Origin of the sequence: Pedobacter quisquiliarum, assembly GCF_014642175.1 — a bacterium.
GTDB lineage: Bacteria > Bacteroidota > Bacteroidia > Sphingobacteriales > Sphingobacteriaceae > Pedobacter > Pedobacter quisquiliarum.
In genome coordinates this window covers 230687-329575 of sequence record NZ_BMIL01000005.1, presented here as the reverse complement: position 1 = coordinate 329575, position 98889 = coordinate 230687, and the positions used below count along the sequence as shown (strand labels likewise).

Annotated in this window: 80 protein-coding genes and 3 pseudogenes (1 of these 83 running past the window's edge); 21 read left to right on the top strand and 62 right to left on the bottom strand. The window is 43.7% G+C overall.

Annotated elements, in window-relative coordinates:
- Positions 1-1309: 1309 nt before the first annotated feature.
- The 11 genes from IEW69_RS09625 to IEW69_RS09575 form a co-directional block, all read right to left on the bottom strand.
- Positions 1310-2641, bottom strand: a complete 1332-nt coding sequence (locus tag IEW69_RS09625) for a lytic transglycosylase domain-containing protein (RefSeq protein WP_188626627.1) — start codon at positions 2639-2641, stop codon at positions 1310-1312.
- A gap of 36 nt (positions 2642-2677) precedes the next feature.
- Complete coding sequence (gene gatA, locus IEW69_RS09620) at positions 2678-4111, bottom strand: Asp-tRNA(Asn)/Glu-tRNA(Gln) amidotransferase subunit GatA (RefSeq protein ID WP_188626626.1); 1434 nt, start codon at positions 4109-4111, stop codon at positions 2678-2680.
- Between the two features lie 26 nt (positions 4112-4137).
- Entirely contained in the window at positions 4138-4347 is a 210-nt protein-coding gene (locus IEW69_RS09615) for a Sec-independent protein translocase subunit TatA/TatB (protein ID WP_188626625.1), read from the bottom strand.
- A gap of 10 nt (positions 4348-4357) precedes the next feature.
- The gene (locus IEW69_RS16940; RefSeq protein ID WP_229663580.1) at positions 4358-4753 is read right to left on the bottom strand and encodes a Sec-independent protein translocase subunit TatA/TatB; all 396 of its coding nucleotides are present in this window, start codon (positions 4751-4753) and stop codon (positions 4358-4360) included.
- 76 nt (positions 4754-4829) lie between these two features.
- Positions 4830-6092, bottom strand: coding sequence for a murein hydrolase activator EnvC family protein (locus tag IEW69_RS09605; RefSeq protein WP_188626624.1), 1263 nt, complete (start codon positions 6090-6092; stop codon positions 4830-4832).
- 18 nt (positions 6093-6110) lie between these two features.
- The gene (lolB1, locus tag IEW69_RS09600) at positions 6111-6962 is read right to left on the bottom strand and encodes a lipoprotein insertase outer membrane protein LolB1 (protein WP_229663579.1); all 852 of its coding nucleotides are present in this window, start codon (positions 6960-6962) and stop codon (positions 6111-6113) included.
- Positions 6916-7347 (bottom strand): dUTP diphosphatase, encoded by a 432-nt coding sequence (gene dut / locus IEW69_RS09595; protein WP_188626623.1) that lies wholly within the window; start codon positions 7345-7347, stop codon positions 6916-6918. Before dut ends, lolB1 begins: the two co-directional genes overlap by 47 nt.
- Positions 7348-7364: 17 nt before the next feature.
- Positions 7365-8870 carry a lipopolysaccharide biosynthesis protein gene (locus IEW69_RS09590; RefSeq protein WP_188626622.1) on the bottom strand — a complete coding sequence of 502 codons (1506 nt, stop codon included), beginning with the start codon at positions 8868-8870 and terminating at the stop codon, positions 7365-7367.
- 1 nt (position 8871) lies between these two features.
- Positions 8872-9147 carry an acylphosphatase gene (locus IEW69_RS09585; RefSeq protein WP_188626621.1) on the bottom strand — a complete coding sequence of 92 codons (276 nt, stop codon included), beginning with the start codon at positions 9145-9147 and terminating at the stop codon, positions 8872-8874.
- 85 nt (positions 9148-9232) lie between these two features.
- Positions 9233-10174: an NAD(P)H-dependent flavin oxidoreductase gene (locus IEW69_RS09580; protein ID WP_188626620.1), complete on the bottom strand. Its 942-nt coding sequence runs from the start codon at positions 10172-10174 to the stop codon at positions 9233-9235.
- Positions 10175-10178: 4 nt separating this feature from the next.
- Positions 10179-11351 (bottom strand): amidohydrolase family protein, encoded by a 1173-nt coding sequence (locus IEW69_RS09575; protein ID WP_188626619.1) that lies wholly within the window; start codon positions 11349-11351, stop codon positions 10179-10181.
- A gap of 107 nt (positions 11352-11458) precedes the next feature.
- Here IEW69_RS09575 and IEW69_RS09570 point away from each other — a divergent pair, with 107 nt between their 5' ends.
- From IEW69_RS09570 to IEW69_RS09555, 4 genes are all read left to right on the top strand, one after another.
- Positions 11459-12787: a M23 family metallopeptidase gene (locus tag IEW69_RS09570; RefSeq protein WP_188626618.1), complete on the top strand. Its 1329-nt coding sequence runs from the start codon at positions 11459-11461 to the stop codon at positions 12785-12787.
- A gap of 89 nt (positions 12788-12876) precedes the next feature.
- Positions 12877-13926, top strand: coding sequence for a 23S rRNA pseudouridine(2604) synthase RluF (rluF, locus tag IEW69_RS09565; protein ID WP_188626617.1), 1050 nt, complete (start codon positions 12877-12879; stop codon positions 13924-13926).
- A gap of 25 nt (positions 13927-13951) precedes the next feature.
- Positions 13952-15001: a dual-specificity RNA methyltransferase RlmN gene (gene rlmN, locus IEW69_RS09560; RefSeq protein WP_188626616.1), complete on the top strand. Its 1050-nt coding sequence runs from the start codon at positions 13952-13954 to the stop codon at positions 14999-15001.
- A 268-nt stretch (positions 15002-15269) separates the two neighbouring features.
- Positions 15270-15968: a ComF family protein gene (locus tag IEW69_RS09555; protein ID WP_188626615.1), complete on the top strand. Its 699-nt coding sequence runs from the start codon at positions 15270-15272 to the stop codon at positions 15966-15968.
- A 131-nt stretch (positions 15969-16099) separates the two neighbouring features.
- Here the strand turns inward: IEW69_RS09555 and IEW69_RS09550 are convergent, their stop codons facing one another.
- Entirely contained in the window at positions 16100-18577 is a 2478-nt protein-coding gene (locus IEW69_RS09550; RefSeq protein WP_188626614.1) for a PAS domain S-box protein, read from the bottom strand.
- Between the two features lie 2 nt (positions 18578-18579).
- Positions 18580-19851, bottom strand: coding sequence for a serine hydroxymethyltransferase (gene glyA, locus IEW69_RS09545; protein WP_188626613.1), 1272 nt, complete (start codon positions 19849-19851; stop codon positions 18580-18582).
- Positions 19852-19986: 135 nt separating this feature from the next.
- Between glyA and dxs the strand changes: the two genes are divergently transcribed.
- The 3 genes from dxs (at position 19987) to IEW69_RS09530 (ending at position 23787) form a co-directional block, all read left to right on the top strand.
- Complete coding sequence (dxs, locus tag IEW69_RS09540; protein ID WP_188626612.1) at positions 19987-21915, top strand: 1-deoxy-D-xylulose-5-phosphate synthase; 1929 nt, start codon at positions 19987-19989, stop codon at positions 21913-21915.
- 152 nt (positions 21916-22067) lie between these two features.
- The gene (locus IEW69_RS09535; RefSeq protein ID WP_188626611.1) at positions 22068-22376 is read left to right on the top strand and encodes a hypothetical protein; all 309 of its coding nucleotides are present in this window, start codon (positions 22068-22070) and stop codon (positions 22374-22376) included.
- A 79-nt stretch (positions 22377-22455) separates the two neighbouring features.
- Entirely contained in the window at positions 22456-23787 is a 1332-nt protein-coding gene (locus tag IEW69_RS09530) for a sigma-54-dependent transcriptional regulator (protein WP_188626610.1), read from the top strand.
- Here IEW69_RS09530 and IEW69_RS09525 read toward each other — a convergent pair.
- The 18 genes from IEW69_RS09525 to IEW69_RS09440 all read right to left on the bottom strand — a co-directional run bounded on the left by IEW69_RS09525 (position 23772) and on the right by IEW69_RS09440 (position 48868).
- Entirely contained in the window at positions 23772-26228 is a 2457-nt protein-coding gene (locus tag IEW69_RS09525; RefSeq protein ID WP_188626609.1) for an ATP-binding response regulator, read from the bottom strand. The genes IEW69_RS09530 and IEW69_RS09525 overlap by 16 nt on opposite strands.
- A 660-nt stretch (positions 26229-26888) precedes the next feature.
- Positions 26889-28052, bottom strand: coding sequence for an FAD-dependent oxidoreductase (locus IEW69_RS09520; protein WP_188626608.1), 1164 nt, complete (start codon positions 28050-28052; stop codon positions 26889-26891).
- A gap of 417 nt (positions 28053-28469) precedes the next feature.
- The gene (locus tag IEW69_RS09515) at positions 28470-29630 is read right to left on the bottom strand and encodes a pyridoxal phosphate-dependent aminotransferase (RefSeq protein WP_188626607.1); all 1161 of its coding nucleotides are present in this window, start codon (positions 29628-29630) and stop codon (positions 28470-28472) included.
- A 7-nt stretch (positions 29631-29637) separates the two neighbouring features.
- The gene (locus IEW69_RS09510; RefSeq protein WP_188626606.1) at positions 29638-30027 is read right to left on the bottom strand and encodes a response regulator; all 390 of its coding nucleotides are present in this window, start codon (positions 30025-30027) and stop codon (positions 29638-29640) included.
- Between the two features lie 5 nt (positions 30028-30032).
- Positions 30033-32012: a sensor histidine kinase gene (locus tag IEW69_RS09505; protein ID WP_188626605.1), complete on the bottom strand. Its 1980-nt coding sequence runs from the start codon at positions 32010-32012 to the stop codon at positions 30033-30035.
- Between the two features lie 164 nt (positions 32013-32176).
- Positions 32177-32869, bottom strand: coding sequence for an SGNH/GDSL hydrolase family protein (locus tag IEW69_RS09500; protein ID WP_188626604.1), 693 nt, complete (start codon positions 32867-32869; stop codon positions 32177-32179).
- Positions 32870-33520: 651 nt separating this feature from the next.
- Positions 33521-34414: a glycosyltransferase family 2 protein gene (locus tag IEW69_RS09495; RefSeq protein ID WP_188626603.1), complete on the bottom strand. Its 894-nt coding sequence runs from the start codon at positions 34412-34414 to the stop codon at positions 33521-33523.
- 3 nt (positions 34415-34417) lie between these two features.
- A complete protein-coding gene (locus IEW69_RS09490; protein ID WP_188626602.1) occupies positions 34418-35503 on the bottom strand; it encodes a DegT/DnrJ/EryC1/StrS family aminotransferase in 1086 nt (361 codons plus the stop codon).
- Positions 35500-36051: a GNAT family N-acetyltransferase gene (locus tag IEW69_RS09485; RefSeq protein ID WP_188626601.1), complete on the bottom strand. Its 552-nt coding sequence runs from the start codon at positions 36049-36051 to the stop codon at positions 35500-35502. Before IEW69_RS09485 ends, IEW69_RS09490 begins: the two co-directional genes overlap by 4 nt.
- Before the next feature lie 429 nt (positions 36052-36480).
- Complete coding sequence (locus tag IEW69_RS09480) at positions 36481-37680, bottom strand: O-antigen polymerase (RefSeq protein WP_188626600.1); 1200 nt, start codon at positions 37678-37680, stop codon at positions 36481-36483.
- 42 nt (positions 37681-37722) lie between these two features.
- Positions 37723-38793, bottom strand: coding sequence for a glycosyltransferase (locus IEW69_RS09475; RefSeq protein WP_188626599.1), 1071 nt, complete (start codon positions 38791-38793; stop codon positions 37723-37725).
- Positions 38794-38802: 9 nt separating this feature from the next.
- Positions 38803-39891 (bottom strand): Wzz/FepE/Etk N-terminal domain-containing protein, encoded by a 1089-nt coding sequence (locus tag IEW69_RS09470; protein ID WP_188626598.1) that lies wholly within the window; start codon positions 39889-39891, stop codon positions 38803-38805.
- Between the two features lie 55 nt (positions 39892-39946).
- Positions 39947-41095, bottom strand: coding sequence for an MraY family glycosyltransferase (locus IEW69_RS09465; RefSeq protein ID WP_188626597.1), 1149 nt, complete (start codon positions 41093-41095; stop codon positions 39947-39949).
- Positions 41096-41137: 42 nt separating this feature from the next.
- Positions 41138-42403, bottom strand: coding sequence for an oligosaccharide flippase family protein (locus IEW69_RS09460; protein WP_188626596.1), 1266 nt, complete (start codon positions 42401-42403; stop codon positions 41138-41140).
- Complete coding sequence (locus tag IEW69_RS09455) at positions 42403-44991, bottom strand: SLBB domain-containing protein (RefSeq protein WP_188626595.1); 2589 nt, start codon at positions 44989-44991, stop codon at positions 42403-42405. Before IEW69_RS09455 ends, IEW69_RS09460 begins: the two co-directional genes overlap by 1 nt.
- An 82-nt stretch (positions 44992-45073) precedes the next feature.
- Positions 45074-46471 carry an undecaprenyl-phosphate glucose phosphotransferase gene (locus tag IEW69_RS09450; RefSeq protein ID WP_229663578.1) on the bottom strand — a complete coding sequence of 466 codons (1398 nt, stop codon included), beginning with the start codon at positions 46469-46471 and terminating at the stop codon, positions 45074-45076.
- A 103-nt stretch (positions 46472-46574) separates the two neighbouring features.
- A complete protein-coding gene (locus IEW69_RS09445) occupies positions 46575-47210 on the bottom strand; it encodes a Rossmann-fold NAD(P)-binding domain-containing protein (RefSeq protein WP_188626594.1) in 636 nt (211 codons plus the stop codon).
- 263 nt (positions 47211-47473) lie between these two features.
- Positions 47474-48868: a UDP-glucose 6-dehydrogenase gene (locus IEW69_RS09440; RefSeq protein ID WP_188626593.1), complete on the bottom strand. Its 1395-nt coding sequence runs from the start codon at positions 48866-48868 to the stop codon at positions 47474-47476.
- A 364-nt stretch (positions 48869-49232) separates the two neighbouring features.
- Here IEW69_RS09440 and gmd point away from each other — a divergent pair, with 364 nt between their 5' ends.
- Positions 49233-50345, top strand: a complete 1113-nt coding sequence (gene gmd, locus IEW69_RS09435) for a GDP-mannose 4,6-dehydratase (RefSeq protein ID WP_188626592.1) — start codon at positions 49233-49235, stop codon at positions 50343-50345.
- Positions 50346-50419: 74 nt separating this feature from the next.
- Here gmd and IEW69_RS09430 read toward each other — a convergent pair whose 3' ends face one another.
- From IEW69_RS09430 to IEW69_RS09380, 11 genes are all read right to left on the bottom strand, one after another.
- The gene (locus IEW69_RS09430; RefSeq protein ID WP_188626591.1) at positions 50420-51622 is read right to left on the bottom strand and encodes a glycosyltransferase family protein; all 1203 of its coding nucleotides are present in this window, start codon (positions 51620-51622) and stop codon (positions 50420-50422) included.
- Positions 51604-52656: an NAD-dependent epimerase/dehydratase family protein gene (locus IEW69_RS09425; protein WP_188626590.1), complete on the bottom strand. Its 1053-nt coding sequence runs from the start codon at positions 52654-52656 to the stop codon at positions 51604-51606. The genes IEW69_RS09430 and IEW69_RS09425 overlap by 19 nt, the downstream gene beginning before the upstream one ends.
- A complete protein-coding gene (locus IEW69_RS09420) occupies positions 52653-53744 on the bottom strand; it encodes a glycosyltransferase family 4 protein (protein WP_188626589.1) in 1092 nt (363 codons plus the stop codon). The genes IEW69_RS09425 and IEW69_RS09420 overlap by 4 nt, the downstream gene beginning before the upstream one ends.
- A gap of 129 nt (positions 53745-53873) precedes the next feature.
- On the bottom strand, positions 53874-55343 hold the full coding sequence (locus IEW69_RS09415) for a gliding motility protein RemB (RefSeq protein ID WP_229663577.1): 1470 nt from the start codon (positions 55341-55343) through the stop codon (positions 53874-53876).
- 250 nt (positions 55344-55593) lie between these two features.
- A complete protein-coding gene (locus tag IEW69_RS09410; protein WP_188626588.1) occupies positions 55594-56556 on the bottom strand; it encodes a glycosyltransferase family 2 protein in 963 nt (320 codons plus the stop codon).
- Positions 56553-57854: an O-antigen polymerase gene (locus IEW69_RS09405; RefSeq protein WP_188626587.1), complete on the bottom strand. Its 1302-nt coding sequence runs from the start codon at positions 57852-57854 to the stop codon at positions 56553-56555. Before IEW69_RS09405 ends, IEW69_RS09410 begins: the two co-directional genes overlap by 4 nt.
- Positions 57844-58848, bottom strand: coding sequence for a glycosyltransferase family 2 protein (locus IEW69_RS09400; protein ID WP_188626586.1), 1005 nt, complete (start codon positions 58846-58848; stop codon positions 57844-57846). Before IEW69_RS09400 ends, IEW69_RS09405 begins: the two co-directional genes overlap by 11 nt.
- Positions 58797-59780: a hypothetical protein gene (locus tag IEW69_RS09395; RefSeq protein ID WP_188626585.1), complete on the bottom strand. Its 984-nt coding sequence runs from the start codon at positions 59778-59780 to the stop codon at positions 58797-58799. Before IEW69_RS09395 ends, IEW69_RS09400 begins: the two co-directional genes overlap by 52 nt.
- Positions 59764-60579 carry a DUF5672 family protein gene (locus IEW69_RS09390; RefSeq protein ID WP_188626584.1) on the bottom strand — a complete coding sequence of 272 codons (816 nt, stop codon included), beginning with the start codon at positions 60577-60579 and terminating at the stop codon, positions 59764-59766. The genes IEW69_RS09395 and IEW69_RS09390 overlap by 17 nt, the downstream gene beginning before the upstream one ends.
- Position 60580: 1 nt before the next feature.
- The gene (locus IEW69_RS09385; protein WP_188626583.1) at positions 60581-62035 is read right to left on the bottom strand and encodes a flippase; all 1455 of its coding nucleotides are present in this window, start codon (positions 62033-62035) and stop codon (positions 60581-60583) included.
- A 5-nt stretch (positions 62036-62040) separates the two neighbouring features.
- Positions 62041-63093: a GumC domain-containing protein gene (locus tag IEW69_RS09380; RefSeq protein ID WP_188626582.1), complete on the bottom strand. Its 1053-nt coding sequence runs from the start codon at positions 63091-63093 to the stop codon at positions 62041-62043.
- A 103-nt stretch (positions 63094-63196) separates the two neighbouring features.
- On the opposite strand from IEW69_RS09380, the gene IEW69_RS09375 reads away from it, so the two are divergent.
- Complete coding sequence (locus IEW69_RS09375; RefSeq protein ID WP_188626581.1) at positions 63197-64897, top strand: capsule assembly Wzi family protein; 1701 nt, start codon at positions 63197-63199, stop codon at positions 64895-64897.
- Between the two features lie 410 nt (positions 64898-65307).
- Here the strand turns inward: IEW69_RS09375 and rfbA are convergent, their stop codons facing one another.
- The 12 genes from rfbA to IEW69_RS09315 form a co-directional block, all read right to left on the bottom strand.
- Positions 65308-66174 (bottom strand): glucose-1-phosphate thymidylyltransferase RfbA, encoded by an 867-nt coding sequence (gene rfbA, locus IEW69_RS09370; RefSeq protein ID WP_188626580.1) that lies wholly within the window; start codon positions 66172-66174, stop codon positions 65308-65310.
- 11 nt (positions 66175-66185) lie between these two features.
- Positions 66186-67049 (bottom strand): dTDP-4-dehydrorhamnose reductase, encoded by an 864-nt coding sequence (gene rfbD / locus IEW69_RS09365; protein ID WP_188626579.1) that lies wholly within the window; start codon positions 67047-67049, stop codon positions 66186-66188.
- Positions 67046-67597, bottom strand: coding sequence for a dTDP-4-dehydrorhamnose 3,5-epimerase (gene rfbC / locus IEW69_RS09360; protein WP_188626578.1), 552 nt, complete (start codon positions 67595-67597; stop codon positions 67046-67048). The genes rfbD and rfbC overlap by 4 nt, the downstream gene beginning before the upstream one ends.
- A 416-nt stretch (positions 67598-68013) precedes the next feature.
- Entirely contained in the window at positions 68014-69126 is a 1113-nt protein-coding gene (locus IEW69_RS09355; RefSeq protein ID WP_188626577.1) for a DUF1972 domain-containing protein, read from the bottom strand.
- A gap of 313 nt (positions 69127-69439) precedes the next feature.
- Positions 69440-70333, bottom strand: a complete 894-nt coding sequence (locus IEW69_RS09350) for an O-antigen ligase family protein (protein WP_188626576.1) — start codon at positions 70331-70333, stop codon at positions 69440-69442.
- Between the two features lie 542 nt (positions 70334-70875).
- Positions 70876-73209 (bottom strand): GumC family protein, encoded by a 2334-nt coding sequence (locus tag IEW69_RS09345; RefSeq protein ID WP_188626575.1) that lies wholly within the window; start codon positions 73207-73209, stop codon positions 70876-70878.
- An 11-nt stretch (positions 73210-73220) separates the two neighbouring features.
- Positions 73221-74027, bottom strand: a complete 807-nt coding sequence (locus IEW69_RS09340; RefSeq protein ID WP_188626574.1) for a polysaccharide biosynthesis/export family protein — start codon at positions 74025-74027, stop codon at positions 73221-73223.
- 241 nt (positions 74028-74268) lie between these two features.
- Positions 74269-75351: a glycosyltransferase family 4 protein gene (locus IEW69_RS09335; RefSeq protein ID WP_229663576.1), complete on the bottom strand. Its 1083-nt coding sequence runs from the start codon at positions 75349-75351 to the stop codon at positions 74269-74271.
- Between the two features lie 22 nt (positions 75352-75373).
- Positions 75374-76288, bottom strand: a complete 915-nt coding sequence (locus IEW69_RS09330; RefSeq protein ID WP_188626573.1) for a glycosyltransferase family 2 protein — start codon at positions 76286-76288, stop codon at positions 75374-75376.
- A gap of 27 nt (positions 76289-76315) precedes the next feature.
- A complete protein-coding gene (locus IEW69_RS09325) occupies positions 76316-77419 on the bottom strand; it encodes a glycosyltransferase (RefSeq protein ID WP_188626572.1) in 1104 nt (367 codons plus the stop codon).
- Positions 77413-78351: a glycosyltransferase family 2 protein gene (locus tag IEW69_RS09320; RefSeq protein ID WP_188626571.1), complete on the bottom strand. Its 939-nt coding sequence runs from the start codon at positions 78349-78351 to the stop codon at positions 77413-77415. The genes IEW69_RS09325 and IEW69_RS09320 overlap by 7 nt, the downstream gene beginning before the upstream one ends.
- A gap of 479 nt (positions 78352-78830) precedes the next feature.
- Positions 78831-80138, bottom strand: a complete 1308-nt coding sequence (locus IEW69_RS09315) for an oligosaccharide flippase family protein (protein WP_188626570.1) — start codon at positions 80136-80138, stop codon at positions 78831-78833.
- A gap of 414 nt (positions 80139-80552) precedes the next feature.
- Here IEW69_RS09315 and IEW69_RS09310 point away from each other — a divergent pair.
- Both IEW69_RS09310 and IEW69_RS09305 read left to right on the top strand, forming a co-directional pair.
- Positions 80553-81773 (top strand): annotated as a pseudogene (locus IEW69_RS09310) (IS256 family transposase).
- Between the two features lie 216 nt (positions 81774-81989).
- Entirely contained in the window at positions 81990-83351 is a 1362-nt protein-coding gene (locus IEW69_RS09305) for an IS110 family RNA-guided transposase (RefSeq protein WP_188626569.1), read from the top strand.
- 186 nt (positions 83352-83537) lie between these two features.
- On the opposite strand, the gene IEW69_RS17000 is transcribed toward IEW69_RS09305, so the two are convergent.
- The 3 genes from IEW69_RS17000 to IEW69_RS09295 form a co-directional block, all read right to left on the bottom strand.
- Entirely contained in the window at positions 83538-83666 is a 129-nt protein-coding gene (locus IEW69_RS17000; protein WP_262890764.1) for a hypothetical protein, read from the bottom strand.
- 146 nt (positions 83667-83812) lie between these two features.
- Positions 83813-84289: a DDE-type integrase/transposase/recombinase gene (locus IEW69_RS09300; protein WP_188626568.1), complete on the bottom strand. Its 477-nt coding sequence runs from the start codon at positions 84287-84289 to the stop codon at positions 83813-83815.
- Between the two features lie 33 nt (positions 84290-84322).
- Positions 84323-84529, bottom strand: coding sequence for a hypothetical protein (locus IEW69_RS09295; RefSeq protein WP_188626567.1), 207 nt, complete (start codon positions 84527-84529; stop codon positions 84323-84325).
- 865 nt (positions 84530-85394) lie between these two features.
- Between IEW69_RS09295 and IEW69_RS17090 the strand changes: the two are divergent.
- The 5 genes and pseudogenes from IEW69_RS17090 to IEW69_RS17085 all read left to right on the top strand — a co-directional run.
- A pseudogene (locus IEW69_RS17090) lies at positions 85395-85964 on the top strand (transposase); the annotation flags it as partial.
- Between the two features lie 253 nt (positions 85965-86217).
- On the top strand, positions 86218-86382 hold the full coding sequence (locus IEW69_RS09280; protein WP_188626564.1) for a hypothetical protein: 165 nt from the start codon (positions 86218-86220) through the stop codon (positions 86380-86382).
- Between the two features lie 26 nt (positions 86383-86408).
- Positions 86409-86687, top strand: a complete 279-nt coding sequence (locus IEW69_RS09275) for an IS110 family transposase (protein WP_188626563.1) — start codon at positions 86409-86411, stop codon at positions 86685-86687.
- 3 nt (positions 86688-86690) lie between these two features.
- Positions 86691-87074: a hypothetical protein gene (locus IEW69_RS09270; protein ID WP_188626562.1), complete on the top strand. Its 384-nt coding sequence runs from the start codon at positions 86691-86693 to the stop codon at positions 87072-87074.
- A gap of 59 nt (positions 87075-87133) precedes the next feature.
- Positions 87134-87298: pseudogene (locus IEW69_RS17085) on the top strand (transposase); the annotation flags it as partial.
- Between the two features lie 576 nt (positions 87299-87874).
- Here the strand turns inward: IEW69_RS17085 and glmS are convergent.
- The gene (gene glmS / locus IEW69_RS09260; protein ID WP_188626560.1) at positions 87875-89713 is read right to left on the bottom strand and encodes a glutamine--fructose-6-phosphate transaminase (isomerizing); all 1839 of its coding nucleotides are present in this window, start codon (positions 89711-89713) and stop codon (positions 87875-87877) included.
- Positions 89714-90169: 456 nt separating this feature from the next.
- Complete coding sequence (locus tag IEW69_RS09255; protein ID WP_188626559.1) at positions 90170-91483, bottom strand: nucleotide sugar dehydrogenase; 1314 nt, start codon at positions 91481-91483, stop codon at positions 90170-90172.
- 322 nt (positions 91484-91805) lie between these two features.
- Between IEW69_RS09255 and IEW69_RS09250 the strand changes: the two genes are divergently transcribed.
- From IEW69_RS09250 to IEW69_RS09235, 4 genes are all read left to right on the top strand, one after another.
- Positions 91806-92441 carry a DUF6266 family protein gene (locus IEW69_RS09250; protein ID WP_188626558.1) on the top strand — a complete coding sequence of 212 codons (636 nt, stop codon included), beginning with the start codon at positions 91806-91808 and terminating at the stop codon, positions 92439-92441.
- A 6-nt stretch (positions 92442-92447) separates the two neighbouring features.
- Positions 92448-92714: a hypothetical protein gene (locus tag IEW69_RS09245; protein ID WP_188626557.1), complete on the top strand. Its 267-nt coding sequence runs from the start codon at positions 92448-92450 to the stop codon at positions 92712-92714.
- 13 nt (positions 92715-92727) lie between these two features.
- Entirely contained in the window at positions 92728-93213 is a 486-nt protein-coding gene (locus IEW69_RS09240; RefSeq protein WP_188626556.1) for a hypothetical protein, read from the top strand.
- A 139-nt stretch (positions 93214-93352) separates the two neighbouring features.
- Positions 93353-94444 (top strand): mannose-1-phosphate guanylyltransferase, encoded by a 1092-nt coding sequence (locus IEW69_RS09235; protein WP_188626555.1) that lies wholly within the window; start codon positions 93353-93355, stop codon positions 94442-94444.
- Positions 94445-94465: 21 nt separating this feature from the next.
- On the opposite strand, the gene IEW69_RS09230 is transcribed toward IEW69_RS09235, so the two are convergent.
- Positions 94466-95320 carry an ATP-grasp fold amidoligase family protein gene (locus IEW69_RS09230; protein WP_188626554.1) on the bottom strand — a complete coding sequence of 285 codons (855 nt, stop codon included), beginning with the start codon at positions 95318-95320 and terminating at the stop codon, positions 94466-94468.
- 59 nt (positions 95321-95379) lie between these two features.
- Positions 95380-96189 (bottom strand): DUF4394 domain-containing protein, encoded by an 810-nt coding sequence (locus IEW69_RS09225; RefSeq protein ID WP_188626553.1) that lies wholly within the window; start codon positions 96187-96189, stop codon positions 95380-95382.
- Between the two features lie 167 nt (positions 96190-96356).
- On the opposite strand from IEW69_RS09225, the gene IEW69_RS09220 reads away from it, so the two are divergent.
- Positions 96357-97082: an SGNH/GDSL hydrolase family protein gene (locus tag IEW69_RS09220; RefSeq protein WP_188626552.1), complete on the top strand. Its 726-nt coding sequence runs from the start codon at positions 96357-96359 to the stop codon at positions 97080-97082.
- A 2-nt stretch (positions 97083-97084) separates the two neighbouring features.
- On the opposite strand, the gene IEW69_RS09215 is transcribed toward IEW69_RS09220, so the two are convergent.
- Positions 97085-98889, bottom strand: the 3' portion of a protein-coding gene (locus IEW69_RS09215) for a PAS domain-containing sensor histidine kinase (protein ID WP_188626551.1). Its footprint extends 553 nt past the window's final position; 1805 of the gene's 2358 nt are visible here — the last part of the coding sequence; its start codon lies beyond the right edge, outside the window; its stop codon occupies positions 97085-97087.

The following is a 98889-nucleotide window of genomic DNA, read 5'->3' as shown; positions in this document are numbered from 1 at the left end:
AGCTAAATTTGCTGTTTCAATCTTGTTTGTTTTGCCTCTCTTAACATCCGTTAAGCGGCTCCCTGTCTGTTGGGACTGCAAAGGTAGTAATGATTTTGATATTGTCAAGAATTTATTTTTCTTTTTTTCTTTTTGTTTTCCGCTGTGTCCAGAGTTTATTTGCCGTTTCCGGTAAACGCAAAAAGAGACATTATCTTACTCCTTTATCAGCCTTTCAAATCTTTACTTCTTTATCCTTTTCACTTATCCTCTTCCTCCGAAGCGGAGTGCAAATGTAGAAGAAAAATTACTACCCGCAAAACAATATGTAGAAATATCTTGTTATCCCCAGCTAATTCGCTGGGAAACAAGCGCAATCATTTTAACAATACTGCATATCCCTTTGTGTAGGTTGTACAATAAGGGATTTCGGAGCAACTTTAAGAAACTTTATAAGTATAAGCAACCAGGTTTTTCACCCTATTTGGTGTTTGCACGGTAGAGCCATCGCTCCTCTCCTACATGTATAAACAAGCTTTTTAAGGTTATCTATATACACGAAGGTGTTTTATGCTGTGATCTGCATGTACTAATCAGCTTTTTCTAATGGTTTTCTCGTCCAGCATAACTTCTGGCGAATTGTTGTCGTGATGCTTATACTTTTGATAAATGCCCGGTGATATTCATCTATATAAGTACAGCTATCGTTTTGAATTAATTTACGTTCACCAATAAGGCTTTTTCAGGCTATCTATATAGATAGCCGCGTTTGTTTGATTTGATCAAAATGCATTAATAAGCTTTTAACAGCCTAGCTATATAGATACAGGCACCTCAATAATCCAATCTGCATACTTCAATAAGCTTCGGTAGCATCATCTATATAGATTCAGATACCTTTTTGATCGCCTCAGCTTATATGATTGAATCAGCTTAATTAAATAAGCATTCTCGTTGATCAACTTATAGACTAAGTCAGCATTTCCGGGTTTGCTATATGTACATAGAAAGTTACTTCAATATTCAGCATATATATACACATGCTTTATCGAGGTCGATTATATACATAAGTCAGAACAAAAAAGATCAAAAGCTGAGTATTATCAGAATGGCTTGGCTTTTACTGGGCCATCATAACGGTGTCTAAACGGCGTCCGTACGCCCTTTAGCCGGATCAACCCCGTATAGACCCCGGGTAGAGGCCGCATAGACCCCGGATTGATACCGAAGCTGGTACCTAGCTGGTACCTAGCTGCTACTGGACTGAAAGGTCAATAGCAGCCCACAGCTCCGCAATTTTATCGGGAAGCTGTAAGCCGAAGATTCCGGATTAAATTTTTGCAGAACCGGACCCTGATCCTTTTGGCTTATAAGAAATGTAAGTTTTAGATTTTGCAGGTGCTGCTTTAGTTGGTGCAGCTTTCGCAGAGATAATCAGTCGCTGGCCAGGCACCACCATACTTCCTTTAAGGTTGTTCCAGACTTTCAGATCCTGCACTTCCACGTTGTACTTGTTGGCAATGGTACTTAGGTTCTGGCCTCGCTGCACGCGATGGTAGCTGTGCTGAACATTAGCTGCCGACTTCGAAGCCTGCTGCCTGGATTTATTGCGTAATCGTTTATCGTCATTTGAAGCCAGGTAAACACGCGTATCCACATCAACCGGAAGGTCGTTTAACACCTCATAGATCCGGGCGAAGTTGTCCAGTTGGGCCGCTGGCATAATGATCCGCTTCGGAGACTCCTCCGTACCATTTACAATCTTTTTTTTGTAAGAAGGGTTGAGTACAAAAAGCGCATCGGTTTCGAGTTCTAAAGCTTCCGACAATGCGGTAAGCGATACAAAACGGTTTACCTGCACGGTATCGGTCTTTTGCGCGAGTGGTGATTTCTGCGCCATGATCTGATGGCTCTTCGCATAGTTCATCACGTAAACTGCCGCGATAAAAGCCGGAACGTAATTGCGTGTTTCCTGCGGGAGATATGGGCGGATTTCCCAGAAGTCTCTGGAATTTGCTTTTTGAATGGCCCGGTTCACGTTTCCGGCACCGCAGTTATATGCAGCAATGGCCAGTAGCCAATCGCCGAGGCTTTCATATGCGTCTCTGAAGTACGCCGCAGCGGCGAAACTCGCCTGCACCGGATCCTTCCTTTCGTCAACGAAGTTATCCATGTTCAATCCATAGCCTTTAGCTGTGGTGAACATGAACTGCCAGAGGCCCGTAGCCCCTACCCTTGAAACCGCATGTGGGTTCATTGCCGATTCGATAATCGGCAGGTATTTCAGCTCGTCCGGAATATTATAGGCTTTTAATGCTTTTTCAAAGATGGGAAAGTAGTAGCTGGACATGCCAAGCATCTTGCCCATCATGTTTTTACGCCCGGTATACACGTCGATGTATTTCTGCACATATTCATTGTAATCCATCGGGATCACATTGCGTATGGAGTCGAGACGTTTTTTATTGGTGAAGCTGTAATTGTAGAAGGCCAGCTGCTCATCTACGAGGGGTACTGCTGTGGTGTCCGTTTCAAAAGTATTCGGAAATACAAAAGGCGAAGCAGGTATGGAATCTAATTTAGCATTTTTTTGCTGTGCAAACCCCGAGAAGGCAGTCGTCATCAGGAGTAGTACGGTATTAAAACGTAAGGTTAGTTTCATAGGCATCAAGCTGCATCACGCAGGATTTAAGGCTTTCTATTTTACCGATAGGCTATTTAAAAAACGATTTGATAAATTTAATAAGGCACTTTCATTGAAATGACCGGCAAGCACCTGCACACTTAACGGGAGACCGGCTTCATTATTGCCCAGGGGCAAAGATATTGCGGGAACACCAGATAATGAGGCGAGTACGGTAAAAATATCTTCCATATACATCACCAGCGGATCTTTGATATGTGCCCCGATTTTGAATGCAGGTGTAGGCGTAACAGGCAGCAGGATCGCATCGTATTGCGACAGCAAGTTTTCTATTTTATCCCGGATCAGTCGTCGTACTTTCTGTGCTTTCTGATAGTACGCATCATAGTAGCCTGCACTAAGAATGAAGGTACCGAGCATAATGCGGCGTTTCACTTCCGGGCCAAAACCTTCTGCCCTGCTCAGCTTGTATAGTTGATTCAGGTCTTTAGCTTCCTTATTCCGGTAGCCATAATGCACCCCATCGTAGCGGGAAAGATTAGAAGAAGCTTCTGCAGCTGTAAGCACGTAATAAGCCGGCACCAGATAGTCCAGCAAATCGAAGGACACATATTCAACTTCATGGCCATCTGCTTTCAGCGTTTCTATGCCATTAAGAATGGCTGTACGGATTTCCGGATCCAGCGCTTTGCTGTCCAGTGTTTCCTGCAGTACCGCAATCTTCTGTTTCTGTGGGCGGTTTAGCGCTTCGCTGTATGCTGGCACCGCAGCATCTGAAACGGTGCTGTCTTTTTCATCGGGACCTGCAAGCACTTCTAAAAGCAATGCTGCATCATCAATAGATGAGGTGATGGTACCGACCTGATCAAAGGAAGAAGCGTAAGCGATAACACCAAACCTGGAAATTCGGCCGTAAGTAGGTTTTAAGCCGATACAACCGCAAAATGCTGCAGGTTGGCGGACGGAGCCGCCGGTATCTGTACCCAAAGTAGCCAGACACATATCCGCCTGAACAGCTACAGCAGAACCGCCCGAAGAACCTCCGGCGACGCGTTCAGGATCTGCAGCATTACGTACAGGACCAAAATATGAAGTTTCATTGGAGCCGCCCATGGCGAATTCATCACAGTTCAGACGACCGATGATGATGGCGTCTTCTGCGAGCAGGCGTTCTACAACTGTTGCGGAGTACGGTGCAACAAAGTTTTCGAGCATCCTGGAGGAGGCCGTTACCAGATGATCCTGATAACAGATATTATCTTTAATACCGATAACCATGCCGGCAAGTCTACCTGCGGTCTGGTTATCAATTTTCTCCTGAACAAGGGCAGCCTGTTTTTTTGCAGACAAAAAAAACACCTCATTAAAAGCATTGAGGTGTTTATGATCTTCAATTTGTTGAAAATAGTATTCCAGCAGGTCAGTTAGACGCAGCGATTGCTGGGCGATAAGGGACTGAATCTCTGCTAACGCGGTATATTTCTTCAAATCAGCGAATAAGGATCAGCGAAAAATTATAACGGTTTGTTGGTGTTTGAGTGATCATGATTTAAGTTATCTGATCCATCAATACCGTCTTTACCATCTTTAAATTCCTTCATGCCTTTTCCTAAGCCACGCATCAATTCAGGGATTTTTTTACCGCCAAAAAGAAGTAATACAATCACAAGAATAATCGCGATTTCAGTGCCACCAAGAGCAGCTAATAAGGTTGTGTTTAACATAATCGTTAAGTTAAATATTGTTTTTTTCTAATTCAGTTGGTTCTGTTGTTCCAGCAACTCTGGAGTTGGTTTCAGAAACATGTTCTGAGCTTTCAACAGGTGATTCTATATTGGTATCGGTTGTCGTATCTGCGTTAGTTGTTGTTGAACCGTAGCTGTTTGTGGTGCTTAGGGTATCATTAAAGGTACTCTTTACATCGTCAACAATGTCTACTGCATTGATATTTCTGTGAATTTCGCGCTTAACCCCTTCAGATGCGTCTTTGAAGTCGCGGATACCTTTACCCAATCCACGGGCAAGCTCCGGAAGTTTTTTACCCCCAAAGAGTAGCAAGACAGCAACCAGGATAAGCATGATCTCACCGCCGCCCATATTTAAGAATTCTACTAATGTTCCTGTATACATTGTGTTGACTTTATATGTATCGTTATAATTTCTTGTTAATTAGCTATTGCAAATATAACGTATTTAAATTTTAATTCTATTTCGAAATCCAGGCTTCAGGATTCTGAGGCGAAGCGCCCCTCCAAATCTGGAAGTCGATCTCGGGTACACCGTCTGAGCCGGAAACCACACCAATTGTTTGCTTCGTGCTAACTTCCTGACCTACAGACACACTTACACTTGCAAGGTTCTGATAAACGGTAAAATACTCCCCATGTTTTATAAGTACGTAATATTTACCCATTGAGGTGTTAACTGTTGTAACTTTTCCATTAAATACTGCACGAACTGCTGCACCGGCTGCTGTAGCGATCTTAACACCATTCTGATCTATGTTCGCCTGGTCCACTTTGTGGCGCCCGAAACGTTCTGTGATTGAACCCGATGCTACCGGCCATGGCAGTGAACCGCGGTTGTTTATGAATGCCGCGGATAGCTTCGCAGCTTCTGGCGTTGCGTTCAGGTATCCTGAGTTGGTTTTTGCCGCTGCCGTAGGTGCTTCCGGCGCCGCTTTGTTCTCCGCCCTGGCTTTAGCCGCCGCAGCACGTGCCGCTTCTTCAGCCCTGCGTTTCGCTAAGGCAATCTCCCGCTGAATCGCATTACGGATGTCACGGTCAATCTTTGCCTGCTGCTTCTTGCGCGCAGCGATGTCTCTGGAGTACTTGCGCTCCTGCTGACTGTATTTGTTTAAGACTTTGGATTGTTCTGATTTGTTCTTGCCCAGCTTCTCTTTCTCAGATTCCTGCTCTTTAAGCAAGTTGCTCTTTTCTTTAAGACTCTTGTCGAGCACCACAATCTTATAGCTGAGGTTCTTTTGCGTGCCGTTAATGTAGTCGGCTTGTTTCTTCCGGTATTGGCTGAACTGTTGCAGATACTTTACGCGTTTGTAAGCCTGGTTGAAATCTTTGGCGGCGAAGATGAACATCATTTTATCGTAGGCGTTCTGATTGCGCTGCGCAAAGCGGATCATGGCTGCGTATTCTTTCTTTAGTTGTGCAAGCTGTTCTTTTAGGGATAATACCGCATTGGTATTTTCATGAATCTGACCGTCGAGGTTCCGTATCTCCGAGTTGATCACACCAATTTTATCCTGCATCAGGTTAATCTTGGTATTCAGTGCTCTGATTTCACTCTCTGTAAGCTTTTTGCTACTCGCGGTTTTGGTTAGATTCTTCTGTAGTAAGTTGATCTCGCGTTGCAGGGCTTCCTTTTTTCGCTTTAACTGCGCACTACTCTGTGCAAAAGCAGTCGTACCAAAAGTCAGCAGGAAAAGGAACAGTATTAGTTTGTAGAACTTCATTCAATCAAAAGTATAATTTTAGTTTATTAACTCGTAGCTCTTCGGAACTTTAAACGGAAAATCAACCTGAACATTACTTTCTATTTTCGAAAAGTCAAAATCGATGTCGACGCGCTTATTGCCAGACATAGAATTGATTGCGATTTGGGCAGGCATCATAAACTCATTCACTTTTTGGTAGTGCCCGTAGTTTACCTTCAGTGCCTGCGCCGCTTTGCTGTCATTCAGGTTCAGCTGTCCCGGTTTTTGCAGCGCATTGAAGTTAAGGTTAAAGCCTAGTGTGCCTTCGTTTCCCTTCAGGTTCCATAAACCCTGTTCATTTTGCTCGAGTATACTTGTGGGGTTAAACAGCGTGTTGATGGTGTTACCGGTAAGCACGTCCTGCAGCATTTTAAAGGTTACCTGCCTGCTGGTGTAGCGGTAGATGTAACTGAAAGGCTGGCGTACGTAGGTATTCTGCAGTTTATTAAGCACCATGATGCTATCGGGTGTGATGACCGCGCGGGCCACCTCGATACCGAGCAGTGCGGTGATGCTCATCCAGATCTTCTGGTCGCGCTGCATCCGTACGTTTACGGTAACAGTATTCTCATTCCCCGGCAGGCGGAGGTTCGCCTTGCCTTTCATGGAAAGTGTATTGAAGTTGATGTTTTTGCTTCTTAAGAGTTTTACGTTCGCTTCCTTCTTATCCGACACGATCGGCGCTGCTTTCACCACGGGTGTTGTGGCAACAACCGCCTTCTTACTCTTACATGCCATAGCCACTGAAACCAGGCTAAGCATAACCATTGCTTTTACGAAAGTACCCTTCATTGATTTGTATTTATTTTCCGGTATGACCGTAGCCACCTTCACCTCTGGCCGTTTCATTTAACGTTTCTACAGGTGTCCAGCTCACGGTTTCATGTTTTGCAATTACCATCTGTGCAATACGGTCTGCATTGTTTATGACGAAATCGGTGTCTGAAAGATTAATCAGCAACACTTTAAGCTCTCCGCGATAATCCGCATCGATGGTACCGGGAGCGTTAACAATGCTGATGCCATGTTTATAAGCCAGGCCACTTCTTGGGCGAATCTGCGCTTCGTATCCTACTGGCAATTCGATAAATAAGCCTGTAGGGACCAATACACGCTGCATGGGTTTGATCACGATTTGCGTATCCGTGTGTGCACGGAGGTCCATTCCCGCAGCATGGGCAGTTTCGTATTGAGGTAAGGCGTGGCCGGATTTGTTGATGATGTTAATCTGCATTCTGGTAAAATTTGTGGTTATTTTTTAGATAATATTAGTTTAAGCTGATCCTTCTCGAAATAAAGGGTGGCTGCAAGAAAGGCCAAAAGCAAGGCATTTCCGATGTAGATGTTGCGGTTAAAAATGTAAAAGGACAGGACAACAAGCACGCAGGATGCCAGGAGATAAGCAAGGATTCTGCTGAGTTTGTAAGGAATTGGGTAGTGCTTCTGCCCCAGCACATAGGACGTCACCATCATCACCGAATAGGCAAGCATGGAGACAAAAGCCGAACCCATATAGCTGAACCTTGGTATCAGTACAATATTTAAAATGATGGTCAGGATAGCGCCGGCCGCTGAGATGTACAATCCATACCGGGTCTGGTCTGAGAGGCGGTACCAGATGGAGAGGTTCATGTATATGCCAAGGCACATGTAGCCAAAGAGCAGCAATGGCACGGCGGGTAAACCGGACCAGTAAAGCAGTTGCTCCTGTTCGTTTTTCCCGCGGATGAAGTGCTTCAGGATTTCAATGTTGGCAACGAGTCCGACAAAGATGATGGCTAGTGCAATAACGAAGTACTGTAAGATGATGGCATAGGTTTGCCGGGCATTTTCCTGTTTGGCGTGACTGAAGAAGAAAGGTTCTGCTCCAAGGCGGAAAGCCTGAATGAATATGCTCAGGAAGATGGCGATTTTGGCCACGGCACCATAGATGCCGGTGTCGCGATCGGCAATAGCTTCAGGCAGATAATGGCCCAGCATGATCTTATCCAGATTTTCGTTGACGATAAAGGAAAGGTTGGCAACCAGAATCGGCCAGCTGTAAGAAAACATCTTCACAAGAATCTCGCGGTTGATCCGTAGCTGCACCTGCAAAATTTCCGGTAAGAGCAGCAGCAGGGCGGCCAAACTCGCCAGCAGGTTGGCAATGAAGACATAACCTACCCATTGTGGACGATACCAGCTATGCAGCCATTCGGCACCGATGCCGCCGTTGGAAATGATGGCCGGGATTACGAAAAGAAAGATGAGGTTGGTGGATATAAAGGTTCCAATATTTACGAACTTGATGATGCTGTATTTGATAGGCCGGCCATCTGCACGGAGTTTAGAGAAAGGGATCACCGCGACGGCATCGAAAAACGACAGCCAAACACAGATCTGCACATACCTGGTGTGGTCCTTAAGTTCGCTGATGTCCGCATTAAGCATCATTCTGGCAATGTCTTCCGCCCAGTACAATCCCGTGGCGAGGAACAAACTGGCCACCATAAGGATGGTGAGAAAGGCGTTGTTGTACACTTCCTGCTTGCGATCTTCGTGTTTGTTCAGGTACCGGAAGTACGTGGTTTCCATTCCAAAGGCGAGTACCGCATTGACGATGGAGACATAGCTGTACATTTTGGTGAAAATTCCATACACCGAAGGCGCGAACTTCGAGGTGAAAATTGGTGTAAGGATAAAATTGAAGAGCCTGGACAGGATGGTGCTGAACCCGTATATGGCGGTGTCTCCAAGGAATTTCTTTATGACAGACATCTTATTTCTTTACGATTTCAAAGTTCTGATAACCTTTCAGCTCTGCAGGTGTGACCTCCACGTTTTCAACTCTGGACCGGTCCGAACCTTCATGACACCACTCCAGGAAAACTTCGAGGGTGACGTCATCGGCTTCTGCTTCAATAAAGAGGGAACCATCTTTTTCATTACGCACAAAGCCACGTACCCCCATTTGATCGGCTACGTATTTGGTTGTTGCACGGAAAGATACCCCTTGTACTTTGCCTGTTATTCTGATGTCTATATGTTTTTTCATTCGTCAATATTTGCGTCTGTATTGTTGTTTATGCCTTGTTTGCTAAAGGCTAAGCTGAGAGATCTGTTTGTACTTATGTTAAATACTACAAGTTCATCAACTGAGTTTTTGCTGTTGTAAATTCACTCCATATGTTTTGCAGGATTTCGGCGGCAGGTTTGATTTCATTGATCATGGCGGCCACCTGCCCGATCTCGAGTTCACCCGCTTCCAGGTCACCTTCAAACATGCCTGCTTTTGCGCGGGCACGGCCCAGCAGTGTCAGGAGTTCTTCGGGCGTGGCACCTTCGGCTTCTGCGGTGGCGACCGCGTCTGAGAAAGCATTTTTGAGCAGTCGCACGGGTACCAGTTTCTTCATCCGCAATGCGGTATCCCCTTCCGCAGCCTGCGTAATCTGCTGTTTGAAGTTCGGGTGTGCTGAAGATTCTGCGGCAACGGCAAATGCAGAGCCAACCTGTACCGCTTCTGCACCGAGTGCAAAGGCCGCCAGCATTGCTTTCCCGCTGGCAATGCCGCCGGCAGCAATAACCGGAATAGATACGGCTTCCGCAATCATGGGCACCAGGCAAAGTGTGGTGGTTTCCTCGCGACCGTTATGGCCACCGGCCTCAAATCCTTCTGCAACGATGGCGTCAACGCCTGCTGCTTGCGCCTTTAGTGCGAATTTGGTATTGGCAATAACATGCACGACCGTGATGCCATGTTCCTTTAAAAAGGGGGTCCATGTTGCCGGATTTCCCGCGGAGGTGAAAACGATCCTTACGCCTTCTTCGACAATGATGTCGAAAATTTCTTTTACGTCAGGATAGAGCAAAGGTACGTTGACGGCGAAAGGCTTACTGGTGTTCGCCTTGCAGCGCTGTACATGTGTGCGGAAAACTTCAGGGTACATGGACCCTGCGCCGATGATGCCAAGTCCACCTGCATTGGACACCGCAGCAGCAAGTTTCCAGCCACTGCACCAGATCATGCCCGCCTGGATGATGGGGTATTCGATGCCAAAAAGTTCCGTGATTCTATTCTGCATGCTGCTAAAATAATCTTTTGATACGGCTTTGTTCGGATAGCTGTTCATTGTTCATGCCTTCCAGCAGCAGTACACCTGGCTTTTTTCCGACATCAAAGCTGCCGAAGGTTTCTTCCATGCCCAAATATTCCGCACCATTTATGGTTGCCCAGCCAAGTAAATCCTGGAAGGGTACATTTTTATGTTTTTGAAAGACCAGCATTTCATCTAGAATACTTAGTTGATTATTACTGGCCAGGCTGTCTGTGCCTAAGGTAATCTTCAGCTTTGCTGCTGCTAACGTGCTGACATCAGGTAGTGTATTTTCGATGTAGAGATTGGCATTCGGGCACAGGCACCAGTACAAGTCCGGATGATGTGCAATAGCAAAGTCAACATCAGCCTTAGTGGTTTGCGTATTGTGAACCAGCAGTGTCTTTGTCTTTGGAAGTTTTGGCAAGGTCGTTTGTAAGGACGATTTGCCAGTCGGCTGAAAAGCATCAAGGTTTAGGCCGAGCATTTTGTAAAGGTCGAGGAATGCCCCGGATTTGTTCATGAAGAAAGCATCTTCTGCAGGTGTTTCCTGGTTGTGCATGCTGATCAGATTTGCTTGATCATCCGCCAATGCGGAGATGGCTGCAAACAGCGGATTTGACACTGAATATGGCGCATGCGGCACGATGGATGCTTTGAGCGGTTTAAAGCTTTGCTGCGTTTCTATCGCCTTGCTCATGATCGTTTCAACCTGTGCCGGATTAAAGCCCATGGCCTCTACGAAGGTATGGTAGTACAGTTTGCTATTGTGTTTGATGGTTGCCGAGATGGCTTGATTGGAGATGTCGCCCACCGCCACAATACCGTTCTGGTACATTTCCGCATCTGCGTCTGCCATGGCTTTCAAGATTGCTGGTGCTTCTGTATTACGATTCTTCATGACCTGAGACACGAAGCCGAACAAGCCCGTATGCATCGGAATCTGGCGGTGAAGATGGGAAAGCTCCAGATGACAGTGGGTATTTACGAAACCGGGGAGCAATGCACCATCAAAATGTTGATCTATGTTGAGTTTCAGCGTTGCTGCCTGTTGAGCTGAATATAAACCTTTTACATACCCTGCATCGTCTACGGCAAGCACACCATTGTTAATTGGCGGTTGAGAGACGGGATATATGTTTGATGCTGATAGATATGTTAGCATGGGGCAAAGTACGCGTATATGGGGCATTGAACCAAATTCGCCTGGCGCATAAACGCTTTGGTTAAAACATTTTTTGCAGGGAACCGTATTAAGGTAAACATCCTTGCATGAAACGAATAAACCTTATACTGAGTTGCTGTTTACTGCTGACCATGATTCTGGCGTCTTGTAAGACTGGACCCGTGAATCTTTTTAAGACGGCAAGCCCATACGAACTGTATCAGCGGAAGCTGAGCAGTGCAGGCCTTGACAAGACGGCTATGGGTAAGGCCTGGATTGATGCCGGGCAGAACAGCATTGCTAAAGCCTTGCGCATTCAGGTGCCCTATAAAGAGCAGGGTTACTTCCCCGCAGAACGGGTAGCCGCAACGGCCTTTCGGTTTGATGTAGTTCGGGGCCAGCGTTTAAACATTCGTCTGGAAAAAACACCTGCGGCAGATTTTATGGTTTACATGGATTTGTGGGCTTTTAGGGAAGGTAATTCACCTAAGGCAATTGCTTCTGCAGATACCCTGAACGCGAGCATTACCGTAGATGTAGATGAAAATGCGGAATACCTGCTTCGCTTGCAGCCCGAACTGCTGAAGAGTGGTGCTTACACGCTGGAAATTGTGAGTGGGCCTTCTTTGAGTTTTCCGGTGAAGACCAGCGGAAGGAAGCGGATTGAGAGTTTATTTGGTGTGGGCAGGGATGCGAATACCCGCAGACATGAGGGCATTGATATTTTCGGGCCGAAACTTACACCTGTAGTGGCCAGCGCAGATGGCGTGGTTACCCGTGTGGGGGAAAATAACCTGGGTGGTTTGGTGGTGATGATGCGCCCGAATGGCAAAAACTACACGCTTTATTATGCGCATCTGGACAAGCAGCTTGCCGTTGAGGGACAGCAGGTGAAAACTGGCGACACCCTTGGACTGATGGGCAATACCGGAAATGCAAGTACAACGCCGCCGCATTTGCATTTTGGCATCTATACGGGTGGCGGTGCAATAGACCCCCTACCCTTTGTGAACACGGATGTAGCAACGCCGAAGGCCATTACTGCCGCGACCACGAACATCAATGCAACACTTAGAAATAGTAGCAAGGTGAGTTTGCGGGAAAGTCCGGACAGCAAAGCACTGACCTTGAAAACCCTGGAGCCATCGACCATCATGCTTGTCGAAGCCGCCACTTCGTCCTGGTATAAAGCGACGCTGCCAGATGGCACAACGGGTTATTTGCCTGGCAAAGGGCTGAATCAGGTGAACACGGGCATTCGGAACATCGAGCTTAAAACATCACAGCTGGCCTTATATGATGCGCCGTTGACTGCAGCGCCGGTCAAAAAAACATTAGATAGTGGCAGCAGGGTAAATCTGTTGGGGAAATATGAAGATTTCCTGCTTGTAAAAGATCGGGAGGATGAAACGGGTTGGGTTCGTGCAGGACTTTAAGCGCTTATTGATTGCTTCATTATCATATTTTGATAGTTTATATGGGTATAAATCTATTCCTTTGCATTTCGAAATAAAATTATCAACACATGTCTGAATCGTCTACAAGATTAAATAAATACATAAGTGAGAGTGGTTTATGCTCCAGAAGAGCTGCTGACCGGTATATTGAGCAGGGAAATGTATACATCAATGGCAAAAAAGCCAAAGTAGGCGATAAAGTAATCTTTGGTGATGTGGTTTCGGTAAACGGACAGACCATTGAGCCAACGGCCGTGGAAAACTCTGTATTGATCGCTTTCAACAAACCTGTTGGCATTACCAGCACCACAGAAGCTGGTGTACCGAGTAACATTGTAGATTATGTGAACCACAGTGAGCGCGTATTTCCAATTGGAAGGCTTGACAAGGATTCTCAAGGTCTGATCTTTTTGACCAACAACGGAGATCTGGTAAACAAGATTTTAAGAGCAGGTAACAATCACGAGAAAGAATATATAGTAACGGTAAACAAGCCGATTACGACGGCCTTCCTGGAAAGGATGTCTAAAGGCGTTCCGATCCTAGGTGTTATGACGAAGAAATGTAAAATTTCACAGGAAAGCACCTTTGTTTTCAAGATCACTTTAGTTCAGGGACTTAACCGTCAGATCCGCAGAATGTGCGAGCATCTGGGTTATGAAGTGACCAAGCTGGAGCGTACAAGGATCATGAACATCAGCTTAAAGGGAATCCCATTAGGCGAATGGCGTGAACTTACGCCTGAAGAACAAACAGAAATATACAAGTTGGTGGAGAAGTCGGCTGCGAACGCACCCGCTCCAAAAGCGAAGAAAGCGCCTTCAAAGGACAAGGAACAAGCTTTTGGTGATCAGTTCACCTCATTTAAGGCAGAAGAAAAAGGTGCAGGTAGAGGTAAGTCTGCTGGCTTTGGAAAACGTGCGGCAAGCAGTAAAGCTGGTGCCGGGAGACCTCCTGCGAAAGGTGCAAACGAAGATAAGCGTCGTACTGCAGGAAGATCTGCAAGTGCTTCTTCAACACCAGATTGGCACAAGAGTAACGGTCCTGCGAAAAGACCGGTAAAGCCATCCAGAGGTAAATCTGGCGCTCCAGGCAGAAGCCGCGGTACAAAACACTAATTTTTTTGGTTACCTTTGTGCCTAAATGGTTTACACAAATAAAACAGACATCCGGGCACTGAGTTTAAGTCAGTTACAAGAACATTTCACCTCCATTAAAGAACCAGCCTACAGGGCAAAACAGGTTTACCAATGGTTGTGGGAGAAGGCTGCCCGCAGTTTTGCGGAGATGAGTAATCTATCGAAGGACCTTCGGAAGAAACTTGATGAGCATTTCACCATTAACGTCGTAGAAGTGAACAGCGCGCAGATCAGTAATGATCGCACGATTAAAAGCGCGTTCAGGTTATACGATGGGAACATTGTGGAAGGCGTGTTGATTCCAATGGAAGAGCGCATGACGGCATGTGTAAGTTCGCAGGTTGGCTGTAGCCTTACCTGTAAGTTTTGCGCAACGGGTTATATGGATCGTAAGCGTAATCTTAATGCGGATGAGATTTACGATCAGGTGGTCTTAATAGATCAGCAGGCTAAGCAGAACTACAATGCACCATTGAGCAACATCGTGTACATGGGTATGGGTGAGCCGCTGTTGAATTATGCCAATGTGATGAAGTCTATTGAGCGCATTACTGCACCTGATGGTTTGAACATGGCTTCTAAAAGGATTACGGTTTCTACCGCAGGTATTGCCAAGATGATTAAGAAGCTTGGGGATGATGCGGTGAAGTTTAACCTCGCACTGTCTTTACATGCTGCGAACGATAAGAAGCGCCATGAGATCATGCCGATTAGTGAGCATAACTCACTTTCTGCGCTTGCAGAAGCTTTAAAGTACTACTATTCTAAAACCAAAAACCCGGTTACTTACGAGTATATTGTCTTCAACCACTTCAATGATGAGTTGCAGGACGCCGTGGAACTTGCAAAATTCTGCAAACACGTACCGTGTAAAGTAAACCTTATTGAATATAACCCTATCCAGTTTGCAGATTTTGTGAATGCAGAGGGGGATAAGATTGATGCGTTTGCGAATTATTTGAAGAGCCAGGGGATAAACACGAACATCAGACGTAGTCGCGGTAAAGATATTGATGCGGCCTGCGGCCAGCTCGCGGTTAAGGAACAAGCTTAATTTTTCTTTTTTATAAAGGGGGCTTTAGGGTTGACTTTCTAGCGAGGGCTTTCTAGCGCCTGATTTACAGCGAGAGTTTCCAGGGGTGGCTTTTTATGAGGTATTTTTAGCGCCGGATTTATAGTGCCTGGTTTATAGGTGAGCCTTTAGCGAGGGCTTTGTAGATTGGCTTTCTAGTGCTGGACTCTTATGAGCGATTTCTTATGCTGGCTTTAGCGCTTGCTTAATATATTAACATTCTTGCTGCATGTAGCCATATACTGCTAACATGCAGCAAATAAAAACCCTTGCAGCTGATCTTCTTCAGCTGCTGTTTCCCAATCTTTGTAATGCTTGCGGTCAGCCGCTATTGAAGACGGAGCATCTGCTTTGCCTTTTCTGTCGCTTTGACCTCCCCTACACGGACTTTCAGCTGTACGCTGATAATCCTGTAGCGAAGCAATTATGGGGGCGTATACGATGTGCAAATGCTATGGCGATGTTTTACTTCAGGAAAGCATCGCGCGTACAGCGAATCCTCCACAACCTGAAGTATAAGGGCAAGCCTGAACTTGGGACCTTATTGGGCGTTTTACTTGCGGAAAGACTATTAAAAAGTAATGTTGGGTGGGCAGTTGATTTCATTGTACCCGTGCCTTTGCACCCGAAGCGGGAAAGGGTGCGAGGGTATAATCAAAGTCAGTGTATTGCGGAAGGTTTAGGTACGGTTATGGGGTGGCCAGTATGCACGAATGTGCTTGTGAAAACAGTTTCCACTTCCAGTCAGACCAGGAAAGGCAGATTTAGCCGTTACGAGAACCTGAAATCTGCCTTTGCTGTGCACAACGGGTCGATGTTGCAAGGGAAAAACGTGTTGCTTGTTGATGATGTAATTACCACGGGTTCGACGCTTGAAGCCTGCGCATCAGTGCTTTACGACGCCGGGATAAAGAGCTTAAGCATCGCCGCAGTAGCGTTCACAAAATAATTTCAATTAATTACAACAATTCATAACCACTTGCGTTTATATATCCGAGAGCGTTAATTTAGATGGTAAGGGTCGATAGTCTGCGGATTATCGGCCCTTCACTATTTTAAGGCTAGTTCGGGTGTATTAAGCTAATTGGTGTGGTTGCCCAGGAATTCTGAGAGTACCGCCTTCACTTTGTCGTGATTGAAGGGTTTCAATAAGTAGCCATTCATGCCAGATGCGGAGATTTTACTGCTATCATGATATTGCGTGGAGGCCGTGAGTGCAATAACCGGAACATCCTGGTAATACGATCCATTAAGTTCGCGGATGATGCTGGTGGTCTCGAAGCCATCTATTCCCGGCATGTTAATGTCCATCAGGATGAGATCATAGCGGTTTTCCATCACTTTCCGAATTGCTTCTTCCCCATCTGCTGCCACATCATTTTCGAGCCCCCATGTTGTTAGGATACGTTTGACGATCAGGATGTTGATTTCATTATCATCCACTACAAGCACCTTTTTACCCCTGAATACCCCGCTTTGACTTTCCAGACTGGCTTCGATTTCCTTATGGTCCACCTGATCGAACACGATGGAAAAGAAGAACGTTGTACCCTGCCCCTCTGTGCTTTGCACATGAATATCAGATTTCAGCAATTGCAGTAGCTTCCTGGTGATGGCAAGTCCTAAGCCCGTGCCGCCGTATTTTCTGGAGATATCTGTCCGCGCTTGGGTAAAAGATTCAAAGATGGAGACTTGTTTATCCTCAGGGATGCCTATCCCGGTGTCACTAACTTCAAAGTTGATCTGGATCTTTGATCCATCATTTGCCAAAAAGGGTTGTCCCACAGCAGTAGTATCTGCAGCATTTTGCAGCTGCGCTGCCTGTGCAGTTGCCACCTGTGCTTTCAGGGTAACTGTTCCGTGGTCGGTGAACTTAATGGCATTACCCAGCAAGTTCATCAGGATCTGGTAGATTCGGGTTTTATCTCCCATCAGCTGCTCCGGAATTGCCTGATCGTAGATGAGCTTCAGCTGATTGCTGTTTTTATTTCCGTTTACCTGGAGGGAATTCAGGATATCGTTAACCAGCGTTTTAAGGCTGAAGGGGATATGTTCCAGTTCCAGATTCCCGGTTTCGATCTTGGTATAGTCCAGCACATCGTTGATGATGTGAATCAGGTTTTCTCCAGAGAATTTAAGGATTTTGAGGTCTTCAAGCTGAGAAGGTTTGGGATCATTCTCCAGCAGGAGGTGCGTCATACCAATCACGGCATTAAGCGGATTCCGTATTTCATGGCTCATAACGGATAGGAACATCTCCTTTGAGGCACTGAGCTGCAGGGCCTTTTCCTTGGCATCCATCAATGCGCGTTCAGCAACCTTCTTATCCGTGATGTCTATAATGATTTCCACTTCCATCTCTACCTTACCATGCGCATCGAGCACCATGGTATTGTAAACGGATAGCCAGATTTGCTGCTTATCCTTGCGGTAGCAAAGCACATCGAAGGCGAACGATTCGTTGCGTCTGGAGTGTTCTCTCGCTTGTGCGATGCCGTTCAGGTCTGTACCCGGCCCGGCGAGCAGATCCCCAAGCCTGTGCCCGCGAAGATCTTCCAGGTTAAAACCCGTGATTTTTTCAAAGGCGTCATTGATCCAGATCACCTCATTGTTGTGATCGTTGATAACCACAGCGTTGTTCGTTTTGCTTGCAACAAGTGATAGTCTGGTCAGTTCACTTTGCACCTTTCGCCGCTCGGTGTGATCGCGCCCATAGGCATACCAGGTCCTGTTTATGGTGACCAGGCTCCAGCTGAACCAGCGTAATGAACCGTCTTTGCTCAGGATTCTGAACAAGATCTCGAACTCGTGCTTACCTGCTTCCAGCCCTTTATGCAGGGTATCCAGCACCAGCTGCATGTCTTCCTTATAGCAAATGTCCCACAGATTCAGATTCAGCGCTTCTTCAACGGAATACCCAAGTAAGTTCTTTACAGCACCATTGATGAACATGATTTTACCTTTAAAATCTAGCGTCGCATGGATCTCTGGTGAAAATGCAGAAATGTTGAGCATGGCTTCCAGGCGCTGCGTTTCATTTTGCAGCGCGATCGCCTTTTTTCTGCCAGTAAGGTGCATCATGACTTCTGCAGCAATGGTTCTGAGCATGTCACGACATTCATCGCTCATCTTGTTTGGCACGTCATCAAGCAGACACAAGGTGCCAAGGGCATAACCGTCTTCATTTATCAGCGGCACGCCAACGTAGTATCGGAAATGTGGTGCACCAATAACGAGTGGATTGGAGCGAAAACGTTCATCCGCCAAGGCGTCACAAACTTCATGTACATCCCATTCCTTTATCGCGCATTCGCAGAATGAATTACTGCGCGGCGTTTCATCTGCATCAAGGCCGATGGCAGATTTGAACCAGACCCTATGTCTGTCCACAAAAGTGATAAAGACATAGGGTAGGTTAAATATTTGTCTGGCAAGTTTAGTTAGGTTATCGAAACCAACGTCCCTGCCAGAATCAAGTATGTCATATTCATAAAGCGCATTTAAGCGGCCCTCTTCATCATCGGACCGCAATGGCTTTCGGGATTCTGACGTTAGCATGCTTATTTATAAAGCGGATAAAGTGCACTCAGTGCAGTAACCTTGCTTTTTACGTCAGCAAGCACGGCTTCGTCTGCAGGATTGCTAAGGACCTGATCCATCAGCGAAACGAATTCTTCCATGTCAGCCTCTTTGTAGCCTCTGGTTGTAATTGCAGCGGTACCAACGCGGATACCTGAAGTCACAAATGGCGATTTATCATCAAATGGTACCATGTTTTTATTTACGGTGATTTCCGCTTTTCCAAGTGCCTGTTCCGCATCTTTACCGGTGATGTTCTTGTTGCGCAGGTCGATCAGCATCATGTGATTATCTGTACCACCTGAAATGATGCCGTAGCCGCGGTCCATAAACGCCTTTGCCATAGCTTGTGCATTTACTTTTACTTGCGTGATGTAGCTCAGGTATTCATCGCTTAAAGCTTCTCCGAAGGCGATGGCTTTAGCAGCAATAATGTGCTCCAATGGTCCACCTTGTGTACCTGGAAAAACCGCCATATCCAATACAGAGGACATCATGCGGGGCTCACCTTTAGGTGTTTTCAATCCGAATGGATTTTCAAAGTCCTGACCCATCATGATCATTCCACCACGTGGGCCACGAAGGGTTTTATGCGTTGTTGTTGTTACGATATGGCAATGTGGAAGCGGGTTATTCAACAAACCACGCGCAATCATACCAGCCGGGTGTGAGATATCAGCAAGCACCAATGCACCAATCTGATCTGCTACTTTTCTGATAAATGCATAATCCCACTCTCTTGAGTATGCCGAAGCACCACAAATGATGAGTTTAGGCTTTTCTGCGAGTGCAATTTCTTCTAGTTTTTCATAGTCAATTAAGCCCGTGTCCTGCTTAACACCGTAGAACAATGGCTGATAAAGTTTTCCGGAGAAATTTACAGGAGAACCGTGTGTAAGGTGACCGCCATGAGAAAGATCAAAACCCAGGATTTTGTCGCCTGGTTTAATTACCGCCAGCATCACCGCAGCATTAGCCTGTGCACCGGAGTGCGGCTGTACGTTTACCCATTCTGCGTTAAACAACTGTTTTGCTCTTGAAATTGCGATATTCTCTACCTCGTCCACTACCTGACAGCCACCATAATAGCGCTTTCCTGGCAAGCCTTCTGCGTATTTGTTGGTTAGCACTGAACCCGCTGCTTCCATAACCTGTTTACTCACAAAGTTTTCTGAAGCAATAAGTTCCAGACCGTTTTCCTGTCTGTCTAATTCTCTGTCTATTAGGTCGAATATCAAATTATCTCTTTCCATTTATCGAAGTATATTTCGGTAAAAATAATGTTTTTTCCGCGTACTTGCCGAGCAAATCAGGCTGTTAGGTATTTTTTTGCATCTTATATTCAAACAAAATGACGTACTTTGTACATCTTTTCTATAAAAACCTACATGGAAGTAAACGCCCATCCATTGCTACCGAACATCAATTATCCTGCTGATTTAAAGCAGTATACAGAGGATGATCTAGAACAAATAAGTCAGGAACTTCGTCAGTATATCATTGATGTTGTAAGTGTAAATGGCGGTCACTTTGGTGCCAGCCTTGGTGTAGTTGAATTAACTGTTGCCCTACATTATGTTTTAAATACCCCATACGACAAATTGGTATGGGATGTTGGCCACCAGGCCTATGGCCATAAGATCCTGACCGGCAGGAAAGACGTTTTCCATACCAACCGCCTGTTGCATGGTATCAGCGGTTTCCCAAAGATCAGTGAAAGTGAATATGATACCTTCGGTGTAGGACACTCCTCCACTTCCATCTCTGCTGCCCTTGGTATGGCGGTTGCTGCACACTATAAAGGTGAGAAAGACCGTCAGCATGTTGCCGTAATCGGCGACGGTGCAATGACCGCTGGCCTTGCCTTTGAAGGGTTAAATCATGCGGGAATAGAAAACTCTAACCTTCTGGTGGTGCTGAACGACAATTGTATGTCGATCGACCCGAATGTTGGCGCCTTAAAAGAGTATCTAACCAGCATTTCGACTTCAAAATCATATAACCGCTTCCGTGATGACATCTCCAATGCGCTGATCAAGCTTTCTGAGCTTGGTCCGAATGCACATAACTTCGTTAAGAAGATCGAGAAAAGCATCAAGGGCACCCTACTTAAACAAAGCAATCTTTTTGAAGCCTTAAACTTCAGGTACTTCGGTCCAGTTGATGGACATGACGTTAAGAAGCTGGCTTCAATATTAAAAGACCTGAAAGATATTCCTGGTCCGAAACTATTGCACTGCATTACCGTAAAAGGTAAGGGCTTTGCACTTGCAGAAAAAGACCAGACCAAATGGCATGCACCGGGCTTGTTCGACAAGATTACGGGTGAGATTAAAAGTTCCGCTTCCCAGAAACCGCAGCCACCAAAATATCAGGATGTATTCGGGCATACCCTTGTTGAACTTGCAGAAAGCAACAAGAACATCGTGGGCATCACGCCTGCAATGCCATCCGGATCTTCCATGAACATCATGATGAAAGCCATGCCCAACCGTGCTTTTGATGTCGGCATTGCGGAACAACACGCAGTGACCTTCTCTGCAGGCCTGGCTTCACAGGGTCTAGTACCTTTCTGTAACATCTACTCCAGCTTTATGCAGCGGGCATTTGACCAGGTGGTGCATGACGTTGCAATCCAAAATTTGAACGTGGTATTTTGCCTTGACCGTGCTGGTTTAGCAGGTGCAGATGGTGCGACGCATCATGGTGCTTACGACATCGCCTACATGCGCTGTATCCCGAACATGACGATTGCCGCGCCGATGAATGAAGAGGAGCTGCGCAACATGATGTATACCGCACAGCTTGAAAATCAAGGACCATTCTCCATTCGCTATCCAAGAGGAAACGGTGTTCTGGTAGATTGGAAACGTAGCTTCACGGCGCTTGAAGTTGGTAAAGGACGTAAAATCTGCGATGGTGAGGATGTTGCCATTCTAACCATCGGGCATGTTGGTAATTTCGCAGTTGCCGCTTGTAAAGAGCTGAACAGCGAGGGCATCTACCCTGCACATTATGATCTGAGATTTGTGAAACCACTGGATGAGGCCTTATTACATGAGGTTTTCAAACGCTACAGCACGGTAATTACTGTCGAAGATGGCTGTTTGCAAGGTGGAATGGGTTCCGCTGTATTGGAGTTCGTGGGCGATAAGCAATACAAGGCAGATGTAATTCGTCTGGGCATTCCGGATGAGTTCATTGAGCATGGGGAGCAACCAGAGCTTTGGTCTATCTGCGGCTACGATACGGCAGCCATTATGGACGCTGTTCGCAAGGTTGCGGTAAGCAGAACAACCAAAACAATCGCTTCATAAGCGGTCAAAGTGTTGCAGAGCTCCACACATTTTTTCACAGGCAGATATCATAAAACGCTATTTTAGAGTTGTTTAGGTACAGGAGTGGCATTGGCACAGTTGTGTAGACTAGTGATCATAACCACAATCATTTAAACTTAAAACTAAATAACATGAAAAAGATGATTTTATCAGCAGCATTTCTAGCATTCGCAGGACTGACTACTGTAAAAGCAAGTGACGTTAAAGCTCCAATGATCGCCATTCAACAAGATAGCACTACCAAAGTTCCTGTAAAACTTGAAGAACTACCTGATGCAGTGAAGACTACTTTACAGTCTGACAAGTACAAAGAGTTCACACCAAGTGCAGCGTACCTGGTAACAGCAGCTAACAAATCAGAATGGTATTTGGTAGAATTAGCGAAAGAAGGACAAACCGCATCTTTGAAAATTGGCAAAGATGGTGTAGTTGTAGAATAAACCCTTATTTATATAAAATCTAAACATAAAAGCCGGAAGTCCTCCGGCTTTTGTATTTTTGTTATCTTAACACGCAAATATGGCAAAAATACTAATTGTTGAAGATGACTTAACCTTTTCTCAATTACTAGAGGGCTTTTTCAAAAAGCACCAGCATGAGCCAACTGTGGTTCACAATATCAAGAACGCCTACCGCTTCCTTGATCAGAAAGAATACGATCTTTTACTAGTAGATTATCGCCTGCCAGATGGTACCGGTCTGGATATCCTTTCCTACGTGAATGCACAGGGTTTAAACTTGCCACTGGTTATCATGACCAGTTTCAATGACGTGAGAACAGCGGTTAAATCTATTCAACAAGGTGCCTCAGATTACATCACGAAGCCGGTAAACCCGGATGAGCTCTTGATGATCGTCAAGAATGCACTGGATAACGACAAAGAAGAGGACGTTGCCAAAGCACCTGCAGACGATGAAACCATCAAAGGCCATAGTCCTTCAGCAGATAAACTTTACGAACACATCAGCCTTGTTGCCCCTACCGATATGTCGGTAATCATTCAGGGCGAAAGTGGTACCGGAAAAGAATATGCCGCCAGAGCATTACACAAACAAAGTAAACGCGCATCGAAACCATTCGTTGCCATAGATTGCGGCGCGCTTTCCAAAGACCTTGCTGCGAGCGAATTGTTCGGGCACGTTAAAGGTGCCTTTACCGGCGCAATCAGCGATAAACAAGGCCAGTTTGAAGCCGCCAACGGCGGAACTTTATTCCTGGATGAAGTAGGTAACCTCAGCTACGAGGTACAGATTAAGTTACTTCGTGCCTTACAGGAGCGTGTGATCCAGCCATTGGGTAGCACGAAGTCCATTTCTGTGAACGTACGGATCATTGCGGCTACCAACGATGATCTTGCGAATTCCGTTTCCAACGGGAGCTTCCGTGAAGATCTTTACCACAGAATTAACGAGTTTAAAATCCAGTTGCCGCCATTACGCGAGCGCGGGAAAGACCTTGAACTTTTCATAGACCATTTCGTACGACTATCAAACAAGGAGCTTGGCCGTAACGTGAAGCATATTTCCGAAGAAGCCAAAGCATTGCTACTGCAGTACGACTGGCCTGGAAACCTTAGAGAATTGAAGAATGTTGTTAAAAGGATGGTGCTGCTTAGTCCAACCGATACCGCCGTAGTTTCGGCTTTACCGGATGAAATGATACTGGCGATCCGTCATACGGTACCGAAAACCTCCGGATCAGACCTTAAGGCCATCAATGAGGCCAATGAAAAGGCACTCATCATGGAAACTCTGGTAAAAGTAAAGTACAACAAATCTCAGGCAGCGAAGCTGCTGAATATTGACCGTAAGACGCTTTACAGTAAAATGGAGCGTTACGAGATTGAATAATCGTTAACCAGGTCCACCAGGTAATATAAGCCCGGGATCAGCCGGTCGGCACTTGCCTTAAGTTTTGGGTTGATTTCTGTACAGCCCATAACTTCAATTTCCAGCTTCCTGAAATCCGCCGCTAGTTCCCCAGAACCAATCTGCGCGATGCGCCCGGCAAGGCGATGTACCAGCAGCGAAAACTGACTCACATTATTGCTGTCAATGCTCGCTTTCAGGTCATCAATGTCCTGCAAGCAATCTTCGCTGAAGCGTCTTAGAATCTTAAACAGCTGTTCCTCATCACCGAACGTCATCTTCTCGAGATAACTTGGATCGAAGGTAATATCCGGTGAAGCCACTGACATGGGCGACAGCTGGGGCTGTGATTCGCCAGCTTTTAGCAGCGTCAGCAGTTCCTGTTCGCGGAAAGGCTTCATCACCACGCCATCAAAGCCCATTTCCATCAGCTTCGCGCGCTCCTCAGGAAGCACCTGTGCCGTCACGGAATAAACTTTAACGTCAGGGTTCAGCTTCGGCTTCATGAGCTTAAACAAGGCACTGCCAGACATTTCCGGCATCCTTAGATCCATCAATATATATTTAACTGCAGGGGTAACCGGTGTTTCCAGCATTTCCCTCGGTGAGTCGAAGGCCCTGTATTTAATTTCATGTCGTTGTAAGAGGAGGCCGCAGAGCTCCAGAATTAGCTTGTCATCATCAATTACCCATACTTCCATTCCATTTTCCAACTTTGGCGTTAACGATTTTTCTTCTACAGGCGCAGCGGCATATTTAAAACGCAGGTAAACCATAAAGCTACTGCCCTGCCCCTTTTTACTTTTAGCATAAATCCGGCCACCCTGACCGTCAACCAATGCCTTTACAATCGTTAGCCCTAAACCAGAGCCTTCTTTCGCCATGGAGGCCGTCGTTTCCGACTGTTCAAACTCGCCGAAGATATGCGCACCTTCCTCCTCCGTAAAACCAACACCGGTATCCGTCACGTTGAAGGTAAAATGCAGGTCCTCCCCTTTACGCTTGAAGTAAACCGTAAGCAGGACTTCCCCTTCAGCGGTAAACTTAACGGCATTGCCCACCAGGTTCAGCAGGATCTGCCTTAAGCGGAAAGCATCCCCAGAGATGTAGTCAATGTCCCCAAGTTGAAAATCCGTGTTCAGCTGCAGGTTCTTTTTCTCCGCCTGCGGCTTGAGGATCATGATGACTTCCTTCAGCAGGCCCTTCAGCGAGAAGGTATCTTCTGAAAAAGTAAATTTCCCGGAGACGATTCTGTTATAATCCAGTACCTCATTTACGATTTGCAGCAAGTGTTCCGAAGAGTAATAAATGGCATCAATATCCTTGCGTTGCGGGTAAATCTGCTGTTTGATCAGTTCTGCGTAGCCGATAATGGACTGCAGCGGTGTTCTGATTTCATGGCTCATGTTGGAGAGGAAGCGCTGTTTGGCCCTGCCGTGAAATTCAGCCTCGTCCCTTGCAGCTTCAAGGGCTTTTCGGTAGCGGATGCTTTTGGTGATATCCGTGAGGATCAGGTACAGCAGGATTATGGTGATGCCGAAGAAGACCAGCATAATAGTGCTGATGCGGGAGATACCTGTATTTACGACAGCCTTCGCGCGGAAGCTGCTCTTTTCGATCTGGTTAACCGCTTCATCCTCCACCTTGCGCAAGATGTTCAGCATTTCGCCGATTAGCTTCGTGTTCGCATTCGCCAGTTCCCCCTCTTTTTCAATGAAAGCCTGACTCTTTAACTTCTGTGCATTCTGGATGACCAGTAGCGATCGATTCACGTCTTTCGCGATCTTCACATCGTTGATGATGTTAACAGTATCGCGTTTTACGTTCTCCTCACTTACAATCTGAAAGGGCTTTGCCTCTTCCGGCTTCTTACGTTTAAAAAGTTTGCGGAGGAAGCCGCGACTGTCCTCTTCCTGTGGAACGACGGTGGTGGTCAGGGTTTTTTGTTCTGAAGTTACTACGGTGCTGTCCACTTTTTTGGCATTTTTGGCCACAAGCGCATTCACCCGTTTCACCTGCCGCTGAATCACCCCGTCGTTTACCAATTGCTCCCGAACCTTCAGGTAGTTCACAAACTGCTCGTCGCGAGCGGTAAGTAAGGCGTTGACGGTGGCAATACGGACTTGTTGCACCGAGTCGTTACCATAAAGCGCTTTGAGCGTATCGAGCACGGCACGCAACTGTTTAGATTGCGCGAAGAACTTGTCGTAATCCCCCGGGTCGCTGATGGCCTGCTTTTTCTGCAGCTGGTCCATTGCAGAGATGTTCCCGGCAAGTTTATGTACGATTCTTAAACGTTCATTTGGTGCAGAGATGTTGGCAACCGTGTTAAGCATTTCTGTAAATGCCACCTTGCTAACACCCCAGGCGAGTAGTAATGCGCAACATGCCAGCACTAGCGCAATGATTATTTTTGGCCTCAAGATATCCCCTTTGTAATATTCTGTTGTATTTCTAAAATTTAAGCTGCGGCTTTCCCGCGTAGCGAAGCACTTTTTCTCTCAACAAGCAACTTATCGATTCTTCATCAACGTTCAACTTAAGCTCCTGCAAAAGAGCAATTCCCTTTATTAAAAGAAATGTTCTTCTTCATCAACGTTCAATTCAAGCTACTGCAGACAAGTACCCCTATCTTCACAGGAACCTGTTCTTCTTCATCAACGTTCAACTAAAAGTCTTCAAACAAGCAATCCAGTCTTTGGCAAATCTTGTTGTTCATCAACGTTCAACTTTAGCACCTGCAAATAAGAAATTCCCTTTATTCAAGGAACCTGTTCTTCTTCAACGTTAAACTTAAGTTCCGGCAAACAAGCAATCCTGTCTTTGGCAAATCTTGTTATGCACTAACGCTCAACTCAAGTTCCGGCAAACAAGCAATTCCCTCTTACTCAGCTTGTGCTTTGTCATTAACGTTCAATGTGCAGAAAGCAAACGCAACCTGTTGTTGTTCAGTCCCGTTCTATTAAGACCCGACTAAACAATTAATCCCACTGGCAACACATGTCCTTGTTGTTCAGCAACATTATAACGCAAAAATAAGAAAAATAGGGTGTAGCATCATGCTCGAAAATACCCAATCTGAATTATCTACTTCTCAGTTTATCAGCGATTAAGGGAATTTGGAACTCCTTTTCGGGAAATGTGGATGGCATCAAAAAGACGTCGCGGAGGGCGCGTCCAAGTTTCAGATGTGCGGCAACCTCCTTTGAACGCTGTTCATAGTACGATTGGAAAGCATCCGGATAATTCATCTGCTTGAGATTCGAGGCAAGGAGTCGCGCATCAATCATCGCGTTTGTGGTACCGGCACTGGTAAATGGGAGGGCCAGATGTGCGGCATCGCCAATCAGCGCCACGTTATTATGAGAAAAAGAAGACAATACCTCGAAGTCACGGGTCTTCCAGATATAGCTGGTACTGAAGTCGTTGCTATCCAGAATGTCGGTTGCCAGCGGTGGAAAGTTCGCCATCAGCCTGCGACAAAAGGCTTCCAGTTCTGACTCGCTTTCCGATTCCAGGTCGGCGATTGCCGGATCATACTGCATGAACCACACCAGCTCTTCACCCGATGAAGGAATCATACCGAAAGCCAGTCCGCTGTCATCGCGTTGAAACTTGTTGAAGGTACCGCGGTATGTTTCCGCAATTTCGCGATTGGACGCAATGCCGACCACTTCCTTCACACGGCCGGAAACAAAGGTTGTTGGGCCCCATAAGGCTTCACGCACCCGCGAGAAACCACCATCAGCACCGATGAACAGGTCGCCATACTCCACATCCCCGTTCTCAAACCCAGCCGCTACGATACGGTCGTCTTCGTAAATGAAATGTGTAAAACGTCTGTTGTTGCGAATGGCTGAGGCCGGCAGCTTTGCGTAGAGAAACTGTGTAAGTTCCGTTCGTTTTATGCAGCGCCAGTTGTCTAAAGGCAGATGCTGCACTTCCTTTCCGTCGGGCCGCTTCAAAGAAAACTGCTCCACAAGCTGTCCTGGAAGCAGATTCACTGACGTCATATGGTCTGAAAGTGGTTCAGCCTGTTTTTGTTCAGCAGATTGCTCGCTGACCTGATCCGCGCGCAATGCAATTTCCTGCAGTACAGACAACCCGTCGCTGTGCATCAAAAATGCATGCCCACCACCAGGCGAGCCGATTGCGCGTTCATTTACCACAACCTCAAACTGATCGCCGATCAGGAAATTTGCCAGCGTAAGGCCAGCGATACCGCCACCAATAATTACAACTTTCATCTGCTAAAATTCAACTCTGTCCTTAACATGAGACGCAATGCGCCAATTATATTTGAAAGGAATGTTGTTCTGGACCTTCCCCTGCTAATCTTTCTACTCGAACTGCACTCCTAAAAGCTACCCTGCTAATCTGCTCTTCACTAATGAATTGCCCTTTAACGTACCTGCTTAGTTTTTCACGAATTGACCCCTGAACTTCTTGCAATCATCAAGTTCTACACGAACTTCAGCTTAGAAGACCTTTTAATCAATTGCACTAATGAACCACCCGCTAACCTGTCCTGCTTATTCTTCACGAACTACACCCTTCAAACCGCTGCAATAAACAAGTTCTAAACGTAATGTAAAACCCTCAACCCTGCGCATTATCCCTATCTGGAAATAACCGCATCGCCGTTCAGGCCCTATATTACGCTACTATAAAGTTTGTTTGATACGCTGCAGTGCTTCCGAAATCACATCTGCCGATGTAGCGAAGCTCATGCGGATATAACCCTCTGCCCCAGCGCCGAACCACTGCTTGGAACCCGGCACAACAGCAACTTTCGCTTCCTTGAGCAACAGTTCCGCCATTTCAGCGCTGGATTTCCCGGTACCGCGGATGTCCGTGAAGGCCACATAGCAGCCATCCGGCGATTTACAGGAGAAGCCCTCAATGCTGTTCAGGCCGCCGGTAATCAGGTCGCGCATTGCTTGCAGATGCGAAACAAAGCCATCCAGCCAGTAGCCACATTCATCCAGTGCGGCAACGACCGCCACCTGCGACAGCACATTTGCGCCATGGATCGTGGAGGTGTGCAGAGAAGCTTCAAACAACCGCTCATAATGCGCCTGATTAGATGCCACCACGGTGCCGATGCGAAGCCCTGCCAACCCATAAGATTTACTGTAACCGGTTACGGTCACCGTCTGGTTGCGGATCTCTTCATTGATGGATGCAATGCTTGTAAAAACATTAGGGGTAAAAACGATGTCACTCCAGATCTCATCTGAGAGGATCACCAGGTTATGTTTAACGGCGAGTTCGCCGATATGGGTCAGTTCTGCCTTGGTAAACACCTTCCCCGTGGGGTTCAGTGGATTACACAGACAAATCATTCTTGTGTTCTTGTTGATTAAATGCTCCAGGTGATCAAAGTCGACCGGGGTATCTCCTGGCGGAATCGCAAAGGGAATTGCAGTTGCACCCACATTTTCCACTGAGTAGCGGAACAGGAAGTCTACCGGATCAAATACAATCGCCTCGTCACCGGCTTCCAGAAATGCTTTGCAGATCAGGTAAATGCCGAAGGCGGCACTATCTACGGGAAACAGGAGTTCTGGCGATGTTGGAATCTGACGTTTTTCCTGGAAGAACCGGGCCACGCTTTCCTTGAATTCCGGTAAGCCTGCTGGCGGCCCATAAGATAGATAGCGGTCTTTGGTAAAGCGGATGATGGCTTCCGCAATTTCCGGTGCACTCGGATAGTCGGGGTCTGCAGCAGTTAAGGGAATCACACCTTCCGGGACAGTAGCCCAGCGAAGATTGAAAGCCCGTTGTTTTAAAATATCAAAGTTTATCGTCTGATGTTCAAACATGTATGTATTATAAGGCGCTAATTAATTCTACGAACTTTTGTTTCACCATGGGCTTCACAATAAACTCCTGCACTGCAGGAATCTGCTTGGCCCTTTCCACTTCGTATGGTGAAATGGAAGAGGTCACAATATATAAATGAATTTTGTCAGGAGCACTAAATTCCACCTCCTGAAAGGCATTCAGAAATTCCCAGCCATCCATCACGGGCATATTCAGATCCAGCAATACTAAATCGGGCAGTGCAGATTCATCAGCAGAAATCTCCCGAAGGCGGTCAATCGCTTCCTGCCCATTAATGTAGGTCTCCAGAATTACCGCCTGCTCGGTTTGTGCTATTAACTTTTTCGTTAAGAATACGAACACTTCATCATCATCAATCAACCAAACCCGTTTCATATCCCTTACTGTTGATTATTAAATACGATATAAAAAACTGCTCCCTGGTCTGCAGTACTCTCTACCCAGATCTTTCCACCCATTGCCTCAATCTGTGTCTTTGTCATATATAAGCCTAAGCCTTTCGCATTCGGGTGTTTATGAAACACCTTTCCTATTTTAAAAACATTGTCTTTGTGCTTCATCAGGTCAATGCCCAGACCGTTATCGCGCACCATCAGCAACACCGAGTTCGGGTTCTTTCTGGTGCTCAGTTCTATCCGGGGTTTTCGGTCCGGAGAGCGGTATTTCAGGGCATTGCTAACCAGGTTATGAAAAATACTGCTTAGGTATTTCGGTGGATAATTGACCACCGGCGCGTCGTCAAAGTTAACGATGATTTCAGCTTCTGTCTTATTAATTTCCATTTTCAGGCCATCCAGTGTCCGTTGCAGATAATCCTGCAGCACGATTTCCTCGGTGGCTACCTCCATATCCTGGCGAACCTGTATAGATTCGACAAGTTCATTAAAGGTCGTATTTAAACTGTCAATAACCGGCTTCAGCTTAGAAGTCAACAGTTTAATTTCATCATAGTCGTTACTTTCTTCAATAAATTCCACCAGCATAGACATGTTAATCAGCGGTCCACGCAGGTTATGAGAAACGATGTTGCAGAAGTCAAGCAGTTGGGTATTCTGAGCAGAGAGCTGCTTCATCATAACCGACTGCTTTTCTTCTAATAATTTTCTTTCTGTAATGTCAATACCGAAACCGATGAAGAGCACCAGTTCGCCTTCCTCATCGTGTACCGGAAAAATCCTTCTCAGCACGGTGACCGTCTGTCCCTGCGGATTTTTGATACTATCTTCCCAGCGCACCACTTTCCCAGTTTGTTTAGCTTCCAGGAACTGCTCACGCCTTTTGCGGGCAACATTTTCATCCCGGCCTCTGAATCTGGCATATTCAAAATCATCCATGCCGATGATCTTTTTGCGCAGCTTCGGATCCTTAATGGCACCGGGGTTTACAAATACATAGCGGTGATCCAGATCGAACACGGCGATGTCAGTAGGTATTTTATTTAGAATGTTCTCGTAGAACAACTTTTGTTTTTCCAGTTCACGGGTGATGATGCGCCTGTCGGTCAGCTCCCTGGCCGTGATGATGTAGTACAACGCACCATTGATGTAGGTTGGTGAAACGCCCAGGGTGGAACTAAACTCTGTACCGTCGCTACGGCGCAGCACCATTTCAAAGTTCTGCTTGGGTAAGCCATCCTTCACATGCTGATTACGAACCTTCACGAAATTATTATGATTCCGCTCCGGTATAATTGCCTCATGAAAAAACCTGCCCTTCACCGCTTCTTCCGGCCAGCCAAATAGCTCTGCCGCGCGTTGGTTCCAGCTACGAATTCTCAATTCTGCATCCAGCATGTAGACGGCATCTACCGCATCTTCAAAAATGTCTATAATCTCTTTCAGTCCGGCTTCATTCGCCAGCCTGTTTTTAGCATGTTCCTGTCGCAGCTGCCTGCAGCTAAGCATATTGATCAGCTGCCCCGCCATAATCTCCAGCCCCTGGAGTTGATGTGGACTGAATGTCCGCGCTTTATTGTCGGCAACGGCCAGATGACCAATCGCCAATCCCTCTGCATTAAGCAACGGCACGACGGCCAGTGCATGGATGTCCAGTGCCACCACCATGGGGTGTGCTGCTGTACGTGGGTCGGTCCTTGCATCTTCAAGGATCAGCGATTGTTGCTGATCGTCCTGCAATGGGCGCACGGACTGTTCCGTAAAGGCGGACATGCCGTGCCGGCTCTTATACCAGATCTGGTCCATATTGCGGAAGCCGATCATGGCCATGGGCGCTTCACAAAGCAAAGCGGCCAATAAACTCATCTGGTCAAAATCCCCTTCTTCAGGAGAATTCAGAATTTCCAGTTCAAGCACTGCGCTATGCAGTCTCGCCGCATCTTGGGGCTTTGGAAACGCTGTCATTGTAGTAAAAGACCTTTAGTTTGATGTTGAATATATGGAGACACGGCAACATTTAAGACACTAAAATACGATAATAATTCCTAAAATATGGAAAGGTGCAAAATGATCCGGAGGGATTATCAAAAAACTACCGCAGGATATTGCGGGCGACAATCCAGGGCATTTTACTGCTTTAATGCTTTTTTGATGGCTTGTTCTACAAGGGGTTCCATCACGGCATAACCAGCTTTGTTCGGATGCACTTCATCGGTATGATAGATCGATTTCATGCCGTTACGTTCATCCACCATTGCAGAAAAGTAATCCAGGTAAACCACTTTCTTCTGGGCAGCGTAGGCTTTAATCCATTTATTCAGGGCCATTACTTTGGGCGCAGGCTCCATGTTGGGGCGCCAAGGGAAATCGTATGCAGGCAGTACCGAAGACAGGACCACTTTTATGTTGTTGGCCAGTGCGATTTCGGTCATGGAGGCGATGTTATCTTCAATCATCTCCAGGGTGGAAGGACCGGTATTTCCTGCAATGTCGTTGATGCCGCAAAGGAGCACGACCACTTTAGGCTTTAGTGCAACCACGTCTGCGCGAAAGCGAATCAGCATCTGCGGCGTGGTTTGTCCGCCAATCCCGCGGTTGATGTACGGGCGACCGTTAAAGAATTCCGGACGTTGATTGATCCAGCCTTCGGTGATGGAGTTCCCCATAAAAACCACACGCTGCTCGTTCGCGGCCGGGGCACTAAGCTTGGCATTCGCCTCGCGATATTTCTTCAGATTTGGCCAGTCGTCATTTTGCTGAGCCTGTGCAGTTTGAACAGCCATAAAGATCAATACGAATATGAGGATACGGGAAGGTTTCATAATATAAGCTTCAATTTTTCAGCGTGTAAATTAGAACAAAAATCAAAGATTCAAGCCATGCAACACCTGAAATCTCAAATAAATTTAGAAGCCTATTCTAGGGATGCAGCAACCTGAAACAAGCTATCCCTAATCGCCTCACAACACATGAAATCAGAAGTTAATCAAAGGCGCCATCAATTATTGTATCGCCTTGCAATACCTGAAAGCTCAAATAACATGAAGAAAGCTATACTCGAACACGCACTGCAACGCATAATAACTAGATTCACTTCAAAGACACCTATTTTAAAAGTACAGCAATCTGAAACAAGCTATACTTGAATACGCAATGCAATGTTTGAGATCAGAAATTACTTTAAAAACATCTAAGTGATCTTGGCGCCCTGTAACACATGAAATCAGACATGACTTGAAAAAAGCTATAAGCTATACTTGAATACGCAATGTATTTCCAGCTTTCTATATCGCGCTTGCTGATTCTGTGATAATCGTGATGGTTCGTTACTGGTTTGAAGACAAGCGTATAGTGTGGAGTCTGGTGGCAACTGATTGAAATCTCAAATCGACTCCTACACCTATTCTCGGAGATGGTAACTAAAACATGCTACACCGCAACACGCCTTATAACACCCGAAACCTCAAATAACCTCACTTCGATGATACCGTAATTTTGCGATACAAGAACTTCGACACAGCCTGCGCAGTACGCATCGGCTGATATTTGAAACACTTCTTCAATGAAAGCATCGCTTTCTTCAGGTCGCCGCGATTGGCACAGAAGAAGAATACCTTGATAAACTCCGTGTAGTTCCTGCGTTTCAGCAGCTCCTGATCAAAGCCTTTCGGCAGAATCTGAGCAATATCGTTGTTCCACTTCTCCATCAGGAAAGCCCATTCCAGCTTATCTGATGAAAGCACAATGCCATGCGTACCCTTGCGGTACACGGAAGAAAGTATCGGTAAGTAACGAATCTTGCCCTTTTGCGCCAGGAAGCACCACAGGAAAGTATCGGCGCTAAACTTATAATTCAGCAGGGAAGCATCCAGCAGACCCCTGCGCAGCAGTACAGAAGCGGTCGGGAATTGCCGGCGCGCCAGCAGGTGGTGTATTTCCAGGTCCCGCTCCTCAATGGTATTAAAAGGGTGTTCAATTCCTCGGGTGGTATCTATCACGAGGCCGTTTTCTGCAACCATGCTATAGCCCGGATTGGCATCCAGAAAATCCACCTGACGTTGCAGCTTGTTCGGATCCGTCCAGTAGTCGTCACCTTCACAAATCGCCAGGTATTCACCGGAGCAGGCCGCAAAGGTCCGCAGTCCATTCGCGGTCATGCCCACGTTGCTGGTGCCCGCAATCAGTTTGATCTTCTCGGGGTATTCCGCAGCATATCTCTTCAGGATCGCCAGGGTACCGTCGGCCGAGCAGTCATCGCCAATCACAATTTCGTAGTCTGCATCAAGCACCTGACTTACAATCCCCTGCAGGCAAGCCTCAATATAGGCTTCGTGATTATATGTTATTACACAAACCGATACCTTCATTAACTACGAATTATTCTGCACACGCAGCATCAAACGACTAATCAAATCAACTTCTTCGGTGGTCAGATCGCAATACAGCGGCAGGCAGAGCACCCTGCTCGAGATGTCTTCTGTCACTTCAAGCTTCTTATACTCCATATACGGTAATGAGCTGGCCAGGGATGGATAAAAATACCGGCGGGTAAAGATTTCATTCACCTTCAGGTATTCCATACAGTTCAGCATGAGCTGCATGTCTTCAAATACAAGCGGATAGTAGGCGTAGTTATTGGCCGATTGTGCATGCCAGGTCGGACGTTTCGCCCGAAGCCCTTGCAAGTTGCGGTCGTAGCGGTCGCTGATGGTCTGGCGTTTTTCCATAATTTCCGGCAGGTGCGTAATGTTCACCAGACCCATGGCGGCATGAAATTCCGAGTTTTTACCGTTAATGCCCAGTGCGGCGAAGGCTTCCGGACCATTAAAGCCGAAGTTGCGCATCAGCGCCAGTTTTTTCAGGAATTCCGGATCATTGGTCATGATCAGTCCCCCTTCTATAGAGTGGTACAACTTGGTGGCATGGAGGCTGCAGATGGAAACGTCGCCATAGTTGAATATGGACTGGCCGTTTACCTGCACGCCAAAGGCATGGGCACCGTCGTAAATAACTTTAAGGTTGTGTTTTTTGGCGATGGCATCTATGGCTTCCACATCGCATGGATTGCCGTAGACGTGCGTAGCCAGGATGGCGCAGGTTTTATCGGTGATGGACGCTTCGATCTTCGTCGGATCGATGTTCAGCGACTCGGCATCAATGTCTACGAATACCGGTTGACAGCCTGCCCAAACGATGCTGCTGGTGGTGGCTACGAAGGAGAAAGCAGTGGTAATCACCTCTCCTTGCAGTTCCAGGCCTTTCATCGCCATTTCTAGTGCTACGGTGCCATTGGTTACATACAGCAGGTGATTCACTTTGAGGTAATCTTTGATGATCAGCTCGAGGTTGCTGGAAAGCGGGCCCATGTTGGTGATCCATTGGCGTTGCCAGATCCCTTTTAAATAATGTGCATATTCCTCCTGAGGAGGCATAAACGGTTTGGTAATGGGGATCATATATTGAATTTTTGTTTGGTCTCGCGGTATTCCTCGTCGGTGATGCTCAGCAACCAGCAATTACGGTGTGCACCGTTTTTGTAGATGTATTTACGGAGAAAGCCTTCACGCTTCAGTCCTGCACGTTCCATAATGCGAAGCGAACCTTTGTTCTCTTCCATCACAAAAACGGCAAAACGCACCATACGCAGTTCTTCAAAGGCGTGGCGCATGCCGAGTAAGAGGACCTGAAGGCCATAGAATTTACCGGGTGTTGGCGAAATCACTTTTATGCCACCCCCGATGCAGGTACCATTGCGGTAGTCGATGTCGTTTACAGAAGCATAGCCGATGATGTCATCATTGCCACCCACCTCACATACGGCAAGCCAGCCATTTCTGGGGTCGTCGTTGTTGATGATGTCATTCACCCAGCGCTGTTCGCGTTCCAGGGAAACGAATTTGGTTACGCCGCCAATTTTCTCTTCTATCGCTTTATTCTTCCGTAATTCATTGATAAAAACGGCGTCTTCAGGTTTAAACGCCCTGAGATAAACCTCAAACTCCATATTCTTTCATTAATCCTCCATAAATAAACAGCCATCATCAAATATTAAGCCTCATTAGGCGCAGCAGAACTTCTGGAGTAGAGCCGCCCGAAAAGATGCAAAATTGACCGGAGCGCCGGTGTTTAATACTTTGATTTGCAGAGCAATCTACAAAATATATTTTCGGCAGTATGCAGCAGAATAGTGTGCAATTTCACGCTTTCCTGCACAAAAGAGCGGGGTTTTCGGGGCTTCACCCAATTTCAGGCGGGTCCAGGACAATTTACAAATTGTGTATCCAGTGCTGCACTGAAGCCGCATTTCCAAGCTTTCGGCAGATATTTCTTTTCCCAGGAGGAAGGCTGCAGGCTGCGAATGCATAGTTTGGCCTTAAGCTCTAGCACCATATTGGAGGAATTAGATCGCGACCGTTTACAGCAGAAAGGCTAGCTAAAGCCCGGGGTTGGGCAACGCCGCTTTCTGCGCTATTCTGGCTTTTCGCTGTCTGACCAGATAGGTGCCCATAGATAAGAGTACCGGATATATCAGCTGCAGACTTGATGCGGAGTAAGCAATGGTGTTGTGAAAATTTGCGAAGATAATAATGTTGAATAAAATGGCAAGGCCAGTTACGCGGTAGGTTTCAGATTTAATAACCAGCAAATAGTACACATTAACAATGGCAATGAAATAGAAGAACATCAGAAATATCCCCGTCCAGCGCAGATAAGAAAAGCTGAATACGTAAATGGTACCCACATTAAGAAAGGGGTTAATCTGATGAAAGGTTTTTTCTTCAGCAGGTCTGAAAAATTTGGTTACAAAGGCCGGAAGAAATTCATTCAGTATGAGGTCACGATACCCCCCCTCATCTACCACCACTTCATTGATGTTATTCTGCAGATTGGCTACCGGAGAGGCAACATAGAGATAAGACCAATAAAATTCCTTCGGAATATAGCTGTTTAGAAACTCCTCAGTCGCACCGGATGATCTTGGGATGTAGGTCGCATCTCCATCCGCGGAACGCAGGTTACCCATAAAACCAAACATAAAAAATACGAACAGCACACCTACTACTGTCTTTAGGATGAGTTTAAGCGGGATCGCCTTACGGTGCAGGAGGAATACAATCAAAGCACCAAGCAGCACATTCAGGATTGCAGAACGATACACAAGCAATATGAAAGGTACCAGCATAATGATGAACATCCAGAAGATCCGCCCCTTTTTGTTGGATATATATTGATGGTAAAGGTAAATCGCGTAGAAGGTATTGAATGACACCAGGAAAGTATGCACCACAGGAAGCCCAAATGCATCCTCCGTATAGTTGAAGTCACCCTTTAACACGGCATAAAGGGGCAGCGTTCTAGAGTAAAGCACCTCTAAGCCGTACATGCCATACATGAAAAGAATCACCCAGATGTTACTGCTTACTTCTTTAATGGGCTTGTACTTAAAAGGTCTGGTCTTATTGATCAGTAAGCCTATTAAAAAACAAATAATGAAAGTGAACAAGTAGAACATAAACAGCGGCATCCTAAGTTTGGGATACAGCGTAGACCATTCAAAAGAATAGAAGATAAAGGGTACAATGAACGAGAAGATATAAATGAAATTCGGATTATACAGGATCTTCTTAATCATGACACTAACATTCTATATTCAATACATTTGTGTTGCTGCGCGTTAAAGCTGCTGCACCTGCGTCGACAGAAAACCGCCCGCGGCAATGCGCTTTGATATTGCGCCCAGCTTCATTTTCATCTGCTGGTATGCGGCATCATCCACGGCATTTAAGGCTTGTGGCAGGTCGAGCAGTGAATCCACCGTAATGCCAATGCCATGCGCCCGGATAAATTTGCCAATTGCCGAATGTTCAGGTGCAATTACAGGCAGGTTGCTCACCAGGTATAGCGAAGCCTTATGCGGATTATTATAACGCAGGTAATTACCAAGGTTTCCACCACAATTTTCAATATGCTCCCCATCCCAGATCAAACCAAAGCTGCCTTCAAGTTTAGCAGGTAATTCATTCGGATCAAAGCTACCGAGCCATCTGATGTCGTCACTTGAAGTCTCCGCTTTAAATCCTGGACCATACAAGTTAAAACGGATGCCCTGTAGTTCCTTCAGGCGGGACACGAATTCACTTTTTCCAAGGTTACCCGCAAACGCAACGGTCTTTGGCTGCACTGCATCAGCTGAACTTCCAGCTGTATTTCCCTGCACTGTTGCTTGTATTGCTTTTGCCTGTATTTCCTGCAATACATTTGCAGGAACGAGGTAGTCAAAGAGTTCCAGACACCGAATCTCTGTTCTCAAACCTTTTGCCTCCAGTAAAGCCTTCATTTCTCCATTGTGTACAATCACTGTATCGAAAGCATTCAATCGGGATATCTCCTCCTCCAATGTCCAAGCATGATGCACCAGCCTTAAAGAATCGAGATCGTGGATTAAACAAACCTTTTTACAGCCCTTCTTACCCAACAGTTGAACAATCTGGCGCAGGTACTTATTAATGCCCAGTAAAGGATATTGTAGTAAGATGGTATCACTTGATTTAAGTCTACTAAACAACATAAAAAAATGTCGCAGCATAATTAACATGTTAGGGATTGCCCCTTTATTCATATAGATGGGAACTTCAAAAGCTTTAAAGCCATCCCGGGATAAAATTTCCGCACAGTCACTTGTGGCCTTTGAACCGGCAGTTTGATTGCCTGCATCGGCATAAAACATTCTTAACTGATATTTCATAGATTGTGGTTAGGCCATTGCCGCTCGTATTAGTTTTTTAAAAAGCAAGAATGCCACCGTTAGGAATCCAAACAGCAAGGTACCAATCACAAAGGAGGCAATCCTGCCCGGGAAAGACTTGTAAAGCGGATATTTTGGAAAGTCAACAACCTGAATCAAGGGTGTTTCTTTAAGCAGGTTTAGTTTGGAAAGCTCCAGATTCTTCACCAGTTCCCCTAAAATTGCTTTATTGGTTTCTGCTGTAAATTGCGACCGTTGAATAGGTGCATTACGTTGCAATTGCTTGGTCGGGTTCAAATTAGGTGTCGCATCCGCTACCGCAGCGGCACTAAAGATGGCACCGTTCATCACCCTTCTGATGGAATCTGCTTTCTCCTGCAGGATATTCACATTCATTGTAGACTTCCGCGTTTTCGTCTGCACATAAAATGCATTCACATTGGCCACAATCTGGTCGTTAAAAGCTTTGGCAAATGCTTCATCTTTCGAATTCACATCCACCCTGATGATGCTGTTTTTCTCTGGCTTAATTACCACAAGATAGTCCTTGTTGATATCCCCGGATAGCTCTGCCAGCAAGCTGTCCTGTAATCTTTGTTGGTCAAAGGATAGCGACTTTATATTCTGGGTAAAGCGAAAGCCCCTGGTACGTGGTTTCTCATCCCATTCCTCATAAAGTTCATTAAACTGCGAAAAACGATCTGCCAGCAACATCTTTTTTCCATCAACCAATGCTTCCGTCATCAGGGTTTTCTCGACCATATTACGGGAACGGTACAGCTCCAGGATGTTGTTCCCCTGGAAAATACCGCCTCCGGTATTCAGATCAAGCCCAATCATGGAGGCAAGTCCGGCATACTGTCCTAAGTTGGCGCCTGCTTCACCAGTCTCCAGTACAAAGGTTGTGGTTGCCGTATATACAGGCTTTTTTACAAAGGAGTAGACTAATCCCACGATACCGCCCAGCAGACTAAGCAGCACAATGAGCAGCCATTCTCGCTTTAGGTATTGATAGTTGCTCTTGAAAGAGTTGATGATCTCTTTCATGGATATTTCATTATTTTCTTCTTTCGTTAGTGTCGAATTTTCGAGGTTCATACAAGTATAATCTGGTATTATATAGCATGTTCAATCTAAGCTATAATCAAATGGGCTAATTTTTAAAAATTTTGTTCAGAACCCTGCTACCATAATTTTCAGTTGAAATTTTGTCATCCGGAAGCACCTCGGTGCGGTCAGCGTGGGCAAAAAGCGTCTTCTTATATTGCTCAATATACAGCGACAATAACCCATTTACGGTTAAGATCATAAGACCTAAGATACTAATGATTTCCCCTGCACTAAAGTCCTGAAGCGCTAATACCAGTACGATGAACATGATGTTTGAAAAAGCAAGAATGAAAGTAGATTGTATATGGCTCAGGCCTAGAAACAATAAGCGGTGGTGTAAGTGATTGGAGTCGGCGGTAAATGGTGATCTGTTTTTCAGGATTCTTAAGGTAAAAACCCGGAGGGTATCAAAGATGGGAATAATCAGAATGGCCATGGCCAGACCAATCCTTTCATTGATTTGGAAAGCACCAAGCTGCAAAGGCACAGGGCTTTCCAAGGAGAGGAACTTAATACTAAAAATGGCGGCCAGAAATCCAATCAGCAAGGAGCCGCAATCGCCCATGAAGATTTTTGCCGGCGTGATATTAAAAAACAGAAAGCCCAGAATCGCGCCGCCCAAGGCGGTAGCCATTAAAGACCAGCCCATCTCCCCTGCTTTATAAAACAGGAAGGCGTAAGTTAGACTAAAGATTAAAGTCAGCGATCCCGCCAGGCCATCAATGCCATCAATCAGGTTGAAGGCATTTACAATACCCACAATAAACAGTATGGTCAAGGCAATGCTGGTGGCGTAGTTCAGTTCATAATAGTTAAACAAGCCATATAGATTTTCAATGCGCAGGTCAGCAACTATGGTCACCACCACTGCGCTGGCAATCTGTGCAATAAATTTAAACGTGGGCGTAAGACCAACCAGGTCATCTCTCAAGCCAGTCATAAACAGCAGCAGTCCGGCGGCCATCAGCATACTACCCTCTGGTAAGTGATGGTGTGGTATCACCAATGAAGATGAGAACAGAAAAGCGGTAAAGATCGCAATACCGCCAAGATTGGGAATAATGCGCTTATGAACTTTACGTACCGTATCCGGATCATCAAAAAGCCTTTTTTGATAGGCAACCTTAATGATTGACGGAATGCTGAAGAATACAACGAGATAACTTGTGATAAAAATGATGAGAGAAAGCATATTAATTCTTTTCTAGGTGGATGATCAATTACTAACTATTTTTTAGGTGAATTTAGACATTTCCTGTCGGGCCTTTCGCGACTGATACAAGGTTAGTAAAAACCAGGACAAATTGGTCAGTACAAAAGCAAGGGAGCTACCCTGAACTTTGAAGAAATGTATGAGAATCAGATTAAGTATAACGTTAATAATTGCGGCACCGACCACATTATAGACCAAGGCACGTTTGCGCTTGAAATACAATAAAGGTGCAGATAACATCTGTGCCAGAAAAAGAAAGCCGAAACCCATTACAAAGTAAGGAATTAATTTCAGTGCGGGTGTAAAGGCGGGTCCAATTAAAAAACTTGCAGCAAAAGGCATGATGGCGGCAATTACAGCAAATACAATGAGAATTGCAGCGCTGTTCCGGATCACGTTCATGTTAAAGTTCCCTTGTGCAAAGCGTTTGAAAAGGTAAGGATTGTAGGCCGACAAAATCGGCGCAATTAGCAGCGGCTCGAGCATGGCACCAAATTTAAAACCCAGCGCATACTGTCCGAGATCTGAATCGCCCAGCATGTTCTTTACAATCACCCGGTCTACACCATTGATTCCAAAATATGCCATGGAGGTAATGATGAAAGGGAAGCCAAGTGTCACCATATTTTTAATTTCAGCTGGCGGTACCTTCTCGATCCGCATGAAGTTGGTCATGGAGCGATCAACACGACCAAGCATGATCAGCGAAACAATCACGGCCACCAAACTGGAGATGTAAACACCAATAATGCCAAGTTCCAGATATTTTACCAGTATGATGTTGAAGATCAGGATGACAACCGCGGTCACGCCTTTGTTAAAGGTGGCCATTTTCGGACGTTCATCCAGTTGCAGTACGGTGTAAATATTGTTTTGGTAAAAAGTTGCGTAAATGGTTAGGATAACCACCACAATCATGTAATTGTCCGGTTCCGAAAAAAGCTGATTTCTAAAGACATACATCAGTATGCCCATGATCAGTAAGAGCGGTACGGCAACTACGTTAAAAGCATAATTGATCTTCTTCACGTAGCTTACACCATCAGCTCCAAGGTGAATGTATTCTATATAGATCAGCTGGGTGAGCCCGAAGGTCACTAGTATCGTCAACAAGCTCATGATGGTGTTTATAAGCTCCATGGTACCATAATTTGCTGCTGAAAAAGCATGTGTGTACAGCGGAATCAGGATCAAGGCAACGCCTTTAATCAATAGCGAACCGAGTACGTAGATCAGTGAACCACGTACCAGTGCATTCCCTTTCCACATGGCTTTTATTCGCTCCATTAACGCAGTAAACTCACGATAATCGCCGCCATACTTGCTACTGCTGTACCGATACCTATCCAGCCTTGTGCAGTCAGTCTTTCAGTAAGCGCCCGTTTAGGCACCAGAATCTCTGCGCCAGGTTTTACCTTCGGATAATTATTGAAGAATAAGAACTTACGTGCAGATTCAACGGAGCCGTTTGCATATTTAATGTAAGCACCACGACGTAATGCCGTGCTGGTGAAACCACCGGCGCCATTCACATATTGTTTAAAGCCTTTGCCTGAAGCGTATACGATGTTATTCGGGTTTAGCACCTCTCCGGTAACTTTCACCGTTTGCAGTTGCTTCGGTACACGAATCACATCACCATCTTCCATGATCAGGTCACTTTTGGATCCAGGGTTCTTTAAGATGGTCGCCAATTCAATACCCACCAGGTCAGACTGAATCAGGCGTTGCTCTACGTCGGAGCTTAGGGTGTCCTTCACACCAGCTTGTTGCACACGTTTAAGGTTTAAGAATTTCTTGGCTTCTTCATCCTCATCGTTAATGGCATTTCTGCCTTTTTCATTCATCAGCGGCTTCGGGCCGGGGCGTTTCAGGGAGGCACCTTCCGCATAGCCGGTCGGCGTTAAACCACCCGCACGCTTTATCAAATCCGATATGCGTTCATCTTTACGGGTAATGGTGTATGTACCGGGATAAAGCACCTCTCCTTCCAGAGTCACCTGACGTTGCACCTGATAACCTTCAGAACTACGTACCGAGATTACATCAAAAGGTTTTAACACAAAGGTTTGATCTGACAACTTCAGGTTCTGATCAATGTTCACCGTAAACACTTCAGCGGTTACCGCTGAAGCGGATTGTGCATCGCTATTTTTAATACGACGGGAAATCTCAACACGGTTAGGCGTGGCACCTTCACGAAAGCCACCTGCCATTTGAATCAGATCTTCCAGGCTCATGTTATCCGCGTACACATAGGTACCAGAATCCCGAACCTCACCCTGAATCATCACTTTATACTCATCACGTAGATCGAACAGGGAAGATATCGTTACTTTGTCTTCACGTTGCAAAGGGATGTCGTTTGTGGAACCTGCAATAATCTTAGATACATCAAAGGAGATCAGGGATAGTGTATTATCCATATTCAGGCGATTGATGTAACCGCGGTTCAGGAAAGCATCCTCTTTAAGACCTTCCGCCTTATTAATCAGACCACGAAGTGTAAGTCCTTTTTCTAACTCATACAAACCGGGACGAAAAACTGCACCGGCAATTTCCACGCGGTTTTCGAAGCGGTCCAGAATTTCTTCAACAATATATTTATCACCATTCTTAGGCACATAAGATGCGAAATCTGTGGAAGCGATATCGGTAATGCGGCGTTCCTTTTCGGTGTTTTGTAGTACTTTGATACGGCTGGTATAAGCACGTGTATTGAAACCACCAGCGAAGTTCAATACATCCTGTATATCATCCCCGCGAAGTGCTTCGAACAAAGCAGGACGTTTTACTTCACCAGCCACCTCAATACGGGTTTCATAAACAGGTATGTGAATTACATCCTGATCCTGCAAACGTACATTTCCTTTTTGCAGACCGTTAACCAAAAAGTCATAAGTGTCAATGGTGCTTACCACGCGATTATTCCGGATCACCTGGATCTTACGGAAGGAGCCATTCTCCGATGGCCCGCCTGAAGCATACAAGGCGTTGAAAACAGTGGCTAACGATGGCAGCGTATAAGTGCCTGGTTTAACCACTTCACCTGTGAGCACGACCTTAATTCCCCGAATGTTACCTAAGTTTACGGCAACACTGGATCTACCCGTACGAAGTGCAGGATAGGTCTTTGACATGGCTGTCCGGATCTTCGCAGTTGCCTGCTCAATACTTAATCCACCAACAGAAACAATGCCTACATATTGAACCCTTATGGTGCCGTCGGGACTTACCGGCAAGCGATAATTGGCCTCATTGTCACCCGTAAGATCTACCAGTAATTCGTCATCAGGACCAACCACGTAGCTTTTTGGTGTCGCCATCCGCAGATTGGGCTCGAAAGTAATGTTTGAATTCTTGAACAGTTCAGCACCGAATACCTTTGGTTTAAGGTTGTCGAACATGGCTTGAATTTCACGCTGGCGCTGCGTTTCCCGGTTCAATCCATTATTAGAAAGACTATCGGGATTATTGTACTGATTCTGGCTGTACTGATTCTGGTTGTATTGGTTTTGCTGATTATTATAGCTACGGGCGGCGTTACCATCCTGATTGTTGCCGGCAGGGAACGTGCCCTGTTGCTGTTGTTTATTAGCATTGTCCGGATTAGCGTTCTGGTTACTACGAATCTTTTGCACTCTGACGCGAAGCTTCTGGATTTCAGCCTGTGGCATACCCTGGGCAGCGGCCATTTGCTCGAGCTGAGCATCACTATAGCCAATGGATTCTGCACGTTGCATGAGCTGTCTGATCTGGGCATCGCTGAGTTCATCAACTCTTACATCAGCATAATTAGTTTGGGCAAAAGCGTTCGGGGTTAATGCAAAAAGCAAGATAAAGAACAGGAGCGATAGGGCCTTTTTTGTATTCATAAATCAATTACAGGTAGTGATTTTTAATCAATTAAGGCTACAAATATATGACAATAAATACGATATGCAGGAAAATCAAAGATTAATACGCATTCTCTTCACCCCTGATGGCATTAATAATAGTCATAAAGATGATCCTTACATCAAGGGCGGTGGTCCAGTTCTCCAGGTAATAGATGTCATATTTCACGCGGTTATCCATATCTTCCACGAGCCTGGTTTCGCCACGAAAGCCATTCACCTGTGCCCAGCCAGTAATCCCGGGTTTTAAGAAGTGGCGAACCATGAACTTGGAGATGATTTTCTTGTATTCATCCGTATGTTTAAGCATGTGCGGTCTTGGGCCTACCACACTCATATTTCCCAGGAATACGTTAAAGAATTGCGGCATTTCATCCAGGCTGGTACGTCTTAAGAAGGCTCCGACTTTAGTGATGCGAGCATCATTTTTCGTTGCCTGCACTTTGTCGCTGTCCCTGTTAACGGTCATGCTTCGGAATTTGTAACACCAGAAAGGTGTGTCATTGCGCCCCGATCGCAGCTGTCGGAAAAGCACCGGTCCTTTGCTTTCCCATTTGATCAGAATAGCAATCAGCGGGTACAACCAGCTTAACACAAAGACGATGACCAGCGTGCTAAATACAAGATCAAAAAGACGCTTTTTAAAGCGGTTCTTCATTTCTTCAAGCGGCTCTACACGCAATGTTATAATCGGAAACTCGCCGCCCAGATAGTCGATTGTATATGGGGAGGCCAGCGATCCACCCAGGTCTGGAATAAATTTCAAACGAATACATTGACGGTCTGCTTCATCCACTAAGGCACTAACTTCTGTCATCCGGTTTGGCGCGACGGCGACATAAACATCCTGTACACCCGCAGCGGAAGCTTCAGTAAATCTCTGGGAAACCAGTTCGGAAACAATTCCGCCCTCCTCGTTATAGATATTTTCATCATCCCCTACAAAACCGTAGAAACTGAGTGTGCGTTGCTTTTGCAGGTATTCCGAAATGCGGATTGCTGTGGGATTTGATCCCAGCACAGCAACCTTTTTTGCAACGTTGAACTTGGCAAGCAAGACATACTGAAAGGCGGTACCTAGAAATCGGTTGAATAGAAAGGATATGCAAAGCAACCCATAGAAGATAATTAAAAAAGATCTGGAAAAATCGTCATTCCTGGAGAACAAAAGAAAGACAGTGAATAAAACAAAGTGAAATGCAATACTTCGCCAGGTTTCTCGATAGATACGTTCAAGTCTTCGGATGCCATATAGGCTATAGAGTCCACAAAATGTAGCACAAAAGAACCAGATCAGGTTACAAACAATGACATAATTGGCATCAATCTCATCTACAAGATGTTTTCCCAGCCTTTCTGTGATGAAGTAGGCAAAAAAATAAACAACATTGAGCATGATTACATCAGTAATCAGCAAAATATAACGGAGCAGGTAATTGTACCGGGTCTGTATGGCCATAAATCTCTACACAAATTATAATAAACGTAACGCTACGTTTAAGAGCGATCGCAAATTACTAAAAAAAACGATCATGCAAGAGTGGCGGGAAAGGATGTGTAGGTTATCGTGCGTTTGCGATACTGTAGTTTTGTAGAACAGTCTGCACGACAGGGCTATATTCCAGATCGCTGCGTTTCCAATTGTTCATACCACCAATGCTGTAAGTTTTTCCCGCTTCGGCCTGGTGAAAAAGAATGTCTATCGCACAAGCTGGTTCTTCCACCCAAAACCAGTCAGGAACTTCTTGTCCCTTGGCATAAACAGGTACTGTTTGGTTACTGGAGATTTGCGCTTGCGCAATCGAAGAGAATACAAATGGAAAGTCCGGTGTATCAAAGGTGGGTTCGCAAGAACTTACCAGGAGGTTCATACCATACTGTTGATGGTATTCCTTTAACATCAATTCACCCTCGTATGGATTTGCGGTGATTAACAGGAAGCGATGTGCATCCTGGTTATCTGCCCAACTGCCTTGTGCAGCCTGCAACAAATTGCGTAAGCCTTGCCTGTTCTCAGTTGCCGTTGCCGGAAGATGCAGTACTGCATCAAAATTTTGCGTCTTAAACAAACCGCTCAAGAATGCGGAGTCTGAAAGATCATTCAACTCAATGAATTGATAATCGTTATAATACGTGGTAAACCAGTTAACTACCTGTTTTCCCAGTTCTGATGTGCTTCCGGTTATTAATACTTTCATATTTCCTGTTAGGTAAGGGCGGTGGAACTCGGCATCGATTACACTATCAACAAGCACTTTATACATTAAGTTTTTGCGAAGTGGGAACTTATGTGGAATCCCTATCTCAATTATACACAAATATGAGTTTAATACTTGCATAAAAAAAATAAAAAATGTGTTTTGACGCAGAAACCAGTATTTACCTCGTATACCGACAATCCGGCACAAAAAAAAGGCAGCTGATAAAGCTGCCTTTAAAGTTATTTAAAACCGTTTATGCTCTATGAACCAATCGCTTGAACGGAAAAACCAATCTCACGTAATTTTTTAACGTCAAGCAGATTTCTACCATCAAATATCTTGGCTGGCTTTAGCATATTATCGTAAATGCGTTGCCAGTCATAGTCTTTAAACTCGTCCCATTCGGTAAGTACTGCAATGGCATGGGTGTCTTTACAAGCCTCGTAAGGATCAGCAAAAACATGTACAGCGTTATGGTTTTCTTCTACCGGACGTGTTGCCAGGTAATCTAAATCCGCGTGAACCTGCTTCTCCTCCACCTTAGGATCGAATACCTTGATGTCTGCCTGCTCATTTAGTAGCAGATCTGCAACGTAAATGGCGGCTGATTCACGAGTATCATTGGTGTCTTTTTTAAATGCCCAGCCCAGGAAGGCAATTTTTTTGCCCGCTACGGTATTGTATAACTTCTTCACAATGTTTTCAGCGAAACGTCTTTTCTGGTGATCGTTCATAATGATGACCTGCTCCCAGTAATCTGCCACTTCCTGTAAGCCGAAAGAACGGGAGATGTAAACCAGGTTCAGAATATCTTTCTGGAAACATGACCCACCAAAACCTACAGAAGCTTTAAGGAACTTCGGACCGATACGGCTGTCGGAACCAATTGCACGGGCAACCTCATTTACGTTTGCTTCTGTTTTCTCACAAAGTTCAGAGATGGAGTTCATAGAAGAAATCCGCTGTGCAAGCATGGCGTTGGCAACAAGCTTAGAAAGCTCAGAAGACCATACGTTTGTTGTTAAAATGCGCTCACGCGGAATCCAGTTGGCATAGATGGAAACCAAAGCTTCGATTGCTTCCTGGCCTTCTTCATTAGTATCACCACCAATTAATACACGATCCGGCATTAAAAGATCCTCAATCGCTGTACCTTCAGCTAAGAATTCCGGGTTGGAAAGAATCTGGAACTTTACGCCATTGCCGGTATTGTGCAGGATGTCGCGAAGGGTTTCAGCCGTACGCACCGGCAGTGTTGATTTTTCAACAATAATTTTGTCGTCCTTAGCTACTTTGGCAATCTGACGTGCACACAGCTCGATGTATTTTAAGTCGGCACCCATACCTTTACCGGCACCGTAAGTTTTAGTAGGTGTATTTACAGAGATGAAGATCATGTCTGCCTCATCAATGGCCTTATCAACCTCTGTAGAGAAAAAAAGGTTTCGGCCACGTGCTTCAGCAACTACTTCGCTCAGACCTGGCTCATATACCGGGATGTTTTCTGTGTTTTCATCATTCCAGGCTGCGATACGTGCCTCGTTTAAATCTACAACGGTCACTGTAATGTGTGGACATTGTTTGGCAATCACTGCCATGGTCGGACCACCTACATAACCTGCACCAATGCAGCAAATCTTAGTAATGTTCTTCATCGTTTATTATTGCGTTTTTTGATAAATTGTTAAGCCTAATATGAAAATCGTCCGAAGTTATCTGATAATTACCTTATTGCCAAAAAACAAGGCTCAGACCTCTTAATATGTGTATGAATTTGTGAAGCAAAATTCAGTCTCACTTGGTTAGTCGCTTGCTGCTTCCTGATCCCATCAAAATAAATGGAGGTAAGCGCCTGAAATTACAGGAAATTTCCCGAATAATTAAAGAAAACCACAAACTTAACACACAACGGCATAAAGCATAATAACAGAAGGCTATATTTGTTCAAAAAGACGGTTAAATAACAGTCCATTAACCTGGCAATAAATACAACATTTACAATTTATAAACTGCAATTTCATGAAAAAAGCTCTTATTACGGGAATAACTGGTCAGGATGGCGCCTATCTGGCGGATCTTTTACTTAAAAAAGGTTATGAAGTTCACGGCATTAAACGCCGCTCTTCTTTGTTTAACACAGATCGTATCGACCATCTTTATCAGGATCCGCATGAAAGTCATTTACGTTTGGTACTCCATTATGGTGATCTCAGCGATTCAACCAATCTGATTCGAATTATTCAGCAGGTTCAGCCAGACGAAATTTACAACCTTGGTGCCATGAGCCATGTGCAGGTAAGTTTTGAGACACCTGAATATACCGCGAATGCTGATGGTATCGGAACCTTGAGGATCCTTGAAGCCATTCGTATCCTTGGTCTTGTTAACAAAACTAAAGTATACCAGGCTTCCACTTCAGAGCTTTATGGCTTGGTACAGGCCGTACCACAATCAGAAACAACACCTTTCTACCCGCGCTCACCTTATGCTGTAGCAAAGATGTACGCCTATTGGATCACAGTGAACTACCGTGAAGCTTATGGCATGTTCGCCTGTAATGGTATTTTATTCAACCATGAAAGCCCGCTACGAGGTGAAACCTTCGTAACACGCAAGATCACCAGAGGTACCGCTAAGATCGCTCTTGGCATGCAGGATAAATTATACCTGGGAAACCTGGATGCAAGAAGAGACTGGGGTCACGCCAAAGATTATGTGGAAGCAATGTGGCTGATCTTACAACAGGAACAGCCGGAGGATTTCGTGATTGCAACAGGTGTCACCACAACCGTGAGAGATTTCATTAAAATGGCTTTCTCAGAAGTAGGTATAACCCTTGAATTCCGCGGGGAGGGCGTTGAAGAAAGAGGCTATGTTGTATCCTGTAGCAACTCAGCCTTCCAGGTGGAAATCGGTAAAGAAGTTGTCGCTGTAGATTCGCGCTACTTCCGCCCTACTGAAGTTGATCTATTGATCGGAGACCCATCTAAATGTAAGCAGAAGCTGAACTGGACACCAAAATATGATCTTGCAGCTTTAGTCAATGATATGATGAATTCAGATGTCGAGCACTTCCAGAAAGAACTTATGCTAAAAGAAGCTGGATATTCTGTCAAAAATCAATTTGAATAACTGAAAATAGCACAACATTAAAAAAAGGCAAACAGATTAATCTGTTTGCCTTTTTTTAATGTTGTGCTTTAATACTAAAGCGTTTCAATCAAATCTTCCCACTTATTGCTTAGGGCCATGAGATCATAATGCGCTCTCATACCTGAAAATGCATTTGCGCGCATGCTTGCGAGTCGCTGCTCGTCCGAGAGCACATCTTTCAAGGTAGTGTAGAAATCAAGCACGATGTCGCTTGTCGTGCGACGCGAATTCAAATTGTTGTGGTAATCCCCTACCTGTAGTGCCGCTGCTGTATCGAATGTCGAATTATTTACCACCCAGCCGGCATTGTTGCTTTGAACAAGCGTTGCCAGATCACTCCAGCGCGGACAGATCGCGAGTATGGCCATTCCACCGGCCATCATGCCATAGGTCTTACTCGGTAAGCAGACGCTTGCCCCCCCTGTACTCAAGGAAACCATGCCCACATGGAATTCGGCAATATCCAAACGCCATTGCATACTTGGAACTGCAGAAATAATTTTGACCGGATAGGCACTTAATGACTCCGCCAGGTGTTGTGCCTGTGCGCCACTTACATAAAAGTTGAATTCCACCTTATCCGCCAGATCAGAGCCCAGCACGTATTTAACAGATTCTATGAGCGACTCGGCATCGTGTAAATGCCCCAACTGCCCGCCGTAATGTAGAATTAGCTTTTTACTTTGTAGCACCTGTTTAAAGGGCTGCTTGAATAATGCAAGGTCGGTGGAGATGTCAATAACTTTGGACACCGCAGCGCGGCCCCAGCGGCCTTCCGCATGTTGTTTCAGGTATTCTCCCAGGTAAACGGTGGCATCACATTTTGCCTGGATCTTCTGCATGATGCTCCCGATCGTTTTCGAAGTCGAGGAGTCATTGCGGATCATGCCGGCGACTTCTATGGCGTCCGGGTAAAGATCGTACAGCAGGTGTATTACCTTCGCTTTCTTCAAGCCGGCAAGGCGCTTCACCAAATATGGCGCATAAAAGGTGTTGCTGGTCACGACGAAGCAACTGTTGCGTCGCGCCGTCAGTACTTTGTAAACCAGGTATAAAGGATAACCCACATACATCTGAAAGCGCAGGTAAGCCTTTTTCAGGCCCAGGTTCTTTCCGTTTCTACGGTAAGAACCCTCAGAAACCAGGTATAATGGCTCTACTTCATAACCTGCATTCTTTATCGTTTCCGATAGAAAAATGAAGTAATCCATCGCAACATTACTACAGGTATAGACCTTTAGTTTCTTTCCAACCATGATTGATATATTTCCTCAAAGGTTGCCTGCAGCGACTTGGTGATATCCCAGTTTGGATAATGTGCTTTCATCTTGCGCAGGTCACTGTAGTAGCAAATGTGATCCCCAATCCTGTTGGTATCCACATATTTGTACTTCATTTCCTTACCACTGATCTTGCTGATAATGCCAAATGCTTCTAAAATAGAGCAGGTGTTGTCCTTACCGCCACCCAGGTTATAAACTTCTGCAACCCTGGGGCTATTGATAAATTCTTCAATAAAGCGGGCAACATCGTAAGAGTGGATGTTGTCACGAACCTGCTTGCCTTTATATCCAAAAACGGTGTATTCTTTACCTTCCAGATTACATTTGATTAAATAGCTCAGAAAGCCATGCAGTTCCACACCAGAATGGTTTGGCCCGGTTAAGCAGCCACCTCTCAGACATACGGTCGGCATGTTAAAGTAGCGACCATATTCTTGCACAGAGATGTCGGCCGAAACCTTTGAAGCACCGAACAAGGAGTGTTTGGTCTGATCGATCCTGAAGTGTTCAGGAATACCAAATTCATATGCCGAATCTGCATAGTCGTACCGGGTTTCCAGTTCATTCATCTCAATTTCATTTGGTGCATCACCATAAACTTTATTGGTCGACATATGGACGAAGGGCACCGTTAAGCTGTATTGTCGTGTAGCTTCCAACAAGTTAAAAGTACCCACGGCATTGGTATCAAAGTCATCAAAGGGAATGGCTGCTGCGCGGTCGTGACTTGGCTGCGCGGCGGTATGTACAATCGCGTCCGGTTTCACAAACTGAATCAGATCTATCACACCCTGACGATCCCTGATATCCAGCTCATGATGTTTAAAGCTCTCCAGTGTTTGTTCAAGCCGGCCCTGGTTCCATCGCGTATTGCCCTGGCTGCCAAAGAAAACCTCCCGCTGGTTGTTGTCTACGCCATGAATTTCCCAGCCCAAATTATTAAAGTGTTTACAAACTTCAGATCCGATTAAACCAGACGAGCCTGTCACTAATATTCTCTTTTTCATTTCTTTTCAATCAATTCGTTATATAAATCTACCGTTGCATTAACCGTTCGTTCCCATGAAAATTTTGCAGCATGTAATTTGCCCTTTTCAATAAGGTCCGTCCGTAATGCAGGATCATTTAGCATTAAAATGCCGTCGACAATTGCAGCAGGCCCGGGTTCAGGTATTAAAACGGCTGCACCGCCGGAAACTTCTCGTAAACAGGAATTATCACAAGTTACGACCGGACAACCGGATGCCATGGCTTCAATGACCGGAAGACCAAAACCTTCGTAGGAAGAAGGATAAACCAGACAAAATGCGGCGGCATAGAGTGACCTCAAGGCCTCGGTGCTTAAATCAGCACAAACCTGAAACCGGGACTTCAGCTGGGTCTTTAAGAGTGCCGCATGCGTATCAGATAAGTTACCGCCACCAGCGATGACAAGCTGATATTCCGGTAAATCGCGCATGGCCAGCACAAGCTGTTCAAAGTTTTTATAATGTTGCCGGCCACCCACGTACAAAATGTACTTATGCTGTAGTGGTACTGGCGGTTCTTGTGAACTAAGGAATTCTGGCGAAAGGCCATTGTAGATCACCTTGACCGTCTTACCTTTCAAAAGATCTGGATAGAAAAGGTAGAGGTCATCACGTGTTGTTTCCGAGACACAGATGATGGCATCCGCATTTCTGATGGCAATTTTCTTAAAGAAGATGTTAACAGCGCGTTTGATGCCCATTTGCATGATCCTGCGTTCGTAGCCCAGATCATGGATGGTAATTACCCGTTTGAGGTTTTTCTGGAAGGTATAGCGATAATAGCTGGAATGAAAAATTGCACCAGCGGGAAGCTTCTTTAATAAGGGCATGAACTGTGTTAACGCCCCTGGCACTTTCGGTTCATGTTCAGTTTCAATCCCCTGAATCACCTCTTTAAAGAACAAATTATCATCTGCCAGCCCATTCAGCAACATATGTACCTCAACGTTTTTGTCTCGTTTTAGCAAGTTCAACAACTCCTTAAAAACGAGACTAATACCCCCGATTTTCTGTAGCGCGAAGATGCAATTGTCAAAATATACTTGAACGGGCTTTTTATCTGTCATGAATTAAGGGTCACTAAAATACCATCCTGATGTTCCTGCAAATGGAGGCGCAAAGCTATAAACAAATGCAGGATAAACAATAATGGTTATTTAAGTTTTTACAGCGTCATGAACTGAAGCAGGCATGGATCAGAAATCCTGGTACAGGTTTCGGAAAGCACTACGGAGGCCGAAGGTAATCAGGTTTGTTTTTTCTTTGAAATTGACTGAACGTTCGTTTCTAAGCACGGCACCGAGCTCCAGCCGAAGGTTGTACTTCGGATTAAGCAGATAAGCGATACTGCCCTCAAAAAAGCGCAGATCAGTTTTAAGGCCCTGCCCGACGTAGTTGCCAAATTCCGAAACTCTGGTTTCATAAGGCAGGAAAATGTTTCCCCCGTAATTTTGACCTTCAGGGTCAAGACCATACCTGGCATAAATAGCTTTCGCCTGGAAGTCAAAGCGTCGATAGCTGTAATTAAGCAAGCCTACAAACTCCCGGAAATTTGCACCTAATGGATGTGCAAGCGGTTGACTCATCCCCGAATAGCTTGTAATACGCTGAAAGTGCGAATAAGTATATGGTTTTGCGGTATTAAACTCCGCAAGATAGTTTAGTTTATCAACTTTAAACAAGTCAGAACCCCTGAAACCGAGTTGTACGGCCCATTTATTTGCCCAGTAACCATTGCCGGAGAAAAAGTTTTCGCCTGAGAATTCTTCCAGCATAAATTGCCCATAAAGCGCTGTTTTCTTCAGGAGTTCATATTTAGCATTCAGGCCCAGACGTAGCTTGTCGGGTGAAATTCCGTTTGCCCCTTCTATCGGGCGTATAAATACAAATGGATGAATATAGTTAAAATCAAAGCCTCTTTTCCCTTCCGGCTCTGCATCTGCCCATGTTACGGCCTGGAATAGTCCAAGCGAAAGCCGGTTGTTTACGTTCCAATCGAGATAGTGCATCGCATTCCATTTCCCTCTTGAGCCCAACCTGCGATCTGATGTTAAAGGTGTTGCACCATTATCAATCATGTAAGAGAATATGGTTTGATATTGAACATTGCCAACGGTAGCACGGATCCTGGCAAAAGAGTAGTTTGCCGCCACATCGGATAGCAGCATTGAGCGGTAACCGTCGCCAATAAAATTTTTATCATAACCCAGTGCAAGGTTCAGAAATTTATTCGGGGTATAAGAGATTAATGCAGTGACATAGGCCCAGTCCTTTACCCGGTTATCCAGCTTTCCCGACATTTCTGAAGGCACAACCTTGTTGGTGTTGATGAAATTCGTAACATAGTTCGGAAACACTGCCTGACTTTCATATCCGTTAGTATAGAAGGAAATCTTATCACCTATTGTACCTCCGATCTGGTATCCACGGGTGTTGCGCCAGGTATTCTGCTGATCATTAAATTCGCGTCCAATCTGAAGATCCGGGAGGAAGTCGGCATAGAAGTCATAATCTTCCGATCTAAAACGGAGTAAATGCTCATCTGTAATTTTCCGGCGTAACCACTTCCGGTAAACGTTGCTGTCTGTACCCTGGTTCATCAATTCCTTGTACCGGGCCACTAACGTGGTATCATCCGCATAGAAACTGCGAACTGAGGAATGCATACTGCTGTTTACATCGTAAGCTTGCTTATTAAGCTTTTGATAAAATTGATACGAATATGGGATGTTGACATTCGGGGTTTGATCTTGTGCCCGGCTGGGGGAACTTATTCCGGCTAATAAAAGACAACAAAAACTTATTACTCTAAAGGGACTCATGTATTTAATTAGGTACAATCGAGGATGATTACATTTAAGTGTAGAAACGAAAGCTTGCAAAGTTAATTTATTTTTCAAGAACGGGTATGCATCTTCATTGCTCTGCACGCGTAAGAACCTTCCTCCTCAGCTGTACCAGCGTATAATAGTGTGCCAGGGTTTGCATCATGCCTAACTTCCTGAAGTTGTGACGCACCATGAAGATCATCAGGGAAAGCATATCGGTTTTATAGGCTTTGATGTAACCCGCAAGGAGTTGTTTAATATTTTCATCAAGCCTTTCTTTATAACCCCAGTAGAAAGTGTTGATCATCTTATAGTTTTTAACAAACACTGGGAGTAAAAAATCTACCTGTTTGATATATCGATGAATTCGTGACGATATACGGTTACGTGCTACACCACCACTTGCATTACTTGAATGTTGCCGGTAAAAGATCAGCTTCTCAGGATTCAGAACGGCTTTACCCATCGCGGTGGCCACTAAAGCTACCCAGTAGTCGTGGTTTTCTGCGCTATCCGGTATGTGGCCGATCTGCTGTAACAGCGCCCGGTTAAAGATCATCGTGCATCCGTAGGCATGATTTTCCGCCAGCAGCATTTTAAAGTCGAGTGATTCCGGCATCCTGATCTTTTGCGGAATGATGTTGGCTGCTTCATCCACATATTCCAGGGCGCCGTAAACGAGAATGGGATCTGAAGGCTTTGCTGTCCGTTCCCGTTCCTGAATAAACTGCAGGGAGTTTTTTATTTTATTAGGCTTCCAGACATCATCCTGATCCGCAAACATGAGATAAGGTGTATCCAAGCTATGCGCATAATCAAAAAGGACACTAAAATTCAGGGTTGCCGATCCATGTTTTCCTTTTCCAGACAAGACTTTAATCCGGCTGTCTGCTTCAGCGTATCGTTGAATGATGGAGGGGGTTTGATCTGTTGACAAATCGTCACGGATGATCAGCGCCCAATCTTGATGAGTTTGTGCAAGAATACTGTCGAGTTGTTCTGCAACGTATTTTGCACCATTAAAGGTTGCCATCAAAATTGTCACTGTCATTTTATAGCCAATCGATTAATTATAAAAAAGAATACGACAAAGAATAAATTGAAGTAGTTCGTAAAACTACACATAAATACACAAAATACAAATAGTGACCATTCAACAATATAGTACGGCGAACCTCTGTTTAGATAATTTTTGAAGGAGTTCATGGACAAAAAACCGTATAAGAAATTAAATGCGAAAACCCCGAACCAGCGAAAATCAAGGAAAGGATCAATCATATACGTACCTAATAAGGAGTAAGCGCTGTACTTCATAGGATAGATCGCTTCGGTATCTACAGGTAGCACGCCGACAGCTGGACGCAGCGCATAGGCCCCGTAGCCTATATAATTGTCGTAAACAGAGATTTCTGCAATGTTATTTCCTGTTGTAAAATTCAGTCCACCATATAAGGAGAGGTAGGTTTCAAAAATATTTGAAGGCTTGTCAATTCCGGAATACTGCTTAAGGAAGTCGTTAACAGAAGTGAGCGTAGACTCCTCCGCCGCACCACCACGAAGTTGTCCCAGAATAATGAACAAAATTACACACACTGCTGCAATGGACAGGAGCTTCAATATCGAAATCTTACGGTAATATGACACCCCGATGAGCATAGAAAAGAAGAAAAGTACGATAACCTGCCTGCTGAAAAAGTTCACAATGATGAAGGCACTGACGATGCTGCATGCCAGGAATACCCAAAAAGGGATCAGGCGACGTTTATAGGTGATGTAAAACATGGCGGGCAACACGGAATTTAAGAGAATAAAATTGTGCAGCGGCGTAACCGGATTTTGGTTCAGCTCATCATACAGGGCGGTGTTACCAAGGTTCAGGATGGGCAGGTAGCCGAGCTGACGGATCTCCATTACAAACACGCCAATACCGGCAAGGAGTAAGCAAAGCAAAAATGCAAAGCTCAGTTTGGGGCTCAGCGTCGGAATTATGTTTCTGAAAGTGAGCTTTTTTGTTTTATATGCGGCCATGCCCCCAGCGATAAAGGAGGCTATACTCAACAGGATGATGCCCATAAAGAGTGGGCTATAGGCATGTTGCCGGTCGGATATGATTAAAAATGAAAATCCGGTGATATACACGAAGATACCGTAGACTGAGAAAGGATTGATCAGCTCTTTGAACGCATATATCGAGTACAAGATCAAGGCCTCGGAAAGTATCAGGAAAAACAAGAATGGCAGCAATTCCGCAAGCGTACAGCCCCAGGCGGCATAACGCAGGCAGAGCATTACATCAATCCCAATCAGGCAGGCGATCGCACAAATAAGTAAAGTAACTTTATGTTCCATTTCCCGGTTTAAAGTATCTGACCATTCTTGCTGCAGATTTAAAAAGGCCATGGCCTAACAGCTCTGCACGGTGACTGGGATGTTTAATAAACTCCCGGAGAATATAAGCCCAGCCCTTTGACCATTCCAGCGACCGGACGCGGTGCAGGGCAAGCATATCCTTGTTCAGGCGCAGCAAAGTATGCCTGTCCGCAAGCGTATTAAGTTTATGTAATGCAGCATCCATTGCTTTGCGGACCACCACCTCACCGAGATACATGTTCAGATGAACTTTCATTGCGCTATTGGGGTGAATTCTGATTTTAGCGTAAGATCTGTCATTTCCATCAAAGATAAAGATCGGTTTCAACAACGCAATCCTGAACCAGAGCAACCAGTCTTCATTATTATTCAGCTCCAGCTGGAAATTACCGGCGGCCACAAGCAGATCCTTATGCACCAGCGGGCTGCTGATGGTTACGACATTGTTCTTAATCAATGCCGCCAGCAGTGTTCCATTTTCAAGCGTCGCTTCCGCGAGAAATCCTTCAGGATAGTGGTTCGTAAATTCCTGCGCCTCCTGCCCATCGTTGAAGAATCTGGCACTTGAAAAAACAAGTGCACAATCCCTGGACTCCATAATTGCAAATTGTATGGCAAGTTTTTCGGGGCTGAGGAGGTCATCCGCATCCAGAAATTGAATGTACTTGCCACGTGCAAAATCTATCCCGGTATTCTTTGCAACCGATGTGCCCGAATTCGGGATGTAAACATACCGGAATTGCTGATCAGGATGTTTGCTAATGAAATCGCCAACGACGACTTCGGTATCATCTGTCGAACCATCGTCCACGATGATGCATTCCCAGTTGGTAAAGGACTGCTCTGAAACGCTGTTTAGGGCAGCGCGCAGGTAGCGTGCATAGTTGTACGCTGGTACAATGATTGAAATTACAGGCGTACTCATATGTTGACCTCTATTATTGATTTCATCACGGCCCAGCGGTTCTGCCATTGGTGCTGATTTACCACTTCTAAATAATTCCGTTCAATTAACGGGATATACTGATCATAGTTTTCCAGCACCTCCAACAACTGATCGGCGGCATGGTCCATGTCGATTTCCACGATGGGGGTATAAGGGAAAAGCGCTTTCATATCCATGGGCATGATGCCAACAATCAGCACTTTGGAGGCCATGGCCTGTAGATACCGTAGCGTCATGGTGGAGATGTATTCTGCACGTTCGGGGTGCGTGATGTTTGAAGGCACACATACGGTGATCTTTGCACGGGCAAGTCCGCGTACAAAATAAGCTTTATCCGGGAACAGCAAGGCCTCCCCCGTTTTCCGGTAAACATGATTGCTGCCATTGCTTTTCAGGGCCTCCGCAATGCGCGCATGATAGGCTTCATAGAGGCGGCCAAACTCCAGCACGTCAATATCCTTGTTGGCATAACTTTCAAAATGGTAGTCGTCGGCCTTTATGGCTTCCGGAAGCCACATGCTTTTACATTTGCTTTGCGGGTATTTCCGGCAGTGATCCTCAAACACCTGCTTCGAAGAAAAGAATACAAAGCGGATGTTGAAGAAATCCAGCATGGGAAAGATCCATTCATGGAAGCGGGGCCATACATCATACATATAGATGTAATTGTTGCGTGAAAGAAATCCATCCGGCAGAAACAGCTTGAAATCACCGCTGATTATGGAAGCGAAATTGATGGTTTTGCGGTTCAGGGTAGCCGGACGAAGGCGGTTCAATAGAGGAAACTTGCGTAGCAAGCGGATGAGCCGATCTTTCGCCCTGCTGTACCGAAGCACTTTCCGCTCCACCTGGAAAGAAGCATCTGCTTCAATGGTTGCATACAGTTCATCTACACAGTCGAGGAAATATTCCTTGTCCTGTTGTTCCAGCAGGCGGATCTTTCTATAATTTATATCCATATGCTTCAATGTGTTTTCTCCAGAATTCAAGATCATATTTCCACCAGGCATGACAACCAAATGGCAGTTCGTACCGGTTTAACTTCAGCAGTACATCAGGATTTACTTCAAAGCTGAACGGGATGGCTTTGGCCGGTTCGGGTACTTTAAAATCCGGAAATACCTTAGGCACCAATTCTGCCCAGAACAGATCTTCATTGATGATCGGCTGAAAAGGATAGCCGGACCAATTGAAAAGCAGGTCATGTTTCATATAGCGGTACAAGCGCTTATAAAAGGGTGGATTGGCATCGTCAAAAGCACGTTTAAAATTTAAGTACCGGTAGTGGGTCACCACCTCATAACAGCTCTTCACCTTACGCAGGCAGAAACCGCCATTACCCTGACCGATGATTGCGCTGTTCTTGCCGGCGGTATCATGTCCTTCAAAAAGCGGTGCACCAATGCTATCGTAGTTCTGATCACACCAATATTGAAGTTCATCTCTAAACACAAATGCATCCAGTTGGTGGATCAGCATAAATTCATAATCCAAGAAGGCTTTGTAAAAACCAAGGGATTTTAACAGCCGGTTATAGGCCGGAATATCGCGGAAGAAGGCATTGTCGAAGGTTTTGAAACCCAGCTGCTGCGCCCTTACTAACGGATGTGCTTTTACTTCCGCTTCCAGGACCTCAGGCATGATGAGAAAGATATCATAATCCGACAGCACCTGAGTACATTGCGAAAAGGAAATCGCTTCATAGGCCGACCACTGACTCTTATATATTGGAATAAGCACACAGGCCCGCTTCATCATGCTATAAATCTCCTTTTTTTAGAAAGCTAAAAATACCGATTCCCGACAGGATGTCCAGCACATGTTTATTCTTCCATATAAACACCTGGCAGAGCAGATAGGTTAATGCAGATAAAAAGGCCGTCAGCAGTATGACTGCAACCGCGTGATGGGTGAGCTGCAACACCGCATACTTGATGATAAAGAAGACGCCGCAGGTTAGCACACTTTGTATTAAAGCCATAAATGGGAAAGCAAATTTTACGGCCTTACGTACGAAGAGAAACAGCACGATGGTCACGACGGCTTCTGTAGCCAGGGAGCTCATTGCTGCACCGACATGTTTAAATATGGGGATCAAGGTAAAATTAAGCAGCAGACTTACCAGCACACCAATAATGGAGGCATACAGGATCATTTTCTCCATATGCATGGGCAGCAGGATCTGGTGACTGAACACCTGAGCAATGCCGACAAAGATCACAATAAAGCAGAGCACCTGTAAGGACAACACTGCAGGCAGGTACTGGTTGCCAGCGAACAAGAGAATGATCTCCCGGGATAAACATAGCGTGCCCAGTGCAATCGGAATACTCAAAAAGATGACGAAGTTTATGGACTTATCCAGCAAAACCCCCGCTTCATCGAAGTTTTTGTTCTGAAATGCCATGGTGAGTCTGGGCAGCAGAACTGCCGACAATGCGCCGATCACTGCAAGCGAAAGTTTGCTGATCCGCATGGAAGCCGAATAGTAACCCACGTGCTGATCCGAGGTGATGAATCCGAGTATAATCGTATCAAACACCAGGTAAATGGTGGTCACCACGCTGTTGGAAAAAATGATCAGCAAAGGCCGGAAATGCCGCTTAAAGGAGAGTTCCCGAAAAGTAAGTTTCACCATGCGGCGAATGGCATACATATTGGCCATAGCGGCAAGCACGACAGCCAGGAGGTTTAAGCCATAAAAGAGCGTTTTGTCTTCGGGGGTATGGACCAGCAGAAAAAGGAGAATTATGGTAAAAAGGCGAATGGCAACGGAGCGGATGGCAATATATTTAAACTGCTCAGTACCCTGAAAGAACCATTCCGCAATAAACACGCTGCCCAGCACCACACTCATGCCGATCTGGTACAATGCGAAGTCGGATCGAAGGCGGCCGATCGAATAGCTCAGGCCAAATAATATCACCACTGCAATCAGTGATGTTGCCAGGTGTATAAACAACAATTCGGAGAACACTTTGGACAAAGCGGCTGGGTTGTCCTTTACTTTGGCAATCTCCCGGACGCCGTACAAGGGTATACCAAGTGCCGCAACGAGCAAAAAATAGGTAGTGAAGTTATCCGCGAAGTTCACCGCGCCCATACCTTCCGGGCCGAGTATTCTGGAGGAGTATGGAAAGGTAATCAGTGGAAAGAGCACCTGGGAAATCGATAAGAGCGTATTGTAGAAGAGGTTCTTTTTGAATACCGACATAAGCCTTATCCAACGATGCTTTTAAGGCCCCTTCTGAGCAGCAGCGTAACTGCAGTAAGCATCACGAGTACAAAGCCGCCGATAAACATGCAGGAAAGCTTGCCCGGCACCACCTTTTTAAGGGGTAATATGGGTACGTCAACAACTTGTATAAGTGGTGTTTCTTTCAAGAGTGCAATTTTTGAAAGCTCAAGATTTTTCACCAGTTCCACGAGGATGGCTTTGTTGGCTTCCGCATCAATCTGCCGGCGTTGTGAGGGGACGCGAAGCACCTGGCGTGCTAAGTTCGGGTTGGGATTGGCATCCACAGAAGTGGCAATCTGCGTGATGTTACCGTTAAGCATCCTTCTTACAGAGTCCGTTTGTCTTTGCAGCACCGCAACATTGCGTGAGGACTTTTTCGTTTTAGAAGTAACGTAGTAGTCACTTACATTCTGGATGATGTAATCGGTAAATGTTTTAGCGAAGAGTTCATCTTTAGAGGTGAACTGTACGCGAATTACAGAGGATTTCTTGTCGGGCTTGGCGACCATCAGGTTTTCTGTACTGATGCGGTTAACGACCTCTCCGAGCAGACTATCCTGAACCCTGGAAAAGCGCTGATTGGCGGGTACCTGGAAATCCGGGTGCGGCTTACCATCGGGATCTTTTTCCAGACCATTAAATGCCAGGTATCTTTCCACAAGGAGCTGGTTTTTACCATCAAAATTGGCTACAGAAAGCAAGGTTTGCTGAATCATGGCCCGGCTCTTATACAGTTCAATGATGTTGTCACCCTGGAAGATCCCACCGCCGCCACCACCGATGTCGAGACCAATCATGGATGCGAGCCCTGCGTATTGCCCTATAGATCCGGAGGAGCCGGAATCTTCAAGTGCGAAGGTGGCCACGGCTTCATAGCGGGGCTTTTTAAGGAAAGCATAGGTATAACCCAATGTAATTCCGACAGTGCCTGCTAGTACCAGTAAAAGCCATCGGGATTTGAGATAGCTGTACCATTCATATAATTTCAGTACAAGATCATTCAATGTGATCTCCTGAACATCCTGACCATTCATTAAAACCGCGTTAAGAAACAAATATAAGCTTTTAAAGCATGGTTGGGAATGCGTTTTTATTTTTTAACTTGCCCCCACTCAATCAAAGACTTCCTGTAAATTAATGAAACTCAAACACATCCTTAGCGCGCTCCTGTTAATAACCTCGCTCTGCAGCAATTTGCTTGGACAAACGCTGCCTGTTGGCATTTTAGAAAACGTCGAAGATGCCTACCGGCGGCAGCAATTACTAGGGCTGGACCCGGTAAAAAGCTCTTACATGATCCGGCCGCTGCACCTGTCAAATGCGCCGGACATGGCCCTTGATGAAGGTGAAGACAGCTACAGCCTTAAAGACTTCAGGAAACCCATCTTTTTGAACAAGCGGTTCAAGACAGAAGTTTACCTGCTTCCGGTTGTCACCCAGCAGCAGTTCAACTCACACCACCCTTATGGCATGAACGATGGATCGATGGTACAAGCCAAAGGCTACCAATCACAGGTTTCGGCGGGCATTTTCGCGAAAGTTGGTCCGTTAAGTGTGCAGTTAAGACCGGAATATGTATATGCGGAAAACAAAGACTTTCAGGAACTCAGTGAAGCGCCAAATGGTGTTTTCTGGAATACCTCTATTGCGAACTACTACAATACGATAGACTTGCCGGATCGTTATGGCAATGATGCTTACAACAAAGTAAACTGGGGACAAAGCAGCATCAGGCTAACTGCAGGTCCGTTTTCCGTGGGCTATTCCAATGAGAACCTATGGTGGGGACCGGGCAATAGAAATTCGCTGTTGATGAGTAACAATGCCCCGGGATTCAAACATTTCACCTTAAACACGGTGCGTCCAATCGAAACGTATATCGGATCTTTTGAAGCACAGATTATTGGCGGCCGGTTAGACCAATCGGGCATAGAAGTACCGGAAGGTTTTGAATACAGGAAGCGACCAAAAGATTGGCGTTACATTTCCGGAATGGCCCTCACCTATCAGCCAAAATGGGTTCCGAACCTTTTCCTTGGCTTTGACAGAACCTTCATCGTGAACCGCCGAGATATGGGCCGGAAATTTGGAGACTACTTCCCAATCTTTGCTTCTGTTCAAAAGTCCGCCTATGTGGCAGATGACGGCACCAATACAGATGATGCTGCTGGGAGAGATCAATACATTTCATTCTTCACCAGGTATGTCTTACCTGAAAGCAAAGCTGAAGTCTATTTTCAATACGGACGCAATGACCATTCGTATGATATCCGGGACGCAATTGTTGAACCGGAGCACACCCGTGCCTATGTTGTTGGCTTTAGAAAGCTGATTCCGCTGGAACGTTATGACGAATACATTCAACTGGGCGTAGAGCTTACACAGTTAGAAAAATCCAAGACCCGTGATTTGCGCGCAAGCGAAACCTGGTATAACCATTATCAGGTAAGAGACGGCTATACAAACAGAGGTCAGGTACTTGGTGCTGGCATAGGTCCTGGCAGTAACCTGCAGTCGCTGGATGTTAGCTGGGTAAAGGGGCTAAAGAAAATAGGCATTCAGTTTGAGCGTCTGGTGAACAACAACGACTTGTTCTTCAACTTCGCTTATGCTTCTCTGGATAAGAATCTTTACATTAACCGTCATTGGGTTGACCTTTCGGTAGCCGGCAAGTTCGCATGGAACTATAAGAACTTTGTGCTGAACTCACAGTTCACTTACATCAAATCCTTAAATTATCAATATCAATGGGAAGAAGGGCCAGATGATTACTGGGAGTGGAATAAGAAGGACGTCAATAATGTCCAGCTGAAGGTGGGATTAATGTATTTGTGGTAGTACATTAAGATTTATCCGGCTTATATTTCAAATAATTAGATTATCATAATAAGAAATTTTGAGAAAATTCCAGGTCATTATGTAATCAAAGTGTAGCCTTTCGTGAAAAATTAAATTGGTACATTTAGGTAACCAGATGAAAGATCATATGCTAACCATTATATATCTAGACGTAACAACAGGGTACAAGACCCTCAATGTTCAGAATTCATTTGCGCTCCACAAAGAAATTAAAGCCTTGTCTAACAAAGGAAAGTTCATCATATGCGTAATCGATCAAGAATCCAAGCACTTGGTTGATAGTTGCGCTGGTTTTGAATCTCATAGAAAGTTCGTTGAGACCTGTTATCATCTAGAGACGACACAGGCCTAAACGAACCTTCATGAATTTTCAACGAGATAATAGCAGACTACTTATTTTTTTCAAGCTTCATTAAATATTGACCGTAGCCACTTTTTACAAGTGGAGCAGCAATCGCTTTTAGCTCTTCCGTATTGATGTATCCCATTCGGAAGGCTACTTCTTCTATACATCCGATCTTTAAGCCCTGACGCTCTTCAATCACCTGTACAAATTCACCAGCCTGCATTAGGGAACTGAATGTTCCGGTGTCCAGCCATGCCGTTCCACGGCTAAGAACACCGACTTTCAAGCGGCCCTGCTCCAGATAAACCTTATTAACATCTGTTATTTCATATTCCCCCCTTGTAGACATCGGAATGCTTTTTGCAATTTCTACAACGGTATTGTCATAAAAGTATAAACCTGGAACTGCATAATTGGACTTTGGACTGGCTGGTTTTTCCTCAATCGAAACGGCTACTTTATGCTCATCAAATTCTACTACACCATAACGTTCTGGGTCTGAAACCTGATATGCAAATACAACTCCACCTTGAGGTTCACTCAAATCCTGTAAGAGACGTGAAAGTCCATCACCATAAAAGATGTTATCACCCAGAATCAATGCAACACTGTCATCCCCTATAAATTTTTCACCAATCACAAATGCCTGTGCGAGTCCATTAGGTTCTTCCTGTACCGCATAGCTGAATTTACAGCCGATTCTGGAGCCATCTCCAAGCAGTTTCTCGAATTGAGGAAGATCATGTGGTGTTGAGATGATCAGGACTTCACGAATCCCTGCAAGCATCAGAATAGAAAGCGGGTAATAGATCATCGGCTTATCGTAAACCGGCATCATTTGTTTACTACAAGCTAAAGTTAATGGGTGCAATCTTGTGCCGGAGCCGCCGGCCAGAATAATTCCTTTCATGTCTAAGTTTGTTACGCGTTAATATTTAAAGCTATTATACATTTTTCAAGACTATCTCTCCAGTGTGGAATATCCAGATTGAAGGTCGTTTTAATTTTCTGCTTGTTCATCACGGAGAAAGCCGGACGCATGGCTTTTGTTGGGTACTCCGATGTGGAAATTGGGAGAAGCTTTACGCTCGTGTTGCTCAGTTCAAAAATGGCCTTTGCAAAATCATACCATGATGTCACCCCTTCATTGCTATAATGATAAATTCCATAGCTAGTATTTCCTGAAGCAATGATTTTAAAAATGGCTTCAGCAAGATCAATTGCGTAGGTAGGTGTACCCACTTGATCTGCAATTACTTTAAGTTCATCCCGATCAGCTCCAAGCTTTAGCATGGTTTTAACAAAATTGTTCGCGAATTCAGAATATAACCAGCTGGTGCGAAGTATATAGAATTGACCTGTTACAGCAGCAATGGCCTGCTCACCTTGCAATTTGGTTAGACCATATACGCTAATCGGTGATGCGATATCTTCTTCCTGCAAAAGCTTTGGGATATTACCTTCAAATACGAAGTCTGTAGAAATGTGGATTAAGGTGGAAGCGTAATCTTTGCAAAGTACTGCAAGATTTTTAGCACCCTCGCAGTTAATATCTGTTGCGAGTTTTAATTCATCTTCAGCCTTATCAACTGCTGTGTATGCAGCACAGTTAATCACAAATTCAGGTTTTTCCAGGTCAAACAGCGCTTTCAAACCTTCTTTATTAAGGATATTAGCAGATCCTTCTACTGGAAAGGTAATTTCTGTAATACCTTGTCTCGCTGCTACTGACCTTAAGCAGGTTCCTAATTGTCCTGAAGCACCAAATACTAATATTTTACTCATCTTGTAGAATTTAGTTCAGAGATGAAGGGTAATATTGCATCCTTGTCAGACACCAATAAACTGCTTTCGGGAAGCTGCCAATTTATCTTAAGAGTTGGATCAGCGTAGTGTAAACCACCTTCTGAGGCCTTATTATAATAATTATCACATTTGTAAAAAAACTCAGCTTGTTCAGACAACACAACAAATCCGTGAGCAAACCCTCGTGGGACGAAAAATTGCAACTTATTTTCTTCAGAGAGTCGGACGCTGTAATGCTGTCCATAGGTAGCAGAGCCCGGCCTTAAATCGACTGCTACATCTAACACCTCTCCTTTTAACACACGCACCAGTTTAGCTTGCGCATGTTCCCCTTTCTGGAAATGCAAACCTCTTAAAACGCCCTTTGAAGAAAAGGATTGATTGTCCTGTACAAAGCGCACGTTCAAGCCCGATGCTTCATTAAATTTATGTTCATTAAAGCTTTCCATAAAATAGCCCCGAGAGTCTGTAAAGACAGCAGGTTCTATTATAAAGCAGTCATTCAGAGGTGTTTTGATGATTTCCATTTATAATCTGTTTCTTATATTGTACTTCGTTATAATATTCGTTATTTCCAGAGGTCGTGCTCTACCCACAATTCGTTTTTAGTACTACTCAATTATTTTCGCCTAATCTTGTTCTAATTGCAAAGTTGGCGATCGGCTCAGTTCACAGTAATTTCTAGGAGTCAATAGCGTAGCAAGGATCATGGACAGAAAAATCCTTAACGAAGGTAATTAGTTTTGCAGAATCACCGTCAGCACGATCTAGTTTTTTATCCATGATCTTACGAAGCTATTAGATCAGGGCAATGTTCTTTTATTCATTATGTCCCCTACATCATAGCGCTGTCCTGCTATGCCTCATGAAAGTTTATTAACAAATCAACGTACTAAATGTGAACCAATAAAGCAGGTATCACCAGTAATTAAAACTTGTTTGTTCATTTAGATCGTGTTGTGTTACCTACAATTGATTTAAAATGTTCTAAGTATTGACTTACAATAGTATCCCAACTATAAGTCGCTTTTAATTTAGCGAAGTTGGCCTTTAACATTGCTTGATAAATGTCTTGCATTTTATCCGTTTTCTCTAACATTTTTGCTACATCGTTTGAATCAGTAAAATAAAGACCGTCAATCCCTAGGATATATTTATTAAATGAATTATCGTTGGCGCACACGAGGCTATTAGACGCCATAGCTTCTAATAGGGACGGGTTCGTGCCCCCTACTGTGTGACCATGAAAATATATGTTTGAGAAATACCTGATGCTGTCGAGCTTCCCCATGTCGTAAATGCCGCCAAGGAATCTTATGTTTCTCGATGACCGATATTTTTTCTTCAAGTACTCGCCGTACTTTGTTTCATCTTTCCCTATCACCAAAAACTGGCGATTTGTGTTTGCTAATTGGACCCCATCGAGAATAATCTCAATGCTATTTTCAGGTTCAAGGCGAGCCACCAGTAAATCATACTGTTGTTTCGCAAGACCATATTCATTTAACACTGCCTCCCTAGGATTTTCAAAAACGTCTGCACCGTATGGTATGTAACATGACTGTTTTCCATACTTTTCTCTTATGTAGTCTTGGATTCCCTTTGAGTCGGAGATGAGGTGATCACTATGCTTGACACCCAGTTTTTCTGCCCAAAGCAAAAAACTTCTTACTTTTCCAGAGTACTTTGTGCGTTTCCACTCCAGCCCGTCCATGTTTGTGGTGACGACAACACTTTTTGGCAACAACCATCCCCATACAGAGCTACTTGTATATCCTAATTGCAGAATAATATCCACCTTTCTCTTTCGAAGATCTAGAATACAGTTTAAGTCATAAACAAATTGCCCAACAGTGCCTAGTTTATCTTCCGGATCATAGCAATGCACTAAATTAACACCATTCCAATTTGATTGTTTATATGGGTGATTATGCGAGTTATACACAGTAACATCATGGCCTAATTTGACTAAGCCTAAAGCGAGAAACTCTGCACATTGTTCAAATCCGCCATAATAATTCGGAATCCCTCGTGTACCTAAAATTGCAATTTTCATGAGAGATTAATTTCTAAGATTTATTATAATTACCTACAAATATCTACTGGTCAAAAGTAACAAATAGTTGCTACTTTACGGTAATAATCAGTTCGTAGATACAAATTAGAGAAGATAAATCTCCAAATTATTATTTAGCAGCCCAAGATGCCAAGAATTTTGACATTAATAAACAAGGTTTTCCCTTTTACCATCGTTTTCCTTAACATCATCCACTCAAGCAGAGTACCTATGCACAATGATTGTATAATAAGTACTTGGATGTTAAAATTTTTAAAGTTTAGGGCAACATAAACTCCGTTAAGATCGAAACTTAGTTGATAGCAGTTTTGATTCGCGTAGTTACATTCCAATTGTTTTTCAATTCTTTAAACACAGCGGTCACAAGGATAAAAAAAAATGCATTGCATGGAAAGTAAAATATGGTGTCGAATGATAGATTAAGAAGGAACCAAGTAGTAAGAACTAGTAACATAGCCTTTGCATAGATCTTAAGGGAGGGTCTTTTTTGCACAATAGCACTTGTATAAAAATATGGGATAAAAAATCCAGAAAACAAGAATATGCTTACAAGACCATAGGACACCAAGCCCGTTAAAAAGCTATTATCAAAAACAAGAAAATCTATATTATAATTTGTACTACCCAGTAAAATGTGCAGGTTTTTGATTTGATAAAACCAAGCATCTTGCGTGATGCCAACACCCAACGGGTTGTTAGAAACAATTTCTAATGCTATTGGATAGGAGCTTAGTCGCTGATCAGCAGTAAGAGACACTAATCGTGAAAAGTTTCCTGAATTTTGAAGAGAATTCACCAACCAAGGTAAGGTGAGCAAAGACACGGATAAGAAGACTAGAAAAAAAAATAGCAAACGTTTGTTCTTATAGGCCTTAGCTAATATGAAATACAATACAAAAGTAACTATCGAAACGATAATTCCTGTTCTTGACGCAGTAAGAATAATCAAAGCTAACACCATAAAGAATTTTGCTTTTGACCACTTTTTAAGAATAAAACCCCTTATCAAAAGCATAACCTGGTAGAATGATAAAAACGCTGACAAGACTAATGGATGGCCCATTAGTCCTTTTGCACGTAATTGAAAATCTAGAGTTAAACCACTATAAAGAAGTTTATACGGCGAAACATTCAAAAAGATCTCCAGCAACGTAAATACAAGTGTTAATATGAAGATAAAATCCAAAACCAAAAAGATTTGTCTAAGATTAATCCTGTCCAACATTACTATATAAATCACCCCTACAGTCGAAAAAAGAAATAAAATGATGCTTTTCAGTTCATCGAAAGAGGAATTGATGTAAAAAAACATTACAGAAATCAGTACCAATGGCAATGACGCTTGTATGTACCGACTAAAGTCGAATCTTAAATGTCTACGAACAACAAATTCGTTATAGAAAACTGCGCAAAATACACATATATGCGGTATATAAAAGGCTATACCTGCTTCCCCACCCAAATATGGAAAAACAACACTGTACCCAAAGATTACTAGTGACACACCTGCTTTGTTGTTGTAAATAAAATAAAAAATCAACATCAACAACAGTAGCAGAATAAAATATGACCATTGCAACAGAAAGAACGGCACTATTGAAAAAAGTATTAGCAGAATGATCCCTAACGATCTGAGTTCTTTATTGAATAAAATTTCCAAGAAACTTATCATATAATAAATCATTGAAGTAATGTCGTACGTAATGCACTAAAGGCCACCACTGAAAGTTAGTTAGAATAACTCCCATATCCATAGCCGTAACCATAGCCATAACCGTACCCATAGCCACTCTTTGAATCAATGTCATTCACGATGATGCCCATATTATTGATCTTCCCACTTTGCTTCAATTCTTCGACTATCCGTAAATGATCTTTTTTAGTGTAATCTTGTCTTACTATGTACAAACATAGGTTGGAGTAGTTCCACAATAATTGAGCGTCTGTTATAATCCCGATCGGAGGAGCATCTATCACAACGTAGTCGAACTGCTCTTTCAGAATGTCAATCAAGAACTTAGTCTTTTCACTTATTAACATTTCGGCAGGATTTGGAGGAAGAGGACCAGCGGAAATTAGAGACACATTTGTTATATTTTCGACAGGCTTTATGATATCATTAACCAACGTTGTATCATTTATAATATAGTTTGAAAACCCAATTGGATTATTTATGTTCAATTTTGAGCTTAGTCCAGGCTTGCGTAAATCTAATTCCATTAAGCACACCTTTTTCCCAGAAGCTGCTAAAATTGAAGCAAGATTTATAGCGATAAATGACTTTCCCTCACCAGATACGCTTGATGTCAATAAAATTACCTTCTCCTCGTTGCTCTTAAGATAATATGCTAAGTTTGTCCTTAAGGCTCTAAATTGTTCAGAGACTGCAGATCTCGATTTATTAGCAACAACTAAATTATCTAAGTCTAAGCTACGTCCAATTTCACCAATGATAGCAACTTGAGTAATATTTATGATGTCTGATTTACTTTCAACTTTATCATTGATAAGTTCTTTCACGTACAGTATTCCTAAGGGGATGATACATCCTATTCCAAAAGCAATAACGTATATGTAAAGCTTTTTCGGAGCAAATGGCTTTAAGTCTGCCTGAGGCAAATCTATTGTTTTTGAATTAGCGATGTTTGCTGTTTTTGAAATTGCAGTTTCTTCACTTTTTTGCATCAAAAAAATAAAAAGTTCTTGTTTGATTTGCTGCTGCCTAGCGAGCCTCAAGTAGTTTTTTTCAGTTTCAGGTACATTCTTAATTCTGCTCTCTGATCCTTGTACTTGCATGGAAAGCTTGTTTTTAGTTATTGTTAAACCCTGTAAAGTGCTGACCAAGTTCGAAATGATATCTATACGAGCGTTTACGATTTCTTTATCTAAATTACCTATTATCGGATTGCTTTCTGATAACCCAATAAGCTTTCTTCCTCGTTCTAATACTAGCGAGTTATATTTCTCTATTGCTGAAGTAAATACTAGATCAGGTGTAACGATTGCACTAGGTATAACTCGATGGGCACCTTCAGTACTCCTTAACGACTCCAATAAGCTATTTACAATAGAAATTTGGGTCTCCACTTTGGCTAGATCATTTACATATTGACCGGTCGATGTTACGAGAAGTTTAGCTTGTTCAGACATATCAGCCAATTTGTTAGCTTCCTTAAAACCTTGAATTTGTCCTTCGGCTTGTCCTAACTCTGACCCTATGATCAAGAGGCGTCTATTTATAAAGGCAATTGTACTATCTGCCACTTCGTTCTTATCACGCAAGTTCTCCTGTACGTAGTTATATATTAACGTTCTCAGTATCTCCTCACCTTTTTCAGGAACTGGATAATTTAAATTTAAGTCTATGATGGTTATTTGCTTGTTTGCTATACCTACCGTTAAATTGTCACGTAAATTGGAGACCTTGCTTCTAAATGATTGAACTATCACCTTGAATTGCTCGTCAGCCATGACATTATGGTCTAGAATCTCAAATTCAAACTCACCGAGATTTTTAAGATGAATCGGTTTTCTAAGATTAACGACTGTATCAATCTCGTCCGATTGTACATGAACTTTGTTCGTACCCCGTTGAGAAATCTCTAATTCAATGTTGTCGATAGAGTTTTCAATTTTGTTCATTCTGACCATGAAAGGAGCCTTGTGAAGCTCCTGATCAAAACCGAACTCTCTTTGCAAATAGTATGTTACATTAAGCTGTAGGTCTTGTACAACTTTATCCACCAAGTATCGCGTTTGCAGAATTTCAACCTCATTATCAACAGAACTTTTTGTACCAAGCAATCCGCCTAGGTCGGTTAACATCTCGTTGGCAGCAGCCATACCGCCTCCTTTTTCTTTATCATTTACTAGTATTCGAGCGGATATTCTGTACATCGGGGTAGCATATCTACTATAAATAAACCCAATAGCTAAGCAGAATACTATAGAAGTTAAAAACCACGGCCAAACGGGAAGGTATTTGTGAAAAAGTTGACGGTAGTCTATACTGGATTGATCATGCACATCTAACCCATTTCCAATTTCATTTATTTTATGCATTTAGTTTTTTATTAAAGGCGGGAAATTAGAGTAATTAATACTGTTAAGGCTGTACCGATCAAAGCTATCGTCTGAGTACGTGCAACATTTAACGACGCTGCCTTTCCTTTATTAGGCTCAACATAAATTACATCATTTTGTCGCAAGTAGAAATATGGACTCTCAAAAAGTTTAGTAGAGTTTAAATCTAATCTTACTAATGACCTTTCTTTATTGTCGTTCTCTCGAATTAGTAGGACATTCTCACGCCTCCCATAAATGGTTAAATCACCAGCTAAGCCCAGAGCATCTAAAATAGAGAGCTTTTCATTCGGTACAGTGTAAGTAGCCGGTCGAGTAACTTCCCCTAAAACTGTTATCTTGAAATTCGAATACCTAACCTGAACCGTTGGATTATTGTAACTTTTTGCAGCAATGTCTTGTATTAAATCTCTTGCTTGAAAAGTAGTAAGGCCTAGAAGTCTTACTCTACCAACCACGGAAATTTGTATTTCGCCATTCTTATCTACTAAAAATCCTGTCGGAGTAGGACTCGCAGCTATAGAACTCATAGCGATGGCTGTCGGCGCAGATTGAGTACTAAGCTGATTTACGACCATGGAAGTATTAGGGTCAATAGTGTAAATTGATATTGATAAGATATCATCCGGCTTAATTGTAGGCTCTTGGAAAAGAGCTTTCACTGGTAGATTTACAATCCCAGAATCAAGTACATCCTGAAAATATGGTACATTCTTGGTACTGGTACAAGCACAAAGCGACGTACAAAGACAAAATATTATGAAAAAAAACTTTGGAATTGGGAGATTGAGAGTCATAGATTGTAATTTGCTCGTGTTTATTCTAAATGTCAAAGTTAACATATAAAACCTTAGCTCACTGCCATAAAAAGTTTTTTATCGCTCCCTCTTCCCACCCCTGTCAACGGAAATGTTCTGTTTGTGTTTAGGAATTGAACTTTGACCGACTTGTAGGGTGTTAATATTACTAATGATCTGAACGCACTCTCCCTTCAAGAGCATACGGCACATTATCAATAAGTTTTAAGAAAAGGTGAATCTAACCCTTACTTAACCTTTTATATAGTATTCCGCTGATGTTATCCCAGCTATAGATGGCTAAAACTTTCTCTCTAATCTGCTCAAATGGATATTCGTTATCTTTCATGATCTCACGTAATTTATTCTCCAGTTCCCCTTTGATATTTGGGTCAAAGCGATGCTTAAAAAAAGTGTAATCCGCCATAGCCGTTGTGCTTGAGCATAGAACTTTGCAGTTATAAATTGCAGCTTCAATAGGAGGAATCCCAAAGCCTTCAGCAAGTGATGGATATACAAAATACTCTGCCTTGATGTACAAAGTATTAAGTTCGTCAAAGGTTAGATTTTCTAAAAAAATGATGTGGCTACTCAGGTGTTCCGGAATCTGCTGCTGTAGTTTATTGAACGCCGCCTGCTCAATGGGTGCATTTTTTGAGCCCACGAAGGTGAGCTTATATCCTTGTTGATACAATTTTAAGGCTAAAAAGGCATTTAAAAGATCTATGTGATTTTTACGGTATTCATATCTACTCACATAGAGTATATTCTTTGTTTTAAGTGTGGTTGTGTTATGCACGCCTGAGGTGTTCACTGACACACCGTTTGGCGTAACTAGCAACTCATCAAGTGGGATGTGGAACTTTTGGCTGATATGTTCTTTGGAATAATTTGATACCGTTAGTAGGATATCGCTCTTGGCGGCAGAAATCCGAAATAAGGTCCCATTTATTAATCTGTAAGTTAGAGAGAAATATTGAGGGTACTCTAAAAACAATACATCATGAATGGTATTGATATACATACAAGATTTAACAAATGGAACTATATACTGAAAGTGAGCGTAATTATATCCACCTTCCTTAATGATCCTTGGCAATTCAAACGCTAACCTGTACACTTTAGATTTTGAGTTTAATTTGATAAACTTGAAAGCCGGATTAGAAAAGAATCTTTGAACACCTTCTATGTCGTGTGCGCATATCGTTATTTCCAAATCGTTGTATTTTACTAATGAATTATATAGGCCACTTATATAAGTGGTTGTTCCTTGATACGAATAATCAAAAACGTGGGCATCAACCAAAATCTTAACTTTCTTCACAATTGAAATTTAGAAACTATCACTAAGATTGACCTACAAACCGAAGTCGACCCTTCAAACCATCATAAGCCCCATTATATATTGCCTTTATGGACTTGAAATCCAAAACAAGTAGCAACTTCAAAGTCAAATATGCGACCCACCTAAGAGAGAAAACAAAATAAAACAAAATTAAAGAAAGACCGGAGAGGTGTTTTCGTTGCAACAAGACTATTCCTCTCGCAGCTAAATAAAACGCTAACCACTTACCTTTGTTAGATTTGAATGAATGACTCACTTTATGGAAAATGATCGCCTTTGGTTCATAATAAATCTTATGATTTGAGTCTAAGATCCTTAGACTATAATCTGCGTCCTCAGAGTTAGCGAAGAATTGATTATCTAAAAAGCCGAGTTGATTAATAGCATCAATAGATATTAATGCACAGCAACCATTCATAAATTTTGTTTCACAAGGAATCGAATATTTAGGGGAATCTCTTCTATTCAATCCATAATGTGTCACTACTCCACTTATCCTTGACACTCTTCCACCAGCAAACCAAATTAAACTCGGGTCGTCATAGTAGTAGATCTTAGGAACAACTGCATAACATTCTGGCACGTTAACTATAGTAGCCATCATCATAGTTAAAAAGTCTGGTTCTACTATGGTATCATTGTTTAACATTAAAACAAACTTTGAGTTGTATTTATTGGAAGCGTACCTAAGTCCCGCTATATTACCACCTGTAAACCCTTGATTGTGAATAAGGGGTAAAACATCTATGTTTGGTGATTTTAACGCAATGCTGTTCAAAGAGTTATCAACTGAACCATTGTCTACAATAATAATCTTGTAATTTCGGTATGAAAGTTTCAATAGCGAATCAATACATTCATTCGTTACATCAGCACCGTTCCAGTTTAAGATAATGATCACTACTAAGTCGTCCATTTGCCGTCGAAAGTTATTTGTTTAGTATTAATTTGAATGTATGTATTGATCAAGAATAAGACCCCACTTAGATGAGATCACATGGACCTGATATCTACTAGCCGATCTAATTGCATTCTGCTTAAGTGTCAGAAGGGTTTCATCATTAACTTCCAACAACTCCTTTAAAAGCTTAAATAATTCTGCTTGTAAGTTCCCATCTGAACATATAAAGCCATCAAGATGATTCTTAATAATTTCAGAAGGTCCAACATGGTCTGATGTGATTGGTATCACTCCACAAGCCATTGCTTCAATTATAGATATCCCAAATAATTCCTCCCAAGCTATATTAGCTAACCTGACTGATGGCAATATCAGGAAGTCGCTGCTTCTAAGAATATCAGCGACCCGAAAGTTTTCTAACTGCCCTAAATATGCTAAATTGTTCATTGTAGAACATGCTTCTATAACAGAGTCTATAAGTTTGCCAGCACCGATGATGTTAAAATTAAAAGCTGGAAACCTCGCAGCGAGTTCCAAAAAGATTTCGATACCTTTTGACTTTTCTAAACGACCAATGAATAAAAAGTTTAAAGGCTTGTGTACTTCAAGTTCTGCAGGATAAAACACTTTCGGATCAATGGAATGATTGATTATTGAGATCTCATTTTGGATAACATAATTTTTTTTGATCTGGTTTGAAGCAGTTTTTGAAACACAAAAAACACCTCTTGATTTTACCTCGAAGAATAATCTCCATTGTTCTATCACACTCTTTGTAAAGGACTCAGAAAAAGCAAGATATCTATGAGGGTAGTTGTCACCATCCCAGTATGGCCAAGAAGTATGTAAAAACACATTATTTCGATTAGACAGGAAATTGAAGAAAATAATTCTCCAGTCTAAAGGCGCGATACCAACGATTAAAATTTGATTTTTGAAAAATACTGTTTTGAATAGAAAAAGAATGTTCCGGAACGCCTTAACGAACCTGTTGAAGTTTCGATTCTTTAATGCTGATAAAATCTGCCACAAAGGACTAAATTCGTAAAATTGCAGGGCAATGTTTCTATTGCGGCAGTACTCCGCCAGACCATCGTAGTGCCTATTTGCCCCTTTCTCATGAACAACATAAATAATCTTTAACATTCTACTAACTCAATTTTCAGAAATGTGGATTGCCTTAATCTTGTACTTCTCTTCGATTGACTGATGAGTTGAAATGAACCGATGATTTTTAACAAAGTAGAGATATATAATAATCCTACTTTAAAATTAAGAAAGATTACCTCCTTGCTAAATTGTAACATAGCATATAAAAAAACTTTTATAAAGCTTAAAAATTTCAAGTCTCCTGGTTTTTTTACTAGTGCAAGAAGGTTAACATAAATTCCATTTTCAAACTTTGCGCTAAGCTTATCAACATCTGAAGACAAAATCTGCTGTCTATCATGGCAAACAACTATATCGTCAGCGACAATAATCTTAAGACCATGATACTTAACTCTGTTACAATAATCAAAATCTTCGCCATAGTGTGGAAATTGCGGATCAAAGCCACCAACAACCAATAGAGTCTCTTTAGGTAAAAACCAGGCAGCAGCATTGACAAAACCCACCTCTGATGCATGAACCTTTTCGTTGTTAAGATACAAGTCGTTTAAAGGTCTGCTTTGATTTAGATAGTTCTTAAATCCTACATCTATCTGGGTTCCATCTCCATTTAACTGTATTGGACTTAAAATGCCAACACCTTCAATGGCTATGCTTAACGCAACTAGCTGCCCCAAAGTATCGCTCTGGATGTAAGCATCTTGATTCAATAAGAACACTGCATCAGTACCTTGACATAACGCCATCTCAATACCTAAATTATTCGCCTTTCCAAAGCCTAAATTACTTTCAAGAGATACCAACTGAAAAGTTGAAAATTCTTCACGTATAAATTCCTTAGTACCATCCGAAGAATTATTATCAATGATTATGACTTCAGGTATGTACTCCGACTTCAAAATGCTCCCCAAGGCAAACGGTAGCCACTTCATTCCATTAAAGGTCACAATTACAATATGTATTTTCAAACGTTATCCAATTTAAAGTTGTTTATTGATTGATTTTTCAGTTATTCTTTGATGTGACAGTTTATGCCACTTATAGACTTATTTAATTCTCACTAATAATTACTGTGCTATATACTAGAAAACAATAGTGTATAGCTAGTATGCAACATCAAAATGCTTTATCTATAAATCCTAGTTCTAAAATTAAGGATTATAATATGAACAAAAGAGTTAACTGACTTCAGACACGCAGATTATTGATGAACCATTCTACCTGGCTATCAAACTAAAAAGGTATGCCAAATTTAAAATGATAATGCCTTCTATTTAAATCCGAGTTATAGATTTTTCAGTAAGTATTTTCAAACTGAATTCATTAAATACAGTATCAGCATATGTTTATAAAAGTCTATACATAAGATTTGGAACGATTTCGAACCATCTATCTACAAAATTAAAGAGATCTGAAAACCTAATTGTTGGTTGACATCTTTTAAAATTCATTTTCTTCTTAGGGTTCCTAACAGTTCTAACATAGATGGCACTGAAAATCTACGGAAATCTATTGGATCTATTCCTCTAATTCTTAGAGCGATATACATCACAACAGCAATATAAGATTCGACCAACAACCAGTTCCAAGCAGTCCCAATAAATCCAAAATTAGTAATCATCACGTAATTCAATGCTAGACCAAACACTGACCCACCTGCTGAAATCATAAAATATAATCTATCTAACTTCAAGTTTAACATAATTTGCATACCAAACATATTACTTAGGGCAACAATCATTGGCACGATAGCTAGGATCTTTATCACAGGTATCGCTGAAGTAAATTTCGCACCGTAAAACCATACAACTACTGAAGGTCCCATAAAAAAAATGATAATTGCTGTTAACAAAGTAAATATAATTACAACAGGCAAAATCTTCTGTATAGTTTCAATTCCATGTTCGATGCTTTTGACAAATGCTAGCCCAATAAATGGATAAAATGCCTGTGACAATGGCATATTGATAACGCCTATTACTACTGACATCAATCTTTGGGATGCAGTATAAAACCCTACTTGCGTAGGGGTTTCAAGCAGACCTAACATAACTGTATTTGTCGTTGTATAAAGATTTATAGCAAGTAAAGAAAAAAAAACAACCTTCTCCTGATGCAATATTCTAAAAACATCTTTGATCTTTACAGCTATGAATTTTAGTTCGTATCTATAGAATGCCCAAATAAAACAAAAAAGCGAAATACTAATATGCATCATACCGGTAAATAAAGGATGTAGAACATAATCATCCTCCTCTTTGATATTCATAATTATCATAATTGTAAATAATACCTTAAATAGGAAATTGATCCAGGCAATCTTAGGAAGATCATGCATAGCCTGAAACAACCAATTCTGAGAAAAGAAAGTTCCGATGCAGATGAGGAATGTATACGCAGCAACCTCTTTATCTTTTGCAAGAGGGGGAAGGAAGTAAATACAAATCACGTACGCTACTAAAGAAACCACTAGCAAAAGAAATTGAGACCAAAGGACCTCATTGAAAATTGTTATTCTTAAACGAATGTTCTTAGGCTCTTTTGATAATCTTCGAGTTGCTGTTAGGTCAAATCCAAAACCAATTAGAATATTGAAGTAGGCAATGAAAGCAACCGCATAGTTAATCACACCTAGTTTTTCCGGACCGATTATGCGAGATATGATTGGAATAGATATTAGTGGTAAAACATAATTGGCGATCTGAACGACACCAAGCGAAGCAATGCTCTTAAATAACCCTTTACTACTTGTCATCTAGATCAATTATAAGGTTAAAGTTAAACCTTAGTAGCTTAGAGAAACGAAGTAAATTGACTAAAAATCTTTTCATATACAGGGACATGATTACAAATATACGCTTAGAAATAGAACTTTTTAGGAATTTAAACATACTTGTCAGAAAGTAATGACAACTAGAGATTAAACCTACAGCCTTATATAACAGTTTTTAGACTAATTATGAGAGCATTTAACAAACTGTGTCAGTAACATGAACGTAGTGTAGCAATATGCCTATATTATAACACTCCCCATTTTCGAGACCAAAAGTCTTTTAAGTTAAGTTAATATTTGAGTATTGATATTCATGTTTTATGTGGCTTTTTGGGTCACAGAAAGGGTGTTTCATGAACAGTGTCAATAGTGTAACTTTAAACTATCGACATGAACATGGCAACACAAGAAGATTTTGATTTCGAAAGCTTCAAAAAGGAAGCTATAGCTGGCTTATATGCCGGCAAGAAAATGACTGGCACAGATGGGGTATTAGTCCCGATGATGAAACACTTTCTGGAATCGATGATAAAAGGCGAGCTTGAGCATCACATCTCAGAGAGTAAACTAGATGGTCAGCCCAATCGCAAAAACGGCAAAAGTAAAAAGACAGTGCGTAGCTTAAGTTCCGGGGAGTTTGAACTGAAAACCGGCCGTGATCGGCTCAGTACTTTTGAGCCTAAGGTTGTTCCCAAACGCCAACTGATCATTACAGAAGAACTGGAAGGCAATATCCTCTCCGTATATGCCATGGGCATAAGCACGCGTGCTATGCGTGATTATATCCAGGAAATGTACGCCATGGATATTTCTGCAGCTGAGATCTCCCGAATTCCCGACAGTGTGCTTCCAGCGGTGCAGGAATGGCGCAATCGTCCGTTAGAAGCGGTTTACCCCTTTGTATTCCTGAATTGTATGTTTTTCAAGGTCAGGGTAAATGGCGAAGTTGAAACGCGTGCGATCTACAATATCCTGGGCGTAGACATTGAAGGCAAAAAAGATGTTTTAGGGCTGTATACAGCTGAAAATAAAGGCGCAAAATTCTGGCTTTCGGTGTTAACTGATCTAAAAACCCGAGGCGTCGAAGATATTCTAATCGCTTGCATTGATGGGCTTAAAGGCTTCCCTTAAGCAGTTGAAGCTATCTTTCCAAAGACCAGGGTGCAGCTTTGCATTGTTCACCAGATCCGCTCTTCCATGCGTTATGTTCCTGAGAAAGATAAAAAAGCGGTGATGGCCGACATGAAGCCTATCTACCGGGCAAATAATGAGCAGCAGGGTTATGAAAGGTTGCTGGAGTTTGAAGAAAAATGGGGTAAGAAATATCCGCTGAGTTGCAAATCCTGGTTGGATAACTGGGTGAACCTTTCTGCAATCTTTGAATACGACGCAGGGATCCGCAAGATTATTTACACCACCAATCCGATTGAGGGTGTCCACCGGCAAATCCGTAAAATAACAAAGACCAAAGGTGCGTTTTCGTCCGAACAGGCGCTGATGAAGCTCATGTATCTGGTCATTAAAAACATCAGTAAAAAATGGACAATGCCAATTCATAATTGGGGACTGGCATTCTCCGGGTTATATATTAATGATGAAAAGGGGAAAGCCCTTTAACAAAGGCAGAATAACAGTTAAATTAGGTAATCAGAACTCATCAAAGACCGCCTTCCAAAAATGATACAAAGAAGTTCGAATATTAATCTGGTTGGGTAGGAGAAGTTCCTTGTCATAGGAGCGCCTGCAACAATAAATGGTGAAATTAAATCCCGTATAGAAAGATAAAAGTTAAAAGCTCCACCTGTTGAGATCTGTTTTAAAAATGGAACAGTTATGAAAAAAATCGATGATTACGAAAAAATGGCTGTCGTAAATCCCGGTGCAGCAGGAATTGACGTTGGCAGCAGATCTCACTTTGTTTGCATTAATCAGGCTGAAGGTGGTGTTCGTGAATTTGGTTGTTACACGAATGATTTGCAGGAATTGTGTGACTGGTTAATAAATAATCAGGTTAAAACAGTGGCTTTGGAAAGTACAGGTAGTTATTTCAGGCCTTTGCTGGTATTACTTCAAGCCAATGGATTAAATCCACTTTTGGTAAATGGCAAGTATACTAAAAATGTGAAAGGCAAAAAGACTGACATGATGGATTGTCAATGGATACAGAAACTACATAGTTTAGGTATGCTTGAGGGCAGTTTTATTCCAGATCTATTTACAGAGACATTGCGGCAGTACTGTCGTCATCGAAGTTCTCTGGTCGCCGATGCCTCAGGTTATATCAATAAGATGCAGAAAGCCTTACGTATGACTAATATCCGTCTAGATTCTGCCTTAGCTGATATCGTTGGTACATCTGGGACCGTGATTATTGAAGCAATTCTAAAAGGAGAAAGAGATCCTCAAAAACTGGCCTCTCTAACAAGTGGCCGGGTTAAAAAGAGTAAAGAGGAAATCGCTTTGGCTTTAACCGGGGATTGGCGGGAGGAATATTTATTTGAGCTCAAACAGAGTTACGAGCTTTACCTGTATCTCCAACAAAAGATTCAGGAATGTGATCAGGAGATCGGGCAACTGCTTGATAAAAAGATCGAAGAAAATGAAAAGCCGAATGGAGAGGCAAGGCTAATATACCATGGGCGTAAAAGAAGAGCGTACCAGAAGAACGAAATTAAAATTTATATAGTTACATTAAGCTATCAGCTCAGTGCAGGTGTAGATCTTTCTGAAATAGAAGGGATCGGAAATGGAACTCTGTTAGCGTTGCTTTCTGAAGTAGGTACAGATATGAGTGCGTTTCCTACTGCAAAACATTTTGCGAGTTGGCTTCATCTTTCTCCAAATAATAAGAAAACCGGAGGTAAGGTGTTCGCCAGACGAACCCAAAAAGGTAAAAATAAATTAGCTGATGCGCTCAGGCACGCGGCCAATGCGATAGGCAATAAAAAAGATGGCAGCCTTAACCAATTCTTTAAGCGGATAGCAATAAAGAAAGGTAGGGTTTCTGCCATTACAGCTACAGCCAGAAAAATAGCGGTAATCATATATAATATGCTTACTAAGAAGGAAGCTTATAGACCAATAGACCAAACATTATATCAGCATAAAATCAGGGCAGGCCAAATCAGAAGTCTGCAAAACAAAATAAATAGGTTGAAAGTAATACCAGAAGAAATCAGCTTCTTAACTTTTTAGAGACTAAGTGTTTAATGTTTGTTATATAGAAAATTTGGTGACAGAACACTTAAGGAAAACAGAGGCTTCTGAGAGGCGTTAATTTAAATGAAACAGTTTGCGTTACACTCCCGTCACAGATTCTTTGTACCGGTTGTTGGGTGATTGTTTTGTGGTATGGTGGGTTTTGGTGTGATAGTAATTGATTTACTCGGCTACCCTTTCCAGCAGATCTGTCCCGTTATTGCAGGGGTTTAGGTAAATGTAATCGTACTTGATGGACTTCCAGAACCGTTCGATCCAGATGTTATCTGTTGCTCTTCCTTTGCCGTCCATAGATATCAAGATCTGCTGTTTATCCAAGAACTGGGTCCATACCCGCACCGGGGTACTGCGATCCTAGGTCGGAGTTTACAATGCCGGGTTTTTCATGTCTTTTAATCGCACCTTCCAGTACCTGTTTGCACCATCTCGCTTCAAGACTACCAGCTTATTCTCCAACCTATGATTTTTCGGCTATACACATCTATAATGGCCGTCAGATACATAAAGCCTCTTACCATAGGAATGTAGGTGATATCAGTACACCATACCTGATTGGCATGTGTGATCTGCAGTCCTCGAAGAAGATACAGCTTGATGAACTCACGTAACCCTGCTTTGGTCAGATTTTTTCGGTGATAAATGGTCTCCCTGCCCATGAGCTTAAACAACCTCCGGATCCGTTTGGAGCCAAAGGGATACCCACGTTCTTTCAAATAATAAACCATACAGACTACACCCTCGGTAGGATGCCTGATCAGATGCTTGTCCATCAGGGTCATCATCTTTACATTATCTAGCTTTTCTTCTACGGGGCGGTAGTACAAACTACTTCTGCTGACTGTGAGTAGATCACATTGCCTGCGGACAGATGAATGCCGCAAGCCGGGACGGATATATTCCGTATGCTGCCTCATTACCCCATTTTGGCTGAGACTTTTATTAAATAGTCATTCTCCACTTTCAGCTCCCCCGATCTGCGCGTAAAGCTTTTCCGTATCGACTGTTTCACTCTCATCAGAGGCAGATCCTGTACGATCAAAAATACCAGGCAGCTTATCTAAAAGCTCCAACTTCCACTTGGAAATAACGATTGGACTGACATCGAACTTCTTGCCTAATACGGCTAAAGTTTCCTGATTCTTAATGGCTTCCAAAGCCACTTTGGCTTTAAATGCAGACGTGAATTTACCCCGGGTTTACTTGCTCATCTCTGTAGTTAAGTTAAGGATTTTTCAACTAAACAAATGGTCCGGATTTAGGGGAGTATTATATAACACCTTTTTCTCTGTGGTAATCAAATACGTCTATTCTTATGAGCACTACGTGATCATCATTACAGATTTTTTGTCCTTTTTTATTAAACTAAAACATTAAAATAGGCGTAACTTTACACCCATTCACATTATTATACATGATCTACCAGAATGATTACACACCTACTATAATAATTTAAAATGCACCTGAAACAAAAAAATAGAGTGAGCTCCGATGTTCAATCAACTAAGGTCATTAAAACTTGTCCAAGTTGCAAAAACAATGAATTTGATAGGATTGAACGCAATTTCCTCCTTAAGATGTTTGTACCTTGGCTAGCAATCAAGCATTATGTTTGCCGCAGATGCCAAAGAAAATTCTATTCAAGAATCTAAGCGGAAAGTAGCACAAATTTAACCTCAGCCCAACGTATTGAAGTATCTACCGAATCTTAAAAGGCATACTATTCAAGAAGATAAAAATGAATTCGCTATTTCGAACAATTGCGAAAGTCCTGCTCAACTGTAAGTACATCATTACTGATGCAAGATTGTATCCGCATACAATACCCCAGGTCAATGTGCATTGCACCGATGCGAAAATACCAAGGCATACATGGAGGGGATATTAACCTGTAGTATAATTAATGAATTCCTTGTGAGTGAAAAATTAATGTAAGGTCTAAGGCTATCGCTTTCTCGCTGACATTTGGAGGGTTTTTCGTGAACTGTCTCAATGTTGTATCGTTAAACTATCGACATGAATATGGTAACACAAGAAGATTTTGATTTCGAAAGCTTCAAAAGGGAAGCTATAGCTGGCTTATATGCCGGCAAAAAAATGACTGGCACGGATGGGGTACTAGCTCCAATGATGAAACACTTTTTGGAATCTATGATGACCGGAGAACTAGTGCATTATTTTTCTGGAAGTAAACTAGCTGGTCAGCCCAATCGTAAGAACGGCAAAAGTAAGAAGACAGTACGCAGTTCAGGTTCCGGCGAGTTCGAACTAGAAACCGGGCGTGATCGGCTCAGTACTTTTGAGCTTAAAGTTGTTCCCAAACGGCAACTGATTATTACAGAGAAACTGTAAGGCAATATCCTATCGATGTATGCCATGGGCATGAGTACGCGTGCAATGCGTGACTATATCCAGGATATATATGGCATGGATATTTCTGCTTCTGAGATCTCACGAATTACCAACAGTGTGCTTCCAGCTGTGCAGGAATGGCGCAATCGTCCGCTAGAAGCGGTTTATCCCTTTGTGTTCCTGGATTGTATGTTTTTTAAGGTCAGAGTAAATGGTGTGGTCGAAGCGCGTGCGATCTGGTATTTTATCAACTTTATATTAATGATGAAAAGGGGAAGCCCTTTAACAAAGGCAGAATAACTTAAATTAGGTAATCAGAACTCATCAAAGACCGCCTTCCACAAATGATACAATGAAGTTCGAATATCAATCTGGTTGGGTAGGAGAAGTTCCTTATCATAGGAGCGCCTGCAACAACAAATGGTGAAATTAAATCCCGTATAGAAAGATAAAAGCTCCACCTGTTGAGATCTTTTTTAAAAATGGAAAAGTTATGAAAAAAATCGATGACTACGAAAAAATGGCTGTCGTAAATCCCGGTGCAGCAGCATTGACGTTGGCAGTAAATACGACTTTGTTTGCATTAATCAGGCTGAAGGTGGTGTTCGTAAATTTGGTTGTTACACGAATGATTTGCAGGAATTGTTTGACTGGTTAATAAGTAATTAGGTTAAAACAGTGGCTTTGCAAAATACAGGTAGGTATTTCAGGCCTTTGCTGGTATTACTGCAAGCCAATGAATTAAATCCACTTTTGGTAAATGGCAAGTATACTAAAGATGTGAAAGGTAAAAAGACTGACATGATGGATTGTCAATGGATACAGAAACTACATAGTTTAGGTATGCTTGGGGGCAGTTTAATTCCAGATCTATTTACAGAGACATTGCGGCAGTACTGTCGTCATCCAAGTTCTCTGGTCGCCGATGCCTCAGGCTATATCAATAAGATGCAGAAAGCCTAACATATGACCAATATCCCTCTAGATTCTGCCTTAGCTGACATCGTTGGTACATCTGGGACCGTGATTATTGAAGCAATTCTAATAGGAGAAAGAGATCCTCAAAAACTGCCCTCTGTAACAAGTGGCCGGGGTAATAAGAGTAAAGAGGAAATCGCTTTGGCTTTAACCAGGGATAGGCGGGAGAAATATTTATTTGAGCTTAAACAGAGTTACAAGGGTTACCTGTATCTCCAACAAAAGATTCAGGAATGTGATCAGGAGATCGGGCAACTGCTTGATAAACAGATCCAAGAAAATGAAAAGCCGAATAGAGAGGCAAGGCTAAATAAACCATGGCGTAAAAGAAGAGCGTACCAGAAGAACGAAATTAAAATCGATATAGTTTAATTAAGTTATCAGCTCAGTGCAGGTGTAGATCTTTTCTGAAATAGTTAGCGTTACTTTCTGAAGTAGGTACAGATATGAGTGCGTTTCCTACTGCAAAACATTTTGCGAGTTGGCTTCATTTTTCTCCAAACAATAAGAAAACCGGAGGTAAGGTGTTCGCCGGACGAACCCAAAAAGGTAAAAATAAATTAGCTGATGCGCTCAGGCACGCGGCCAATGCGTAGGCAATAAAAAGGATGGCAGCCTTAACCAGTTCTTTAAGCGGATAGCAATAAAGATTGGTAGGGTTTCTGCCATTACAGCCACAGCCAGAAAAATAGTAGTAATCATATATAAGATGCTTACCGAGAAGGAAGCTTATAGGACAATAGACCAAACATTATATCAGCATAAAATCAAGGTAGGCAAAATCAGAAGTCTGCAAAACAAAATAAATAGGTTGAAAGTAATACCAGAAGAAATCAGCTTCTTAACTTGTTATAGACTAAGTGTTTAATGTTTGTTTTATCGAGATTTGGTGACAGAATTCTTCAGGAAAACAGAGGCTTCTGAGAGGCGTTAATTTAAATGACACAGTTTGCGTTACACTCCCTCAGCTTTTTTCTCTTGCCATTCCGACTTTTAATCATCTATTTCCATCTATTAAGGTATTTCTTCACCCCCTCATAGGCTAGCGATTACCAATGGATGCTCATTACAACGCATTGGGATGTTTATCTCAAAAGTATGATGTTCCTAGACACCCAATAATCGGGCTTAGCAACTACTACACGGCCAAGTAGCAAAATTAAAGCAATAGTTTATTCCACAGTTACCGATTTGGCCAAATTCCTTGGCTGATCCACATTACAACCTCTTAAAACAGCAATATGGTATGATAGCAACTGCAAAGGAATAGTCGCAAGCAGGGGAAGAAAAGCCTCACTTGCATCCGGAATTTCAATAATATAATCTGCCATGGCTTTTACCGTCTGATCCCCTTCGGTCACGATGGCCAAGACAATCCCCTTCCTCGCTTTTACTTCCTGGATGTTACTAATCACCTTCTCATAAGATGAATTTTTAGTTGCAATAACCACAACCGGCATTTCTTCATCAATTAAAGCTATAGGTCCATGTTTCATTTCCGCAGCGGGATATCCTTCCGCATGGATATACGAAATTTCTTTCAGTTTTAAGGCGCCTTCCAAAGCAACAGGAAATCCACTTCCCCTGCCTAAAAACAAACAGTTCCTGGAGTCTTTGAACTTTGCAGCAATCTCCTGAATTATAGCATCCGCTAAAAGTGCCTGCTGTACCTTTTCCGGAATCAGATCAAGTTCTGTCAGCAGTTCGACCATTTTAGAGTGGTTAACCGTTCCTTTTTGCTGCGCCATATAAAAAGCAATCAACGTAAGTACCGTAACCTGAGCCGTAAAAGCTTTTGTAGAAGCTACGCCAATCTCCGGACCAGCATGCGTGTACGCTCCGGCATGTGTAATGCGTGGAATTGATGCACCAACCACATTGCAAACACCAAAAATAGTGGCCCCTTTTTCTTTAGCCATTTCAATAGCAGCCATCGTATCAGCCGTTTCACCAGATTGAGAGATTGCGATTACAATGTCCTTCTCTGTAATGATCGGATTACGATACCGGAACTCAGAAGCATATTCTACTTCAACCGGAATTCTTGCATATTCTTCAATCAGGTATTCCCCTACCAGACCAGCATGCCAAGATGTACCACAGGCAATGATTATGATGCGGTCTATGTTTTTGAACTTCTCCGCATATTCCTGCAAACCACCCAACTGCACCCTTCCCTCATTTGGATAAATTCGGCCACGCAAACAGTCGCGGATGGAACGGGGTTGTTCATAAATTTCTTTCAGCATGAAGTGCTCGTAACCACCTTTCTCCAGCATCTCCAGCTTCATCTCCAGCTCCTGGATATATGGTGTTTGCACCACATTATCCAGCCGCTTGATGGAAAGTTCATCACGCTTGAGAAAAGCGATGTCATTATCCTTCAGGTAAATGACATTCTTTGTGTACTCCACAATAGGTGTTGCATCTGAAGCAATGAAATATTCTCCCTCACCAACACCAATCACCATAGGGCTGCCCTTCCTTGCTGCGATGAGCTGGTCCGGGTTTGCTTTGTCCATTACGACGATCGCATAGGCACCACTTACCTCATGTAAAGCGAGTCTAACAGCTTCCAACAGATCATTGTGATCATTTTTATAAATCTCTTCAATAAGATGGATCAACACCTCTGTATCTGTGTCGCTGTTGAAAAAATGTCCCCTTTTTTCCAGTTCCTCCTTAATGGTTGCATAATTTTCAATTATGCCGTTGTGAATGATGCTGAGCCTTCCATCATTCGACGTATGTGGATGGGAGTTTCGGTCTGAAGGCGCGCCGTGTGTGGCCCAGCGGGTATGCCCCATACCTATACTGCCCCCCTGATCCCTACCTTCAGCAAAATTCTCAAGTTCAACAACCTTTCCGGCTTTTTTGTAGATATTTAAACCGCTTTCGCCGATCAGCGCAATTCCAGCACTGTCGTAACCACGATATTCTAATCTTTTTAGACCTTTTATAACAATTGGCCAGGCCTCACGAAAGCCGATATATCCTACTATTCCACACATATCTTAAGTAATTTCAAAATTTGACGAGAACAAATGTAAAGTATTTTAAAAGGAATTTATACGTGCTCTTTAGATCAAACTTTTGGCACGCGCCGATAGCCCGTGTACAATTTCCCCGAATTAGGGAAAGATAACCTGAACTCAATTGTGCGCTATACCAAGAAACAAAAAAAACCCGGCGTAGAATTCACTATAAACTATTAATCAGATAGTTAAGCGCATTTAAGAACCAACACATAAATAGGTAAGGACTTTGACTAATGTTATACTATGAACCCTATTCAACTAAATACACGTATGGCGAGCGCTACACACAATTGCCCAAAATGCAAAAATCCGGAAACAGAACGGATACCAAGAGGTCCCCTGTTGAAAGCATTCGCTCCATGGCTGGCTGTAAGACATTATGTATGCTACAAATGCGGCAACAAGTTTTACTCGAAGCATTAGGAAGGTTCAAAGCCTATAGTCTACCTGATTCCGGTCTAAAAAACCTTTTACGTCATAGACCATACACTTATTGCTTTTCAGATCTTCCAGAATCAGGGATCTGAATGCTTCGTGTCCTACCGCCAGAATGATGGTGTCGTACTTAGCAACAGCAATCTCCTTAAATGCATTGTGCGATGAAACACCATATGCCTCCATTACTTCTGCTGGCTTAGCCCAGGGATCATAAACTGTAATGTTTGTATTGTAAGATTCTAATTCTTTTATAATATCGATGACCTTCGTATTTCGTACATCCGGGCAATTCTCTTTAAAGGTGAAACCAAGCACTAAGATCTTTGCTCCTTTAACCGGAATATCATTTTTGATCATCAACTTGACAACCTCCCCTGCGATATAACTGCTCATCGTATCGTTGAGGCGACGTCCGGCAAGAATGATTTCCGGATGATAGCCCAGTTCCTGCGCTTTTTGCGCAAGATAGTATGGATCGACACCAATACAGTGCCCGCCAACCAGGCCGGGGTTAAATTTAAGGAAGTTCCATTTGGTGCCGGCCGCTTCCAGTACGTCATGCGTATCAATGCCCATCCTATTGAAGATTTTGCTCAGTTCATTTACAAACGCAATGTTGATATCCCGTTGCGAATTCTCAATGACTTTCGCGGCTTCCGCAACTTTTATACTGCTGGCTTTATGCGTCCCGGCGGTAACGATCCTGCGGTACAAGTCATCGACGTAATCTGCAACTTCCGGCGTTGAACCGGAAGTAACCTTCAGAATATTGGTTACGGTCCTGACTTTATCCCCAGGATTAATCCGCTCCGGCGAATAGCCCACAAAGAAATCTTCATTATATTTCAGACTGCTCCCTTTTTTAAGAATTGGAACACATTCTTCTTCAGTGACACCCGGATAGACGGTTGATTCATAAATAACCAGATCTCCGGGCTTCAAAACGCTCGCAACGGTCTCACTTGCTTTGAATAAAAAAGAAAGATCAGGGCGATTGTGTTTATCTGCAGGGGTGGGCACCGTAATAATATAGATCTGGCAAGCGCGTAAATCATCCATATCGCTGGAGAAGTACAAACCCTGTGCAGTTGCACTTTGTACAATGACGCTTTTTAAAGTGGATTCATCCACCTGTAAGGTTTGATCTAAACCTGATTTGAGGTTTGCAATACGTAAGGGATCAATATCAAAGCCAGTTATCGCGAATTTGGCGGCAAATGCCGAAGCAAGTGGCAAGCCCACATAACCCAGTCCGATTACAGCGATCCTCGTCGCGTTTGATAATAGCGCTATTGGTTGTATCATTTAGGCCAAATATAAGCGCTATCTGGTTAACAGATGTTCTAACGTCCAGAATATTATATGAGCGCTAAAAGAATTGGGCTCAGTTAAACGGCATTCAGGCGACCGAGAGTAGCGCTCCTGCTGGGGAACAGCTTCGCTATCATTCCGGCATTGATCCGCCCTCAATGCGGTGTCTATGCGGCGTTGATCCGGCTAAACACCGGATCAACGCCGCATAGACACCCTAAAAACACCGCTTTAAAGTTTAATAATTTTCAATTTATCTTTCACATTTTACATAAACATTAATATCTTGGAGTTACACTAAATAACGCTTATCAATATGGGAAGATTCAATTCCGTCACCGGCACTGCAGTCGGCAAGATTTCTAAAGCCATTTTCTACCGCCTGAACGGGCAGGATGTCGTACGAGGCATTGGCGACAAAAAGAAATTCAAATCAAAAAAGGTTTTCGCACAGCATGACAGCATGCGTTTGCTGATGAACTTCTTTTCGAAAATTAAGCCTTTCATTAGGGTCGGTTTCAAAAACGAAGCAACTGGTACCATTCGTAACTACCATAACCTGGCGACGGCCTATAACCGAACCCATGCTATAGCATTTGAAGATGATGTGCCCTTTATTCGCTACGACAAAGTCCTGCTGAGCCGCGGCCATGCCCTGCCGCCGCAGCACGCAAGTGTCAGCACCACCCCTGAAGGATTAACTTTTAGCTGGGAAGTTATGCCCGACCTACCCTGGAGCACCAACCAGGATCAAACCATGATCTTAGCCTGGTTCCCGGATATGAATGAGGCGCTTTTCAACATCGGAGGTACCGGGCGGCTGAGCGGTACTGATCACCTGAACGTTCCGCCTGCGCTCCTATCCGAACGTATGGAAATCTACTTTGCCTTTGTCTCGGCCGACCGTGAAAGTGTTTCAAACAGCATCTATCTAGGCACTTTGAACGGATAACGCATCATGTATAATTTTAAAGAGGACAATGATGCCCAGGAGCTGCTCCGCTCTTTGGTTACCCGACTTATGCAGTTTGCACTTCTAAGCAACCTGGATATTGATGAAGTTTTTGAATGGGCAGGGGTTAACCTGGATACTTTAAACGAAGATTTCGTCCATCAGACCGCCTACTGGGAGGTAATAAAGATGAAAAGGGCGGAGCGCGAACGACTCCAGCAATTTGGAATACAATTATTTGAAAATAAATTACCGGATTGGATTCCGGCATAATATACTATAGACTGTGGAAAATAACGCAAATACAATAGAGACCATCCTTTACCCGCTTTCCAGCGGAACGGAAAACCCGACCATGCTTCGGATCGAAATCGAATACATCCCCCTGGAACACCTGAAATCAGCCTGGCATTATACCTTGATTGATCAATCCCAGGAGTCCACAGGCTACTCGCTTAGTGCAGCAGAAGCACCCCCCGTCACTTCGAAAACAGCAGATGGACATACCTGGCTGAAAACCTTTGCTTTTTTGTTCTCCAGTGACGGAGTAACCGGTCAGTTTACAGAAGTCCGCCATACTTTTACTGAGCTTCCCGCAGACCCGGTACAACTGCTGCTCCAGGGCGAAAAAGATGAAAGCGATCCCCAAAACACCTCGGTCGTTGACATCTGGCTCAAATTTGTCAAAGGCTTGAAAAAGGAAGTTTTACCTAAACAAGAAATCACAACGGCGCTCGTAGAAGCAATGCGCCAGTCCGGGGGTCCTAATTAAGCCTATTGTTGCAAACTCAAGGTTAAGTTTTTCAGCCTAAGTGGGATTTATACAAGAATTGCTTGCGAAGTTGTATCTTGCCCACAATTGCCGAGATCCGCAAATGCGGCAACTGCTCCTAAGGACAAGCAACGTACTCATGAATAAAAACAATTACGCATTAATCATGGCGGGCGGCATCGGTAGCCGCTTCTGGCCAGTTAGCAGAACCGCACACCCGAAACAGTTTATCGACTTCTTCGGTATCGGAAAAACATTGATCCAGAGCACCTACGAGCGGTTTTTAAATACCTGCCCGCCTGAAAATATTTTTATTGTCACCAATGAGATCTATGTCGACCTCATCAAGGAACAACTACCGGCCATGCAGGACAACCAGATTCTTGCAGAACCCATGATGCGTAATACGGCGCCGTGCATCGCATATGGCGCCATGAAGATTACCGCTTTGAACCCCGAAGCGGTAATCATTGTTGCACCTTCCGATCATACCATTGCATATCCTAACGCTTTCGTCAAAGCCATTGAACAATGCCTGGAAGCAGCCGCAACAAACGATGCGCTGCTAACGCTTGGCATCAAACCCAGCCGTCCTGACACCGGCTACGGTTACATACAATACACAGAAGACAGTCTGCCTGATGACGAGCAGATCCATAAAGTAAAACTCTTTACGGAGAAACCCAACCGTGAGCTTGCACAAACCTTCCTGGATAGTGGCGACTTCCTCTGGAACGCCGGAATTTTCATCTGGTCGGCAAAAGCCATCAACGCAGCTTTCCAGCAACACCTTCCGGAGATGCACGACATCTTTAAACAGGGTGCTACAGCTTACAACACGGAACAGGAAAGGGCTTTTATTGGTGATGCCTACCTGCAATGCACGAACATTTCGATCGACTTTGCCATCATGGAAAAAGCAGAAAACGTTTACGTGCTGCCGGCCGACTTCGGCTGGTCCGACCTGGGTACCTGGTCGTCCATCTATGAGATGGCGGAAAAAGATTACGTGGGCAATGCGGTGATCCCGTCAGAACAGGTAATGATGTTCGATTCTTCCAACTGCATGGTTAATGTACCCAAAGATAAACTTGTGATTTTGCAGGGCTTGCACAACTACATCGTGGTTGAATCGAATAATACACTGATGATTTGTCCACGCGATGAGGAACAGAATGTGAAGCAGGTTGTCAAAGATGTAAAAGCGAATTTTGGAGACAAGTTTATATAGCTTCTAATGACGCCTAGATCACTAAATCATACCTGGACAATGTAAATCCCAGTGTTTTAGCAGAAACTTTTTTCCGTAGCCGGTGAATCCTCTCCCCTTAGCGGGTGTTGGCGTAAACTCACAGAAAACGGCTCCTTTTGATGTTGCGAAGAAGTCTATCCGGACAAATATGCCGTACGCTTTGCTGAGCGTCTTTGCCTGCTCCAGCATATCATCAAAACACGCCGGCTTCGCGGGTTCATCCCGCCCCGGATACAAATGGTGTAAACGCTTCATTTTGTTCCATTGCTCATCATAGAAATAACTATACCCGACTTTGGGACTAAGACGATCAATAACAACAATGGATGCGACTACCCCGTTAAAACAGAGAAACTTAAAGTCATTGGGAATGGTAAACCGCCCGTCTTCCGTTTGCACAAACTCTTCAAAAAGAAACTCCAGATCCGGATTTTTATCAAGGGACATTTGCAGACGCTCCAGGATCTGATCTGGTGTATATCGTTGCTGATCAAAGTGATTCAGACCGTCATCCATGATGTAAACACCTTTAGATCCATGTCCAATTGTTGGCCGGATCACGTATTGGGATGGTAGCGAATGGATATCCAGCTCGTTCAAATCACGGCCCTTCCAGTAGAGATCAGCGACTTGACAACCCTGCGCCTTCGCGAAAAGCCTCGCGTTGTTTTTGTTGCTTAGCTTCCTTTGCCAATGTGGAACATCTTGCCAATGGGCAAGCGTCGCATCTTCCAACATCTTCGTGTTCCTGATCTTTTCGGCTTCAGGGTCCGACCAAAAAACCTTGTGCCGGTTCCGAATTCTATCCGGAAATGCTCCAGAATCCCGGAAATAATTGATGATGAAACTGAACATAGCATCTTATTTAAAGGGTACCCGATGGAGGTACCCTGTTCTATTTAGCGTCAGTTAGGTTACTTTGAAGGAATGGCCAGCCCCATGATCGTAGAAGGGAAGGTTCCAAGCTTCGTTGTTGACCCGTTTTCAAGATTCACCTGATACAGTACCGATGATGTTCCGCTATTTACGGACGCGATCGCTATACCGCTCGCAGAAATATCAAATGATGAATCTGTACCTGGTGTACTTAAGCCTAAATTACCAACCTCTACCAGTTTGCCATCATTCGGTGGATCCTGTTTGTATAATTTATTAGCACTTGCATCGATATCAAACAAAACTGTTGAAGTCGCGCCAGCCATACTGTTCGTATAAGCGACACTTGAAATCATCGCGCCAGTAACACCGTTGATGCTGCCATCCGTAACTTGTACGGCACCAGTTTCCGGATTCAGACGTAAGTTCTGACCTGATGTGGTCACCACGCGAATGCGGTCTACCGTAGGATTAAAGTCAAAGCCCGCAACATTGCCAGAAAGCGCAGGACTAAACGCCGCCGTGCCTACTGCAGTTGCCACCCCATTCATATCAATAACATAAATGCGGCTGGTACTGCCTAAGCCATACAATTGTCCGGTGGCCGGACGGTAGTCAATCCCTAAGAGCATCTCACCAGTTTGTAGGCCCGTGATGTTTTTAGGGTTTTGCGGGGAAGACAGATTATTGGCATTAAAGGTTTGCAAACTGCCAGTGCTTGTTAAAGCGGTAAATACCACATCTAATTTCGGACCTTCCTGTTCATTGTCGTCTTTGGAACATCCAGCAAGGATTGCTATTGAAACTGCCAGCAGCATTGTAAATAGCTTTGAATAATTTTTTCTCATTTTATAAGGTTTTAAGTAGATGAACTACGTACTTCATTATGCAATAGTTTCTTTAAGGCACTTTATGTGTAAGAGTGACACCTAAAGGCAGCTTGTATTGCACACAATTGCATCAAATATTAAAATCTGATTAGAAAACCATTTGGTAAATAACAGGTTACATACTTATGAGAATATTTCCAGCCCTGCTAACCATCATGCTGTTCGTCAGCTGTAGTAAAAATGAAGTCAGCCCTGAGGAGTCAAGTCCCGCTACCACCGAGACCGGCGCAACTGCAGCTGCGCCGGTACAGAAAACCTACCTTGCACTCGGAGACTCTTACACGATAGGCGAATCCGTTTCCCAGGCACAAAGCTTTCCTTACCTACTGGTATCCAAAATAAATTCAAGAGGACAAAACTTTGCGCCACCAAGGGTCATTGCACGTACCGGCTGGACAACGAAAGATCTGCAACAAGCGATGACTTCAGCAAACATTACCAAAAAATACGATTTTGTAAGTTTGCTTATCGGGGTTAATAACCAGTATCAGGGTTTGTCAAAATCGGAGTATCGCACGCAGTTTAAAGATCTGCTAAGCCGTGCCATTAATCATGCAGGTGGCAAGCTTAGCCATGTGTCTGTGATTTCAATCCCCGATTGGGGACAGACACCATTTGGAAAGAAGAGCGGTCGCAACACGCAAAAGATTACGGAGGATATTGCCGCATTTAATGCCATCAACAAAGCGGAGTCCATTGCTAAAGGGGTAAGTTATACCGATATCACGTCGATCTCAAACAAGGTGAATCAAGATCCGGCCTTGGTTGCTAGCGATGGCTTACATTATTCAGGAAAGATGCATGCCTTATGGGTAGATGCGATCATTGCGACTTTTAACAGGGATAATTAAGCCTAGGCTGATCTTGAAGGCACCGTAAACCAGAACGTACTGCCTTTACCTACTTCGGTGTCTACACCAATCTCTCCCTGGTGTTTCTTGATGATCTCCGCACTGATGTACAGCCCAAGTCCAAGTCCCGAGTATTGCACACCGCTGTAATCCACACGATAGTAGCGATCAAAGAGATGCGCGACCTTATCTGGGGAGATCCCGGGACCATTATCCTTGACTGAGACTTTCACTGAAGCGCCAAGATCCTCAACGATCAGGTAAATTGTTCGTGCATCTGGCGCATACTTGGCGGCATTGTTCACCAGGTTCACGACCACCTGGTCAATTCGGATTTCATCCGCCCACATTTTCAAACTGCGGTCGCCTTGTACAACCAGCTCATGTTTGCCGCCCATTCTGAGGTGATTGCAACATTGATCCAGCATTTCGGAAATGGTGAACGCCGTATAGTTCAGGTGCAGCTGGCCCTCATTTGTCCTGGTTGTATTCAACAGGTCATCGATCAGGTAGGTGATCTTGTTCACACTTACATTTGCCTGGGCGATCAAACGTGGGATCACAGGGTTTGCCAGGTCGTTCTTTTTCCGATCGAGCAGCTGTAGTGCGCCTTTTAGCGAGGTTACCGGCGTTTTAAGCTCGTGGCTCGCAATACTCAGGAAATCGTCTTTCCGCTGCTCTTCGTTTTTGCGCTGCGTAATGTCCTGCACAATCCCCGAGAAATTGCTTTGGCCGCTTACATCTTCATAGAGCTTGCCTGTGGCACGTACCCACCGCACCGCGCCATCCCGATAACCACTTATTGGGTATTCAACATCATATGCCACACCCTTGCTCATGGCCTGCTCAATCGCATGCAGGATCCCGGGTCTATAGGTGTCCAGGATCTGACCTGTCGCGGCATTAAGCGGCACTTCATCCTGCGGATAAAATCCGAAGATCTCTTTTAATCTCGCAGAAGCTTTCAATTCCCGGGTTTCCACATCGATATACCAGGTGCCGAGTTTAGCGGAGTCGATGGCTAGCCTAAGCCTGCTTTCTGCCGCTTCTATCAGCTTTCTGGAACGAACCTTATCGCTGACGTTGATCACCGTGGAGATCACACCAATGCGGTTTCCTGTTCGGTCCGCCAGCGGCTGACAGAAATAATCAATATAAAAAGGTCGGTCTTCACCCGTCACTTTATCCTTATAGCTGACCACCTTTTCGGGGTCTCTGATCTGTTCACCAGTTTCCAGCACGTGCTTCCATAGCCCGGGATAAACCTGGTTCTTCAACTCGGGAAACACCTCCAACATTGGCTTACCCAACACTTCTTCCTTAGTTCTGTCCCAAAAATTTAACAGTGCAGCATTCGTTGTGCTGATGATTTGCGCTGGTCCCATTAAGACCACCACTGGAACGGGAAGTTCTGCCAAAATCTGGTTCAGACGGTTCTCGCTGGACTGCAGATCCAGATTGGTGATCAGCAGCCGATCCTGTGATTCACGTAAAGCTTCATTAATCGTCCTGAGCTCCTCGTTAAGCTGCTGCACCTTATGCCTGGAAGCAACCTGTTCTGTAACCACATTGGCTGTCACCATAATGCTGTTCACCTGACCCTGGTCGTCCTGCAAGGGTTTGTAAACAAAATTGACATAAACTGATTCCATCTTACCATTTTGTACCAGCATTGCTTTCGACTCAAAGCCGTAGTAAGGCTTACCGGATGCATATACTTCATGTAAAAGCTGCAAAAAATCCTGCCCGGCAAGTTCCGGTACCGCAAGATGAAGTTGCTGCCCGATGACTTCCTCACTTTTGCCCC

What these genes read in the sequence shown, in the direction of transcription:
- IEW69_RS09300 (WP_188626568.1), bottom strand. Translation starts at nt 84,289, where the DNA reads ATGAGGCAGCATACGGAATATATCCGTCCCGGCTTGCGGCATTCATCT.
- rfbD (WP_188626579.1), bottom strand. Translation starts at nt 67,049, where the DNA reads ATGAGTAAAATATTAGTATTTGGTGCTTCAGGACAATTAGGAACCTGC.
- IEW69_RS09530 (WP_188626610.1), top strand. Translation starts at nt 22,456, where the DNA reads ATGGCAAAAATACTAATTGTTGAAGATGACTTAACCTTTTCTCAATTA.
- IEW69_RS09235 (WP_188626555.1), top strand. Translation starts at nt 93,353, where the DNA reads ATGAATAAAAACAATTACGCATTAATCATGGCGGGCGGCATCGGTAGC.
- IEW69_RS09425 (WP_188626590.1), bottom strand. Translation starts at nt 52,656, where the DNA reads ATGAAAAAGAGAATATTAGTGACAGGCTCGTCTGGTTTAATCGGATCT.
- IEW69_RS09385 (WP_188626583.1), bottom strand. Translation starts at nt 62,035, where the DNA reads ATGTCGGTATTCAAAAAGAACCTCTTCTACAATACGCTCTTATCGATT.
- IEW69_RS09405 (WP_188626587.1), bottom strand. Translation starts at nt 57,854, where the DNA reads ATGGAACATAAAGTTACTTTACTTATTTGTGCGATCGCCTGCCTGATT.
- lolB1 (WP_229663579.1), bottom strand. Translation starts at nt 6,962, where the DNA reads ATGAAACGGCCAGAGGTGAAGGTGGCTACGGTCATACCGGAAAATAAA.
- dxs (WP_188626612.1), top strand. Translation starts at nt 19,987, where the DNA reads ATGGAAGTAAACGCCCATCCATTGCTACCGAACATCAATTATCCTGCT.
- IEW69_RS09500 (WP_188626604.1), bottom strand. Translation starts at nt 32,869, where the DNA reads ATGAAACCTTCCCGTATCCTCATATTCGTATTGATCTTTATGGCTGTT.
- IEW69_RS09230 (WP_188626554.1), bottom strand. Translation starts at nt 95,320, where the DNA reads ATGTTCAGTTTCATCATCAATTATTTCCGGGATTCTGGAGCATTTCCG.
- IEW69_RS09550 (WP_188626614.1), bottom strand. Translation starts at nt 18,577, where the DNA reads ATGCTAACGTCAGAATCCCGAAAGCCATTGCGGTCCGATGATGAAGAG.
- IEW69_RS09250 (WP_188626558.1), top strand. Translation starts at nt 91,806, where the DNA reads ATGGGAAGATTCAATTCCGTCACCGGCACTGCAGTCGGCAAGATTTCT.
- IEW69_RS09555 (WP_188626615.1), top strand. Translation starts at nt 15,270, where the DNA reads ATGCAGCAAATAAAAACCCTTGCAGCTGATCTTCTTCAGCTGCTGTTT.
- IEW69_RS09355 (WP_188626577.1), bottom strand. Translation starts at nt 69,126, where the DNA reads ATGAAAATTGCAATTTTAGGTACACGAGGGATTCCGAATTATTATGGC.
- IEW69_RS09585 (WP_188626621.1), bottom strand. Translation starts at nt 9,147, where the DNA reads ATGAAAAAACATATAGACATCAGAATAACAGGCAAAGTACAAGGGGTA.
- IEW69_RS09390 (WP_188626584.1), bottom strand. Translation starts at nt 60,579, where the DNA reads ATGATGAAGCGGGCCTGTGTGCTTATTCCAATATATAAGAGTCAGTGG.
- IEW69_RS09380 (WP_188626582.1), bottom strand. Translation starts at nt 63,093, where the DNA reads ATGAATGGTCAGGATGTTCAGGAGATCACATTGAATGATCTTGTACTG.
- IEW69_RS09410 (WP_188626588.1), bottom strand. Translation starts at nt 56,556, where the DNA reads ATGACAGTGACAATTTTGATGGCAACCTTTAATGGTGCAAAATACGTT.
- IEW69_RS09580 (WP_188626620.1), bottom strand. Translation starts at nt 10,174, where the DNA reads ATGCAGAATAGAATCACGGAACTTTTTGGCATCGAATACCCCATCATC.
- IEW69_RS09535 (WP_188626611.1), top strand. Translation starts at nt 22,068, where the DNA reads ATGAAAAAGATGATTTTATCAGCAGCATTTCTAGCATTCGCAGGACTG.
- IEW69_RS09270 (WP_188626562.1), top strand. Translation starts at nt 86,691, where the DNA reads ATGACCAATATCCCTCTAGATTCTGCCTTAGCTGACATCGTTGGTACA.
- IEW69_RS09345 (WP_188626575.1), bottom strand. Translation starts at nt 73,209, where the DNA reads ATGCATAAAATAAATGAAATTGGAAATGGGTTAGATGTGCATGATCAA.
- IEW69_RS09465 (WP_188626597.1), bottom strand. Translation starts at nt 41,095, where the DNA reads ATGCTTTCTCTCATCATTTTTATCACAAGTTATCTCGTTGTATTCTTC.
- IEW69_RS09490 (WP_188626602.1), bottom strand. Translation starts at nt 35,503, where the DNA reads ATGATCCCCATTACCAAACCGTTTATGCCTCCTCAGGAGGAATATGCA.
- IEW69_RS09395 (WP_188626585.1), bottom strand. Translation starts at nt 59,780, where the DNA reads ATGGATATAAATTATAGAAAGATCCGCCTGCTGGAACAACAGGACAAG.
- IEW69_RS09440 (WP_188626593.1), bottom strand. Translation starts at nt 48,868, where the DNA reads ATGAAGAACATTACTAAGATTTGCTGCATTGGTGCAGGTTATGTAGGT.
- IEW69_RS09605 (WP_188626624.1), bottom strand. Translation starts at nt 6,092, where the DNA reads ATGAAGTTCTACAAACTAATACTGTTCCTTTTCCTGCTGACTTTTGGT.
- rfbC (WP_188626578.1), bottom strand. Translation starts at nt 67,597, where the DNA reads ATGGAAATCATCAAAACACCTCTGAATGACTGCTTTATAATAGAACCT.
- IEW69_RS09570 (WP_188626618.1), top strand. Translation starts at nt 11,459, where the DNA reads ATGAAACGAATAAACCTTATACTGAGTTGCTGTTTACTGCTGACCATG.
- IEW69_RS09325 (WP_188626572.1), bottom strand. Translation starts at nt 77,419, where the DNA reads ATGTTAAAGATTATTTATGTTGTTCATGAGAAAGGGGCAAATAGGCAC.
- glmS (WP_188626560.1), bottom strand. Translation starts at nt 89,713, where the DNA reads ATGTGTGGAATAGTAGGATATATCGGCTTTCGTGAGGCCTGGCCAATT.
- IEW69_RS09475 (WP_188626599.1), bottom strand. Translation starts at nt 38,793, where the DNA reads ATGAAATATCAGTTAAGAATGTTTTATGCCGATGCAGGCAATCAAACT.
- IEW69_RS09495 (WP_188626603.1), bottom strand. Translation starts at nt 34,414, where the DNA reads ATGAAGGTATCGGTTTGTGTAATAACATATAATCACGAAGCCTATATT.
- IEW69_RS09255 (WP_188626559.1), bottom strand. Translation starts at nt 91,483, where the DNA reads ATGATACAACCAATAGCGCTATTATCAAACGCGACGAGGATCGCTGTA.
- IEW69_RS09225 (WP_188626553.1), bottom strand. Translation starts at nt 96,189, where the DNA reads ATGAGAAAAAATTATTCAAAGCTATTTACAATGCTGCTGGCAGTTTCA.
- IEW69_RS09220 (WP_188626552.1), top strand. Translation starts at nt 96,357, where the DNA reads ATGAGAATATTTCCAGCCCTGCTAACCATCATGCTGTTCGTCAGCTGT.
- gmd (WP_188626592.1), top strand. Translation starts at nt 49,233, where the DNA reads ATGAAAAAAGCTCTTATTACGGGAATAACTGGTCAGGATGGCGCCTAT.
- IEW69_RS09575 (WP_188626619.1), bottom strand. Translation starts at nt 11,351, where the DNA reads ATGCTAACATATCTATCAGCATCAAACATATATCCCGTCTCTCAACCG.
- IEW69_RS09420 (WP_188626589.1), bottom strand. Translation starts at nt 53,744, where the DNA reads ATGACAGATAAAAAGCCCGTTCAAGTATATTTTGACAATTGCATCTTC.
- IEW69_RS09485 (WP_188626601.1), bottom strand. Translation starts at nt 36,051, where the DNA reads ATGGAGTTTGAGGTTTATCTCAGGGCGTTTAAACCTGAAGACGCCGTT.
- IEW69_RS09520 (WP_188626608.1), bottom strand. Translation starts at nt 28,052, where the DNA reads ATGAAAGTTGTAATTATTGGTGGCGGTATCGCTGGCCTTACGCTGGCA.
- IEW69_RS16940 (WP_229663580.1), bottom strand. Translation starts at nt 4,753, where the DNA reads ATGTATACAGGAACATTAGTAGAATTCTTAAATATGGGCGGCGGTGAG.
- IEW69_RS17000 (WP_262890764.1), bottom strand. Translation starts at nt 83,666, where the DNA reads ATGGACGGCAAAGGAAGAGCAACAGATAACATCTGGATCGAACGGTTC.
- rlmN (WP_188626616.1), top strand. Translation starts at nt 13,952, where the DNA reads ATGGTTTACACAAATAAAACAGACATCCGGGCACTGAGTTTAAGTCAG.
- IEW69_RS09430 (WP_188626591.1), bottom strand. Translation starts at nt 51,622, where the DNA reads ATGGTTGGAAAGAAACTAAAGGTCTATACCTGTAGTAATGTTGCGATG.
- IEW69_RS09510 (WP_188626606.1), bottom strand. Translation starts at nt 30,027, where the DNA reads ATGAAACGGGTTTGGTTGATTGATGATGATGAAGTGTTCGTATTCTTA.
- glyA (WP_188626613.1), bottom strand. Translation starts at nt 19,851, where the DNA reads ATGGAAAGAGATAATTTGATATTCGACCTAATAGACAGAGAATTAGAC.
- IEW69_RS09330 (WP_188626573.1), bottom strand. Translation starts at nt 76,288, where the DNA reads ATGGACGACTTAGTAGTGATCATTATCTTAAACTGGAACGGTGCTGAT.
- rfbA (WP_188626580.1), bottom strand. Translation starts at nt 66,174, where the DNA reads ATGAAAGGAATTATTCTGGCCGGCGGCTCCGGCACAAGATTGCACCCA.
- IEW69_RS09305 (WP_188626569.1), top strand. Translation starts at nt 81,990, where the DNA reads ATGAAAAAAATCGATGATTACGAAAAAATGGCTGTCGTAAATCCCGGT.
- IEW69_RS09615 (WP_188626625.1), bottom strand. Translation starts at nt 4,347, where the DNA reads ATGTTAAACACAACCTTATTAGCTGCTCTTGGTGGCACTGAAATCGCG.
- IEW69_RS09245 (WP_188626557.1), top strand. Translation starts at nt 92,448, where the DNA reads ATGTATAATTTTAAAGAGGACAATGATGCCCAGGAGCTGCTCCGCTCT.
- IEW69_RS09515 (WP_188626607.1), bottom strand. Translation starts at nt 29,630, where the DNA reads ATGTTTGAACATCAGACGATAAACTTTGATATTTTAAAACAACGGGCT.
- rluF (WP_188626617.1), top strand. Translation starts at nt 12,877, where the DNA reads ATGTCTGAATCGTCTACAAGATTAAATAAATACATAAGTGAGAGTGGT.
- IEW69_RS09375 (WP_188626581.1), top strand. Translation starts at nt 63,197, where the DNA reads ATGAAACTCAAACACATCCTTAGCGCGCTCCTGTTAATAACCTCGCTC.
- IEW69_RS09460 (WP_188626596.1), bottom strand. Translation starts at nt 42,403, where the DNA reads ATGGAGCGAATAAAAGCCATGTGGAAAGGGAATGCACTGGTACGTGGT.
- IEW69_RS09445 (WP_188626594.1), bottom strand. Translation starts at nt 47,210, where the DNA reads ATGAAAGTATTAATAACCGGAAGCACATCAGAACTGGGAAAACAGGTA.
- dut (WP_188626623.1), bottom strand. Translation starts at nt 7,347, where the DNA reads ATGCAGATTAACATCATCAACAAATCCGGCCACGCCTTACCTCAATAC.
- IEW69_RS09415 (WP_229663577.1), bottom strand. Translation starts at nt 55,343, where the DNA reads ATGCATTCCTCAGTTCGCAGTTTCTATGCGGATGATACCACGTTAGTG.
- IEW69_RS09455 (WP_188626595.1), bottom strand. Translation starts at nt 44,991, where the DNA reads ATGAATACAAAAAAGGCCCTATCGCTCCTGTTCTTTATCTTGCTTTTT.
- IEW69_RS09505 (WP_188626605.1), bottom strand. Translation starts at nt 32,012, where the DNA reads ATGACAGCGTTTCCAAAGCCCCAAGATGCGGCGAGACTGCATAGCGCA.
- IEW69_RS09470 (WP_188626598.1), bottom strand. Translation starts at nt 39,891, where the DNA reads ATGAACCTCGAAAATTCGACACTAACGAAAGAAGAAAATAATGAAATA.
- IEW69_RS09315 (WP_188626570.1), bottom strand. Translation starts at nt 80,138, where the DNA reads ATGACAAGTAGTAAAGGGTTATTTAAGAGCATTGCTTCGCTTGGTGTC.
- IEW69_RS09280 (WP_188626564.1), top strand. Translation starts at nt 86,218, where the DNA reads ATGAAAAAAATCGATGACTACGAAAAAATGGCTGTCGTAAATCCCGGT.
- IEW69_RS09400 (WP_188626586.1), bottom strand. Translation starts at nt 58,848, where the DNA reads ATGGCAGAACCGCTGGGCCGTGATGAAATCAATAATAGAGGTCAACAT.
- IEW69_RS09625 (WP_188626627.1), bottom strand. Translation starts at nt 2,641, where the DNA reads ATGAAACTAACCTTACGTTTTAATACCGTACTACTCCTGATGACGACT.
- IEW69_RS09480 (WP_188626600.1), bottom strand. Translation starts at nt 37,680, where the DNA reads ATGATTAAGAAGATCCTGTATAATCCGAATTTCATTTATATCTTCTCG.
- IEW69_RS09340 (WP_188626574.1), bottom strand. Translation starts at nt 74,027, where the DNA reads ATGACTCTCAATCTCCCAATTCCAAAGTTTTTTTTCATAATATTTTGT.
- IEW69_RS09450 (WP_229663578.1), bottom strand. Translation starts at nt 46,471, where the DNA reads ATGGCCATACAGACCCGGTACAATTACCTGCTCCGTTATATTTTGCTG.
- IEW69_RS09590 (WP_188626622.1), bottom strand. Translation starts at nt 8,870, where the DNA reads ATGTCTGTCATAAAGAAATTCCTTGGAGACACCGCCATATACGGGTTC.